We start from the raw sequence: 111,561 nt of genomic DNA, 5'->3' as shown, positions 1-111,561 counted from the left end.
CCGACGACCAGGACAAGAACCCAGCGCTTCATGTGTTACACATCCTCCCCCGTGTGTAACACATGAGAGCACAGGCCGGTCATCCTGACAAGACCGAAATCAGCTTTCGCGGTACCGGCGCTCCTCGGTGACACCCACCCCGGTCGCCTCGTCGAAGTGGTAGACCTCGCGTCCGCGGACGAACACCCGCATGGCCCGGTTCATCACGTCCAGCGGATCACCCGACCAGATGACCACGTCGGCGTCGAGACCCGGCTTCAGCGAGCCGACCTGATCGTCGAGGTTCAGCATCGCGGCCGGGTTGACGGTCAGCGCCTTCAGCGCGGTCTCCGGGTCGAGGCCGTCCTTCACCGACAGCGCCGCCTGGTACACCAGGAAGTTGATCGGCACGACCGGGTGGTCCGTGGTGATCGCGATCCGCACCCCCGCCCTGGCGAGGATGCCGGGCGCGCGCAGGGTGCGGTTGCGCAGCTCCACTTTGGACTTGGTGGTGAACAGCGGGCCGAGGATCACCGGCACGTCCCGCTCGGCGAGCAGATCCGCGATCAGGTGGCCTTCGGTGCCGTGGTTGATCACGAGCTTGTAGCCGAACTCGTCGGCCAGCCGGATCGCGGTGACCATGTCGTCGGCGCGGTGGACGTGCTGATCCCAGAACAGCTCGCCGTCGAGCACCTTGGCCAGGGTCTCCTTGGACAGGTCGACGTCGAACGGCTTGCCCTCACCGGCGGCGTGGTCGCGCTGCGCGGCGTAGTTGCGCGCGGCGGTGAACGCGTCGCGGATGATCGACGCGACGCCGAGCCTGGTCGACGGCGTCTGCTTCTTCTCGCCGTAGACGCGCTTCGGGTTCTCGCCCAGCGCGCTCTTCACGCTGACGTTCTCGGCGAAGATCATGTCGAGCACGGTCCGGCCCCAGGTCTTGACGCCGATCGTCTGCCCGCCGATGGGGTTGCCCGAGCCGGGCTTGATGACGACGCTGGTGACCCCGCCCGCGAGCGCGTCGTCGAAGCCGGGCTCGTACGGGTCGATTCCGTCGAGGGCCCGGAACCGCGCGCCGTTGGGGTCGGTCATCTCGTTGGTGTCGTTGCCCGCCCAGCCTTCGCCGTCCTCGTGGACGCCGAGGTGGGCGTGCGCGTCGATGAACCCGGGCAGCACCCAGCTGCCCGCGGCGTCGATCAGTTCGGCGTCGTCGGGGACGTCGACGCCGGCGTCGGTGCCGACCGCGACGATCTTCCCGTTCTCGATGAGGACCGTGCCGCCGTCGATCGGCTCACCGTCGACCGGGACGACGTAACCACCGACAATGGCCTTGACCTGTGCTTTGTTCGACATACTTTGACACGCTAACGAACTGGGCCGTCCGGACGCACGCGGGGCTTTTCAAAGTGCACCAGTTCGTAGTGTTCCTCGGGCGTCCGATGCGTCTCGACGTAGCCGAGCTTCGGGTACATCCGCAGAGGACCGGCGCTGAACTGCCCGGTGAACAGGCGGAACACGGTCACCACCGGCGGCATGGCCGCTTCGGCGGCGAGCAGCAGGGAGCTGCCGAGACCGTGCCCCTGCCTGTCCGGGGCCACGATGAGCCTGCCGACGAGCCCGGCCACGCCGTGCACGACGATCCGGACGCTCGCCACCAGCCGTCCGGATTCCCTGATGCCCCAGGCGAAACACGCCGGATCGCCCAGCGCCTCCTTGGTCTGCTCGAACGTCTCCATCAGCGGCGGGAGGTCCAGGGTCTCGTGCGCCCTCGCCTCGGGCACGTAGGCCGCGCGCTGCAGCGTGAGCACTTCACCCGCGTCCACGGGCCCGAGACGGAGCGGCGGCGACGTCATCAGCGGACCCGGATTCCCCAGCTGCCGGTCCACGAGGTGGCGGGCTCCAGGTCGATCAGGTCGGTGCCGGTGTTGAGCGCGTCGGCGGGACAGGTCATCGGCTCGATCGCCACCGCGCGGCCGCGGCCGACCAGGTCGTCCGGCGTGAACACCTGCGCCCAGCGGAAGTCGGGTCCGGCCCAGACCAGCAGTTCCTGGTCTCCGTGCGCGAGGATGTGGTGGTGGTTGCCGTCCTCGGCGACGCTCAGCCCGCCGAACGCGGTGTCCAGATCGACGCCTTCGAGCAGCTTGCCGGACCGGAAGTCGTACTCGGTCCCTTCGACGTCCTGCTCGTCGGCGTACGGCATCTGCTCGTCACCGAGGTACGGCCGGACGCGGCTCGCGGGCAGCGTCAGGGTCAGCTCGTCGGTGGGCACGTCGCCGATGCGGAAGTAGGGGTGCGTGCCGAGCCCGACGCCGATCGGGCTTTCGCCCTCGTTGCGGATCTCGTGCGTCACAACCAGCTCGCGCGGCGAGATCTCGTAGGTGATCGTCGCGCGCAGCGGTACCGGCCAGCCCTCCTGCGCCGGGACGTCGACGGCCAGCGTGATCGACGATTCGGCGTGTTCGAGAAGCTCCCACTCCTCGTGCCGGGTGAGGCCGTGGATCGCGTTGCCGCGGGCCTCCTCGGTGACCGCGAGCTGCTGCTTCTCCCCCTGGTAGACCCACTGGCCGCCCTTGGTGCGGTTCGGCCAGGGCAACAGCACCTGCCCGGCGCCCTTCGGCGGCTTCTCGTCCTCGGCGAACGCCTCGACGTACGGCACCCCGCCGACCTCGAACGCGCGCAACCCGGCACCGATCTCGGTGACGACGGCGCGCGCGTTGCCGCGGGTGATCTCGAACTGCTCTCCGGTGGGATTGGCCATGCGGACGAGGTTACCGGCGGCCGCCGGGAACGTGTCACCGGGAAAAGTGCCGGTAAGCGCGGCCGGGAAAGTACCGTGGGAATGCCACGCCCGGACGAAGGAGACCGCCGCGATGACCGTTCCCGGCTACCCCAGCACCGTCGGCCGCGTCCTGGAGCGCAGCGCGCGGCGCGTCCCCGCCCACGTCGCGCTCACGTTCGCCGATCGCGTGTGGACCTACGCCGAACTCGACCGCGCCGCCGGCCGGGTCGCGGCGAAGCTGCTCGAACGCGGGCTCGTCCACGGTGACCGGGTCGCGGCCTTCGGCAAGAACTCGGACGCGTACCTGTTGCTGTACCTCGGTTGCGCGCGGGCCGGGCTCGTGCACGTGCCGGTGAACTTCAACGCACGCGGCGAAGAACTCAAGTACCTGCTCACCCAGTCCGAGCCCGCCGTCGCGTTCGTCGACCCCGCGCTGAGCGAGTACGTCGAAACCGATCACGTGTCCACACTGGACATCCTTGCCTGGGCACTCGACGAAACCGTTGTCCCCCACGAAGAATCCGGTGTCGCCGACGAAGACCTCGTACAGCTGCTCTACACCTCCGGGACGACCTCCCGGCCGAAGGGCGCGATGCTCACCCACCGCGCGCTGGTGCACGAGTACTCCTCCTGTATCGCCGCGCTCGATCTGAACGACCGTGACGTGCCGCTGCACGCGCTGCCGCTGTACCACTCGGCGCAGATGCACGTGTTCCTCATGCCGGGACTGGCCGTCGGTGCGACGAACCACCTCGTCGAAACCCCCGATCTCGGCGACATCTTCGCGCGGATCCCGCGCCAGGGCATCACTTCCCTGTTCTTCCCGCCGACCGTCTGGGTGGGACTCGCGAACCATCCCGGTCTCGCGGACGCGGATCTGGGCAGCCTCACCAAGGCCTACTACGGCGCGTCGATCATGCCGGTCCCCGTGCTGGAAAAGCTGCGCGCCCGGCTGCCGGGGGTCGGGTTCTACAACTGCTTCGGCCAGTCGGAGATCGGTCCACTCGCGACGGTCCTGCGGCCCGAGGAACACGACGCGCGGCCGGATTCCGTCGGCCGCCCAGTGCTGTTCGTCGAGACGCGCGTGGTCGACGCCGAGATGAACGACCTCCCGCCGGGCGAACTCGGCGAGGTCGTCTACCGCTCCCCGCAGCTGTGCACCGGCTACTGGGGCAAACCCGAGGAATCGGTGGAGGCGTTCGCGGGCGGCTGGTTCCATTCCGGCGATCTGGTGCGCCAGGACGAAGAGGGCTACCTGTTCGTCGTCGACCGGATCAAGGACGTCGTCAACACCGGCGGCGTGCTCGTCGCCTCGCGTGAAGTGGAGGACGCGCTGTACGCGCACCCCGCCGTCGCCGAGGTCGCCGTCGTCGGCCTGCCGCACGAACGCTGGATCGAGGCGATCGCCGCCGTCGTGGTGGCGAAGGAGCCGGTCGAGGAAGCGGCGCTGATCGAGTTCGCCAAGGAATCCCTTGCCGCGCACAAGGTGCCGAAGTCGGTGCATTTCGTCGACGAGTTGCCGAAGAACGCGTCGGGGAAACTGCTCAAACGCGAGTTGCGGCAGCAGCTCGGCGGCTCGGCGTCCGCGATCGGTACTTAACGCCTCGTTGCGGCGCTGGTCTCGCGCAAGATCTCCCAGGCGTTGAACCCGTCTTCGGCGTGAGGAGTCCCGAGAGCGAGCCATGCCGGATGCCGTGGATCGTCGAGGCAATCCACGAGGCATCCGAAACGAGGAGTCGCCGGTGACGCCCCTGGGAAGAGTCTCTCCGGGTCGTCGACGAGCGATGTCAGAAACGCGATGTCGGCGATATGACGACTGGGCGTGCCAGGTCTGGCCGGTTCGTCGATCAGGGCCTTCACCTTGACGACCAATGCGGCGGCAAGCCCCGGCAAATACAGGGTCGCCGATCTTCCCCCGTAAGTGGCCGCGAGCGACCTCGCGTCGTCCAGCGCTGTCTTGCCGCCAGGGATCGACACAATCCTTCCCGCAGGCGTGCGGAGCTTCGGAGCGGCGCGGGCGCCGAGCTTGTCCGGTGCGAGGAGGTCGATCACCATGCCGGTTTCCGGATGGTGGTAGCGATGAGCCTTGCCGTCCGCGCTGACGCCATCGACCTCGTAGCCCAGACTTCCGAGGACCCCGTGTGCGCGGCGGAACGCGTCGAGCGTGAAACGAACATCGAAGAGGAGGTCGATGTCCTTTGTCACGCGGGGGATCGAACGATCCGCCAGCAGACCGTGCAGGATGACCATTTGCCCGCCGATCATGACCCAGGGCCGGGGCAATCGGTCGGCGAGGTCGAACATCGCGGGCCAGACGACACGGTCGCCCTCGCCCCGCAGAGACGGCAAGGCCAGCGTTCCCAGGCTGGGCCGCGGCGCGGAATCGATCATCAGCCGAGCTTGGGCACCTCGCCCAAACGAGTGAGAAGTTGTTGTGCCGCAAGGACAGAGCGCTCATCCCCGGCGTCGAGCAGATCAGCGGCGACCGCAGCCGGAATGGCATAACCGTCCGACCCCGGCGGACGCAGGACACCGGGCAGAGCCGGCACACGGATCACCACGTTCGCTTCCGCGCCGTCCAGCCGGATCCGGCGTGACCGCGCGAGTTCGTCGAAACGACCGGCGTCCACATAGAACTCCTCGTCCGCACCGCCCGCCATCAGATCCGCGCCGTGGTGCCCGGCGGCGACGGGACCGCTGATGACGGCGTGCACGTCTTCCCGCAGCCGCGCGAGCGGTCCCGCCAGCATCCGGGCACGGTACCCGCGCGCACGGCCGGAGAGCAGGCGCGGCCAATCAGCCGGTTCGCGCTCCCGCGCGTAGCGCGCGAGCCGAACCCGTTCCGACGGCGAGATCCATAACGGGCGATGACCGCTCAGGGACCACAGGAGCCCCCAGGCCATCCGCGCGGACAACGGCCGACCGGCGGCGGGTTTCACGACATTCTTCCGGCGCTCGACCGACCGGACGTCGATCAGCAGCTCGCGGCCGACGCGGATGGCGTCCAACCTGCCGTCGTGCGCCAGCTCACGGACGCGCTCTCGCGAAATGCCCAGAATCCGCGCGACCTGCGCCACCGGGAGCAGATCGGCCGAGCTCACCATGCCAGTCCCTTCGAGCGATCTCACCGTCGAGTTTACACAAACCCCCCTTGGATAGGGGTATTTGTGTAAATTCTGCTTACTAGACCGGTCGTCATAGTTTGGGCTACAGTCGGTCGCATGGTCCGCCGCACCGACACCCGGCAGCGCATGCTCGACTCCGCCGCCGAGCTCTTCCACCAGCAGGGTTACCACGCCACCGGCCTCAACCAGCTCGTCGCCGCCGGCGGCGCGCCCAAGGGCTCGCTCTACTTCCACTTCCCCGGCGGCAAGGAACAGCTGGCCGCCGAGGCCATCCGCCAGTCCGCCGAACGCCTCTGCGACAGCTTGCGCACGATCGTCGCGAACTCCCCCGATGTCGTCACCGCGATGGAGAACGTCGTCGACGCGCTGGCGACTTCCTTGGAGGAGTCGGATTTCCAGCGCGGGTGTCCACTCGCGACGGTCGCGCTCGACGCCTCGGGCGAGAGCGAGCTGATCCGCCAGGCCTGCGCCGACGGCTACACCTCCTGGCACACGCTCATCGCCGGGGCGCTGAAGACCGGCAAGGCGGATCACCTGGCGACCGTCGTCCTCGCCACCATCGAGGGCGGATTGCTGCTGGCCAAGACCCTGCACGACACCGCGCCGCTGCGCGCGATCGCACCCCATCTCCGTACCACCCTCGAACGGGAGCTGCCCTGATGCGTGTCCACCATCTCAACTGCGGAACCCTGCGCCCCCTCGGCGGCAAGCTCGTCGACGGCAGGCCCGGCCTTTTCCGCCGCGCGGAACTGATCTGCCACTGCCTCCTGCTGGAGACCGAAACCGGGCTCGTGCTCGTCGAGACCGGCGTCGGCACGCCGACCGTGTCCCGTCCCGCCGAATGGCTCGGTGCCGATTTCGTCCGCCTGATCAATCCGGTCAGCGACGACGACCTCAGCGCCACCACCCAGATCCGCAAGCTCGGCTTCGACCCGGCCGACGTGCGCGACATCGTGCTCACCCACCTCGACCTCGATCACGCGGGCGGGCTCGTCGACTTCCCGCAGGCCAGGGTCCACGTCCACGCCCGCGAACTCCAGGCGCTGGAGAAGCCCGCCGATCGCAAGGAGGCGAGCCGCTACCGGAAGGTCCAGTTCAGCCACGGTCCGAACTGGAAGTCCTACCGCGCCGACGGCGAGCCGTGGTTCGGCTTCGACGCCGTTCGCGAACTCGAGGGCGTCCCGGACGTCCTGATCATCCCGCTCGCCGGACACACCCGCGGGCACGCCGGGGTCGCGGTCGACACCGGCGACGGCTGGCTGCTCAACGCCGGGGACGCCGTCTTCCACGGCGGCGAACTGGAGCAAAAGCCGCACATCCCCTTCGTACTCGGGTTCTTCGAGTCGTACATGCAGACGGAGAAGGAGGCCCGACTGGACAACCAGCGCCGCCTGCGCGAACTTGTCAGTAACAACGGTGACGAGGTGACGGTCTTCGCCGCGCACGACGCCACCGCATTCGAGCGGCTCAGCCAGAGGAGCAGGATATGAAGGTCCACCATCTGAACTGCGGCACAATGCGCGCACCGGGCGGCAAACTGCTCGACGGCCAGCCCGGTCTGCTGCGCCGCTCGGAACTGGTGGCGCACTGCCTGCTCATCGAGACCGGCGACGGACTCGTGCTGGTGGACACCGGTTTCGGCCGCAAGGGGGTGGCGAATCCCGGCGCGTGGCTCGGCACGCCGTTCACGCTGATGGTCGGCGCGAAGCCGGTCGAGACGGAAACGGCGGCCCACCATGTCGAGGCGCTCGGCCACAAGCTGGAGGACGTGCGGCACATCATCTGCACCCACCTCGACGTCGACCACGCCGGCGGGCTCGCGGACTTCCCGAACGCCGTCGTGCACGTCCGCGCCGAGGAGCACGACGCGGCGACGGCACCGTCCAACCAGAGCGAGAAGCTCCGGTTCCGCGCCAACCAGTTCGCCCACCGTCCACTGTGGAGCAAATACGACGAGGCCGGTGACGAGTGGTTCGGCTTCCAGGCCGTCCGCGAACTCAAGGGCCTGCCGCCGGAGATCCTGCTGGTACCGCTGGCGGGACACACCAAGGGCCACACCGGCGTGGCCGTCGACACCGGCGACGGCTGGCTGCTGCACGCGGGTGACGCGTACTTCTTCCACGGTCAGCTGGATCCGGTGAAACCGCACTGCCCGCCGGGGATGACCGCGTTCCAGAACATGGTGCAGACCCTGCGAAAGCCGCGGCTGGAGAACGTCGAGCGACTGCGGGAGCTGAGCCGGGAACACGCCGACGAGGTCACCGTGTTCTCGGCCCACAGCCCGGTGGAATACCAGGCGCTCAGCCGTTGAGAGAAGGCCGCGGCTGAGCACCCGCGGGATCAGCCGACCGGCGGTTCGATGGGCTGCCGGTCCTCTTCCTTGTGCGTGGCCCGCATGATGAGCCAGTTGATCCCCCACAGCACGACGCCGACGCCGAGCAGGATCGCGGCGACCTTGTAGTCGCGGGCGGGCCGCCCGGACAACGGGGTCACCAGGTAGACACAGAAGATCGCGGCCAGCACCGGGACGATGGTCGGCGCACGGAAATGCTTGTGCGCCGCCTTTTCCTTGCGCAGCACCAGGACGGCGACGTTGACGATGGCGAAGACCGCCAGCAGCAGCAACGCCGTGGTACCGCCGAGCACGCCGATGTCCACAAAGGACACCAGGGCGATCGCGATCAGGCTGGTGAACACGATCGCCACCCACGGGCTGCGGCGGAACGGGTGCACCGTGCCCAGCTGCTTCGGGATGATCCGCTGGTTCGCCATGCCGTAGAGCAGGCGGCTGGCCATCAGCATGTTGATCAGCGCCGAGTTGATCACCGCGAAGAGACCGATCGCGGAGAAGACCTCACGCGGGAAGCCGGGCGCCCCGACGTCGAGCACCTTCAGCAACGCGCTGCTCTTGGCCGCCGCCAGATCGTCCGCGGGCACCAGCAGCGACGAGGTCACGGAGACCATGATGTAGATGGTCGCGGCGATGACCATGCCCCACAGCATCGCCTTCGGGAAGATCCGGATCGGGTCCTTGCACTCCTCGGCCATGTTCACCGAGTCCTCGAAGCCCACCATCGCGAAGAACGCCAGCGAAGTGGCCGAGGTGATCGCCACCAGCATCGTCTGGTTCTCGGTGTCGAACTCCACCAGCCGCGAGGCGTCCCCGTTGCCGTTGAGCACCGCCCAGACGCCGACCCCGATGACGATCAGCAGACCACTGATCTCGATGCAGGTCAGCACCACGTTGGTCTTCACCGATTCGGAGACCCCGCGGAAGTTGATCAGCCCCAGCCCGATCACGAACAGGATCGCCACCAGCGGCATCGGCGCGGTGATGAACTCCTTGAGGTACGTGTCCCCGAAGGCCTTGGCCGCGGACGAGGCCGACGTGATCCCCGAACACATCACCGCGAACGCCACCATGAAGGTGAGGAAGCGGATCTTGAACGCCTTGTGCGTGTAGAGCGCCGCACCCGCCGCCTGCGGGTACTTCCCGACCAGTTCCAGATAGCTGAACGCGGTCATGAACGCGACCACGAAAGCGATCAGGAACGGCAGCCACAGCGCGCCGCCCACCCGGCCGGCCACTTGCCCGGTGAGCGCGTAGACGCCCGTCCCGATGATGTCCCCCACCACGAAGAACAGCAGGAGCTTGGAACCCATGACCCGTTTGAGGCTCGGCTGACCGGCCGGACCGGTCTGTTCTGTTGTCGTGTCCGCCATGCGGCAAGAGTGTGCCGTATCACGTCTGTGGCCGACAGTCCGATTTGGTCAGTTCTTCGTCACGGGTTGACGAAGTACCGTTTTGGGTAATCCGGTCAGTTGGCGTCGACGGCGGCCTTCACCAACGGGGCCATCATCTCCTGCGTCATCTTCGTCGGCCCGGTGTAGTTGACCAGCGCGGGCACGTTGTCCACGAGTTCCGCGGCCGCCAGCGTCGCGGTCTTGTTCTGGTCGGTGTAGTAGATGGCGCCGTCGCCGACACCGGCGACGTCCTTCGCGTTCGCCTTCGCCTTCTTCAGCGCGGCGATCATCTCGGCGGGCTTGATCTTGTTGCCCTCGAACCGGGTCACCGCGAGCGCGCCGACCTCCTTGCCGCCGACGGAGTAGACGCAGCTCTTGACCTTGCCGCCGTTGGCGGCGTTGTCCTGTACCGGGCCCGGCGCCGACGTCACACCCTGGATGGAGATCGCCTTCGCAACGGCCTCCGCGGACAGCAACGCGCACGGCTCCTTCGAGCCGGCGCCTCCAGCGGGGGCGGCCGAGGAACTCGGCGCGGCGGAGGGAGCGGGGGCCTGGCTGGTCGGCTTCGCCGCGTTGTCCGACTTCTCATCCCCGGACGAACAGGCGGAAAGGGTCGCGATGACAGCGGCGAACAGGACGATCGCTCGTGAAATACGCATGCGCCCGACGATAGTCCGAACGGCTCAGTCCGCCGGTGCCCGGTACCGCCAGAACGACGGGATCAGCAGCGCCGCCCCGATGACCAGCACGATGACCAGCACCCCGCCGCCCGAGGCCGCCGCGGCGGTGCCGACACCGGCGGCGGCCCAGCCGTGGGTGAGGTCGGCGATCCGGGGACCGCCCGCGACGACGACGGTGAACACGCCCTGCAGCCGTCCGCGCATCTCGTCGGTGGTGGCGACCTGGAGGATCGACATCCGGTAGATCGCGCTGACCATGTCGGCGGCCCCGGCGAGCGCCATGAAGAAGACCGCGAGCCACAGCGAATTCGCGAGGCCGAAACCGGCGACGGCGAGCCCCCAGACGCAGACCGAGACGATCACGCCGACGCCCTGCTTGCGGATTCTGGTGAGCCGTCCGGAGAAGAGGCCGATCAGCATCGCGCCCGCCGGGAGCGCGGCGTAGAGCCAGCCCAGCGCCGGACCGCCGCCGGGCGGATCGCCGAAAGTGCGTTCGGCCATCTCGGGGATCAGCGCGCGCGGCATACCGGCGACCATCGCGATGATGTCGACGAGGAAGGAGGCCAGCAGGATCTTCCGCGTCGCCAGGTATTTGAAGCCGTCGATGATGTCACGGATCCCGGCGCGGCGGGCGACCTCGCCGAGCGGCGGGATCGGGGGGAGCTTCCAGACGGCGATGAGGGTCACGGTCAGTGCGACGACGTCGATCAAATAGAGCGTCGAGAGGCCGAGGACCGGGATCATCGAGCCGGCGAGCAACGGGCCGAAGACCGCGCCGAAGGTGGACATCGTGCCGCTCAGCGCGACTGCGGACGCGATCAGGTTGTCGGGCACCAGCCGGGCGACGACGGCACTGCGGGTCGGCATGTTGATCGCGAAGAACGCCTGGTTGACCGCCAGCAGGACGAGCACGAGCCAGACCGAGCCGATGTTCAGGAACGCCTGGAGCCACAAGACCGCCGAGGCGACGGTGACCCCGATGTTGGTGACGATGAGGAGCTTGCGCCTGTCGACGGCGTCCGCGATGGCACCGCCCCAGAGACCGAACACGAGGAGCGGGACCAAGGCGACCAGGCCGGTCAGGCCGACGTACGCCGACGAACCGGTGAGGTCGAAGACCTGTTTGGGGACCGCGACCGCGGTGAGCTGGGAGCCGACGGCGGTGACCGCGGTGGACAGCCAGAGGCGGCGGAACGCGGGGATCTTGAGTGGGCGGGTGTCCACGACGATCGAACCGAACAGCTTGCGGACACCTTTGCGCTGGTCAACCCCCATGTCACTACCCACAACCCGACAGCTTAGCCGCGCTAACTAACCGACCGCGCGCGATTTATGTCACCTGGTCACGCTGCGGTATGTCATGAGGGGTCCCCATAGGACGAAATTTGTCCTATGGGGACCCCTCATGACACTTCGGGACCAGCGGCGCGACAAAGATCAGGGCGCGACGCGCTCGATCTGCCAGCCGTCGTCGTTCCGGACGTAGCGGAGCCTGTCGTGCATGCGGTCCTCGCGGCCCTGCCAGAACTCGACGACGTCGGGCCGGACGCGCCACCCGCCCCAGTGCGGCGGGGCCGGGATGTTCTCGACGTCGGCGAAGCGGCGCTCGATGCCGTGAAGCGCGGTCTCGAGGGCGCGGCGGCCGTCGACGACGCGCGACTGCGGCGAGGCCCAGGCCCCGAGCTGCGAACCCCGCGGCCGGGACGCCCAGTACGCCGCGGTCTCGGCGACGTTGACCTTCTCGACCTCGCCCCGCACGTGGACCTGACGCTGCAGCGCGTACCACGGGAAAGTGACCGACGCGTAGCGCGTCGCGGTCAGGTCATGGCTCTTCGTCGACGTGTAGTTCGTGTAGAACACGACGCCGCGTTCGTCGAGGCCCTTGCACAGGACGGTCCGGGAGGACGGCCTGCCCTCCGGGTCCGCCGTGGCGAGCACCATCGCGTTCGGTTCGGCGACCCCGGCGGAGACGGCCTGGTTCAGCCAGTCCTGCAGCTGGGCGGTCCAGGTCTCCGCAAGCGCGGACTCGTCGAAGGCGCCCCCTTCGTAGGCCACCCGCATCCCGGGCAGGCGCACGACGGCGTCGTCGTCCACGCCATCCTTGATCTCCGGCATCATCCGCCAAACCTCCGTACCCGGTCAGGGCATCTGTGACTTCGGCTTTGTCGCCGACGGTATTGCCTAGAACGCGGCGGCGAAACCCACTGAACGGTGACTCCCGCCACCCGGGCGCGGTCATCAGCGTGTAACCGCTGGACCGCAAGCCGTAACCCCCTGGTTACCTGCCGGACCCTGATCGATAAAGGCCCGACCTACTTTCGGCGTGCTCTCCTTCCCCCACCACCACGGAGGCAGGTTCATGACCGGCACACTGCCCACCACCGGAACTCCGGAGGCCGCTCCGCCGAAGCGCACCTACGCCCCGCTCGCCGCCAACGAGAACCGCGAGGACTACTCACTCCGCTTCGCCCCGCACTCGTTCCGCCGCTGGTCGCCGTTCGTCGTCGCGACGACGGCGCTGGGCGGGATCGCCTACCTCGCCGACTTCGCGATCGGCGCCAGCATCGTCCTCTCCTACGGGTTCACCTCCGGCGTGCTCGCGATCCTCGCGGCGGCGCTGGTCATCTTCGTGACCGGCGTCCCGATCGCGCACGCGTGCGCGAAATACGGCGTCGACATGGACCTGCTGACCCGCGGAGCGGGCTTCGGCTACTTCGGCTCGACACTGACGTCGCTCGTGTACGCGAGCTTCACCGTCATCTTCTTCTCGCTCGAAGGCTCGATCATGGCCCAGGCCTTCGAGTTGGCCTTGAGCATCCCGCTGCCGATCGGTTACCTGCTCTCGACGCTGATCGTCCTGCCGTTCGCGCTGTACGGGATGGGCGCGGTCGCCAAGATGCAGGCGTGGACGCAGCCGCTGTGGATCGCCGGGCTCGTCCTCCCGTTCGTGGTGGTCGCGATCCGCGAGCCGGGCAAGTTCGCGGAGTTCGCCTCGTTCGGCGGCACCGAGGGCGCCGGGTCCGGCTTCTCGGCGATCGGGTTCGGCTTCGGCATGGGGGTCGCGCTGTCGCTGATCGGGCAGATCGGCGAGCAGGCCGACTACCTCCGGTTCATGCCGGAGAAGACGTCCTCGAACAAACGGGCCTGGTGGGGAGCGGTGCTGGCGGCGGGCCCCGGCTGGGTGATCCTCGGCGCCGCCAAGCAGATCGGCGGCGCGCTGCTGGCCTTCCTCGCCCTCGGCGTGGTCGGGAAGGCGCACGCGCTGGAGCCGATCGCGCCCTACCTGGAGGCGGTCAAGCCGGCGCTCGGCCCGGCGGCCCTGACCTTCGCCGCGCTGTTCGTCGTGGTCAGCCAGATCAAGATCAACACGACGAACGCCTATTCGGGATCGCTGTCGTTCGCCAACTTCTTCTCCCGGGTATTGCACCGCCATCCGGGCCGGGTCTGGTACGTGCTGGTGAACTGCGGGATCGCGCTCGCGTTGATGGAATTCGGCGCCTTCGCCTTCCTGAACAAGATCCTCGGTTTCTACTCGAACGTGGCAATCGCCTGGATAGGGGCGGTTTGCGCGGATCTGGTCATCGTGAAACCGCTCGGACTCTCGCCGAGGTACATCGAATTCAAAAGGGCTTATCTTCCGAAGATCAATCCGGTCGGTTTCGGATCCATGATCGTCGCTTCCGCGCTTTCCATCACCGCCTATTTCGGCGCTTTCGGGCAATTCATGGCGGCCTTCAGCCCGTTGCTCGCCTTGGTCGTCGCGATGGTGCTTGTCCCGGCCCTCGCCGCGGCCACGAAGGGCCGGACCTATCTGGCCCGGCCTAATTCTGTCATTCGACAGAAATTATCCCCGGAAGAACTTCGCGCGACACATATCTGCACGGTGTGCCAGGACGAGTTCGAGCTGCCCGACATCGCCGACTGCGCGAAGCAGTCCGGAGCCATCTGCTCGCTGTGCTGCACGCTCGACTCCACCTGTCACGACCTGTGCCAGACGGCGGGTCCGGTCGACCTGCCGATGCCCACGATGCCGACGGCCCGTCCGTGACAAGCGGCGAAGGCCGCCGCCGGGGTCCCGGCGACGGCCTTCGCTTCTCATCTGTCGCGTTGTCAGCTCGTGACAGTGAATTCCGCGCGAACAATCCAGCCCCAGCAGTCGTAGGAGGCCGTGTACCGCCCCGGCACCGTCCCGACCGGACCGTCGCCCCGCAACGCGACGCCGATCCCGCCGGTGCCGCCGTCTCCCACTACCCGCAAGGGAATCGGCGCGGCGAGGCCGTTCGCGACGAGCGTCGTCGCGAGCTCCCCGGCACCCGACGGGCGCAGGCAGTAGATATCCGCGGTGACCGTCCCACCTGCGACGACGGTGCTCGGACTCAAGACCAGACTGGACGGTCTGGTCGCGTTCGCCTGCCCCGCTCCGGCCATCGTGGACACGAGCGCCGCCCCCGCGACGCACAACGCCGCCGAACGAAATTTCATCTTCCACTCCCTCTCGATCGACCGGCTGGGATTCACCGGCCACCTGGTGGACGCGCGCCGCCGCGCCCCGGGTTGCCGCCTCGGACCGTCGGAGATTTAGCAGAATGTGACAGCAAATCGAGCAAGAGCTGATGATCACACTAGGTAGACCTTGCGCCGCTCGATAGGATCGCCGCCGAGGGCAACGGGGTGATCACCTCTATACAGAGTGTTTAGAGGTTCAGGGTGGGACGGCCGGGTGTGCGGCTGCTCCATCCGCTATTGCCGGCCGCGCTTCCGAGAGGGAGTTCGACGCCGGTCGATCACTCCTGCGCTCGCGCCGCCGGAACTTTCTACGCCCGTGTTACTCCCCTTCCCCAGGAGTGCGTTGTGATTTCCCGTTCCCGCCGTCTCATGACGGCGTTGTTGTGCGTCCTTTCGCTGGCTGGTGTAACAGCCCTTTCGGCTTGTTCGGACACCAGCACGGCCGCTTCCGGCACCAAGCTCACCATCGGTTACAGCGCTTGGCCGGGCTGGTTCCCGTGGGCGGTGGCCCAGGAGAAAGGCCTTTTCGAGAAGAACGGCGTGAACGTCGACCTGAAGTGGTTCGACAGTTACACCGAAAGCATCAACGCACTTTCCTCGGGCGCGATCGACGCGAACAGCCAGACCCTCAACGACACCCTCGCCTCGGTCAGCGGCGGCGCGAAGCTGTCGGTCGTCCTGGTCAACGACAACTCGACCGGCAACGACAAGATCATCGCCCGTGAGGGGATCACCGGCGTCGCCGACCTCAAGGGCAAGAAGGTCGCCGTCGAGCAGGGCACCGTCGACCACTACCTGCTGCTGCTCGCGCTGCAGGAGGCGAAGCTGACGGAGAAGGACATCGAGCTGGTCCCGCTGCTGACCGACGCCGCCGCGGCCGCGTTCGTCGGCGGGCAGGTCGACGCCGTCGCCGCGTTCGCCCCGTTCACCTCGAAGGCGCTGGAGCGGCCCGGCAGCCGCGCGATCGCGACGTCCGCCGAGTTCCCCGGTGCCATCCCGGACCACCTCGTCGTCTCCGAGCAGCTGTCGAAGGAGCGCAAGAAGGAGGTCCAGGCGCTGGTGACCACCTGGTTCCAGACGATCGACTGGATCAAGCAGAACAAGGACGAAGCCGTCAAGATCATGTCGAAGCGCGGCGCCGTGACGACCGACGAGTACAAGACCTACGACGCCGGCACCACGATCTTCACCAAGCAGCAGAACCTCGACGCGTTCACCCCGGGCGTCACCCCCGCGCACCTGAACTTCCAGGCGGGCAAGATCGCCGACTTCATGGTGTCCACCGGGCTCGCCCAGACCCGGCCCAACTTCGACGGGCTGTTCGACGACCAGTACGTCAAGTCGGTGCCGTGAGCACCACGGGCTCGGCGCGCGAGGCCGCCCAGCGGACGAACACCGCCGAAGAGGCCGAAGCGCGTCTCCTCGACGACGAGCAGCGGCTCGCCGAGGCACAGGAGGGCCGCCGTCAGGGCGGCGCGCGACCGGCCTGGGCACCGCTGCCCCGGCGGGCCGGTCTCAAACCGACCGCCTCCCCGCTGTTCTCGCTCCGGACGCCGATTCCCGCCCGATGGCGGTGGGCGCTGGCGGTGGCGTCGTTCGCGATCCCGCTGCTGATCTGGGTGTCGCTGAACGCGCTGGGCACGATCAAGCCGATGTTCCTGCCGACGCCGGTCGCGGTGTTCGACGCGCTGCTGAAGATGATCGAGTCGGGTGAACTGTTCAGCGACCTCTGGGCCACCACCCAGCGGGTGCTGCTCGGCTTCGGGCTCGCGGTGCTCGTCTCGGTGCCGCTCGGCATCGTGATGGGCACCTTCAACGCCGGGCTGGCGCTGTTCGAACCGGTCATCGCGATGCTGCGCTACCTGCCGGCGAGCGCGTTCATCCCGCTGCTGATGATCTGGCTCGGCCTCGGTGAGCCGTCGAAGGTCGCGGTCCTGTTCCTCGGCACGGTCTTCTTCAACACGCTGATGACGGCCGACGCCGTCCGCGGGGTGCCGCGTTCGCTGATCGACGTGTCCTACACGCTCGGGGCGCGGCGCGGTGAGGTGCTGCGCAAGGTGATCGTCCCGCACGCGCTGCCCGGCATGATCGACGCGACCCGCGTCAACGCCGCGGCCGCGTGGAACTTCGTGGTGGTCGCCGAACTGATCAACGCCACCGCCGGGCTGGGGCTGCGGATCATGCGGGCGCAGCGGTTCACCCAGACCGACCGGATCTTCGCGCTGCTGATCGTGATCGGCTTGCTGGGCCTGATCATCGACATCGCGCTCCGGCAACTGCGGACCCGGGTCGGGAAGTGGGCGGCGTGACACTGGAACTCAAGGGCGTCGCCAAGGACTACACCGTCCGCGGCAAGACCACCCGGGCACTCGACGGGATCGATCTCGACATCGCGCGCGGCGACTTCGTCTGCGTCGTCGGCGCGAGCGGATCCGGCAAGTCGACCCTGCTCTCGCTGATCGCCGGGCTGACCGAACCGTCCGAGGGCCTGATCACCCTCGACGGCGAGGCGGTGACCGGGCCGGGCCCGGATCGCGGCCTGGTGTTCCAGCACGGGGCGCTGTACCCGTGGCGCACGGTGGAGAGCAATGTCGCGTTCGGACTCGAACTGCTGAGCCTCGACAAGGCGGAGCGCACCCGCCGGGTGGACTGGTATCTCGACGAGACCGGGCTCGCCGGACTGCGGAAATCGTTGCCCAAGCAGCTTTCCGGCGGGCAGAAGCAGCGGGTCGCCATCGCGCGGGCGCTGGCGTGCGAGCCCGAGGTGCTGCTGCTCGACGAGCCGTTCGGCGCACTCGACGTACAGACCAAAGAGGACATGCAGGTCCTGATCCGCCGGATCTGGACCGACACCGGAACGACGGTGCTGATGGTGACCCACGACGTCGAAGAGGCCGTGTTCCTCGGACGACGGGTCGTGGTGCTGGCGTCGGATCCGGGGCGGATCGCCGCCGACATCGTGGTCGAGCTGCCCGGTGAGCGGGACCTCGCGGTCAAACGCGCGCCGGAGTTCCTCGCGCTGCGCGCGTCCATCGAAGATCTGGTCCGGGAGCAGCACCGCGGCCACCTCGGGCGGAGTTGACGGGAAAGGTGACCATGAGGCACGGGAAAACGCGGCCGGAGCGCAAGGCGCGCTCCGGGTTTCTCGGCAGACTCGGCATCCGGGGCAAGCTCAACCTGCTCCTGATGTTGCCGCTGACCGCGGTGGTCCTGGTGTCGGTGCCCTACGTCGCCGGGGAGATCGACGACGCGCGGTCCGCCCGCACCACGGCCGACGTGGCGTCGCAGGCCCGCGCACTGGGCACGCTGGCCTGGGAACTGCAGCGGGAACGGCTGCTGACCGCGCACTACATCGCGTCGTCGTCGGCGGGCAGTTCGGCGATGGTGCGGCAGCAGGGTGTCGTCTCCGACACGGTGAACCAGGTCCGCGCGCAGCTGAGTTCCGACGCGCCGGAAGAGCTTTCGGCCGCGCTGGTCCGGATCGGTTCGCTGGACGAGATCCGCGCGAACGCGCTCCGGCGCGGCGCGTCACTGGACAGTGTGGCGCGTACGTATCACGCGGTGATCGACGCGGTCATCAACTCGCTTCGCCTGGTACCGCAGCAGACCAGTGACGCGGAGGGCACCCGGCAGCTCACCGCGCTCGAAGCGTTGCTGCGCGCGAACGAGGAGAACTCGTTGCGCGGGATGGCGCTGATCATCGTGCTGGTCACCCCGGAGTCCGGGCAACCCGTGCTGGCGGACGCGAAACAGCAGGCTTCGCTGTTCCTCGAACGGTTCGTGCAGCAGGCCGACGTCGACCAGGCCACCGAGGTCGTCGCGGTCGACCAGGGCGACACAGGCCGCCGGGTCGACGCGCTGGAAGCCAAGCTCCCGCTCGCGCGCACCCCGGTGGCCGTGCAGGCGCTGCTGCCGGACATCCTCGGCGCCGTCGAGGCACAGTCGAACCAGCGGCGAGTCGCCCAGGACGAGGTCACCGCCGGTATCGCCGACGCCGCGACCGCGCGAGCCGACGCCGCGCAGAACCTGGCGTGGACGATCGGCATCGGCGCCGGTGTGCTGTTCCTGCTGGTCGGTGGTCTCGCGATCGCGGTCAGCCGGTCGATCGCGGATCCGCTGCGGAAGCTGACCACGGCGGCGACGTCCGTCGCCGACCTCGCGAGCACCGAACTGGTCCGCGTGACCGACACCGAGCAGGCCGAAGAACTCGCGCCCCGGCTCGCCACCATCGACGTGACCTCTCAGGACGAACTCGGGAAGCTCGCCGAGGCGTTCAACCGGGTCCAGGCCACCGCGGCCGAACTGGTGGAACGGCAGGCCGTCACGCGGCGCAACGTCGGTCTCATGTTCGCGAACGTCGCCAAGCGGACGCAGAACCTGGTGGGCAGGCAGCTGGCGCTGGTCGACGAACTGGAGCGCAACGAGCAGGACGTCGCCCTGCTGGCGAGCCTCTACCGGCTCGACCACCTCTCCACCCGCCTGCGCCGGAACGCGGACAACCTCCTCGTCGTTTCGGGAAACCGCGACGAGGCACGGATCTCCGGTCCGATCGAGCTGTCGACAGCGCTGCGTTCGGCGCTCGCGGAGATCGAGGACTACCAGCGCGTCCGGCTCGGCTCGATGGGCGATGTCCTGCTGTCGTCGCCCTTCGGCTCGGATCTCGTGCTGATCTTCGCGGAGCTGCTGGAGAACGCGACGTCGTTCTCCCCGCCGGAGTCCTTTGTGGACGTCGGCACGAAGGTGCTCCCCGACGGCTCCTGCCTGATCGTGATCGTGGACCAGGGCATCGGCATGACCGCCGAACGGCTCGCCGAGGAGAACCGGCGGCTGGTCGAACGCGAGCGGCTCGAGCTGGCGCCGACCAGTGTGCTCGGCCTGTTCGTGGTCGGCCGCCTCGCGCGGCGGCACGGGCTCAAGGTCGAGCTGACCGAGACCGAACCCGGGGCGGGCATCACGGCGCGGATCACCGTCCCGCCGAACCTGCTGACCTACCGGGCACCCGTGCAGAAGAGCGTTCCGCCGCCGGCGTGGCCGACGTCGGAGCCGGTCGACGAACCCGCTCAGGCTCAGCCACCGGCGCGGACGCAGTCGCGGGAGAAGGCGTCCTCGCGTGAGCTGCCGACGCTCGCGATCGCCGGGATGATCCCGCGTGACGGCCAGCGTCCCAAGGACTTCCGGTGGTTCCGCAAGACCGACGGGGAGATCGTGGAACCGATGCCGGAGCCCGAGCCGATACCGATACCGGTGCCGACGCCACCGGCACCCACGCCCGCACCCGTGTACCAGGCACCCGCGCCGACGCTGACCGCCGCCGATTCCGGGGAGACCCGCGGCGGGCTGCGGCGGCGAGTCAAGGGCGCGCAGCTTCCCGGTGCCCCCGAAGCACCGTCGCGGCAGAAGTCCAGGCATGATCCGGAGGCGGCCAAAGCGGCGTTCGACGGCTTCGAGGCAGGTCTCGCGAAGGCCACCGGGTCGCCGACGAATACCGTTCCGCCGCAAGCCCCGCCGCCGTCCATGCCGACCCCGGCACCGGCGCCGATGCCGACCCCGACACCGGTGCCCGCCGCCTCGCGCGGCGGGCTCACCCGGCGCGTCCCCGGCGCCCAGCTGGCGCCGGGCCTGGCGAAGGGGCCGGCCGCGCGCCACCAGACCGCGCGGGCGGCGCTGAACACCACCAAGCCCAAGGGCATGCGTGACCCCGAGGCCGAGCGTGCCGCGTTCGACGCCTTCAGTGACGGGTTGGAGAAAGCCGTCAACCCGGCGATGGAACAGAGAGAGAAGAGCAAGAGATGACGACCGGAGTCAGCGTCGAAGCCCGGAACTTCAACTGGTTGGTGACGCGCTTCGCGCAGAACACGGCGAGCGCGATGGGCGCGATCGCCGTCTCGGCCGACGGCCTGCTGATCGCGATGTCGTCCGAGCTGGAGCGGGCCAACGCCGACCGGCTGGCCGCGATCTGCTCGGCGATGCTCGGCCTGGCGCACGGTGTGTCCGAGAGCCACCCGCTCGGTTCGCCCGACAAGATCATCATCGAGCTGGAGCAGGGCTACCTGCTGGTCTGCACGATCAGCATCGGCTGTTCTCTCGGCGTGCTCGCCACCAAGCAGGCCAGCCTCGGCACGATCGCCTACGAGATGGCGATGTTCGCCAACCGCGCCACCGAGGTCCTCACCCCCGCGCTGATCGAGGAACTCAAGAAGAGCGTCGGCAGCTGAAAGGACGAGGGGACAAGGGAATGAGCGACGATCAGGTACCTCGCCCCCGCGGGGGCGAGCAGGACATTTCGCTGCTGCGCCCGTATCTGCTCACCGCCGGCCGCGCGCAACCGGTGGACGGCACGCTCGAAATCGAGGCACAGGTCCTCACGAGCAGGCTCGGCGCGGCGTCCCAGGCGAGGCTGACCTTCGAGCGGCGCGAGATCGTTTCCCTTTGCCGGGAAACGAAATCCGTCGCCGAAGTGGCGGCGATGCTCGGCCTGCACATCGGCGTCGCCAGGGTGCTCGTCGCCGACCTGGCCGCACTCGGCTACGTCGTCCTGCGTCGGCCGACCGGAGCCCTCACCCAGGACCTCGGCATGATCGAAAGGGTCATTCGTGGACTCGAAGCAATTCGCTGAACCGGTGTCGGCCAAGCCGCCGACGCCGGTCAAGATCGTCATCGCCGGCGGGTTCGGGGTCGGCAAGACGACCACCGTCGGGGCGATCTCGGAGATCAAACCGCTGACCACCGAGGCCGCGATGACCTCGACCGGGGCGGCCGTCGACGACGCGGGCGGAGACGTGCCGTCGAAGACCACGACGACGGTGGCACTGGACTTCGGCTGCATCACCATCGATGACGAGGTGAAGCTGTACCTCTTCGGCACCCCGGGTCAGGACCGGTTCGGGTTCATGTGGCACGACCTCGTGCTCGGGGCGCTGGGCGCGCTCGTCATCGTCGACACGCGCCGGCTCGACGACTGCTATCCGGCCGTGGACTACTTCGAGAAGGCCGGATTGCCGTTCGTGGTCGGGGTGAACGTGTTCGACGGTTCGCTCAAGCACGACCTCGAAGACGTGCGCTGGGCACTCGCGGTGGGCGACGACGTCCCGCTGATCACCTTCGACGCGCGGCAGCGGCTGTCGGTCCGTGACGCGCTGCTGGCCGTTCTGCACAACACCTTCCGCCGGGCCTCCGCCGCCTCCTGACCCGCATTTCGTCCTCTGGATGCGGTAGTTGCACACGCATGTAGCGCGTTCAGAGGACGAAACGCGGGGTCAGACCGGCCGGGTGATGGCGGCGAGCATCAGGGCCCGGAGTTCGGCGGCGACGTCGGCGACGGGTAACGGCGGCGTATGCGCCTGCCACTCGCGCAGCAGCCCGGTCGCCGCGCCCACGAGCGCGATGGCCGTCAGGTGATAGTCGCGGTCCGGGGCGACGCCGTGCTCGGCGGCGTGCCGGGCCTCGGCTTCGATGAACGCGGCCCACCGGTCGACCCATTCCTGGTGCTGCGCCTCCAAAGCCGCGCTGACCCCGACCGCCTCGACGTAGTTCAGCCGCGGCATCCGGGGATCCGAGGTCACCGTGCTGACGAAGACATCGAGCAGGGTCCCGATCCGGGTGACCGCGTCGGCGTCCTCCAACCGGTCAAGGACGCCGGTGACATGCTCCAGCGCGAGGGCGTTGATGCGCTCGTGCAGGGTCAGCAGCACCTGCTCCTTGCTCTCGAACTCCTCGTAGAAGTTCCGCGTCGAGACGCCGGCGCGGGTGCACAACTCGGTGATCTTCGCCTGCTGGTAGCCCGTCGAGGTGAACAGGTCCAGCGCAGACGAGAGCAGGCGTTCACGCCGTTCGGCGCGCCGTTGCTCGGGTGCGACGCCGCCGTAGGTGCGGGCCACTCGACCTCCCCCGATTCGGTAATAGGGATTGCCAGATGCTACCAACAGCGCCTACATTGCGAAAATCTTAATTACCAAACTGGAGGCAACGGTGCTTCGGACAGTTCTGGTCGCAGCTCTCACCGCCGCCCTGATCGGCGCCCCGGCCGCGCAAGCCGCGCCGAGCGCGCCGGGGGATCTGGTCGAATACAAGCCGGTCATCGCCACCGCCCCGGCGAAGGCCTGGAAACTCCTCTACCGCTCCACCTCGGCGACAGGGCAGCCGAGCACGGTGTCGGGCATCCTGCTCGTCCCCCACACCCCCTGGACGAACGGGCCGCGCCCGCTGGTCACCTACGCCGTCGGCACCCACGGTCTCGGCGACCGCTGCGCGCCGTCGACCCGGCTGACGAACGGGTCCGAGAACGAAGTCCTCCTGATGGGCCAAGCACTTTCGCGTGGCTGGGCGGTCGTCGTGACCGACTACGAAGGCCTCGGCACCCCGGGCACGCACACCTACGCCGTCGGCCAGTCCGAAGGCCGGGCCGTCCTCGACGCGGCCCGCGCCGCCGCGAGGGTGCCCGAGGCGGGTCTCTCCAAGACCGGCCCGGTCGGCGTTTTCGGTTACTCACAGGGCGGTCAGGCCGCGGCGTTCGCGGGTGAACTGCAGCCGTCCTACGCTCCCGACGTCAACCTGGTCGGGGTCGCGGAAGGCGGGGTGCCGGCGGATCTGAACGCGGTCCTGAAGTTCAACGACGGCGGCCCGGCGTTCGGCCTGGTGCTCGGTGCCGCTGTCGGCTACTCGACGGCGTACCCGGAACTGCCGTTCAACGACGTGCTCAACACGAAGGGCGAGCAGGCCGTCGCGAAGGTCAAGGAAGCGTGCACCGTCGAACTCGGCGCGGCGGCGCCTTTCGCTCGGCTCAACGACTTCACGACCGTGCCGAACGTGTCGTCGGACCCGCGCTGGCAGGCCCGGCTCGGCGAGAACCTGGCGGGCAAGACCAAGCCCGGCGCGCCGGTCTACCTGTACCACGCGTCGCTGGACGAACTGATCCCGCTGTCGGTCGGCAAGGGCTTGCGCGACCGCTACCGCGCCCTCGGCGCCGACGTCACCTGGCAGGAATTCCCGCTGCTGGAACACATCGGCGGGGTCTCGGCGGGCGGCCCGGTCGCGATGTCCTGGCTGGGCACCAAGTTCTGACCCGGCAGACCCTGCGGCACCCGTGACGCGAAAGCCACTTTCGGGACATCACATGTCCCGAAAGTGGCTTTCGCGTCACTGAAGGCCGCGCGATCGTCGCCACATGAGCCCCACCAGTCACTCCAGAGCGAAGCAAGGGACCTTTAGTATCGTTAGCTTTACTATCGGCGCTAGCACGAACTGAACACCTTGAGCGCGGTCACGGCGTCCGGGGCCAGTGAAGTCGTGAGGGTGCCACCGGCGGCGAGCGGGGTGCGGGACCACCAGTCACCGGAAGCCGCGGGCAGCTCCGGACCACCGACGACCAGGTCGGTGGCCAGCACCCGTCGCCCGGCCAGATGCGCGAGGCTGGAGTCCAAAGTGGAGTCCCCGATCACCAGCGTCTGACGCAGCACCGGGACTTCGCCCCGCGTCACGTGCTGCGTCGTCACCAGCGACCCCGGCCGCTCACCCGACCGCCCGAGCACGAGCACCTCCCGCGTATGCAAGAAGGCCCCGGCGGCCAGGGACGCCCGCAACACCGCCTCATGCCGGGCGCGGGCGGTCACGACGGTCGGCTCCGGCAGGTACTCCAGCGAACCGCCTTCGTCCACCTCGACGTCCACAAGGGACGAACTCCCCTCCCCGTGCAGGCCGGGGAGCGCGATCGTCGCGGCCACCCCGGAGATCCGCAGCGAGGCGCCCCGTCCGATCCGGACGGTCAGCTTCAGCTCGTCGCCGCCCAAGGGCGTGGTCGCCGAGTTGACCAGATGCACGATCGCCGTCGCACCGGTGCCCCGCTTGGGAAGAAGCGTGAGCGGCGCCATCGAACGCAGCTCACGCAGAACGGTCCGGCCGCCCTCACAGCGGGCAACCAGCCGGGCGTGCGCCTTCACCCCGCGCGGACCGGGAGCAGCGAGCGGACCCAGTCCGCGACCGCCGGCGCGTTCGGCGTGTCCACAAGGGACTGGGTGATCACCGGAAGCTCGCCCCGCATCCGGTGCGCGTCCGAAGTCATCACGTCCATGTCCGCGCCGACCAGATGCGCGATGTCGATCTTGTTGATCACCAGCAGATCCGCCGTCGTCACGCCGGGGCCGCCCTTGCGCGGCACCTTGTCGCCGCCCGCGACGTCGACCACGAAGACCTGGCTGTCGGCGAGCCCCCGGCTGAACACCGCGGTGAGGTTGTCCCCGCCGCTCTCGATGATCACCAGGTCCAGTCCGGGGAATCGCTCCTCCAGCCGTTCGACGGCGTCGAGATTCGCGGTGATGTCGTCGCGGATCGCGGTGTGCGGGCACGCGCCGGTCTGCACGGCTTCGATCCGCTCCGGGTCGAGCACACCCGCCTTGCGCAGGAAGTCCGCGTCCTCCGTGGTGTAGATGTCGTTGGTGACGACGGCGAGGTTCACCTCGTCGCCGAGCGCCCGGCACAGGGCCGCGGTGAGCGCGGTCTTCCCGCTGCCCACCGGGCCGCCGATGCCGATCCGGTAGGCGCGGCCCGCGGTCGGCGCCTGCTCGTAGTGGTCGGGTTCCGCCGCGGTCGGGTCGAAGTTGACCGGGTGGACGTGCCCGTGGCCATGACCGTGCTCAACTGGCAAAGAGACGCACCTCTTCCTGGTGATGCCGGGCGTGTGCCTCGGCGAACAGATCGAGCGCCGGGGATCCGGGCGCCGGGAGATCGGCCGGGTCGTCCCCCGCGACCTCGGCGGCGAGCAAGGAGACTTCGCGGACTTCGGCGGAAAGCCCCGCCACCACGGCGTTGACGGCGAACGGGTCGAGCCCGAGCAGCCGCACGGCCGCACTCGCTGGACCGCTGATCGCGAGGTACGCCACCGCCATCGCGGCGTCGAAGGGCACCCCGATCAGCGCGCCGACGATCACCGGATGATGCGGTCGCGGCGTTTCCTTCAGCAGCCGGGAAAGCACCGGCGACGGCCAAGCGGCCTTGCCCGCCCGCGCCGTCCCCCGTCCTTGTGCCCGGGACGCCTCCCGCTGCGCGAGCGAAGGCGTCCGGGCGTCGAGTTCGAGATCGAGCCGCCGCCAGTGTCCACTCTGGACATCGCGTGCCGCCGCGTGCGCCGACGCAGCGGCGAACACAGCGGCCAGCGAACCCGCGGTCCGCAGGCGCCCGGACAGGAACCCCGGCAGGTCCCGCTCATGGGTGATCAGCTTCCGGGTGACGGCTTCTTCGAGTCCGCCGGAGTGGACGTGTCCACCGCCGGGGAACCGGGAGTCGGCGAGGATGAGTGCGGCGAGGTCCATCAGAAGAGGTCCATCAGAACAAGAAGTACCTTTGCGCCATCGGCAGTTCCGTCACCGGCCGCGGTTCGATCAGCTCGCCGTCGACGTGCACGGCGAAACTGTCCGGCTCCACCCGGATGTCGGGTGTCGCGTCGTTGAGCACCATGTCGGCCTTGCCGCGGGAGCGGGTGTTCGAGATCGGCACCAGCTTCCGCGCGATACCGAACCGTTCCGCGACACCGCTTTCCAGAGCCTCCGGTGCCACGAAATGGAAACTGCTCGCGACGGCGACCGAAGGGGCCGCGCCGAACATCGGCCGCGCGAGGACAGGCTGCGGTGTCGGGATGGAGGCGTTCGCGTCGCCCATCGCCGCCCAGGCCGCGAACCCGCCCTTGAGCACGACATGGGGCCGGACCCCGAAGAACTTCGGTTCCCACAGCACGAGATCCGCGAGCTTCCCGATCTCCACCGAGCCGATCTCGTGGTCCATCCCGTGCGCGATCGCGGGATTGATCGTGTATTTGGCGACATAGCGACGAGCACGCAGGTTGTCGGCGGCGCCGTCACCGGGCAGCGCCCCGCGCCGTCGTTTCATCACGTGCGCGGTCTGCCAGGTGCGGATGATCACCTCGCCGATCCGGCCCATCGCCTGCGAATCCGAACTCATCATGGAGATCGCGCCCATGTCGTGCAGGACGTCCTCGGCCGCGATGGTCGTCGGCCGGATCCGGCTTTCGGCGAACGCCAGATCCTCGGGCACCGACGGATTCAGGTGGTGGCAGACCACGAGCATGTCGAGGTGCTCGTCGAGAGTGTTCGCGGTGTGCGGACGCGTCGGGTTCGTCGACGACGGCAGGATGTTGGCCAGCCCGGCGACCTGGATGATGTCCGGCGCGTGCCCGCCTCCGGCGCCTTCGGTGTGGTAGGCGTTGATCGAGCGACCGCGAATGGCGTCCACAGTGGACTCCAGGAACCCGGCCTCGTTCAGCGTGTCGGTGTGGATCGCCACCTGGACACCGGATTCGTCGGCGACGGTGAGGCAGGCGTCGATCGCGGCCGGGGTGGTCCCCCAGTCCTCGTGCAGTTTGAACCCGCCCGCGCCCGCCGCGAGCTGTTCGCGCAGCGCGTCGTGGCGGACGGTGTTCCCCTTGCCCAGCAACAGGACGTTGACCGGCTGGCCGTCCATCGCCTGCAGCATCCGGCCGAGGTTCCACGCGCCGGGTGTCACGGTGGTGGCCTTGCTGCCCTCGACCGGCCCGGTCCCGCCGCCGACGAGGGTGGTCAGCCCGGAGGCGAGCGCGGTGTCGGTCAGCTGAGGGCAGATGAAGTGGACGTGGCAGTCGATCCCGCCCGCGGTGAGGATCTTCCCGTTGCCGGACAGCACCTCCGTCGACGGGCCGATGACCAGCGCCGGGTCGACGCCGTCCATCGTGTCCGGGTTGCCCGCCTTGCCGATGCCGACGATCCGGCCGTCGCGGACGCCGACGTCGGCCTTCACGATGCCCCAGTGATCGAGGATCACCGCGCCGGTGATGATCAGGTCCGGCGCCCCTTCGGCCCGGGTCGCCATGCCCTGGCCCATCGATTCGCGGATGACCTTGCCGCCGCCGAACAGCACCTCGTCACCGCTGCCGGACGGCCCCATGCTGCGATCCTCGGTGACCTCGATGAGCAGATCGGTGTCCGCCAGGCGGATCCTGTCGCCGGTCGTGGGGCCGAAAAGCTCGGCATAGCGCTCACGGTCGATCGACGGCATCAGGACTCCTTGCGCAATCCGGGCACGAGGCGGTTCCCGGCCAGCGGGACGAGGTCGACTTCGCGTTCGACGCCCGGCTCGAATCGCACGGACGTCCCAGCCGGGACGTCGAGACGGTGCCCGCGCGCGGCTTCACGGTCGAATTCGAGGCCCGGATTGACCGCCGCGAAATGGTAGTGCGAGCCGACCTGCACGGGCCGGTCGCCGAGGTTCCGGACGAACAGCCGGAGCCGCGGCCTGCCGGGGTTCAGCTCGACCGGTCCGTCACCGGTGATGATCTCTCCTGGACGCACTCGTCCCCCTTCTAGACGATCGGGTCGTGCACGGTGACGAGCTTCGTGCCGTCCGGGAAAGTGGCCTCGACCTGGACCGAATCGACCATCTCCGGTACGCCGCCGAGCACCTGGGCCCGGCTGAGCACGGATCGCCCGCTGGCGACGAGTTCGCTGACCGTCCGGCCGTCGCGGGCGCCTTCGAGAACGTGGTCGGTGATCAGCGCCACCGCCTCGGGGTAGTTCAGGAGCACCCCGCGCTCCAGGCGTTTGCGAGCTACGTCCGCCGCGACGTGGATGAGCAGTTTGTCCCGCTCCTGGGGGCTCAAGTGCATGACAAAGGTCTATCACCGGAAACCGCGTGGCGCCGGTTCTCGAAACACAGGATTTACCTGCGCCCCGGTACACGCAAAGTGAACGCCGCCGTAACTCTTCGCGTACGAAGGTGGTTTTCACTGAATCGTTCTCGTAATCGTGACCGAAACCACCACATCTTTCGATTGCCCCCGGCCCCGACGTGGAGCAAGGTTTGTCCATCCGTGCGATGAGGCGCGCCTTCGCTGCGTGTATCCCGTCCACGCGTGAAACACAAAGCCGGGGAATGCGCATCGAAAGGTTTCACCACAGTGAGTACCTCCACGATCAGCACCAATCAGCCGTCCGACCAGGTCGACGACGGTTTCCGACCGGGTCTCGAAGGCGTGGTCGCCTTCCGGACCGAAATCGCCGAGCCCGACCGTGACGGTGGCGCCCTGCGCTATCGCGGTGTCGACATCGAGGACCTCGCCGGCAAGGTGACCTTCGGTGACGTCTGGGGCCTTCTCGTCGACGGTCAGTTCGGCCACGGGCTACCGCCCGCCGAACCCTTCCCGCTGCCGGTGCACACCGGTGACGTCCGGGTCGACGTCCAGGCCGCCCTCGCCATGCTCGCCCCCATCTGGGGTTACCGGCCGCTGCTCGACATCAGCGACGAAGAGGCCCGCGACCAGCTGGCCCGCGCGTCCGTGATGGCGCTTTCCTACGTCGCCCAGTCCGCCCGCGGCATCGGGCAGCCCGCCGTCCCGCAGACCAGGGTCGACGAGGCGAAGTCGATCACCGAGCGGTTCATGGTCCGCTGGCGCGGCGAGCCCGACCCGGCCCACGTCAAGGCCATCGACGCCTACTGGGTCTCGGCCGCCGAGCACGGTCTCAACGCTTCGACCTTCACCGCCCGCGTCATCGCCTCGACCGGCGCCGACGTCGCCGCGGCGCTGTCCGGCGCGATCGGCGCCATGTCGGGCCCGCTGCACGGCGGCGCGCCGGCGCGGGTGCTGCCGATGATCGAAGAGGTCGAGAAGACCGGCGACGCCGTCGGCCTGGTCAAGGGCATCCTGGACCGCAAGGAACGCATGATGGGCTTCGGGCACCGCGTGTACCGCGCGGAGGACCCGCGGGCGCGCGTGCTGCGCCGCACCTGCCAGGAGCTCGGCGCGTCTCGCTACGAGGCGGCCGCGGAGCTGGAGCAGGTCGCGCTGAAGGAACTGCGCGAACGGCGCCCGGATCACCCGATCGAGACCAACGTCGAGTTCTGGGCGGCCGTCATCCTGGACTTCGCCCAGGTGCCGCCGCATATGATGCCCGCGATGTTCAGCTCGGCCCGCACCGCCGGCTGGGCCGCGCACATCCTGGAGCAGAAGAAGACCGGTCGCCTCGTGCGCCCCTCGGCCAAGTACGTCGGGCCGGAGCCGCGTCAGCCGGAAGAGGTCGAAGGCTGGGACCTGGTCACGAAGCACTCCCAGTAGCGCGCGCTATGAAAGGTCCTTTCCTTGCGAAATTTGCAAGGAAAGGACCTTTCATAGCGTCTGCGGGACCGAGGACTCGTGGTTCGCGGTCGTCGCGAGCATGGCCGTGAGCTGATCGACCAGCCAGCGGTCGAGCACCTCCCGGGGCACGGCGCGTTCCTGCAGCCAGCTCAGCAGGGCGCCCTCGACCACGGCGGTCCAGCACCGCAAGGTCAGCAGCAGCATAGGTGAGGGATCCGACACTTCCAGCGCGTCGAGGATCAGCTCGACGGCGCGGTTGCGGACCTCGTCGATCGCCGCGTCGGTCTCCGACGTCGCGATCACCGAACCGCTTCGCAGCAAGGCGACGTAGCCGGCGCGGTAGTGGTCGGCGACGTCGATCAGGCCGCGGACCGCGGCGCGCAGCCTCGTCTCGGGCGGCCCTTCCTCGAGGCCGGCGAGGCCGTCGATGAGGCCTTCGGTGACCGTCTTCAGCGCCTCGACCTGCAGTTCCCGCAGGCTTGAGAAGTACCGGTAGAACAGCGGCCGCGAGACCTCGGCGCGGGCGATGATGTCGTCGACCGTGACGAGTTCGGGCGCGCGCGAGCCGAACAGGTCCAGGGCGGCGCGGATCAGGTCCTCGCGGCGCGCCTGGGGCGACATCCGGCGAGGGCGTTTGGCGGAGGTCACGGGGTGAGGTCCAGTTTCGCCGAGGCCCGCAGCAGTCCGGGGGTGAGCCGGGAGAGGACGAGCGCGGCCTTGGCCTCCGGGGTCGACGGCTGGATCGCTTTGTCCTTTTCGACCGCGCGCAGGATGTCGCGCGCAACCTTCTCCGGTCCGAAACCGCGTTTCGCGTAAAGCCTGCTGCTCGACTTCTGGCGCCGCTTCTGCTCGATGTCGTCGACACCCACGAACCGCGTGGTGCTGGTGATGTTGGTGTTCACGATCCCGGGGCAGATCGCGGTGACGCCGATGTTCTCGGCGTCGAGTTCGGCGCGCAGGCACACACTCAGTGTCAGCACGGCGGATTTCGTGGTGGCGTAGGCGGAAAGGATCTTCGAGGGCAGGTACGCCGCGGCCGACGCGACGTTGACGATCTGGCCGCCTTCGGCGCGATCCCGCATCTGTTCGGCGAAGACGCGGCAGCCGTGGATGACGCCCCAGAGGTTCACGTCGATGAGGCGTTCCCAGTCCTCGATCGTCGTGTCGAGGAACGGACCGGAAAGGCCGATCCCGGCGTTGTTCACGACGATGTCCGGGACGCCGAACTCCTCCTTGACCCGCTGCGCGAACTTCTCGACCGCTTCGGCGTCGGAGGAGTCCACTGTGTACTCGCCGACGGTGACGCCCTTGTCCCGCAGGAGCTTCGCGGTGTCCGCGGCGGCCGAGCCGTTGATGTCGGTGATGACGACATCGGCACCCTTGTCCGCGAACGCGAGTGCCGTCGCGCGGCCGATGCCGCTGCCCGCGCCGGTGACCACGACGAGCTTGTGCGCGAACCCGGCCGAGCGGGCCCGTTTGAGTGCTCGGCTCTCCTCGCCGCCTTCGACGTGGTCGATCAGCTCGCCCACCGCCGAAGCGATCACTTCCGGCTTCTCCCTGGGCACCCAATGCGTGCCGACGATCCGGCGGACCCGGAGGTCCGGGGCCCACCGCTCGACCTCGGTCTGCAGCGGCGTGGTGACGAATTTGTCGCCGGTGGGCGCGAGCACCTGGACCGGGATCTCGGCCTTACGTGGCCGCGGCCGGGAGAGCCTGGTGAACATGTTGGCGCGGTAGAGGTTGAGCCCGTACAAACCGTCCGAAGTGGACGGAGCGGCGGCCGCCGGATCCATCCGGCCGATCAGCGTGCCCATCACCCCGGTGCGCCACAGCAGCTGCGGGATCAGGGGAATTTGGAAGCCGAGGATGTACGTCGAGTGCAGCCCCTGCGCCAGCGCGTTCCTGAGCCGCTTCGGGCTCGGGCGCAGCTGCGCGCGGAACCACGCGCCCGCGTGATCGAGGCTCGGCCCGGAGATCGAGGTGAACGACGCGAGCCGTCCGCGCAACCGGTCGCCGGTGACGGCGTGCCAGGTCTGGATGGAGCCCCAGTCGTGCGCGAGCAGGTGGACCTTGCCTTCGGGACGGACCTCGTCGATGACCGAAGCCAGGTCTTCGGACAACTGGTCCAACCTGTAGGACGCGCGTCCCGAAGGCTTGTCCGAACGGCCTGCCCCGCGGACGTCGTAGACGACGACCCGGTAGTGGCGTTCGAGCAGGGCGGCGACGCCGTCCCACATGGACCCGTTGTCCGGATAGCCGTGGACGAGCACCACCGTGGGCGCGTCGTCGACACCGGTCACCCGGACCGAGAGGCGGACACCGTCGCTGGCCGTCACCCACGTATGAGACATAGTGTCATGTTAGACAACATGTCAATAAGGCCGCTTTTCCAGCAGCGCGCGGCCTGCCGTCCAGCAGGTGTCGATCACCAGGACGAAGGTCCAGATCCGGCCGAGGTTCAACAACCAGTGACCACTCGAGTTCCAGAACCAGCCGGCGTCGTGGGGGCCGCCGAACAGCGCTTCGACCGGCCAGCTGCGACCGGCGATCGCCAGTGCCGCCTGCACGACGACATACAGCCCGGCGTGGGCCGCCCAGTTCCGGAACCGATTCGCGCGCCTGTTCGCATCCGCCTTCACCGGTTCAGGCTCTTGCGACACCTCCTCGATCGTGCTGGAGGCCGGTTTTTCCTTTTGTGACGGCGTTTTCGCTGGTTCCACGGGAAACTCCGCGACGCCGACCCGCCGCACGGCACCGCGGACCACGAACGATCCGAAGAGCAAAAGCGCCGCCGCGCCGAAGCAGGCGCCACGCCACCCGGCGTCCGAGCCGTAGAGCTGCCCCGCCAGGAACGTCCCGATTGTCGCTCCGAGTAGTGCCGCGCTCTCGTAGATGCCCATCGCCCGGCCGAGGCTCAGCCCCGCCGCCTCGGCGACCACCGCCTGCTCCACCGGGACGGCCGCGGCGAACGCCGCCGCGGACAGGACCCACATGACCGCGAGCACCGCCGGGCCCGGCGCGAAGGACAAACCGGCGGCGAAGAGCGCGCTCGCCGTCATCGCCAGGGCCAGGACCCGCGTGCGACCGACCTTGCGGACGAAGCCGTGCAGGTAGTCCGGCAGCAGGCTGTACACGATGAACCCGGGGATGAACACGGCGGCGATCTCGCCGAGCCCCAGCCGATGCCCGCGTTGCAGGTGCATCAGGAGCAGCAGGGCGACCCCGGCCTCGGCCATCGCGGTCAACGCGACGAGCACGAGCATCGGCCGCATTCGCCTGCCCAGTTGAAGAAGCCGTGGCGCATCCGCTTCGCGTACCGGCGCGGATCGCGCGCTCAGCAGGACTGCCGCGGCCACCGCGCAGGCAGCCGCGCCGAGCCAGAACACGCCCCGGTAGTCGATCCAGGCGATCGCGGTCAGCGCGGCCACGAAGGCGATCCAGGTGCCACCACCCTCGGCCGCGAACAGCTTGCTGAACGCGGCGTCGTCTCCCGCGAGCCCCTCCCCGACGCGGGCCCGCAACGCCACCCAGAACAGTGCGCCGCCCGCGCCGCCGAGAACCGCCGCGACGTAGGCGAGGCCTATACCCGGAGTCACGGCATAGACCACAAAGGACAGTCCATAGAGGACCGCGCCGACCGCCGCGACCCGCCCGCGGTCGAACCGGTCCGCCAGTGCGCCCGCGATCGGCCGGACGACGAACGACACCAGCGTCTCCAGCGCCGTCAGCGCCCCGACCTCGGCGGCCGACGCGCCGAGCTGACTCCCCGCCCACAACGGCAAGAGGAAGTCGAGGACCTCCGCCGGCCCCTTGGTCAGCGCGGCGGCGAGCCGATTCTCTTCCGCGCGTCGCTTTCGCAGTACTTCGCCCACCCCAAACCCCCTTTTCCGGATACGAATGTATTCTAAAGACCTAAGGCGCGCAACGAGTCGCCCGGACATAAGATGCGCCCGTGCCGAAGATCGTGGACCGGACCGAACGCCGCCGGGAGATCGCGGGCGCCCTCCTGCGCATCGTCGCGCGCGAGGGCGTCGAGGCCGTCAGCGTGCGCTCGGTCGCGGTCGAAGCCGGGCTGTCCGCGGGCGCGGTGCAGAAGTACTTCTCCACCAAGGAGGATCTGTTCCGGTTCGCCCTCGACCTGACCAGCGAGTTCCTGGAGCAGCGCTGGGAAACCCTCGATCGGTCCGGCGACCTGCTGGACCTGCTGCTACGCCTGGTGACCGAGGCCATGCCGCTCGACGAGCAGCGCCGCGCGGAGGTGATCGTCATCAACGCTTTCACCGCCCGCGCCGCCGTCCGGCCTTCGTGGGCCGAGTTCATCCGCACCGGCTACGACGAACTCGCGGAGATCACGACCCAGTACATCTCGGAAGCGCAGTCGGCCGGCCATGTCCGCGATGATCTCGCGGCGAGTGACCTGGCCGACGCTGTCCTCGCCCTTTCCGACGGGTTCGCGAACCGGATGCTCACCTCTGCCACCCCAGCCGCTCTGCTTCCGGCGCTCGAAACCGCCATCCGCACCCTGCTCATCCAGCGCTAATTACGTCTGAATGTAACTAACGCTGCTTAGTGACGTAAACTTCGCTGTATGAAGACGAGTGACGCACTACGACTGCTCAGTGCGTTCACCAGCGCCCAATGGGGCATGGTCACGTCCCGGCAAGCCAAGGGGACAGGCGTCGACGGCGTCACGTTGCATCGCTTGGAGAAAGCCGGGCACCTCGACCGTGTCCGTCACGGCGTCTACGCGGCGACGATCGCCGTCGTGACCGAAGCACGGGAGGAACAGGCGGCTTGGCTGATGCTCAACGCGGCCGAACCCGCGTGGAAGCGGGCTCCTCTCGATCCGGACGGCGGAGTGCTTTCCCACGAATCGGCCGCCCGGCTGCACGGACTCGGTGAACTCGTCAACGACCGGATAGTTCTGACCACTCCACGCCGTCGCACCAGCCGAGATCCGGACGTGCGCTTCAGGATCGCCGGACTACTCGAAGACGACGTGACAACGATCGACGGACTTCCCGTCACCACGGTCCTACGCACCATCCGCGACCTGATGGAGCAGCGTATCGACGGCAGTCATATCGCCACGATGATCCAAGAAGCAGTAGAGGCTCACCTCCTTCGCCTGGATGTCTTGGCAGAGCACATCGGTCCCTATGCCTTGGTTTATGGCGTCCGCCGCCCCGGAGACGGCGAAGCCTTGCTCGAACACCTGCTCGCCGGGATCGGCACCTCGGTCGCACGTCTCGCCCACCGTCCGATTCCGACGCGGCGATAGAGCTTGCGGAAAGGCAAATCAAGGCCGGTCCACCTTCTCCATTGAGTTCGTCCCGCGCACGACGATGGCGGGATGCCCTCTCAGCCCCCGAGAACGCCGCGCGGCTATCTCGACTCTCAGAAGAACAGAGCGAAGAACCGTGCCGAAAGGATGGGCGCCTCCACCGGCGAGCTACTGCAGTTGCACTTTCATCGACGTTTGATCGCCCGGGTCTTCCACGGCGATGACGCATCGAACTGGGTATTGAAAGGCGGGCAAGCCCTGCTCGTCCGGTGGCCTTCCGCGCGCTACTCCACCGACATCGACCTGCTCTCCGCGGAGGACACGACCGACGCCGCGGTCGACGCGCTCAAGGCGGCTGCCACGTTGCGCCTCGCCGATCAAATCTGGTTCTCCCATCTCAGAACCGCCGATCAAGCCCATGTCGAACGTCCAACCCGCAAGGTGTCGTTCATGGTGATGTTCGAAAACACACCTCTCAATCACCGCGTGCAGGTGGACGTCGTCACGTCCGGGCATCCGCCGCGCGGATCCATCGCCACCGAGCCACTGAGGCCTCCGTTCGTGAGCGAGTGCGCCCCTTGGCCGGAAGCGCGGATGTTCCCGATCGAAGACCATGTCGCGGAAAAGATCTGCGCGATGTACGAGCGCCACCAGGCCGCCGGTCATCCGTCCACTCGCTACAAGGATCTGGTCGATCTCGCCCTGTTCGCGTTGAAGTCGCCCATACCGGGCAAGGAGACGCACGAGATCCTGCACGACGAAATCGCTCGACGCCGGAGACGCGGGATGGTGGTGAATCCACCTGCCAGGTTCGAGACCCCCGATCCTCGTTCCTGGAAGGGCGGCTATCGCAAGGTCGCCCAGGGTGTCCGCGGCCTGCCTTCCGAATTCCGGACGTTGGAAGGTGTGCACCCCCTCGCGGACGCCTTCGTCACTCCGCTTCTGCAGGCGACGCCGCCGAGAGGGCGATGGAACCCCGAGGAACGAGCCTGGGGGTGACACCGGTGTCCATCGATCGGTTGACAACCGGGTTCAGTCCAGCGGACGTCCCGGACGCAGGGCCCGCCGAAGCACGATCTACGTATGAAAACCGCAGTGAAAGTGCGCGGGCTGCGCAAGGAGTACCCGGGCCACCTGGCCGTCGCGGGCATCGACCTCGACATCGAGCAGGGCGAGGTGTTCGCGTTGCTCGGCCCCAACGGCGCGGGCAAGACGACGACGGTGGAGATCCTCGAAGGACACCGTAAGCGGACGTCCGGCGAGGTCGACGTCCTCGGCGAGGACCCCGGAACCGCGAGCCGCGCCTGGAGGTCGCGGCTCGGGATCGTGCTGCAGACCGCCAACGACGCCGCCGAACTCACCGTCGCCGAGACCGTCCGGCATTTCGCCCGCTACTACCCGAATCCCCGCGACGCCGACGAAGTGATCGAGAAGGTCGGCCTGACCGAGAAAGCGGGTGCCCGCGTCAAAAACCTCTCCGGCGGACAACGTCGTCGTGTGGACGTCGCGCTCGGCATCATCGGACGGCCCGAGCTGGTGTTCCTCGACGAGCCGACGACCGGGTTCGATCCCGAAGCCCGGCGCCAATTCTGGGGGCTGATCCAAAGCCTCGCCCACGAGGGCACCACGATCCTGCTCACCACGCACTACCTCGACGAGGCCGAGGCGCTCGCCGACCGGGTCGCGGTGATCGCGCGCGGCCGGATCGTCGCCGAGGGGACACCGCAGACGCTGGGCGGCCGCGCGACCGCGGAGGCCACCGTCCGCTGGGCCGACGAGCACGGCAACCACCTGGAGCGCACCCATTACCCGGCCAAGCTCATCCGCGAGCTGTCCGCCGACGGCCGCGAGCCGTCGGAGCTGACCGTCCACCGCCCCACCCTCGAAGAGACCTACCTCGACCTGATCGGAGAAGCCCGATGAGCACGCTGACCCTGCCGGGCACCTTCTCGCTCGGCCTCATCCGGGGCGCGGCCGAACTCAAGCAGTTCTTCCGCATCCGGGAACAGGTGATCTTCACCTTCGCCTTCCCGTCCTTGCTGATGATCCTGCTCGGCTCGATGCTGAACTCGTCGATGCCGGGGATGGCGATCACCACCGGTCAGGTGCTGGCCGCGGGCATGATCGGCTCCGGCATCGTCTCGACGTCGTTCACCAGCATCGGCATCGGGCTCGCGTCCGACCGCGAAGCCGGCGCGCTCAAGCGGCTGCGCGGCACGCCGATGCCCGCCGCGTCCTATTTCATCGGCAAGATCATCCTCGTCGGTGTTTCGAGTGTCGCGCAGGTCGTGCTGATGGCGATCGTGGGCAGTCTGCTGTTCGGCCTGAGCCTGCCCACCGACCCGGCCAAGATCCTCACGGCGCTGTGGGTCTTCCTGCTCGGCATCACCAGCTGCACCCTGCTGGGCATCGCGCTCAGCTCGGTGACCAAGTCGGTCAGCGGCGCGGTCGCGGTGACCAACCTGATCTACATCGCGCTGCAGTTCATCTCCGGGGTGTTCGTCACGCCCATCATCAACCTGCCGAAGGTTATGGTCACCATCGCCTCCTTCTTCCCGGTGAAGTGGATCTGCCAGGGCTTCCGCTCGGTGTTCCTGCCGGCCGAGGCGGCGACACAGGAGATGGCGGGGACATGGGAACTTCCGATGGTGGCTCTGGTGCTGGGGGCGTGGTGCGTGGCGGGTCTGCTGCTGGCGAAACTGACGTTCCGCTGGTCGAACGAAGGCAAATGAACGCCTGGGAGCGGTTCTTCTGGCTCTGGGAGGTCCTCTTCGCGATCACCTTCGCCGCGACGATCGCCCTGGTGCTCTTCGAAGAGGGGACGGCCACCGCCAAGACGATCGCGGTGCTGTGCATCGCGGGCGTCGGCGTGGCCTACCTCGTCCGCGGGCGTCACCTCATCAAAGGCCCGGACTACGAGTACACGCCCTGGTTGTTCGTCGGGATCCTGATGGCCCTCCTCACGGGCGCCACCTTCGCATCCACCACGTCGAGTTTCATCCTGTTCTTCGCCTGTCCGGTGCTCTACATGACGCTGACGACGAGGACGGCGTCGATCCTCACCACGTTCGCGGTGCTGCTGGGCCCCGTGTCGTCGATCGCCCGCGGCGGTCTCGATCAGCCCGCTTTGCGCATCCTGCTGCCGATGACCGCGATCCTGATCGTCTTCAGCCTCCTCGCCGGGCGCTACACCACGGGCATCATCGAACAGAGCAAAGGCCGCGCCGCGCTGATCGAACAACTGGAAGCCAGCCAGGCGGAGGTCGCCCGGCTCTCGCGGGAGGCGGGCACGGCCGCCGAACGCGAGCGCATGGCCCGCGAGATCCACGACACGCTCGCGCAGGGCTTCACCAGTATCGTCACGCTCACCCAGGCCATCGAGTCCGAAATGGACACCGACCCGAAGGCGGCCCGGCGCCATCTGGAGCTGGCCGCGCGGACGGCGCGGGAGAACCTGGCCGAGGCGCGGGCGATGGTCGCGGCGGAGGTACCGTCGGCCCTCGCCGCCGCCTCCCTCGAAGAAGCGTTGCGCCGTCAGGTCGAACGGCTCACCGAGGAGGCCGGGATCGAAGCGACGATAGCGATCGAAGGCCCGCTGCCGTCGCTGCCGATGGCCACCGAGGTCGTCCTCCTGCGAGGTGCGCAGGAGGCGTTGAGCAACATCCGCAAGCATTCCCGCGCCACCAGGGTCTCCCTCCGGCTGTCCGTTGTGGACGGACGAGTCCGGCTCGGGGTGACCGACGACGGCACGGGATTCGACCCCGCAGAGCCCAGCGGCGGCTTCGGCCTGCGGGGGATGCGCACGCGGGCGGATCAGGTCGGTGGCAGGGTGAAGCTCGAAAGCGGACCCGGTGCGGGGACGACGCTGGAACTGGAGGTGCCCGCGTGATCACGATCATGCTGGTCGACGATCACCCCGTGGTGCGGGAAGGCCTGCGCGGCATGCTGGAGGCCGAACCGGATCTGAGCGTCATCGGCGAAGCGGGTTCCGGCGACGAGGCCGTCGCGCTGAGCCGGGTCAAGCAGCCGGACGTGATCCTGATGGACCTGCGGATGCCCGGTCTCGACGGGGTCGGCGCGACCAGGAAGATCCTCGCCGACAGGCCGGGTCAGCGGGTCGTCGTGCTCACCACGTACGAGACGGACGCGGACATCCTGCGCGCGGTCGAAGCGGGAGCCTCCGGCTACCTGTTGAAGGACGCTTCGCGCACGGAGCTGGCCGGAGCGATCCGGGCCGCGTCGCGCGGTGAGACGGTCTTGGCGCCTTCGGTCGCCGGGAAGCTGGTGAACCGCGTGCGCAATCCGACGTCGTCGCCGTTGTCGGCGCGCGAGATCGAGGTGCTGCGACTGGTCGCGCAAGGCGACACCAACTCCGACATCGGCCGGGCGCTCCACATCAGTGAGGCGACGGTCAAGACGCACCTGTTGCGGGTGTTCGGAAAACTGGACGTTTCGGACCGGACGGCCGCGGTGACCACCGCCATGCGGCTGGGCCTGCTCGGGTAGGCAGAATGCAGCCCATGCTTGCCACGACCGAACTGGCGCTGCTTCGCCGCCTGGCGCACGAGCAATCCTCGTGCCGTGCCCCGTCCCTCGTCGCCGCCGTCGTCCGCGACGGGGAAATCGCCTGGTCAGGAGCGCGTGGCCGCGTCGACGGCGAGACACCGGACAACGACACGCAGTACCGGCTCGGGTCGATCACCAAAACGCTCGTCGCGACGGCCGTCATGCGCCTGCGCGACGAAGGCGCGCTCGACCTCAACGACCCGCTCGAACGGCACCTCCCCGGTACCGCGTTCGGCTCGGCGACCATCGCGCAGCTGCTCTCCCACACCTCGGGCCTGACCGCGGAATCGCCCGGTTCCTGGTGGGAGCGCACGGTGGGCGCCGACTGGGACGCGCTCGTCGCGAGCCTCGAAGACGGCGCGACGCGGCACCGTCCCGGCAGCCGGTTCCACTACAGCAACGTCGGCTACGGCGTCCTCGGCGAGCTGGTCGCCCGGCTCCGCGGGCGGTCGTGGCTCGACGTCGTCCGCGCCGAGATCCTCGGCCCGCTCGGCATGAACCGGACCTCGCCGCATCCGGAAGGCGCGCACGCGAGCGGGTTCGCCGTGCACCCCTTCGCCGACCTCCTCCTGCCGGAACCGTCGCCGGACGCGGGCGCGATGGCCCCCGCGGGCCAGCTGTGGTCGACGGTCACCGACCTCGGCCGCTGGACGGCGTTCCTCGGCGGCCACACCGGCGGCGTGCTGAGCGAGAAGACCGTCGCGGAGATGCGCGAAATGGTCACCGTGGACGACGGCGACACCTGGACGACCGGTTTCGGCCTCGGCGTCATGCTGGTCCGCACGCAGGGCAGGCGGCTCGCCGGGCACACCGGATCGATGCCGGGCTTCCTCGCCTGCTCACTGATCGACGCCGACGCCGGTATCGGCGCGCTGGTGCTGACGAACTCGACGGCCGGGGTCGGCATCACGCAGCTGTGCCTCGACCTCATGACGCTGACCGAACAGCACGAACCGGCGATGCCCGCGGAATGGCAACCGTCCACTGTGGACCCGAAGCTGCTGGAGCTGACCGGGCTGTGGCACTGGGGCCCGACGCCGTATCACCTGCGGCTGCTCCCGGACGGCTCGTTCTCGCTCGCGCCGACCGACGGTCCCGGCCGCGCGTCGCGGTTCACGCCGCTCGGCGACGACACCTGGATCGGGCTCGACGGGTACTACGCCGGCGAAACGCTGCGGGTCGGGCGGGATTCGGACGGCAAGCCGAACCACCTCGACCTCGTGACGTTCATCTTCTCGCGCACGCCGTTCGATCCGGCCGCGCCGATCCCGGGCGGCGTCGACCCCGACGGCTGGCGCTAGCGGAACCGGAACGCGGCGGTCGTGAACTCACGGCCGCCCGCCGCGCACACCAGCACATCGCCGTAGTGGGCGTCGCCGACGACCCACATCCGGCGGCTTCCGCGCAGCGACTCGGCGAGTTCGTCAGGGCAGTCCTCGATGACGAACTTCGCCGGGTGCCCGTCGAGGACGGCCCAGCCGCGCACGGGATCCGCCTCCGGCGCGGACGTCGCGGTGACGCGTGCCCAAGGACCGAGCACGACGTCCATGACGCCTTTGCGACGCCGGATCGTGAGCCGCAGCGCCGTCCACCACTGGCCGAACCTGGGCGCGGAGACCTCCCCCGGCAGGTCGCCGTGGATCCAGCGCGGCAGACCGGGGACGAACACGAGTACCAGCATCGCCACGAAACCGACGATCGCGCCGATGGTGGCCGTGTCGTCCCAGTCGCGGAAGGCCCAGTGGATGACGAACAGGAGGAGGTACAAGAGCAGGAAGCCCCACCGCGGGCCCCAGGGATCAGGCATCAGACAGCCGGAGTGTGCCCGACGGAGGCGCCGACGGCCGCGATGAACTTGCGGGCGATGCGCTTGCCCTCACCGAAGTCGATGAAACCGAACTTCAAGCTCGTCTGGATCGCCAGCCCGGAGCCCTCGGACGTCCGCTCGACCTTCACCGTCACGGTCTGCCCATAGCTGAAGAGGCCCATGCTGGTGGAGAAGGTGACGTAGCCCGCGGCCGCGTCGTAGTAGGGGTTCTTCCCCTTGACCGCGGTGACCCCGTTCGGGAGGGCCTGCCACAACGCCTCGGGGGGCAGGGGGAATCGTTCGTGCACTGTCGCCATGAGGCGAGAAGCTACCCGTCGGTCGGCAAGGGCGACAGCGAGATCCTCGATCCCATATGCCGGACAGACGGCACCAACTGTCAGCAGGCCCGTCCCGACCTGAGAGACTGGGCCCATGACCGACGCACCTGAGTTGACCCTCCCCGCGGACCTCAAGCCGGCCGATGGCCGCTTCGGCTGCGGACCGTCCAAGGTCCGTGACGAGCAGCTCGCCAACCTGGCGAAATCCGGTGCCACCTACCTCGGCACCTCGCACCGTCAGAAGCCGGTGAAGTCCCTCGTCGGCCGCGTGCGTGCGGGTCTGTCCGAATTGTTCTCCCTGCCCGAAGGCTACGAAGTGGTCCTCGGCAACGGCGGGACGACCGCATTCTGGGACGCCGCCGCGTTCGGGCTCGTGCGTGAGCGTGCGCAGCACTTCACCTACGGCGAGTTCTCGTCGAAGTTCGCCACGGTGACCAAGGGCGCCCCGTTCCTCGCCGACCCGATCGTCGTCAAGGCCGACCCGGGCAGCGCGCCCGAGATCGCCTACGAAGCCGGTGCCGACCTGGTCGGCTGGGCCCACAACGAGACCTCCACGGGGGTCGCGGTGCCGGTCCGCCGCCCCGAAGGCAGCGAAGGCGCGCTCGTGGCGATCGACGCCACCTCCGGCGCGGGCGGCCTGCCGGTCAAGGCCGAGGACTTCGACGTCTACTACTTCGCGCCCCAGAAGTCCTTCGCCTCCGACGGTGGCCTCTGGATCGCGCTGGCCTCGCCCGCCGCGGTCGAGCGCATCGGCGAGATCGGCGCGAGCGACCGCTGGATCCCCGAGTTCCTGTCGCTGACCACCGCGCTCGACAACTCGCGCAAGGACCAGACGTACAACACCCCGGCGGTGTCGACGCTGTTCCTGCTGGCCGACCAGATCGAGTGGATGAACTCGAACGGCGGTCTCGAGTGGACCACCTCGCGCACCCGCGACTCCTCGACCCGGCTGTACGAATGGGCCGAGAAGACCAGCTACACGACGCCGTTCGTCAGCGACCCGTCGCTGCGCTCGCAGGTCGTCGGCACCATCGACTTCGCCGACGAGGTGGACGCCGCCGCGGTGGCGAAGGTGCTGCGCGCCAACGGGATCGTCGACACCGAGCCGTACCGGAAGCTGGGCCGCAACCAGCTGCGCGTCGGCCTGTTCCCCGCCATCGACCCCGAGGACATCACGAAGCTGACCCAGAGCATCGAGTACGTCGTCGAGCGCCTGGGCTGAGCTAACCGCTCGGCAGCTGAAGTCCGGCGCCCCGTGCGCATGTCATGAGGGGTCCCCATAGGACAAATTTCGTCCTATGGGGACCCCTCATGACACTTCGCGCGCCGGAGGAAGACCGCCGCCAGCCCCAGCAGCAGAAGTCCGTACAGCACAAAGGATTCCGTCGCCAGCCACCAGCCGAAGCTCCCGGCGGGCCGCGGCGCGAGCCACATCGGCGCGATCATGAACAGCGCCACCGTCACGACCGCGAGCACGTAGGACCCCACCGACCGCATCCACACCAGCAGCGCCAGCAGAGGCACACACCAGACCCAGTGGTGCGTCCAGGAAACCGGCGAGACCAGCAGCCCGCCGACAGCGCAGGCTGTCAGCGCGTACACCGGTTCCGCGACCCGCACGATCACGAACGCGGTCAGCGCGACCACCACCACCGCGGCCAGCACCCAGACGACGTCCTCCGCCGAGCCGAGCCCGAACCGCGCCAGCATGCCCCGCAGCGACTGGTTCCCGACGTAACCGCGATCGCCGATGCGGCTGGTGTCGAAGAGGATGTTCGTCCAGAACCGCGCCGACGCGCTCGGCGCGGTCAGCCACATCAGCAGCCCGGCCCCGAGGAATCCGGCGACGACCCGGGCGGCCGAGCGGAAGTCCTTGCGGAACAAGAAGAACAGGATGAAGAAGGCCGGCGTCAGCTTGATCGCGGCGGCGACGCCGATCAGCAGTCCCTTGGTGCGCGCGCGGCCCGGCAGCAGGGCGTCGAGGACGACCATCAGCATCAGCAGGGTGTTGACCTGGCCGAAGCCGAGCGTCGAGCGGACCGGTTCCATGATCCCGCCCGCCGCCTGCGCCCCGATCGCCGCCAGTACGGCGATGGCGCGGCCGCGGACGTCGGCACGGTCGGTGAGCGAGCCGTTGAGCGTCGCGACGAAGAGGTACACGACGATCCCGCCCGCGATGATCGACGCGAGCCCGACCAGCCTCGTCGCCAGCGCGGCGGACAGCAGGGTGCCGGGCAGGAACACCGCCGCCGCGAACGGCGTGTAGGTGAAGGGCAGCCAGCCCCCGTGCGTCTGCACCCAGGTGCCGTACGGGTCGCCCGAGTCGAGGAGCAGCCGGGCGCCGCCGACGTAGACCTCGAGGTCCTGGCCGTCGAACACCTTCAGCGTGAACAGCACGGCGACCACGACGACTTCGAGCGCGAGCAACGCCCCCGCGAGTCTCCGCCCCGACAATCCCACCAGCACCCGGCGAGATTACCCACCGCCACCTCGCAGTTCGTCCTCTGGATGCGGTAGTCGGCGGTGCGAACCACCGCATCCAGAGGACGAAACGCGTTCTAGGCGAGGGCCTGGGTGGGCGGGAGGCGGGCCGCGCGCATCGCCGGATACGCCCCGGCGACGGCACCGACCAGCGCCGAGACCCCGACCCCGCCGAGCAGGGCGCCGACCGGGAGCACCGCCGGCCAGCCTTGGCTCAGCGCGTACGCGGACGTCACCAGCACCCCGACCAGGACCCCGGAGATCCCGCCGAAGCCGGACAACAGCACTGACTCGGCCAGGAACTGGCCTCTGACCTGCCGTTTCGTCGCCCCGAGCGCGCGACGCAGCCCGATCTCCCGGCGCCGCTCCAGTACCGAGATCACCATCGTGTTGGCCACCCCGACGCCGCCGACCAGCAGCGCCACCCCGCCGAGCCCGAGGAACAGGGCGCTGTAGGTGTTCTCCGTCAGCTTCTGCGCCTCCAGCGCCTCCGACGGACGACGCACCTCGACCTCGTTGGGCGCCTCCGGGTTCATCGTCTGCGCGAGCACCGATCGGACGTTCTCGACCTGCGAGTCCTTCGCCCGGACGTACACGGTGCTCGGATGCCCCTCGAAGCCGAGGAGCCGCTTCGCGACGTCCCAGCCGACCAGCGCCGACCGCTCGATCTCCGGCGCGAGCGGCATCGGCCCGAGGATCCCGCCGACGGTGAACCAGTGCCCGCCGATGAACACCTGCGGCGGCTTGGCCGGGTCGAGGTGGTCGATCCCGAGCCGCGCGGCCGCGACCGAACCGAGGACGACGACCGGATAGTCCCGGGTGGCGTCTCGGAGGAACTGCCCCGCCCGGACCGATCCGCCGACGACGTCGAGCAGATCGGGCGTCGCGGCGTAGACGCCGAGACCGGATGTCTCGTCCTTGGCGATCTTGTCCGTCCGCCGCACGGTCCCGCCGGTGGTCCCGACGGCGGACGCCGCCGTCACCGGGGCGATCCGTTTCGCCATCGGCACCGCGCTGTCCGGCAGGGTCGCGTCGCCACCGAACATCGTCTTGCCCGGCCCGGCCGAAAGCAGGTTGGTACCGAGCGCGGCCAGCTGGTCTTGCAACGCCTTCGCGCCCGACGCCGGGATCGCGAGCACCGCCACCATCGCGGCGATCCCGATGCCGATGCCCAGCGCGGACAGCACCGCGCGCATCGGCCGCGTCCGCATCCCGTGCGCGCCGAGGGTCAGCACGTCACGCGGGCCGAGCCGGGCCGGATCCGGCGTCTTGTCGAGGACGGGCGCGCTCACACCAGCACTCCCGTCCCGGTGTCGAGCCGGATCCGGCCGTCCCGCAACTCGATCCGCCGTGGGACACCCGCCGCGATCTCCCGGTCGTGCGTGATGATCACGACGGTCGTCCCCTGCGAGCTCAACGTGGCGAGCAGGTTCAGGATCGCCGCGCCGTTGCCCGTGTCGAGGTTCCCGGTCGGCTCGTCGGCCAGCAGGATCGACGGCGAGTTGACGACCGCCCGCGCGATCGCCACCCGCTGCCGCTCCCCGCCGGAAAGCTCGTTCGGGAAATGCCCCGCCCGGTGCGCGAGACCGACCCGGTCGAGCGCGGCGAGCGCCCGCTCCCGCCGTTTCCGCCGCGGCACCCCCGCGTACAGCAGCCCCGTGGCGACGTTGTCGACCGCGCTCACCCCCTCGCTGAGGAAGAACTGCTGGAACACGAACCCGATCCACCGCGACCGCAACGCCGAAAGCTTGCGGTCCGGCAGTTTCGCGACGTCGTGCCCGCGCAGTTCGATGACGCCGGTGGTCGGCCGGTCGAGCGTGCCCATCAGCTGCAGCAACGTCGACTTGCCCGAACCGGACGGCCCGACGATGGCGACCATCTCCCTGTCCTCGATGGACAGTGTCACTTCGTGCAGCGCGCGCACCTCGCCGGGATAGGTGCGCGAGGCGTTGCGCACGGCCAGCACCGGGGTCATGAAGTCGTCACCACCCGCATCCCGGCGGAGAGGCCGGTTCCGGTGACCTCGACGCGGCCGCCGGAGAAGAGACCGGTCTTCACCGCGACGAGCCGTCGTTTTCCGCCTTCGTCCACCTCGACGGCGTATCCGCCCTCGGCGAGCGCGAGCAGCGCCCCGACCGGCACCGCCAACACTCCACTGTGGACTTCCTTGGTGAACCGAACCGAGACCGGCGTCGAGTCGAGCGATCCGGCCGCGCCCGGATCGTCCAGGGTGATCTTCACCTTGATCGTCGGCTTGCCGTTGTCCTGTCCGGCGGAGTCCTTGCCGTTCTCCGCGACCTTGCCGACCTCGGTGATCGTGCCGGTCGCGGCCTTCCCGCCGGTGATGTCGATCCCGACCTTGTCGCCCTCCTTGGCGATGGCTTGTTTGGCGGCGTCGAGCTTGACCTCGACGACGCGCCCGGTTCCCGTGTATTTCAGGAGTTCACCGCCGCTCGGGCCGCCAAGCTGGGCGGCGAGCTGCGAAACCCGGATCTCGCCCGGAGCGAGGACGACGTCGCCCTGGCCGAAGGTGCCGGTCTGCTCGGCGCCCAGCGACTTCTGCCATTTCTTGAGCGCGGCGGCGGTGGCCGAGGTGAACTTCTTGTCGGGCGTGCCGAACCCGCTGAAGCCGAGCGCCTTCAGGTTCTCTTCCAGCTGCTTGACGTCCGGGCCGTCCGTCGCGCCGTCCGCGAGATCGCGGAAGAACGGCAAGGTGCCGTAGAACAGCGGCACCGGTTTCGCGTCGACTCCGTACACCGCCTTGCCCCTGGAGAGCACCGTGCCCGCGGCCGGAAGAGACGTGATGGTGCCCTGTTTCCGGGCCGCGAGGGAGTTTTCCGCGCCGTAGCCCAGGGTTCCGCTCGCCTCTTCCTCCTCCTGCAAATCCGTCTTCTCGACCTTCGCGGTCTCCACCGGGGGCGGCGCCTGCCCGACCTGCCCGGCTTCCGACGTCACCCTGGTCATCACGACCACCGAGGTCGTCCCGACCACGACGACGAGGACCGCCGCGACGACGTACCAGCGAGCCCGGCGCGAACGCCGTAGGCCGCCGGGTCCTTCGTGTTCGCTCATTTCGCCGGAGCCGCCCTCATGCTCATGCCGAGACCACAGGCTTTCGCCGCTTCTTCGAACTTCTTCATGTCCTGATCCGCGGTACCGAGCGCCATCGCTCCCTTGCCCGTGGGGTCGGGATCCGGGAAGTCGATGCCGTGCTCGCGCATGCACTTGGCTTCCTTGCGCATCTTGTCGAGCTCTTCCGGCGACGGCGGCTTGATCTCGCCGCCGTTCGGCAGCAGCTTGCGGCACGCGTCGCCCGCGGCCTTCAGCTTGTCGTCGCCGAGCCTGCCCTCGCCGCCGGCCTCGATGGTGATCGAGCCCTTCCCTTCACCATCGGTCTTGGGATCCGGCATGTCGACCCCGTGCTCGCGCATGCATTTCGCGTAGTTGCGCATCTTGTCCTCGTCGGACACGTTGTCGGCCTGCTGCTTCCCGTCTCCGCTCGCGGCACTCGGCGGGGAGGAGATCGAGGCGACCTTGTCGCCGCCGTCCCCGTCGCCGCCACAGCCGGCCACCAGCGTCAGGACCGCTAAGGCGACCAGTGCCGCCATCGGTCGTTTCCGCATCGCTGCTCCTCCTCGATCGTCTTCGTGAGGTGGAGTTCTACGGAGCGGGCGATTCCGGGGCGGTAAGCGAAGTCGCTTATGCCGTGCTTACAGTCCCACTCAGCGGTACAGAGATCGGATCTATTTGCCGTCTTTCCGGGTGAACTAGGGGCTTCCGCAGCCTTTCGGGGGTTCACATCGGATCTCTGTCTTCCTTAGAGTCCCGACGGTCCACACCTCAGCGAAGAGGAGTGCAAGATGCGCCGCCAGCCACTCCGGGCCCTCGTGGCCCTCGTCATCGCGACCACCGCGCTGGGCGTCACGCCCGCCGCCGCGGAAGCGGCTCCACCGCCCACCGGACCCGGGACCGACTACGCCTACGACGACCCGTTCACCGCCGACCGGACGCGCTGGTGGCGCGAAGACCGGTTCGGCCAGTTCATCCACTTCGGCGCGTACTCCCAGTTGCAAGGGAAGTACCAGCGCCCGGACGGAACCGTGTGCCAGGACGCGGAATGGATCCAGCGGAACTGTCAGATCCCGCGCGCCGAATACGAGCAGATCGCCGCGAAGTTCAACCCCGCCGGATTCGACGCGAACGCCATCGCGCAAACCGCGAAGGACGCGGGCCAGAAGTACGTGGTGATCACCTCGAAACATCACGAGGGCTACGCGATGTGGCCGACCAAGGTCAACAAGTTCAACCTGCGCGACCATTCGTCCTTCGACAAGAACCGTGACATCCTCGCCGAACTGAAACGCGCCACGGCCGCGCGGGACGTCAAACTCGGTTTCTACTACTCGATCTGGGACTGGCACGATCCCGACTTCCCGGATCCGGCGACGTTCCCGAAGTACAAGGAGCGGATGTACGCCCAGCTCAAGGAACTCGTCGACAACTACCATCCGGCGGTGCTGTGGTTCGACGGCGAATGGAGCGCCGACCGCCCCAACAACCCGTGGACCGAAAAGGACGGCGAGGAGTTGGAGGCCTATGTTCGCGGCCTCGATCCGTCCATTGTGGTCAACAACCGGGTCGGCAAACGCCGCGTGGTCGACGGTGACACCGGGACCCCCGAACAGGAGATCCCGGACAAGCCCGTCGACGGACAGCTGTGGGAATCGTGCATGACCCTCAACGGCAGCTGGGGTTACACGGATTGGGACCACAACTGGAAATCCCCGGCGGATCTGACCAGGAAACTGCTTTCGATCGCCGGTCGAAGCGGCAATTTCCTGCTCAATGTCGGACCTGATCGCAACGGGCGCGTCCCGCAGGAATCCGTCGACCGGCTGAAGCAGATGGGTCAGTGGCTGCGGACGGCCAAGCAGTCTTCCGCGGTTTACGGCGCGAGCGCACCGGGCCTGGTCGCGGAACCGGGCTGGGGCGTGGTGAGCCGTCGCGGCGACAAGCTTTACGCGTCGGTCTTCGACTGGCCCGCTTCCGGCGGTTCGCTGACGCTCGACGCGTTGGCCCCGTTCCGGGTTCGCGACGCACGGGTCCTCGGCAGCGGGCAGCGCGTGAAGGTGGAGCAGTCGTCCGGAAGCGTGAAGCTCACGCCGTCGGGCGGCCGGACTAACGACATCGCGACCGTCATCGAACTGAGTGTCGATCCGCTGCCCCAGGCTCCTGTCGGCCGCGGGACCGGGCTGACCGCGGAGTACTGGCCGAACATGGACTTCACCGGGACGCCGGCCGTGCGCCGGGTCGAACCGGGCGTGAACCACAACTGGAAGTTCACCGGATCGCCCGACGCGAAGATCCCGGCGGAAGCGTTCTCGTCGCGCTGGAGCGGTCAGGTCACCGCGCGCGACACCGGGAAGTACACGTTCACCACGGTCTCCGACGACACCGTGCGGCTGTGGGTCGACGGGAAACTCCTGATCGACAACATGACCCCGCACGGCCCGAGTGTCGACAAAGCGACCATCGACCTGGTCGCCGGGAAGTCGTACGCGATCCGGCTCGAACAGACCGAACGAGGGGGCGAGGCGTCGATGAAGCTGCTGTGGTCCAGCCCGAACACCCCTCAGCAGGTGATCCCGGCCCGGCAGTTGCACCCGGCAGGCTGATCCACGCTTATCCCGTGCTTACCCCCTCCCGGGGCAGACTGACCTGGTGAGAGTGCTGGTGGTGGAGGACGAGCGGCTCCTGGCGGACACGATCGCCGAGGGCCTGCGACGGTTCTCGATGGCCGTCGACGTCTGCTACGACGGCGAACAGGCCCTGGACCGGGTGGGGGTGCACGGTTACGACGTCGTCGTGCTCGACCGGGACCTCCCGGTCGTGCACGGCGACGACGTCTGCGCCGCGGTGCTCGAAACCGGCGGCGAGGCGCGGGTCCTCATGCTGACGGCCGCCGCCGACGTCACCGACCGGGTCGCCGGGCTGGGCCTCGGCGCCGACGACTACCTGACGAAACCGTTCGCGTTCGCCGAACTCGTCGCGCGGGTGCAGGCGCTGTCCCGGCGCGCGCGGCCGGCGCTGCCGCCGGTTCTGGAACGCGACGGCGTCGTCCTCGATCTCCCCCGGCATCAGGCGTCGCGCGATGGCCGGTTCCTTCCCTTGTCCCCCAAGGAATTCGCGGTACTGGAGGTGCTCATGCGCGCCGAAGGGGCCGTGGTCAGCGCGGAAGAACTGCTGGAGAAGGCGTGGGACGAGCACGCGGATCCGTTCACGAACGCCGTCCGGGTGGCGATGATGACGTTGCGGCGCAAGCTCGGTGAGCCGCCGCTGATCGAGACCGTGCCCGGCGCCGGTTACCGGCTCGGCTCGTGAAACCGCTCCGGCTGTCGGTCCGCACCAAGCTGACGGCGCTCTACGGCGGGGCGTTCCTGCTCGTCGGGCTCGCGCTGCTGATCGTCAACTACCTGCTGGTGAGTTCGACGCTGCCGGATTCGGCCGCGTTCGCGACCGACAGCATGGCGGGCGTCGCGGTCCAGCGCGCCTACCCGATGGAAACGACGAGCATCCTGCCCGCCGAACGCGCACAGGCCACGCAACTGGTCGCGACCTCACTCAGCGAGTACCGCTCGGACGTCCTTTCCACCCTGCTGTGGCAGTCGCTGGTGGCGCTGGCGATCGCCGGTGCGCTCGCGGTGCTGCTCGGCTGGCTGATGGCGAGCCGCGTGCTGCGGCCACTGCACGCGATCACCTCGACCGCGCGGAAACTCGAGATCGAGAACCTCGACCGGCGGATCGACCTCGACGGCCCGGACGACGAACTCAAGGAGCTCGCGGACACCTTCGACGGCATGCTCGACCGGCTCGCCGTGTCGTTCGAGAGCCAGAAGCGTTTCGTCGCCAACGCCTCCCACGAGCTGCGGACCCCGCTGGCGGTGCAGCGCACGCTGGTCGAGGTGGCGATGGCCGATCCCGACGTCAGCCCGGAGGTCCGGAAACTCGGCGAACACCTGATCTACACCAACGAACGCAGCGAGCGGATGATCGAAGGCCTCCTGGTGCTCGCGCGCAGTGACCGCGGCCTGGCCGCGCGCACCCCCGTCCGGCTGGACGAGGTCGTGGCGACGGTGCTCCGCTCGGCGGCGGCCATGGCCGAGGAGGCGGGCGTCACCGTCGAGTCGCGGCTGCGGCCACGGACGGTGTCCGGCGATCCGGTGCTGCTGGAGCGGCTGGGCACGAACCTCGTGCACAACGCCATCACCTACAACCGCGAGGGCGGCTGGATCCACGTCGACCTCGGGGGCGATCCGGCCCTGGTGGTGCGCAACACCGGCCCGCGGGTGCCGTTCGACGCCGTACCCGCGCTGTTCGAGCCGTTCCGGCGGCTTTCGGGCGACCGGACCGGCGACTCCCGCAACGCCGGGCTCGGGCTGTCGATCGTCCGGTCCATCGCCAAGGCGCACGGCGGGAGCGCGGGCGCGGAACCCGGCGGCCGGGGCGGCGGACTGATCGTCCGGGTGCGGCTGCCGTAGATTCCCCCGATCGTGACTGTGCGTGTCCAGCGCGTCACACGGCGGCCCGCGTCTTGCTCCAGCAGAATGCACTTGCTGCCATGAACAAAATAGTGAGCAGGACACATGACATCGGCGCGCCTCACACGTCAAGCCGACGCGCCGGATTACCGTGAACACCCACAAAGGTGAAGAGCAGGGGAGGCGAGAATGCGAGCGCTACGGGTGGTCGGGCTGCACGAGGACGGTAAGTCCATCGTGTGCGAGGACCCGGCGAGCCGCACGCGTTTCCTGCTCCCCGCGGATGAGAGGCTGCGAGCGGCGGCGAGGGGTGACATCACCCGCCTCGGCCAGATCGAGATCGAGTTGGAGAGCCAGATGCGGCCACGCGAGATCCAGGCGCGAATCCGGGCCGGTGAGTCCGTGGAGCAGGTCGCGAGCAGCGCCGGCGTCAGCGTCCAGCGCGTCGAGCGGTTCGCGTACCCGGTCCTGCTCGAACGCTCGCGCACCGCGGAGCTGGCCCAGCGGGCGCACCCGGTCCGCGAAGACGGCCCCGACGTGCAGACGCTCGGCGAGGTCATGGCGCACTCGTTCGGTCTCCGCGGTCACGACTACAGCCAGGCGACCTGGGACTCCTGGCGCGGCGACGACGGCAAGTGGGTCGTCGTGCTGTGCTGGAAGGCCGGCCGCTCGGACAACCGCGCGCACTGGTCGTTCTCCCCGGGCGCGCACGGCGGCACCGTGCAGGCGCTCGACGAGAACGCCGAAGTCCTGCTCAACCCCAACGCCTACCGTGCCCCGCGCACGGTGCGGGCACTGGATCCCGGCAGGGACGCGGTTATCCAGCCCACTTTGGATTCGGTCCCCGACGAGCCGGTCGCGAAGGTGATCGACGCGCCGATAGCGGAGCCTGACGAAGACGTGGATCCCCCGGCTGACGAGCCGGAGGAAGTGCCGGAGCCCGCTCCGCGCGCGAAGGGGAAGAAGAACCACCCCATCGTCCCATCCTGGGAAGACGTCTTACTGGGCGTCCGCTCACAAAGAGGTTGAATTCGCACGTAGTGGCCCCTTCCGGTGGAGGGGCCATTACGTGCGTCCGGGGACCTGCGCGATCAGCGATTTCGGCGCCACCAGGCAGTACGCGTCGGTGACGATCTGTCCGATCTCGGCCCAGTCGACGTCGAGGTCCAGCCGCACGCCGAGCCAGCCCCGATGTCCGACGTACGGCGGCCGGAAGAACCGCTCCGGCTCGGCGCCCGCCAGTTCCTCCCGTGCCCCGGGCGGGGCCGGGCACCAGAAGGCCACCATGTCGTCGTGATGACGGCCGGCGAACATGACGAACGTCTTCTTGCCGCGCACGAACCACGTCGGCTCGCCGTGGCTGAGCCGCTCGGAGGTCTCCGGCAGCGCGAGACACAGCCGTCTCAGTGAAATCAACGGGTCTCCTGCCATGGGATCAGTATCCTCGGATCGGGGGGATCTCATGCAGGATTGGCTGACCAGGACTACCCGGCTGCGTGCCGAGGTGTTCGTCGGGACCCCGTACGTCCACGTGTCGCCGGGGGAATGGCAGCTCGACCCCGACAGCCTCCGCGGGATCGCCCGCGGCAACGGCTACCTGGAAATCCCGCCGATGTTCCAGGGCTGCCTGAGCTTCCAGTTCGCGCCGCAGCACTTCCCGCCGATCACCCCTTTCGACGGGCCCGATCAGCCGAACGCGGACCGGGAACGCTGGCTGCTGAACCGTCTCAGCGGCGACAACGTCTGGATCAGCCTCAAACACGCCAACCTGTCCGCCCGCCGCGTCGCCGAGATCGCCGCAACGGAAGGTCTGCGCGTCGCGGCCGATTTCGCCGACCCGACCGACCGGGTCCTCCTGCTCAGCCGCGACCCCGCCCCGCCGCGACTGCCTTTGCCGATTCCCTCGGGCTCCTGGCGATTCCGCTATTCCTGGCTGAACCGCCTCGGGCCCGCCACGGTCTTCGTCCTCTTGGGTACCGCGGCCGTGGTCGTCGGCGCACCGGTGGAATTCGAAAGCCCGATTGCCAACCTGCTGTTCCTGGCCGCGTTCGTCGGCGCCATCCCGGCCGCCTTCGTCACCAATCTGTTCCCGCGCACCACCCGGGTCGGCTGGCTCGCTTGGGAATTCAACGGCCTTCCCCACGTGCAATTCCCGGTGCGCACGTTCGGGGTTTCCGTGGACCTGGCCGCGAAGATCGCCTGGTATCACGGTTACGTCCTCTGTGGGCACACGGCGACACAGGCGAGCGGGCCCATCCTGAAGTTCTACAAACGCGCCTGATTCGGTAATCCCTGGCGCGGGGGTCGTGAGTGTTAAGTAGCGTTCTAACGACACTTGCCACTCACGACCCGCGTGTGGCGATGACCGGGTTCACCCTCTCCCCTACGCTCGGGAGCGGGGAGGGAGTCAGCGATGTATTTGTCACCGGACGGCATCCAGCCCGTCGAATTCGGGGTCGACTGGGCCTGTCGCCTCGGCACGTTGCGATACCTGCGGTTCACCGGCCTGCCTGTCGTCCACGTCTCCCCGGTCGAATGGCAGCTTGATCCGCAGACCATCCGGCAGGCCGCCCACGACCGCCGCTACATCGAAATCCCGCCCCCTGACCCGAGTGTGCTCAGCTTCCAGTACGCCCCCACCGCCTTTCCCGGAGCGCCGTTCCAGGGCTATCCCTCGGCCGGCCCTGCCCCCTCGCAGGCCCGGCGGCTGGCGAAGAAGATCAGCGGCAAGGACCGGGTATGGATCAGCCTCCGGGACTTCAAGCTGAGCCGCGAACACGTCGCCGAGATCGCGAGTCAAGCGCGGATGACCGTGGTGGCGGAGGTCGCCGACACCAGCGACCGGATCATGCTGCTCGCCCGGCCCGGGAGTCCGCCACCGGGTAGCGAGATCGCGAAGCCCCGGTTCCGGCCTGGATCGGCGGGCTTCTTCACCGCGGGCATCGTGACGACGATGGCCTTGGCGATCGCCGGGTGCGCCGTCGGCGCCTTGACCGAGCACATCTGGCTGACCATCGTGAGCGCCGTCCTCGGTTTGCCGTTGCTCTTGACCAGTGTCTATTGGATGCGCATGGCACCGAAGAGCGTTCGAGCGGGGTGGCTGGCAAGCAGGTTCAACGGGTCGAGGTCGGTGCAGTTTCATCCGGACGTGTTCGGTTTCACCTCGGATCTGGCCGCGCAGATAGCCGCTTCACACGGTTACTTCTATACCGCCTGGGCCAGGAAACCGAATGGTCACCCCATGGAGATGGTGTTCGTCCGCGGTGACGGCGAATCGACCGAGGGAACGAGCACGACCGATCGAACGTCGGAGAACGGTGACGTGAGGCGGTCTTGAACTGCCGAAAAGACGTACCAGAGGGGGGTACATGAGCGGGTACACGGTGAAAATCGCCGAGCTGGGCAAGCTCATCGGCGATCTGGAAACGGGCGCCGACCGCATGGCGGACGCGAACAGGAAACTCGCGGGTGGCGGCGCATGGGGAGCCCTGGGCAACGACGAACTGGCGAAATCCGGAATGGATTTCGAAGAAGCCTGGGAATTCGGCATCGGCAGGCTGGGCGACGCGGCGGAAAGCGTCACGGAAAGACTGAAAACCGCTCAGCAGAGGTACCAGAAGCTGGAGGCGGAATTCGGCGGTGGCCTGAACAAGTTCGCCGACCTGATCCCGGGCCCCGAAGGCGGTCAGGCACCCGTGCCTGGCGGCGGCTACACCGGTGGCATCACCGACATCCTCGGAGGCGGACGATGACCGGGAACCAGTACCCCGCGCTCGGCTTCGACCCGGCTCCCGGTGACGTCGGAGGCGTCGGCGACCTGGCCGGGAAATACCGCGCGGTCAGCCGCGACCTGGGCGAAGCGAACACCTGCCTGCACCAGATCGTCGCGAAGCAGGGCATTTGGACCGGTGAGGCCAGTGAGGCGTTCGCCCGCCGCCTCGGCCCGCTGCCCGAGTACCTGGACGGTGCCGCGCGTTCGATGGCGCAAGCCGCGGACGCCCTCGAAGGGTGGGCTCACGACCTCGGCGAGATGCAGCGGCAGGCGGTGGACCTCGAACGTCAGGCCAAGGCGGCCGCCCAGGCCGCCGAGCAGGCCCGCACCAATCCGGACTTCGCGCTGGCGAACCAGACCTTCACCGACCAGCGGTCCTTGCAGCTCGCGCAGACCCTCCTCGACAACGCCGGACGGCAGCTCCAGGCGGCCATCGACGGCTGTACGGCCGTCCAAGACGCCGCGAAGTCCCTGCTGGACCAGCACACGTCGGCCGCCGCACGCGTCGCGGACCTGTTGCGTAAGGCGAAGGAACTCGCCCCGGACGAGCCGGACCTGCTGGACGACGTGGTCAACGCGGTCACCGGCGTCGTCACGGACCTCGTGAACGCCAGCGCCGACGCCGTCGACGCGGCCTGGGACTTCGTCCAGGATCACGCCGAACTGCTGTCGAAGATGTCCGACGTCATGGGGGACATCGGAAACCTGCTCGGCGTCGCCAGCGATCTCCTCCCGTCTCCCGTCGGCGAGGTCACCAGCGTCGTCGCCGCGGGCTTCGGGGTGGCCGCGCTGGGCGGGCACTCCGTGGCGAAGGCGGCCGGTGCCGACGTCGCGCCCGAAACCCTGACCTTCGACGGAGTCGGTGCGCTGACCTCCCTGGTGGGGGTGATCCCCGGCGTTTCCGATACCGCGGTCAAGGTCGCCACTTTCGCCGGACTGGCCGGTTACGGCGCTCTCGGCGTCCAGATCGGCATGGACACCGCGGGTGAGATCCAGGGGCGCAAGTTCGAAGGCCCGATCGACGACTTCAAGAACTACTGGCGGCCCAAGGACGGCGCGCAATGGGCCATGGCCGGTTCGTCGATCATCTTCGGCGGAACGCCGCTGGCCGCGGTGGCCATGGGGAACGCCGTCGTGCAAGGCGCGGAGGAAGACCGCAAGAACGCGCAGGAGCGCGCGGAAGACAAGGCTTGGAGCTGATGACGGCGACCGGCGGAGCACCCGCCCTCCAGATCGATCTGCCACCGGGCTTCACCGGGATGCCGGTGACCGACGACGACACGATGAACGCGCGGCTCGCCTGGGGGATCAGCGAAAAGGTGGCGCCCCAGGCAGGCCGGTCCGTCGAGGACTTCGCCGCCGCGCTGATGGCGCTGACCCCGGGATTGCGGGAGAAGGGGGTCCGGGTCTTCGGCAAATTCGCCGCCGGCGACGGGCCGGAGTACCTGGCCACCCTGTCCCTCGGGGTGCTGCGCTGGCCCGCCGCGGACACGGAGATGCTCGCCCTGCGTCGCTTCGCGGTCGCCGATGCCCTGCTCGACGTGTACAAGCGAGAGCAGCCGCGAGCGGATGCCCGGCTGGTCCGGCTGCCGATCGGTCCGGCGATGGCCGCCGTCCACGCCGGTGAATTCCACGTACCACGCGAGTTCACCGGTCGCCCGACGGAAATCGTCCGTGTCCAAGCCAAGGTGGAGTACCGGATTCCCCTGCCCTCCGGCGAACACGTCGCGATCCTCGCGGTCACCGCCGAGTCCGAGGCGGCCTGGCCCGCGGTCGCCGAAGCCGCGTCCCGCGTCGCACACAGCCTTCGCACCGCCGATCCGGAGAACCGACCATGACCGAACTGAGCAATCCCCGGCTGATCGAGGAAATGCGCTGGCAACTGCGCGAGATCGAAGCGCGCAAGGCCGAGAACGCCAAGGCGCTGGCCGGACTCGCCGCGTCCGGCGGGGTGACCGAGGTGTCCTCTCCGGACGGGGCGGTGACGGTGACCGTCGGCCCCGGCGGTGTCATCGGCGAAGTCCGGCTCACCGGCAAGGCGATGGAGTCGAGCGCGAGCGCGCTCGGCGCGGCCATCACCGCGACCATCCACCGGGCGCTGACCGGTGAGCCCGCGCCTCGACCGCCACGACCGGCACCCGCGGAGGAGGAGCACGACGAGCCGGCCGACACCGTTTTCGATCTTTAGGCAGGTGAAGGTGATCGTGAGTGGCGATTCGTCTTCTCTTGAGAGGTAAGGCGAACTTGTCGTGGTGTGAATGCCTCCTTCCCTACTCAAGGGGTTCCGGCAAAGTCGGCATCGTGCAGGTCGGGCACCTCTTCGTCATGGTGCAGGTCGTCGATGAAGGAATTGGGACGTTGAGTGTCCCAATTCCTTCATGGACGCGGGGCACACTCGGTTGCGAAGCTTGATCAACAGAGGATCAGGGGCCTGACCACCAGCCCCACCACTCAGCGCAGCCGGGAGCCTATGAAGGCACTCCCTCTGGCTGTCGGCGCGCAGATGTGACCGCTAGTGAGGGGTGTGTGGATTCAGGGACATTGAACGTCCCTAAATCCACACACCCCTCACTGAAGGTCACATCTGCGCGTCAACAGCCACAGTGAGTGACCCCATGGGGCCGCCCACGCTACGGCGCCCGCCATGTTTGCCTTACCCAGCCACGTTCGACGTCTAGAAGACGACGATCAGCACGCCGATCCACGCGATCACGATGCCCGCGGCGGCACCGAAGGACGCCCACCGCACGATCGGCACCCGCCGCGCGAGCCACAGCGACGGCGTGATCCCGGCGGTCACGACGGCGGAGGCGATGAGCGCGAGCCAGCCGTTGGTCTCCCGCGCGAGGGTGTTCGCCAGCGCCAGCATGGCCACGACGACCACGGCCGCGACGAACGCGGAGACGGTCAGGCCGGTCAGCCACGGTGTCGGTTCCCCGGCGGGGTCCGGCGTGCCGAAGAGCCGCCGCGCGAGTTCGCTGCGGGGTGCGGGGGCGGGCGGGTCGACGATGACGCCTTCGCCCGAGACGGGGTCGACGAACCGGACCGAGGTGCCCATCGCGGCGGCGAGGCGCTGGGCGAGCTGGCGGCCTCGCTGGGAAACGACGGAACCGGCTTCGGCGCCGGAATCGCCGGGACGGGCGGCGGAGCCGACGGCGGACGCGACGCGTGCCCATTCGTGCAGCGCCTGAGCGAGGTCTGAACCAATCGCGAGGGAGTGCGGGTCCACCTCGCGCGCGCTTTCGCCGCCGGGCCCGGCCAGCACCGCGCGCCCCTCACGGATCCGCAATTCCATGGGTTCTCCTCTTATTCGCTCATCGCTCACGATAGCGGTGGACGCGTCTCGTAGAACGCGATCGCGGCCGCCGTGGCGACGTTCAGCGAATCGACGCCCTCCGGCATCGGGATCCGCACCGCGACATCGGCGGCGGCGATCGCCGCTTCGGTCAGGCCGGGGCCTTCCGCGCCCAGCATCAGCGCGACCTTCCCCGGGGTCCGGTCCCGTAACTCGCGCAGCGAAACGGAATCCGCACGAGGGGTGAGGGCCGCGACGCGGAAACCGTTTTCCCGCAGCAGGTCCAGGTCATCGGGCCAAGACCCGAAGGTGGCGAACGGGACGCGCAGGACATGGCCCATCGAAACGCGGACGCTGCGCCGGTACAGCGGGTCGGAACATCCCGCGCCGAGCAGGATGCCGTCGACGCCCAGCGCGGCCGCGTTGCGGAACAGCGCGCCGAGATTCTCGTGGTCGCCGACACCTTCGAGCACCGCGAGCACGCGGGCGCCGTCGATGACGTCCTCGACCGGCGGCGGCGGGACGGGCCGGTCCGCGACGGCCAGTATCCCGCGGTTCAGGTGGAAGCCGACGACGTCGGCCATCGTCTCGGCCGAGGTCACGTAGCCGGGGACGTCGACGCCGTCGAGTTCGGCGCCCAATTCCCGGAACCGCCGCTCCACGCCGAGCAGCGCGCGTACCGGATACCGGGAGCGGAGGAGCCGCTCGACCACGACGGTGCCTTCGGCGATTACAAGGCCACGCCCACCTGGTCTATCCGGACGCCGATCGGCTGTGGACAAGTCGCGGAAATCGTCCAGGCGGGGGTCGCCGGAATCGTCGATGGTGATCAGTTCAGCCACCGGGAGAGTGTGTCATCCGCCCCCTGCGCGGCTGCTGCGTCCGAACGTCCAGCGGCAGGTGGTACGAACGGGTTCTTTTTGCTGTAAGTTAACCCCTAGTGACAGAGAGCACCAGTTTGGCCGCTAGCCGGGTGGCGGCGGAGCGTGAAACCGTTGGGCCGCCTGGCAGTCCCGCCTGGAACCCCGCGGATCGTGGCCAAGAGGAGCTCGACGAACATGGGTAAGGATCTTTCGGCGGACCCGTTCAAACCGCAAGATCGCGGACGGTACCGCCGGAAAGTCCAACGCTGCCTCGACACCCTCGCCCGTATGCTCACCGACGGGAGTTTTTCCTTCCCGCGCAAGAACATCGGCCTCGAGGTCGAACTCAATCTCGTCGACGAGGAAATGCGCCCGTCGATGACGAACACGCTGGTGCTCGAAGCACTGAACGATCCGTCCTTCACCACCGAACTCGGCCAGCACAACCTGGAGCTCAACGTGCCGCCGCGGCCGCTGGCCGGCGAGTCCGCGCTCCAGCTGGAGGACGATCTCCGCGCGTACCTGGGCGCCGCCTCACGCAAGGCCGAGGAATCCGGGGCCTCGCTGGCGATGATCGGCATCCTCCCCACACTGCGGCACGAGCACTTCGACCAGAAGTGGCTCACCAACAACGCCCGGTATTCGCTGCTCAACGACCGGATCTTCGCCGCGCGCGGCGAGCGCACCGTGCTCTCGATGGAGGGCGCGCCGCTGCCCGGCAGGCAGCCCGAGCGGCTGCGCAGTTACTCCGAATCGATCCTTCCCGAGGCCGCCTGCACCTCGGTCCAGCTGCACCTGCAGGTCGCGCCGGAGGAGTTCGCGGCGCATTGGAACGCGGCGCAGGCGCTGGCGGGCGTGCAGATCGCGATCGGCGCGAACTCGCCGTTCCTGCTCGGCAAGGCGCTCTGGCACGAAACCCGGATCCCGCTGTTCCTGCAGGCCACGGACACCCGGCCGGAGGAGCTGAAGAACCAGGGCGTCCGGCCGAGGGTGTGGTTCGGCGAGCGGTGGATCACCTCGATCTTCGACCTGTTCGAGGAGAACGTCCGGTATTTCCCCGGGCTGCTGCCCGAGACCGACACCGAGGACCCGATCGAAGCGCTCGACTCCGGCCAGGCCCCGAAGCTCAGCGAACTGCGGATGCACAACGGCACCGTCTGGCGCTGGAACCGGCCGGTCTACGACGTCGTCGACGGCCTGCCGCATCTGCGGGTGGAGAACCGCGTGCTGCCCTCCGGCCCGACCGTCGTCGACATGGTCGCGAACGCCGCCTTCTTCTACGGCGCGCAGCGGGCCTTGGCCGAGGCCGACCGTCCAGTGTGGACTCAGATGTCGTTCCAGGCGGCCGAGGAGAACATGTACGCGGGGGCGCGCCGGGGTTTCGACGCGCAGCTGTACTGGCCGGGTATCGGCTGGATCCCGCCGGACGAGCTGGTGCTGCGGGTCCTGCTGCCCCTGGCACACGAGGGATTACGCCGATCGGATGTCTCGGACGAGGCGAGAGAGCGTTATCTGGGCATCATCGAGCAGCGGTGCCTGACCAGGCGGACCGGGGCGGCGTGGCAGCGGGAGTACGTCCTGCGCGCGGAGGAGCGCGGCGCCGAACGGGAGACCGCGCTGAACCGGATGCTGAACCGGTACCTGGAGCTGTCGGCCACCGAGACGCCGGTGCACACCTGGTCGCTGGAGGCTTAGAGTTTCCCTCCAGGGAGGTGGCTCTTGCCCAAGATCATCGGCCGGTCGCTGGAGGAACACCGGCGCGAGGTCCGCAGCAGGGTGTTCGACGTCCTGCGCGGGCAGCTGTACGAGCGCGGATTCGACGCGATCACGCTCGCGGGTGTCGCCGCCGAAGCGGGCCTCGGCCGGACGGCGATGTACAACCACTTCCCCGACAAGGAAAGCCTGCTGGTCGCCTTCGTCGAGGACGAGGCGACGCGCTACGTCGAACGGCTGAAGGCGGCCGTCGCCACCGCCGACACCCCGGTCGCGAAGCTGGCGACGTTCGTCCGGCTGCAACTGCGGGTGCTGGCCGAGTACCACCTGCCACCCGGAACGGCGCTCGCGTCGGCTCTGGCACCCGCCGCGTACCGGCGGATCAGCGCGCACGCCGACCCGATCACCGACCAGCTTCGCGAGATCCTCGCCGTGGGCGTGCCGGACGAGGATCCGGAGCTGATGATCCCGATGATCACGGCCGCGCTGGGCAGCCGCCAGGTCGTCGACGTACCACCCGAACGGCTGGATGACGCGATCGAGGGAGCCGTCCGGTTCGTGCTCAGGGCGGTGGGGATGGCGGACGACCGGGAAAACCTCGGAAATTAGGGTGGCCTAACCCGCAGTTGTGCCTTACGCTCTTTCTGACAGCATGTCAGATCGATGCTTGGAGGCTCTTTCCATGCCGGTGACCACCGACGTCGAATCCGGGCCCTTTTCCGCGACCCTGCGCGCCTCCACCCTGCCCGCCCACGAACGGGCCAACCACTCCGTGTACATGAACGCGCTGCTCGGCGGCGAACTCTCGCTCGAGGGGTACACCAGGCTGGCCATCCAGTACTACTTCATCTACCAGGCCATCGAGCGTGCCGCCGACAAGCTGGCGAAGGACCCCGTGGCAGGCAAGTTCGTCTTCGAGGAGCTGCGGCGGCTGCCCAGCCTCGAACGCGATCTCGAACACCTCGTCGGCCCGGACTGGCGCGAGACCGTTCGCCCACTGCCCTCGACCGAGCGGTACGCGCGGCGCGTGGCCGAGGCGTCGAACTGGTCCGGGGGCTTCGTGGCCCACCACTACACGCGCTACCTCGGCGACATCGCCGGGGGGCAGGTCATCCGGCGGCTGCTGGAGCGCAAGTACGGGGTGAGCGAGGCGGGTTCGCTGTTCTACCACTTCGACCAGCTGGGCAGCGCGCCCAAGTTCCGGGACAACTACCGCGAGCAGCTGAACTCGGCGCCGTGGACCGAGGACGAGCGCGCGCGGCTGATCGACGAGGCGATCGAGGCCTTCGAGTGCAACATCGCGGTGTTCGACGAGCTGGCGAGCGAGCTGGACTCCTATCGGGCGGCCTGATCCAGGGTGTCGACGGCCGAGATCGCCGTCACACCTCGTTGACCTCCACCTAACTGGAGCTAGCAAGGTGGGTTTCAAGCGGTCGCCCTAACGGGTACAGCCGCTACGGACGGGTCGTTCCACCTGGGGAGAAACGCGGCGCCCCCGGTCGCCGCAAACGGGTGAAGACGACTAAGTTCGTCACTGGAAGCTTGTGTCGAAGAAAGAAGGAGGGCCGATGGCCCGCTACGTGCTCCCCGATCTCGACTATGACTACAGCGCCCTGGCGCCGCACATCTCGGGCGAGATCAACGAGCTGCACCACAGCAAGCACCACGCGACCTACGTCAAGGGCGCGAACGACACGCTCGACAAGATCGCCGAAGCCCGTGAGGCCGGCAATTTCGGCGACATCGTCGGCCTGCAGACGACGCTGGCGTTCCACCTCGCGGGACACGCCAACCACGTCGTGTGGTGGAAGATCCTCTCCCCGGAAGGCGGCGACAAGCCGACCGGCGAGCTGGCCTCCGCGATCGACGAGGCGTTCGGCTCCTTCGACAAGTTCAAGGCGCAGTTCACCGCTGTCGCCACCACGATCCAGGGCAACGGCTGGGCCGCGCTCTCCTGGGACCCGATCGGCAAGACGCTGATCACCCAGCAGCTGCGTGACCACCACAACAACCTGGTCCTGCCGACCACGCCGATCCTGCTGGTCGACGTCTGGGAGCACGCGTTCTACCTGGACTACAAGAACGTGAAGCCGAAGTACGTCGAGGCCCTGTGGAACATCTTCAACTGGGCTGAGATCTCCAAGCGGTTCGACAACGCCGTCGCCGGTGGCAACGGCCTGCTGCTTGGCTGACTTCTCACCACGAAACGGGGCTCTCCCTTCCGGGGAGGGCCCCGTTCTTCATTTTCCGCGAAGCTTGACCTCCAGCGAAGTCGAGGTGTCAAGGTGAACACATGGACGTCGACGCATACCTCGATCGCCTCGGTCTGGACCGCCCCGCCACCGCGGACGTCGCCGCACTGCGGGTACTGCAGGAGCGCCACCTCGCGGTGGTGCCGTTCGAAAACCTGAGCATCCACCTCGGCGAGCCGATCGTCCTGGACACCGACGCGCTGTTCGACAAGATCGTCCGGCGGCGCCGCGGCGGCTTCTGTTACGAGCTGAACGGCCTGTTCGCCGCGTTGCTGCGGGAGCTGGGGTTCGACGTCACCCTGAAGTCGGCGAAGGTGTTCCGGCCGGACGGCACCCTGGGCCCGCCGTTCGACCACGCGACGATCCGCGTCGACCTGGACGAGCCGTGGCTGGCCGACGTCGGCTTCGGCCGGTTTAGCCGGTTCCCGCTGCGGCTGACCGCCACCGAGGCGCAGGCCGACCCGGACGGCGAGTTCCTGATCCTCGACGCGCCTTACGGCGACATCGACGTCCTGCTGGACGGCAAGCCCCAGTTCCGCATCGAACAGCGACCGCGGGACCTGGACGAATTCATCCCGACGGCGTTCTGGCAGTCGACGTCACCGGATTCGCATTTCACGCGGAAACCGGCCTGTTCACTGCCGGGCGCACACGGCCGCGTCACGCTGGCGGGCGACAAGCTCATCGTCACGACCCATGGCGTCCGCGAGGAGACCGAACTTTCGGGCGACCAGGACATCCTCGACGCTTACCGGAAGGAGTTCGGGATCGAACTCGACCGGGTGCCGGGACGGCCTTGACCGGATCGGCGGGGTCATCGACCATGAACCCCCGGCATGAACGAAGCCCCGCCTCCGGGGGTAACCCGGCTGCGGGGCTTCGTCCGTTCCCGAACTGACTGCCGCTCCCACCACGAAGCGGACATGTATGAGGTTAGCCTAACCTCATCTTCTCCGGCAAGGGGTATGGCCGGGAGACTCCGATCTCACCCTTATGAGTGACGGCAGACTGTTTCCATGAGTCTTCTGACTGGCAAGGCCGTGGTGATCACCGGCTCCGGACAGGGCCTGGGCAGCGCTTTCGCGCGCCACGCCGCCGCGCACGGGGCCGCGGTCGTGGTGAACGACGTGGACGCCGACCTCGCGCACGAGGTCGCGGGCGAGATCCGCGCGCGGGGCGGGCGCGCCGTGTCCCACGTCGGCTCGGTCGCCGATCCCGGACAGGCCGCCGGGCTGATCGACCGGTGTGTCACCGAGTTCGGCACGCTCGACGGCCTGGTCAACAACGCGGGCGTCAACTACCGCGCGGATCCCTGGGACGACGACCCCGTCCGGATGCGCGAGGTGGTCGAGGTCAACGTGCTGGGCCCGCTGTTCTGCGGGACGGCGGCGGCGAAGGTGCTGCGCGAGCGGGGCGGCGGCGTGATCGTGAACGTGGGCTCCGGCTCGATGATCGGCCAGCGGCGCGCGGCCGCGTACTCGGCCTCGAAGGGCGCCGTCGCCTCCATGACCGCCTCGTGGGCGGCCGACCTGACCGCGCACGGCATCCGCGTCAACGCCGTCGCGCCGGTGGCCTGGACGCGGATGGCCCGGAACGACCCGAGCGTCGTCCAGACTCCGCAGCACACGCCGGACAGGGTGGCTCCGCTGGTGACGTACTTGCTCAGCGACCTTTCGGCGGGCATCACCGGGCAGATCCTGCGGTTCCGCGGCGACATCCTGTGCGTACTGCGCCAGACTGCGATCAAGGACCCCGTCCTCGAACGGGAAGCGTGGAGCGTCGAAGACATCGCGAACGCCCTCGACGGGGACCTGAAGGAAGCGCTGGAGCCGCCTCCCACGTCCAGATGGAAGTAGCCGCTCCGCTGGGTCTCGTGAGTGGTAATGACGGTTAGAACCGTCCTTACCACTCACGAGAAGCAAGGAAGGCGGCTATCTGGTGACGGCCGCCGCTCTGTTCTCCGGCGATCTCGCGTCCGCCCGACGCGCCATGCGAAGTCTGGTGCTTCCGGGGCAACGCCGTCTGCACTTCACCCATGAGAGCGACGGACGCCGGAAACGTATTCTGGATGCCATCACCGAACTCGGGCCGACAGTGACGATCTACGACGCTTCCGCTCATCATCGGCGCCGTCAGCGTGAAGCATGCCTTGACGCGCTGGTCGAGAACCTCGCGAGTAGCGGGACACGAATGCTGGTTCTGGAAAGCGACGAGTCGATCGTGGAGCTGGACAGGAAGACGCTCTACCGATCCGTCCGGCGGCACGGATGTCACGAGATCCTGGAATACCGGCACCTGCGCGCGTTCGAGGAACCGCTGCTCGCCGTCCCGGACGCGCTCGCCTGGTGCTGGCAACGTGGCGGTCATTGGAAGACCCGGGTGCGGGAGATGGTGGAAGAGATCCGAACCGTATGAGGTCCGGATACGCGAAACCCGGCCCACCCACCGTCCGGAAGGCTGCCGGGTCCACTTCGCCGGTTTACTAACCAGCGCTGACGGAAAGTCTACCGCACCCCCTTCCCGAAGGCCCACCCTCGGATCCACCCATCGGGTTGGCGTTTCGCCGGACACCGGGCCGCCGACGGGCTAGCTTCACCCCGTGGCCACCCCGAACGACTACCGCCGGATCACGCGCAAAACCGACCGTCCGATGTGGATCTGGGCGGGCTGCGCGCTGACGAGCGTCCTCCTGATGTTCGGCGTGGGCATCTTCGCCGCGATCACCGTGCTGAACAAGGACGACGAGGCCGAGGCCGAGCTGCCCGCGGTCTGGCCGTCCAAGTCCGGGCTGGCACTCCGCCCGGTCCCGATGCCGACGGGTGAGATGGTCGCCGCGCTGACGGACGAAACCGGCGCGCAGGTGCTGTGCCAGGCGCTCCCGGAGCAGCGTTGGGAGGAGATCCTCGGCGGAACGACTCTTCGGGAGGCGGGAACGGCCTGCCGCGCGATCACCACGAAACTCGACGTCAGCGTGCAGATGGTCCCGTCGTTGCCCAAGGACTCGAGCCGGGGCCTGCCCACGAAGACCACGGTCGCCGGCAAGCTCGCGGTCGTCGCCACGGACAAGGGCGGCACCAATCTGAGCGTCGAACTCGTCGAGGTCGCGCCGCACAACGGCGCCTCGCCGGTGCTGCACGTGTCGCTCCGCGGCAGGACCGTCAAGGTCTCCGAACCCGAAAAGACGGCGAGGGCGCTCGCCGAAGCGCTCATCGCCGTCGTGACACCGCCGGGACCGAAGTTGCCGGAAATCGGCAAAGACGGCGAGATCCCGCTGGAGAAAACCGCGCCGGGCCCGATCAAGGACCGGCCGCTCCCGGAGATCTCGTGGCTGCTGTGCGGAGAGCTCGGCCGCGCGCTCGGGGTTCCGGCGGACGAAGCGAAGCCGGTCTTCTTCGCCGGATGCGAGCTGAACGGCGTGACCGCGGATTACAGCGAACGGTCCTCCGTCGTCACCCCGACCACGACGATCGCCGGGTTGCCCGCCCAGGTCACCGACAAGACGGTCGTCGTGCAGCTCACCGCCGATCCGGCCGGGGAGACGCTGAAGTTCAAGGGCACCGGCGATCTGAGCGCCCTCGCCGAGAAGATGGTTCCGCCGCTGCTCGGCCGTTAGGCCCGGTAGTTCGACAGCAGGTCGCCGAGGAGGGTCTCGTACGCCTTCCGGTCGAAACGGGCTCCGGTGAACTTGTACTCCCCCGACGGATCGAACGGTTCGTAGTCGTACTGCCAGCCGAAAGCCCGCCATTCGACCCAGTCCTCGCCGAGGACGACCTCGACGCTGTAAGCGCCACAACCGAGGTCACCACACAGCGGGCACATCAGCAGCGCGACGCGCCCGTCGTCGAAATGGCCGGGTAAGTGGCCCAGCAACCGCGAAAGCGTCTCGACCGCCGACTCGCGCCAGCGCTCGTCATCCAGGAACAACGGCGTCTGGTGCTGTGTGGGCTCCATCGAGCGCAGGGCGACGCCGTCGATCGTCCAGTCCAGGAACCGGGCCTCACCGTCGTTCCACGACGTCACCGCCGGCTCGACCCCGAGTGTGTTCACACGCGCTCCCTCTTCAGTACGCGCAGCCCGTTGCCGAAGCGTCGCACCGGAAGACGCACTCCACCGCGCCGGATCAGCACGATAGCGCACACCACCGCGGCGAGCGCCGAGATCGCGCCGCCGATGTAGAACGGCGAGCGTCCACCGAAGGCGTCGGCCATCCAGCCGGTCATCGGGCCGCCGATGGGGTTGCCGCCGATCAGCACCAGGACGTACAGGCCCATCACGCGGCCGCGCATCTCCGGGCTGACCGCGGTCTGCACGAGCGCGTTCGCCGTGTTGAGGAAGGTGATGGTGGCGAAGCCCAGCGGGATCAGCGCGAGACCGAAGCTCAGGTACGTCGGCATGAACGCGGTGACCATCTCGAACGCGCCGAGCAGGAACGCCGAGATCAGCAGCAGCCGCACCCGGGGACCGCCGCGGGTGTTGCGGCGGGCCGACATCAGCGCGCCGGTGAAGGTGCCGACGGCGACCAGTGTCGACAGGAGGCCGTAGCCGTCGGCGTTGGTGTGGAAGACGTTCGCGGCGACGATGGGCAGCGAGGTGAAGTACGTGATGCCGAACGTGCTCACGAAGAACACCAGCACCATCACCGTCATCAGGTCACTGCGCCGCCGGACGTAGCGCAGCCCTTCGACCAGTTGCCCCTTCTCCCTCGGGATGGCCGGGCCGCGGAAGAGCTTGTCCGGGTTCATCATCGCCAGCGCGGCGATGACGGCTCCGGTGCTCAGCGCGTTCGCGATGAACAGCCAGCCGGTGCCGACCCAGGTGATCGCGAAACCCGCGATGGCCGGGCCGACGATCCGGGCCATGTTGAAGATCGAGGAGTTGAGCGCGACGGCGTTCGTGACCTTGTCCCTGCCGACCATCTCGGCGACGAAGGACTGCCGCGCGGGCACTTCCAGCGACGCCGTACAGCCGAGGGTGAAGCAGAGGACGTAGACCTGCCAAAGGGCCGCGATGCCGCTCAGGTCGAGCACACCGAGGACGACGGCCTGTGCCAGCACCGCGATCTGGATGCCGATCAGCAGGCGCCGCTTGTCGACGCGGTCGGCCAGTACCCCGGCCCACAGGGAGAGGAACAGCGTCGGCGCGAACTGCAGCGCGACCGCGATACCGAGCGCGATCGGGTCGTTGCCGCTGAGGGTGAACACCAGCCAGTCCTGGGCGATGCGCTGCATCCAGGTGCCGATGTTCGAGATGACCTGGCCGGTGAAGAAGAGCCGGTAGTTCCGCACCCGCAGCGAAGAGAACATGCCGCCGCGCGGTTTCCCACGGCTCGGCGAGGGTGGCGGTGGAGCGGGTTCGCGGGTAGCGGTGGTCTTGGAAGGACACTGTGTTTCGCTACCCGTGGTCGTCACCGCTGTTAGTTCCCCGCCATCCTGTCGATGATCTCGGCGGCGCGAGAGAGCACTTCGCGTTCCTCGGCGCTCAACTCCGCCAACTGTTTGTCCAGCCAGATCTCCCGCGCCGTGATCTGCTCGATCACGTAGGCCCGGCCGCGGTCCGACAACTCGACGATGGCCTGGCGGCCGTCCGTCGGATGCGGCCTGCGCTCGACGTAACCCATCTCCTCGAGCGCGGCGATCACCCTCGTCATCGACGGGGGCTGGACGCCTTCCTTCGCGGCGAGCTGGCCAGGGGTCAGCGCACCGCATTTGTGCAGTGTGGACAACGCGGACACCTGGGTCAGCGAGATGCCGTCACCGGCGCGCTGTGCCCGTAGCCGGCGATTGAGCCGCACCACCGCGAGACGCAGGCGGCTCGCCAGTGAGCGCTCGTGCGTGTCTCCGGACATATAGTTAGCTTACCTCACGATCGGCGTCCCGGCCCGTGAGATCGACCACGGGTGACAAAAGCGCAGGTCAGTTGAACGCGGCTTGGATCGGGCCGACGGCGAAGTAGGCCACGAACATCACCGCGATGGCCCACATCAGCGGGTGCACGCCCTTCGCCTTCCCGGTGACCGCGCGGATGACGACGTAGCTGACGAAGCCCGCGCCGATACCGTTCGCGATCGAGTAGGTGAACGGCATGACCACGATGGTCAGGAACGCGGGCAGCGCGACGGTGAAGTCGGAGAAGTCGATCTCCTTGACCTGGCTCATCAGCAGCGCGCCCACGACCACCAGCGCCGGAGCCGCGGCCTCGACCGGGACGACCTGGTAGAGCGGGGTCAGGAACATCGCCGCGATGAAGAGCACGCCGGTGACGACGTTCGCGAGCCCCGTCCTGGCGCCTTCGGCGATACCGGACGCGGACTCGACGTAGACGGTGTTCGAACTCGACGACGCGAAGCCGCCGGCCGCGCCCGCGAGGCCGTCGACGAACAGGGCCTTGCCGACGTTCGGCAGCTTGCCGTCCGCCGGGAGGAGATCCGCCTCCTTGGCCAGCCCGGTCATCGACCCCATGGTGTCGAAGAAGTCCGCGAGCACCAGGGTGAACACGAGCAGCACCACGGTGATGATCGGCAACCGCGTCCACGCGCCGAAGGAGATGTCGCCGACCAGCGAGAGATCCGGCAGGCCGAGGACCTGATCGGGCAGCGCCGGGTAGCCGAGGTTCCAGCCCTGCGGGTTGACCCCCTTGGACGGGCCGACCTTCGTGATCGACTCGACGACGATCGCCAGCACGGTCGAGGCGAGCACGCCGATCAGGATCGCGCCCTTGACCCGCTTCGCGACCAGGATGCCGGTGACCAGCAGGCCGACGACGAACACCACGGTCGGCCAGGACGCGATCGAGCCGTTGATACCGAGCCCGACCGGCACGGTGGTCTTCGCGTCGTCCGGGACACGCCGGACGAATCCGGCGTCGACCAGGCCGATCAGGGTGATGAACAGGCCGATGCCGACGGCGATCGCGGATTTGAGCTGCGGGGGCACGGCGTTGAACACCGCCGTGCGGATCCCGGCGAACACCAGCAGCACGATGACCAGGCCCTCGATCACCACCAGGCCCATCGCCTCCGGCCAGGTCATCTGCGAGGCGAGGGTGACCGCGACCAGGCTGTTGATGCCCAGGCCGGTGGCGATGGCGAACGGGTAGTTCGCGACGAGGCCCATGATGATGGTCAGCACGCCCGCGACCAGCGCGGTCACCGCGGCGACCTGCGGGACCGGGAGGATGTTGCCGACGACGTCCTTGTGCGCGCCGGCGTCGGAAGCGGAGAAGCTGCCGATGATCAGCGGATTGAGGACCACGATGTAGGCCATCGTGAAGAAGGTGACGATCCCGCCGCGGATCTCGCGCCCTGGCGTCGAGCCGCGCTCGCTGATCTTGAAGTACCGGTCCAGTGTGGACCGGGTGCGCTGCTCCGCCATCGCGTACCAACCCTTCGCCCGTTGCCGGGTACCCTTCCCCACGTGGGCGAATCGATCAATTCCGGGGAAGTAAACGGTTCATTGCGGCATACGCCGGAGCTGCCGAAGCGGCTGACCGATCTGACGCCGGTCGTGATCGTAGGTACCTCGCTCTGGGCCGTCGCGACGGTGGTCCTGTTCTTTGTGACCGACGGCATCTGGGTGCAGACGTCGTTCTCCGGCGTCGTGCTCGGCTTCATCGGCCTCGCGATCATCGCCTGGCAGCGTGCCGCCGCCCGCCGCGGCTCCCGCGGCGCCCAACGCTTCTGATTCCCCATGCGTTTCGTCCTCTGGATGCGGTCCTTGCGTGTGCAAGTACCGCATCCAGAGGACGAAACGCGTTTCAGTTCAGGAGGGCGGCGGGTGAGGGGTCCTCGAGCAGGGCCGTGAGGACGTGCCGGTCGGCCCACCGGTCGGTGGCCCAGGCGAAGGCGCGGCCGAGGCCTTCAGGGGTGTCGGCGGCGTGCAGCCTGCCGTCGGACCACCAGGCGACGTCGTGTTCGGCGTCCTCGAAGGCCACCGTCAGCGTCTCGTGCAGCAGCACCCCGCCGTCGGGGAGTTCGACGCCCAGCTGATCGGCGGCCAGCCGGAGCGCGGAAAGCTCCGTCCACGGCACGTACTCGCCGTCTTCGGTGACCTTGGCGTCGAGGCCGCTCGCCACCGGCAGGTCCAGCAGCTCTGCCAGCGCCCCGGCGCCGCTCGCCGTGACGACCATCCGGTCCGGCGCCAGCACGGCGGCGAACCACGGGACGTCTAGGACGACGGCGTTCCCGGCGTCGGCGGCCGAACCGTCCGAGACCCGGACGCGATCCGGCGCACCGACGTCCAAAGTGGACTCGGCGAGTACGGCGTGCGCGCGGGACGCGAGGCCCGGACTCACCTTGCGCTGGGGATCGCCCAGCCGCTCCAGCAGATCCTCGACGTCTTCGGCGTCCGTCCCCAGTTCCGTCCTGACTCCGGCGGCGAGCAGGATTTCCTTGCTCAGCCCCGAATCCGGCACGACGTCGTAGAGTCCGGTCAGCGCGGCGGCTTCCGGCATCCGCCAGTCGAGCGGCGCGTGCCCGTCGAGCAGCGCGTAACGCGCGAGCCACCAGCCGGTGTGGCCGCCGGGTTCGGTGAGGGCACGCCAGGTTTCCGGGCGGGCCGCGAGCAACCGCAGCGCCTCGGGCCAGGCATCGTCGGCGACGAGGTCGAGATCGCGGACGGCGAGCACCCGTGACGGCGGTCGCTCCCGCGAGTCCCACCAGTCGTGTTCGTCGGGCAGGCCGTGGTCGGGTTCCAGCGGGTCGTCGTCGGCGACGATCGCGAACGTGTCGAGGACGCCGACCGCGACGAGCGTGGCCACCGGCCAGTCCTCGGCGAATTCCTCGTCCAGCACGGACAAGGCGCCGTCTTCTTCGAACACCTCGGGGTCGAAGATGTCGCCCAGCGGCGACGTGGGCAGCACGAGTTCGTCCGCACGCCGCCAGCCGTCCTCGCTCGGAAGTGCCAGCGCACCGGCCCATTCGGGGGCGTCGTCACCGACCTCGGCGATCAGGCGGAGCACCGCGCCAGCGAGCGCCATACCGTCCAAACCGGACCGGACGTCTTCGACGCTGCGTTCGACGGCGGCGCTCAGCGCGTCGGCTTCGAGCAGGTCGCTCGCCTCGGCGTGGCGGGCACCCAGGCGTTCCAGCAACGGATGCGCGGCGGCGGGGTGCACGAGCCGGAGGCCGAGAATGTCCACATCGGACAAAAGTTCGAGCAGTTCCGCCGAACCGCCGACGAGCAGCGCGTCACGCACACCGGGCAACGTGCGGCCGTCCGACATCGGCACCGGCAAGGCGCCGAGGTCGTCCCTGGTGAGGTCGTGCGCTTCGAGCGCCGGGAGCAGCACGTCGTAGAGCGAATGCCACCACGAGGGCTCCCGCTGGATCCCGGTCAGCAGCTCGATCGCCTCGGCGGGTGAAAGCGACCGCGCGCCGACGGCACGAAGGTCCACACCGGACAGTGAAACCAGGCCGGGCACGAGGTCGGCCAGCAGCGGCGCGAGGCCCGGCACGTCGACCGTGAGCACCCGGGCCCGTCGGCCGGGCAGGTCGTCGCCTTCCTGGGCCGGGAGCCACGGAAGCGCGGCGAGATTCTCCAAAATGGACTCGCGCAGCGTTCCGTCCACAGTGGAACGTGGGAAGGAAGCGGCGGGGACGAGGGTCAGCCGCTCTTTGGCGGGCAAGGAACAGACGAGGTCGACGTACTCCCGCGCGGCGTTCTTCAGCGCCGCCGTCAGCTCCGGTCCCGGCAGCGCGCGGCGGCGCGACGGTTCGATCGGCAGCGTCGCGATCAGCCTCGCGGGCAAGGAGAGTTCGTCGTCGGTGGGGGTCGGCGCGTGCAGGACGTCTTCGCCGAGCGGCCGCGGCGAACCGGTTTCGTCCAGCGGGACAGCCCAGACGACCTCGCCGCGATGGACCTGCCAGTGGTCGGCGGAACCGTCCGGCGAGGTGAGCTGGACGACGCCGTCGCCGAGATCGACACGGCGCCGGACGCCGTCTTCGATCTCGATGCTTTCCAGCCAGGACAAGGTGAGCAGGAGATCACCGGCGTCGTTCGCCAGATCGGCCAGCAGGGCCGGCAGATCGACGCCGTCGCGCACCGGCAACCGGACCTCGGTGGTGAAGCCTTCGGGGACGGGCGGTTCGTCGTCCCGGACCGGCCACGGAAGCCGGAGGACGGGGACGTCGCCGGTGCGGGCGGCCTCGGTACGCGTGCGCTCCGCCGAAAAGGTGACCCCGCCGGTCGTCGAAACGATCCGCGGTGCGTCGGAAACCGTGAGCACGGCGGCGAACCCGACACCGAACCGGCCGACCGTCTCGTCGCCTTTACCGGAAGCGCGAAGGGAGGCAAGGGATTCGACACCGCGGGCGTCCAGCGGCGCACCAGTGTTGGCGAACCTCAGCTCACCGTCCACAACGGACACCCGGAGCCTGCCGGGTTCCCCGGCCGCCAAGGCGGCGTCGGCGGCGTTCTGCGCGAGTTCGACGAACAGCCGGTCCCGGTAGCCACCGACCCGCAGGTCGTTCTCGGTGTTCGTGTCCTCGGTGAACCGCGTCGGCGAATCAGCCCACGCGCGCAGGACGGCGGCGCGTAACCGCTCGGTGCCGAACGGGTCAGTGTTCACTGGCGCTTTCGGCTTCGACCTGCGCTTCGTCGGCGGTGGCCTCGGTGCTCTGAGCGCTCTCGGTGCTCTCAGTGCTTTCGACGGTCTCCGGCTCGACTTCGGGCTGGACCTCGGCGGTCTCGGGCACCTCGGCGACCGGCGCCTCGGCCTCGTCGACCACCGGCGCCTCGGCGGTCTCCACCTCAGAGGTCTCCTGCTCGGGGGCCTCGGCGGTCTCCGGCTCGGGCGTTTCCGCGACCTCGGCTTCGGGCTCGTTCGTGACCTCGGCCTCGGCCGGTGCTTCCGGTGCGGCCTCGTAGTCGATCAGCGAATCGTCGTAGACCAGTTCCGCCACCGGCACCGACGAAGTCACCTCGACCTCGATCTCGGAATGCGCGCCGCAGCCGTACTCGACGTCGACGACGTGGCCGTCCGCCGGGGAGATGTCGTTGGTGCACGCGCCGAAGGCCGCGCTGAGCGATCCCGCGAGCGGCACGAAGAACCCGCAGCTCCCGCAGACGTCCGGCGCGCTGCGCGCCATATCCGACCGGGGGCCGAATTCGCCGCCGTGCCAGCGGGCGGCGGCGTCGAGCCTGCCGTACCGGGAGAGCACGTGGACCCGGCCGAGACCGGTCTCCATGGCGACCTCTTCGACCGCGGGGTCGTCGGACGCCAGGTACGCCGGAGCGAGCCGCGGGTCGTCCTTCTCCACCGGGAAGATGTCGCCGACACCCAGGTCGCCCGCCTGCACGCGGCGGTCCCACGGCACCCACGCCGGGGCGACCCGCGCCTCCGGACCAGGGATCAGCACGACCTCGCTGACCGTGACCGGGTGGTCCTCACCGGCCAGCGCGACCGTCACCGACCAGCGCCAGCCCCGATAACCCGACACGGTCGCCTCGAACAGGTGACTCGCGGAAACCGCGTCCTCACGTTCGACGCCGACGTGCGCGCCGACCTGATCGGGACCGGCGTCCGCCAGCACCGCCTCGCGGGCGAGATCGACCGCCTCGGCGAGTTTGCGCTGGATAGAGCCGTCGTCCAGGGTCAACAGCAGGGTCATACCCCCATTCTGCCGCACGCGATATCGCGGTCCGTGTCAGGCTGTCCGCGTGCGCACGCCGATGACCATCTCGCTCCTGCTGGCCGCCGTCCTCGGTGGCTGCGCCGCCGCGCCGGTGAGTGGCACCGCCCCGGCCGCACCCGAAAAGCTCAAGGTTCAGGTGCTCTCCACCCTTCCGCACGACCCGGCCGCGTTCACCCAGGGCCTCGAGTTCTCCGGCGAGACCCTGTACGAGGGGACAGGCCTGGTCGGGAAGTCGTCGATGCGGGCCGGGCCCGCGGGCGCTGCGCCGTCGGTCCGGCAGGACCTGCCCGGCCTGTTCGGCGAGGGCATCACCGTGCTCGGTCCGACGGCCTGGCAGATCACCTGGCAGGACGGCGTCGCCATCGAACGCGACGCCAAGACCCTCGCCGAGCTTCGTCGCGTGACCTACACCGGCGAAGGCTGGGGTCTCTGCCACCACGACGGACGGCTGGTGATGAGCGACGGCTCGTCGAGGCTCACCTTCCGCGACCCCGTTTCCTTCGCCCCGACAGGCAGCGTCGATGTCGGGCGTGACCAGCTGAACGAACTGGAATGCGTCGGGGACGCGGTCTACGCGAACGTCTGGCAGACGGAGAAGATCCTGCGGATCGACGCCGCTTCCGGACGGGTCACCGGCGAAATCGACGCCTCGGGCTTGCTCGGCCCCGGCGAGCGGGGTTCCGCCGACGTCCTCAACGGCATCGCGGCGGTGCCCGGGACGGACGAATTCGTGATCACCGGCAAGCTCTGGCCCAAGATGTTCCGCGTGAAATTCGTCCCCGCCCCCTAGAAAGCAGTGGTGAACGCGCGCGGCGGGTCCCGGGTAAGGCAGGATTGAAGGGTGGGAATCTTCGGCTCGAACTCTGGACCCGACGGCACGCGTTCCGGCCGGCCGGGCAAGGAGCGTGGCCGTAAGAGCAAGCGCAAGTGGACACCGGAACCGGGCGCCGCCCAGGCACGCGACTGGTCCGCGCCGCCGCCCACCCGGGTCGATCACCAGCCGGTACCGCCCCGCGCGGCCCGTCCCCAGGCCCAGAACCAGCCCCAGTACCAGCCGCATCCGGCCGGGCCGACCGCCGACGAGGCGCGCACCGCCGCGATCCCGATGGGCCACCACCAGCCTCCGCCGCCACCGCCCCGGATGCCGCCGCAGACGCCTCCGCGCGGCGCCCGGCCGTACCCGGATCCCTCGCAGCGGCAGACCGAACCCGTCCGGCGTCGTCCGGGCGGGTTCTACGACGAGCACCCGCCCGGCAGCGGCGAGTACGAGCACTACGACACCGGCGGCTACGCGGGTGAACCCCGGGTCGCCGAGGAATTCCCGCAGGAGCACCCCACGACCGCGGTTCCGCCGCAGGCGGGGCCCCTGCCGCGGATGCCGAAGAAGATCACGGTCACCCGGGTCGCGGCGATGCGCAGCCGTCAGCTCACCGGGCAGGCCGTCGGCGCGTTCCAGCGGGCGACGAAGGCGGACGGCGCCGACAAGTCGGGGCTGACCTCGCTGACGTACGCGGTGATGCTGAACTACGCCAGCGACGCGGCGATGGCGATCGCGCTGGCCAATACGCTGTTCTTCGCCGCCACGAGCGGCGAGAGCAAGGGCAAGGTCGCGCTCTACCTGCTCATCACGATCGCGCCGTTCGCGCTGGTCGCGCCGGTGATCGGCCCGGCGCTGGACAAGATCCAGCGTGGCCGCAGGCTGGCGATGTGCGTGTCCTCGGCCGGACAGGCGCTGATGGCCATCGTGATGGCGCTGCATTTCGACGACTGGCTGCTGTACCCGGCGGCGCTGGGCATGATGGTGCTCTCGAAGTCGTTCACCGTGCTCAAGGCGGCGGTGACCCCGCGGGTGCTGCCACCCGAGATCACGCTGTCCAAGACCAACGCGCGGCTGACGGTGTTCGGCCTGGTCGCCGCCGGCGCGTTCGGCGCGCTGGCGAGCGGGGTCAACGCGATCTGGGGTTCGCAGGGCGCGCTGTGGTTCACCATGCTGATCTGCGTCGCGGCCGCCGTGCAGTCGATGCGGATCCCGGCGTGGGTCGAAAAGACCGAGGGCGAAGTGCCTGCTTCGCTGTCCGCGCACCCCGAGCGGCGGGTGAAGAAGCAGCGGCAGCCGATGGGACGGCAGATCGTCGTCTCGTTGTGGGGCAACGGCACCGTCCGCGTGCTGACCGGGTTCCTGATGATGTTCTCCGCGTTCGCGGTGAAGGCGCAGGCAGAGGGCAGCGGGCAGAGCCCGTTCGAGCAGCTGCTGCTGCTCGGCATCATCGGCGCCGCGGCCGGTGCCGGTGGTTTCCTGGGGAACGCGCTCGGCTCCCGGCTGCACTTCGGCAAACCGGATCAGGTGATCCTGGCCTGTGTCGGGGCCTGCCTGGGTATCGCGGTCATCGCCACCGTGGCGGCGGGGCTGGCGACGGCGGCGATCGTCGCGCTCGTCGGCGCGACCGCGAGTGCGCTGGCGAAGATCAGCCTCGACGCCGTGATCCAGGAGGACCTGCCGGAGGAGTCGCGCGCGTCGGCGTTCGGGCGGTCGGAGACCGTGCTGCAGATGTCGTGGTGCTTCGGCGGTGCCGTCGGCCTGCTGCTGCCGCCGACGTACTGGATCGGGTTCCTCGTGCTGTCGATCCTGCTGGCCGTCGGGTTCACACAGACGTTCATGGTCCGGCGCGGGACCTCGCTGATCCCGGGTCTCGGCGGCGACCGCCCGCTGCGCCCCGAGCCGACCAGCGAATCGCCGGTCCCGTCGGAGGCCGGTGACTCCCGGTGGCGGCCGGGCTCGTAATCTTCACCGTATGCGGCGACTTCGTATCTTGGCCCTGCTCGCGGCGGGTGGTTTCGTGGTGGCCGGTTGCTCGGCCCCCGGCCCCGAAGAGGTGACCTTCTTCGCCGACGGGAAGACGGTGAACGTCACCCCGCTGGCGTCCTGCGACATCAAGAGCGCCCAGTGCACGACCCGCCCCGACGCCGCGGGCAAGCTGCGCGTCCGGCCGGGGAAGCCGGTGCAGATCTCGGTGCCGAGCGGGATCGCGGAAACGCCGTGGAAGGTCACGGTGCAGTACGTGAACGGCAAGGGCGAGCCGCAGGAACTGAAGCAGGACATCATCACGTCGCTGGACCGGTTCGCCTACACCGTGACGACGCCCAAGCCCGACGACCAGATCCTCGTCGTCGAGGTCGCGCAGGCTTCGGTGATCAGCCAGACCGGACGCCCGGAGGACGCCGAGGCGGTCACGACCGCGATCTGGTCGCTACAGGTGGAGCCACCGGCCGTCTGAGCAGCAAGGGACCTTTGCTATCGCGCGGGCTCCTGATCTCTGCTGAAGGTAGTGAAGGCCGACCCGGCCGACGGCCGATGCGCGTGAAGGCCCCCTTCCCTCGGCTGAGCCGAGGGAAGGGGGCCTTCACGCGCTAAGACGGGGCGTCGATCAGGGATCGAGGTCCCTGGCGACCGCGCGCATGATCTCGGCGATCTGCTTGGTGTTCTTGCGGTCCGGGTAGCGGTTGCGCCGCAGGTCCGGCTGCACCTTGAGTTCCAGCAGCTTGATCATGTCTTCGATGAGCCCGTGCAGTTCCTCCGCGGGACGGCGGCGGGCCTCGGCGACCGAAGGCGGCGGGTCCAGCAGCCGGACGGAAAGCGCTTGCGGACCGCGACGGCCGTCGGCGACACCGAACTCGAGGCGCTGACCCGCCTTGAGTCCTTCGACGCCCTGCGGCAGCGCGGCTTTGCGGATGTAGACGTCGGCGCCCCCATCCTGGGTGACGAAACCGAAACCCTTCTCCGCGTCGTACCACTTGACCTTGCCGGTCGGCACTTCCCTCACCAGTCCTTTGCTGTCCTGCTCACAACGAACGCGCCCGGGGGCGTACCCAGGGCGCGCGTCCCATAAGCGTATCCCGCCACAGGCCCTGTGGAGAAGCGGATACCGGCGGATACCCTCTGTTTCATGGAGACCGCAGTAAAGGAGGCCGCTGTGGCCGTCCCCGAAAAGCCGGGCAAACCGATCCTCATGCGCGTGGGCATCGGCCTGTTCGCGATCGGCATGATCGCCGTCACAGCGGTGTTCATCCTGTTCGCGGCCGGGCTGGAGAACCTGCCGGTGTGGCTGTCCGCCGCGGCGGGCGTGATCACCCCGCTGGGTCTGGCGCTGGGCCTGATCGCCCTGGTTCGCGAGGCTCGCCGAAAGAGCTGAACCAGCCGGGGAACTCGGTCAGCGAGTCGAACACCACATCGGCCCCTTCCGCGAGCAGTTCGGCCTTGGTGCACGGGCCCGTCGTGACCCCCACGGGCACGGCGCCCGCGGCCAGCGCGCCGCGGATGTCGCCGAGGTGGTCCCCGACGTAGACACGGGCGCCGTGCTCGGTGAGCGCGGCGGCCTTCTCTGTCGACCACAGCTCCCCGACCAGGACGTCGACCTCGAAGCCGAGGGCGTCCAGGTGGAGTTTCGCGTTGGGCCCGTACTTACCGGTGACGACGACGGTGCGCCCACCCGCCTCGCGGACGGCGTGGAGCGCTTCGGCCGCGCCGGGCAGCGCCACCGTCACCGGCACGACGACCTCCGGGTACATCGCGCGGAACCGCGTCACCAGTTCCGGGATGCGCTCCTCCGGCGCGCCGAATCCCCGCAGGCTGTCGTCGAGGGGCGGGCCGAGGTTGGCCGCGAAGAACTCGCCGTCCAGCGGCAGGCCGGACTCCACGCCGAGCGCGTTCATCACCGCGACCATGCCCGGCCGCGGATCGATCAGTGTCATGTCGAGGTCGAACCCCACGGTGATGCCCACGCCCGCCACGGTAGCGGCCACCACCGACTGATTTACACCTACCGCGCGATCGTCAACGCGTTTGACACGGGCGCGATCTGTGTCAAGCTGGAGATGTGGGCGAGATCACGAGCTTCTCCGATCGGACCAAGGCCTCGCTGCGGGAGGCCTTGCTCGACGCCGCCACCGAGCTGCTCCCGGAGCGCGGCTACACGGCGCTGCGCATGGCGGACGTCGCCGCGCACGCGGGGGTGAGCAGGCAGACGGTCTACAACGAGTTCGGCAGCAAGGCCGCGCTCACCCAGGCCGTCGTGCTCCGGACGACGTCGGAGTTCCTGGAAGGCATCCGGCAGCGCGTCGAGCACGCGCAGGACCTCCTCGACGGGATCCGCGAGGCGGTCGTCTACACGATCGAGCACGCCCGTGAGAACCGGCTCGTCGCGACCACGCTCGGCACCGAAGCCGGCGAGGACCTCCTTCCGCTGCTCACCACCAAGGGCGAGCCGATCCTGACCGCGGCCACCGAGGTCGCGGCCGGGCAGTACCGCGAATTCGAACCGGCGCTCTCGGCTCATTCGGCCGCACTGCTGGCGGAGACCGTCGTGCGGCTTTCCCTGTCCCATCTCGTCATGCCGACCCATTCGGCCGACGAGGCGGCGGCCGCCGTGGTCGCCGTACTGGCGCCCGCCATCCGGATGCTGACCACCGATTCGTCCACAATGGAGTGACACGAAGGGGACGTCATGACCGATACGCTCTCTGAGCTGCGGACCGGTTTTTCCTCACTGCGCAAGGGCGGGCTGAACTGGGACTCGTTCCCACTGCGGCTGTTCGCCAAGGGAAACAAGAAGTTCTGGAATCCCGCCGACATCGACTTCTCCCGTGAACGCGAGGGCTGGGACACCCTCAACCCGGAACAGCAGCGGTCGACGACGTATCTCGTGGCGCAGTTCATCGCGGGCGAAGAGGCGGTCACCGAGGACATCCAGCCGTTCATGCGGGCGATGTCCGCGACCGGCCGCTTCGGCGACGAGATGTATCTGACCCAGTTCTGTTTCGAAGAGGCCAAGCACACGGAAGTGTTCCGCCGCTGGATGGACGCCGTCGGGCTCACCGAAGACCTGCATCCGTACGTCGCGGAGAATCCCCACTACCGCAAGCTTTTCTACGAGGAATTGCCGCAGTCGCTGCGGGCACTCGAGGACGATCCCAGTCCGCTCAACCAGATCCGCGCGAGCGTCACCTACAACCACGTCATCGAAGGCAGTCTCGCGTTGACGGGGTACTACTCGTGGCAGCTGATCTGCACGCAGCACGACATCCTGCCCGGGATGCAGGAACTGGTCCGCCGCATCGGCGACGACGAACGCCGCCACATGGCCTGGGGCACCTTCACCTGCCGTCGCCATGTCGCCGCGGACGACTCGCTGTGGGACGCGGTGCAGCAGCGGATGGGTGAGCTGCTCCCCCACGCCCTCGACATGATCCAGTGGGTACAGGACCAGTTCGAAGAAATCCCCTTCGACAACGATCCGCAGGAGATCATCCAGTACGCGGCCGATCGGGCGCAGCGACGGCTCGGCGCGATCGAATCCGCGCGCGGGATGCCGGTGGAGCAGATCGACCTCGACTATTCGCCGGAGAACCTCGAAGAGACCTTCGGCGAAGAAGACGCGAAGGCGATCGCCGAGGCGGCAGCCGCTGTGTCGGCTTAGTCCGTGAAGGCCTCCTTGAGGGACTCAGCGTCCCTCAAGGAGGCCTTCACGGACCATCAACCTTCACCTGGCCGGCCAGTAGACGGCGTGCCAGTTGCCGTCCGCGGCGACCGCGCCGCCCGCGATCGTCCCGTCCAGACCGATCAGTTCCGCCCGGCTGTATCCGCCGCCCGGCAGCGTGCCGAGGTCGGTCCGCACACCGTTCGCGTCCCAGAGCGCGGCGTTGCCCGCGATGCCGACGACGCGCCCCCGTCCGTCGATGTCCATGGCGTTGCCGCCGGTGCCGGCCGTGGCGAGCAGGGTCATCGTGCCGTCGGCGGCCCACCGCACCGGAACGGAGAGTGATCCGTTCGGGGAGTCGACGTAGCCCATCCCGACCGAGACCCCGGAACCGTTGATCTTGTAGACGTCCGTGGCGTAGGAGTTCGTCCAGCCGAGTTCGATCATGCGGCCGTCGGTGGTCCACTTCACGGCCGCGTACCGGTCGTTGATCGTGGTGCGGCCGACGATCTCGCCGGAGGCGTTCAGGCCGCCGAACCAGCTGGCCTCGGTCGCCGTACCGAGCATGGTCACCGCCCCGGACGCGTCCCAGCGCAGGACCCGGATGCTGCCGTCGTCCCCGTAGAGCCGCCCGCCGATGAACCGGCCGTCGCGGCTGATCGCGGACGCGGAGTAGCTTCCGGCGACCGGCGGCGCGGCGAGCATCGTGACTCCTCCGGACGGGTCCCAGCGCAGTCCGCGCTCCTTGCCCGTGGCGTCCGTCCCCGATCCCACGATGACGCCGAGGTCGCTGATCCCGCGGGCTTCCCAGGTCCGGCCGCCCGGCAACGCCGGGAGTTCCGTGACGGCGCCGTCCGGGGCCCAGCGCACGGCCCGGTCGCTCAGCCCGTAGTCGAGTGAACTGCCGACGGCCACCCCGCTCCCGTTGATGGCCTTCGGCGACCCGAGACCGCTGCCGCCCAGGGACGACAGCACGGAGATCTTCCCGTTCCGGTCCCATCTCACCGCCGTGCACCAATGCGTGTGCGGCTCGGTGCTGCAGGACTCCCCGACGAGCTGACCCCGGTCACCGACCGCGGTCACGTCGGTCCTCTCGTCACCGGGCAGCAGGCCGAGATCGATCGGCCCGGTCGCCGCGGCCGCCACCGCCGGGACGGACAGCGGCAGCGCCACCGCGGCCACAACCAGGGTGAGCAGACGTTTGCCTCGTTGGATGTTCATGGTTCCCCTAGGCGGCTCCCCATGGCCCCGCGCTTTGCGAGACCTACTGCCGCACAGGGGACACGCCGGGAAAAAGTGACAGGTTGCCCCGAAGTGTCAACTTCGTCAGGCGTGTTTCGTGGCGGCCGCCGATTCCAGGCCGAGGATGCTGATCGACTGCTCGCGCATCTCGATCTTGCGGACCTTGCCGGTCACCGTCATCGGGAACTCCTCGACGACATGGACGTAGCGCGGGATCTTGTAGCGCGCCAGCTTCCCCTCGCAGAACTCCCGCACCGCCTCGGCCGTCAGTGGCGTCGCGCCTTCGCGCATGCGCACCCACGCCATCAGTTCCTCGCCGTACTTCTCGTCCGGGACGCCGATGACCTGCGCGTCGAGGATGTCCGGATGGGTGTAGAGGAACTCCTCGATCTCGCGCGGGTACAGGTTCTCGCCGCCGCGGATGACCATGTCCTTGATCCGGCCGGTGATGTTCACGTACCCGTCGGCGTCCATGACCGCGAGGTCGCCGGTGTGCATCCACCGCGCCGCGTCGATCGCCTCGGCCGTCTTGTCCGCCTGCTCCCAATAGCCGAGCATCACCGAGTAGCCCCGCGTGCAGAATTCACCGGGTTCACCGCGCGGCACCGTCAGCCCCGTCTCCGGGTCGACGACCTTGACCTCCAGATGCGGCCCGACCCGGCCGACCGTCGACACCCGCCGCTCCACCGAATCGTCCGCGCGGGTCTGGGTGGACACCGGCGACGTCTCGGTCATGCCGTAGCAGATCGACACCTCCGTCATGCCCATCCGGTCGATCACCTGCTTCATCACCTCGACCGGGCAAGGCGAGCCCGCCATGATCCCGGTCCGCAGCGAGGAAAGGTCGTGGGAATCGAAGTCCGGGTCGGCCAGTTCGGCGATGAACATCGTCGGGACCCCGTACAGCGACGTGCATTTCTCCGCCGCGACGGCTTCCAGCGTGGCCTTCGGCTCGAACGCGGGCGCCGGGATCACCATGCAGGCGCCGTGGCTGGTCGCCGCGAGATTGCCCATCACCATGCCGAAGCAGTGATAGAAGGGAACGGGGATGCAGATCCGGTCGGCTTCGGTGTAGTTGCAGAGTTCGCCGACGAAGTAGCCGTTGTTGAGGATGTTGTGATGGCTCAGCGTGGCGCCCTTGGGGAAACCCGTGGTGCCCGAGGTGTACTGGATGTTGATCGGATCGTCCGCGGAAAGCTCGGCCTGCCGCTTGAGCAGCGGCGCGGGGTCGGCTTTGCCGCCGATCTCCAGCATTGACGGCCACGCGGGGCTGTCGAGCAGCACGACGTGTTCCAGCGCCGGGCATTTCGGCCCCGCTTCGGCGATCATGCCCGCGTAATCCGAGGTCTTGAACGAGTTCGCGGCCACGATGAGCTTGATCCCGGCCTGGTTGAGCACGTACTCGAGTTCGTGCGACCGGTACGCCGGGTTGATGTTGACCAGGATCGCGCCGATCTTCGCGGTGGCGTACTGGACGCAGGTCCACTCCCAGCGGTTCGGCGACCAGATGCCGACGCGGTCACCCTTGTCGATGCCGAGGTCCAGCAGACCGAGCGCGAGCGCGTTCACCTCGGCCGCGAATTCGGTGTAGGTCCAGCGCTTCCCGGCCGCGCGGTCGACCAGCGCGTCACGATTGCCGAAAGCGGCGACGGTCCGATCGAAGTTGTCGCCGATGGTGTCCCCCAGCAGCGGGGTGTCCGAGATTCCCGATGCGTAACTTGGCAAGGCGGGGGTGTCGGCCATGGAAACTCCTGCGTTCGGCGGTAGCGACGCGTCGAGTTTAAGAAGGCCGGGTGAGCCCGGCCACCTGCAAGTGGAGACCCGCGAGCTGGAAGGTGACAGCCTCGTGACAGCACCCGGCGCTAGCGTGCGCTTCCGGGCGCGGAGGCCCCACGAGGAACCGGAGACTGGATGGCCATGAAGAGGATTCTGATCAGCGGGATGATCGCAGGAGCCGCGATGCTCGGCGGCGGGCCTGTCGCCACGGCGACGGAAGCCACTCCCGCCGCGGATGTGAAAGTGATGTCCGGCTGGGAGTACATCGACTGGTACTCACGGCTGTCCTGGTGTCAGGACAGGGGTAAAGCCGAGGTCAATCAAAACGGCGCGCTGGGGTACAGCTGCTCGCCCTGGAACGGCGACATGTGGCAACTCTGGGTTCAGCGGCCCTGAGCCCGGCCACCTGCAAGTGGAGACCCGCGACACCTCGGGGAAAACCCCGAGGCCGGGTTCGCGCGCGACGGATATCGTCGAGGGCATGCGCCTCTACATCGTCGACGCCTTCACTTCCGAAGCCTTCGCCGGCAACTCCGCCGGGGTCGTGCTCCTGGACTCGCCGGGCGACGCGGGCTGGATGCAGTCCGTCGCCGCCGAGTTGAAGCACGCCGAGACGGCCTTCGTCGAGGTCGGTGGCGAAGGTCCGAAGTCGCTTCGCTGGTTCACGCCGGAGACCGAGGTCGACCTGTGCGGGCACGCCACGCTGGCCACCACGCACGTCCTGGGCGGCGAGCAGACCTTCACGACGAGAAGCGGCGAGTTGCGCTGCCGGGCCGAAGACGGCTGGGTGTCGATGGACTTCCCGTCGGATCCGCCCCGCGAGTCGGACGACGATCTGTCGTCGATCCTGCCGGGGCTGGAGTTCGAGTACGTCGGGCGGAGTCACCAGAACCTGTTCGCGGTGGTGGACAAGGCTTCCGTGGTGCGTTCGCTCGAACCGGACCTCGCCGCGCTGCGGGCGCACTGGACCGGACGGCTGATGGTCACCGCCCCCGGCGACGTCGACGGGATCGACTTCGTCACGCGGTTCTTCGCGCCGGGTGTCGGGGTCGACGAGGACCCCGTCACCGGGTCCGCGCACTGTGTTCTGGCGCCGTACTGGGCGGCGCGCCTCGGCCGGGGGAAGCTCGTCGGCGAGCAGGCGTCGGCACGGGGCGGCATCGTCCGGATGAACCTCACGGGCGACCGCGTGCTGCTTGCGGGACAGGCGGTCACCGTGGCCAGCGGGGAGCTGCACGTCTGATGCGCCTGATCCTCAACGTCATCTGGCTCGTGCTGTGCGGCCTGTGGATGGCACTCGGCTACGTCGTCGCCGGCATTATCTGCTGCATCCTCATCGTCACCATCCCGTTCGGGCTGGCGTCGTTCCGGATCGCGGCCTACGCGCTGTGGCCGTTCGGCCGCACCGTGGTCGACCGGCGCGACGCCGGCGCCGCGTCGACCATCGGCAACGTCATCTGGTTCATCTTCGCCGGGATCTGGCTCGCGATCGGGCATGTGCTGACCGGGGTCGCGCTGTGCGTCACGATCATCGGGATCCCGCTGGGGGTGGCGAACTTCAAGATGATCCCGGTCTCGCTGATGCCGCTGGGCAAGGAGATCGTCGAACTTCCCTGAGGGTGCGATCCTCAGTCCTCGGGCTCCCACGGGAGCGAAACGATGAGACAAGGGCCGCCGACGAACAACCCGCCGTCGATCCCCAGCGCCTTGCCGCCCGCGTAGAGGTACGGCCCCTCGATCTGCGCCGGGTGGATGCCGAGCTGGTCGGCGATGACGCTGTGCCCGTGCACGATCCGCTCGCCGCCGAGCCGGTCCATCAGCTGCTGCGCGACGTCGGCGCCGTCCGGACCGCGGAAGGCGTAGCGGGTGGTCATCCGCCGCCACACGTCCCACCAGGCCTGGATGTCGCTGCCTTCGAGGATCTCGCGACCGCGCGCGTTGATCTCTTCGATGTCGGTACCCCAGTCGAGGTACTCGAGCGTGTCCGAGTGCATCAGCAGGTGGTCCGCGGCCAGCGTCAGCATCGGGCGCGACGTCAGCCATTCGATATGTTGCGGCGTGAGCCTGTCCTGATCGGCCAGCAGCCCGCCGTTGATCTCCCAGCTCCGAGCGAAGCTGCGCGGCCCGAAATCGGACGGCACCTCCGTGTCGCCGAAGTGGTACATCCCGAGCAGCAGGATCTCGTGGTTGCCCAGCAGCGTCCCGCAGTGCCCGCCCGCCTTGGCGGCCTGCCGTTCCAGCCGCATCACCAGGTCGATGACACCGACGCCGTCCGGCCCCCGGTCGACGAAGTCGCCGAGGAACCAGAGGGTGGCTTCACCACCGGCCCAGTCGTCGTCGGCGTCGAGCAGCCCCTTCTCCCGGAGCGCCCCGGCCAGCTCGTCCCGGTGTCCGTGCACGTCACCGACCACGTAGGTCGGGGACGCGGGCTGATCGTCGTGCATCTTGTGACGATAAGCCCTCCACCCGCCGCCGCGTCGCTCAGCCTTCGCCGAACGGGTCACCGGTGCGGCCCACCAGATCGGCGATCGAGTCGATGATCATGGTCGGCCGGTACGGGTAGTGCTCGGCGCTCTCCCGGCTGGAGATGCCGGTCAGCACCAGGATCGTCTGCAGTCCGGCCTCGATTCCCGAGTGGACGTCGGTGTCCATCCGGTCGCCGATCATCAGCGTCGACTCCGAATGCGCGCCGAGCCGCCGCAGGGCCGAACGCATCATCAGCGGGTTCGGCTTGCCGACGTAGTACGGCGAGCGGCCGGTCGCCTTCTCGATCAGCGCGGCGACCGAGCCGGTGGCGGGCATGGAGCCCTCCACGCTGGGGCCGGTGGCGTCGGGGTTGGTGGCGATGAACTTCGCGCCACCCTCGATCAGCCGGATCGCGCGGGTTATCGCGCTGAAGCTGTACGTGCGTGTCTCACCGAGGACGACGTAGTCCGGGTCGCGTTCGGTCAGCACGTAGCCGACCTCGTGCAGCGCCGTGGTGAGCCCGGCCTCGCCGATCACGAACGCCGAGCCGTTCGGCCGCTGCGACGCGAGGAATTTCGCGGTCGCCAGCGCGGAGGTCCAGATGGCCTCCTCGGGGATGTCGAGACCGGTCCGCTCGAGCCTCGCCCGCAGGTCACGCGGGGTGTAGATCGAGTTGTTGGTCAGCACCAGGAAGCCGATGTCGTTGGCGCGCAGCTCCTTGAGGAACTCGTCCGCCCCGGGGACGAGGTGCTCCTCCTTCACCAGCACGCCATCCATGTCGCTGAGGTACGTCCAACGGCGCTCGTTCATGACCCCCACCCTAATGATCGGGAGCCGCGTGGACAGCCACGGACGCCGCCTTGACCGAAAGATTGACCGGTGTGCCGGGTTCGAGCGCTAGTTCGGCCACCGCGGCGGGGGTCAGATCGGCGGCCAGCCCTGTCGCCCAGTCGTCCCCGCGCGTCCGGACGCGAATGACCGGGCCGTGTGGTTCGAGCGCATCGACGACACCCTCGACGGTGTTGCGAGGACTGCCCCGGTGCTCGCCGTCCTTCAGGTACACGGCGACGGCGCTGGGCGGGAAGACCGCGACCGCCGCTTGCCCGCCCTCGACGTCCTCCGCCGGGATCCCGGCCAGCGACAACCCGCCTGACGTGCGCAAACCGCCTTCGACGGCGACGCCGGGCACCAGGTTCAGCCCGGCGATCCGCGCGGTGAACGCCGTCCGCGGCGCGGCCAGCACCTTCCGGGTCTCGCCGCGTTCGACGATCCGGCCGCCATCGAGGACGGCGACGTGCTCGGCCAGCGCCAGTGCGTCCAGGGGGTCATGGGTGACCAGGACGGTCGGCGGCCCGGAGCGCAGCACCCGCCGGAGCAGGCCGCGAATGGCGGGCGCCGCGTCGACGTCGAGGGCGGCGAAGGGCTCGTCGAGCAGCAGAAGTCCCGGGTCGGCCGCCAGCGCCCGCGCGATCGCGACCCGCTGTGCCTGGCCGCCGGAGAGCTGCGCGGGTTTGCGGGCGGCGAGGTCGAGGGCGTCCACCTCGGCCAGCCACTCCCGCGCGCGCCTCCTCGACTCGGCGCGCCCCGCGCCCGCCGATCGGGGCGCGAAGGCGACGTTGTCCAAAGCGGACAGATGGGGGAAGAGCAGGGCGTCCTGGGAGAGGAGACCGATGCCGCGGGCGTGCGGCGGCAGACCAGCCAGGTCGCGGCCGTCCAAAGTGAGCAGCGCGCGATCCGGCCGGAGGAGCCCGGCGAGGCAACCGAGCACACTGGACTTGCCCGAACCGTTCGGCCCGAGCAGGGCGAGCACCCCGCCGTCGGGAACTTCGAACTCGACGGAAAGTGTGAACTCGCCGCGCCGGAGGGCGATCTCGGCCGAAAGGGTCACGACCGGACTCCTTCGAGCGCGCGTGGCCGGGCGAGCGCGATCACCGCGACGGCGACCAGGATGAGCAGCAGCGCGAGGGCGACGGCGCTGTCGACGTCGACCTCGGCCTGGGTGTAGACCTCCAGCGGGAGGGTCCGGGTGACGCCTTCCAGGCTGCCCGCGAAGGTGATCGTGGCGCCGAACTCGCCCAGTGCCCGCGCGAAGCTCAGCACGATCCCCGAACCGAGCGCGGGCAGCAGCAGCGGCAGCGTGACCCGGCGGAACACCGTCCAGGGCTTCGCGCCGAGGGTCGAGGCGACCCGCTCGTAGCGGTCACCGGCGCCGCGCAACGCGCCTTCGAGGCTGACCACGAGGAACGGCATCGCGACGAACGTCTGCGCGATGATCACAGCGGTCGTCGTGAACGGCACCTGTTCGCCGGTCAAGGCGGTCACCAGGATGCCCAGGAAACCCTTGCGGCCCAACAGGTACAGCAGCGCGAGGCCGCCGACCACCGGCGGCAGGACCAGCGGCAGCAGCACCACCGCGCGCAGCACGCGGATTCCGCGCGCCCGCGAGCGCGCGAGCACCACGGCGAGCGGGACACCGAACAGCACACAGGCCACAGTGGACAGTCCGGCGGTGACCAGCGAAAGCTTGAGCGCGTTCAGCGACGACGGCGAGGCGATGAGCCCCGGGAAGCGGGTCAGATCCGTGCGCACCAGGAGGCCGACGACCGGCAGCACCACGAGCGCCAGCGCGCAAACCGCCGGCGGCCAGAGCACCCACGGCACCCCGATGCCCGCGTTTCGTCCTCTGGATGCGGTAGTTGCGCGTGCATCTACCGCATCCAGAGGACGAAACGCGGGGTCAGGGCGCGCCAAAACCGGCCTTCGCCAATTCCTGCTTGCCCTCGGCGCTCAGGACGAAGTCCGTGAACTGCTTCGCGAGCGCTGCCTGCGGAGCGTCCTTCACCACGGCGATCGGGTAGTCGTTGATGGCGCCCGAAGACTCGGGGAAGTCCACTTTGTCCACCTTCCCCGCCGCCGACGTCGCGTCGGTGACGTAGACGAGTCCCGCGTCCGCGTCGCCCGACCGCACCTTCGCAAGCACTGACTTGACGTCCTGCTCCTCGCTCGCGGGCTTGAGCGTGACCCCGGACGACTGCTGGACCTTCTTCGCCGCCGACCCGCACGGCACCTGCGGCGCGCAGACGACCACGGTCAGCCCGTCCCTGGCGAGGTCCGCCAGGCCCTTGATGCCCTTCGGATTGCCCTTGGCGACGGCGATGGCGAGCCGGTTGGTGGCGAACACCGACGGCTGCCCGTCGATCACCTCACCCTTGGCCGCCTTGTCCATATTGGCCTGGTCGGCGGACGCGAACACGTCCGCCTTCGCGCCCTGGGTCAGCTTCTGGACCAGCGCCGAGGAGCCCTCGAAGCTGAACTTCACGGTCACGCCGGAGTTCTGCGCCTCGAACCGCTTGCCCAGCGCGCCGAACGACTCGGTCAGCGACGCCGCCGCGAACACCGTCAGCGTCCGTCCTCCATCTTGGGGGGCCGCCTCCGAACCGCAGGCCGTCGCGGCCAGCGCCAGCGCGAGCAGCGCCGGGGCCAGTCTCCTCATCGGCTTCCCTCCGGGGTTTCGACCACGACGGTGGTCGCCTTGACGACGGCCACCGCGAGCACGCCGGGCCGCAGCCCGAGTTCGCGGACGGCCTCCGCGCTCATCAGGGAGACCACCCGGTGCGGCCCGCATTGGAGTTCGACCTGTGCCATCACCTTGTCCGTGACGACCTCGGTGACCAGGCCGACGAACCGGTTGCGCGCGGAACGGCCGACACTCGACGGATCCTCCGGCTGTTCGGCCTGCGCCTTGGCGAACGCGGCCAGCTCGGCGCCGTCGACGACCTTGCGGCCCGCCGAGTCGTCGAACGCGGTCAGCTGACCGGCGCGCACCCAGCGGCGGACCGTGTCGTCACTGACGCCGAGCAGGCGAGCGGCCTCGGACAACCGGAATTGCGGCATGTCTGGCAGGTTACTTCCGCAGATGCGGAAAAGCTACGGACGAGAGGAATCGCCGAGCAGCTCCTCGCGGAGGCCGTCGAGCAACGCGCTCTGGAATCGCTCCAGCACTTTCCGTTCCTCGGGAGAGAACTGTTCGAGGACCGTCTTCATGTTCGTGTACGCCGATTCGAAGAGCGGCGCGTGCCGCTCCATGGCGCCGGGAACGACCTCGATCAGGACCTTCCGGCGATCGATGGGGTCACGGACGCGGCGGGCGAGACCCGCCTTCTCGAGCCTGTCCATGACGCCGGTCACAGCGCCCGTCGACAGTCCGGTCAGCTCCGCGATCCTGCCCGCTGTCAACGGTCCCGGCGCCTGGCCGACGAGTTCGAGTGCCTTGTGGTCGGTGGCCGACAGGCCCATCCGCTCGGCGATCCTGGCGTGCCGGAGGACGGTCAGCGTGCTGCCTTCCCGGCCGAGATGGGCGAACCGGGCCATTTCCTCCGCCGACAGCGGGTATTTCGCCATCCGGAAAACCCTTCGGGAAGAAACCAGGCCGCGCGGCGTTTAGGTACGCATAGCATTCTAGACAGTCGGTTTCTCCCGCTTCGGGGTTAGTCTGGTGGCAATGACAGCAGTCGATCTCGGGTTTCCCCGTGTCCCCGGTACACGCGGCCCGTCAACCGTGCCCAGGCCGGACAATCCAGCCCTGATCGACACCTTCGGCCGCGTCGCCACGGATCTGCGGGTGTCGCTCACCGACAAGTGCAATCTGCGCTGCACCTACTGCATGCCCGCCGAAGGGCTCGAGTGGATGCCGCGCGCGGACGTGCTGACCGACGACGAACTCGTGCTCCTGCTGCGGATCGCCGTCGAACGGCTCGGCGTCACCGACATCCGGCTCACCGGCGGGGAACCGCTGCTGCGCCCGGGCCTGGAACAGATCGTCGAGCGGGTCGCGGCACTCGAACCGCGGCCGCGGCTTTCCATGACCACCAACGGGATCGGCCTCGCGAAGCGCGCGAAATCGCTCGCCGGCGCCGGGCTGGACCGGATCAACGTCTCGCTGGACACCGTCGATCGCGCGCTGTTCGAGACGATCACCCGTCGCGACAGGCTGTCGCACGTGCTCGACGGCATGGCCGCCGCGCGCGAGGCCGGGCTGGACCCGGTGAAGGTCAACGCGGTACTGATGCGCGGGCTGAACGAGGATCAGGCCGTGCCACTGCTGCGGTTCTGCCTGGCCGAGGGGTATCACCTGCGGTTCATCGAGCAGATGCCGCTGGACGCGCAGCACGGCTGGAACCGGCGCGACATGATCACCGCCGAGGAGATCCTCGGCATGCTCGGCGAGGAGTTCACGCTGACGCCGTTCCCCGCCGCCCGCGGTGGCGCGCCCGCCGAACGCTGGCTGGTCGACGGCGGTCCGGGCGACGTCGGCGTGATCGCGTCGGTGACGAGGCCGTTCTGCGGCGCCTGCGAGCGGACGAGGCTGACCGCCGACGGCGCGGTGCGCTCGTGCCTGTTCAGCAACGACGAAACCGACCTCCGCGCCCTCGTGCGCGCGGGCGCGCGCGAAGAAGAGGTGGCTGACGCCTGGCGGGCGACCATGTGGGGCAAGCTCGCCGGGCACGAGATCAACGAGGCCGGTTTCGCGCAGCCGATCCGGCCGATGAGCGCGATCGGCGGCTGACATGGTGACCATCGTGGTGCGGTACTTCGCGTCGGCTCGCGCGGCCGCGGGCGTCGACGAGGAGAAGGTGACCCTGCCGGACGGCGCGCGCGTCGCCGACGCCGTCGCCCGCCTTCGCGAGCTTCACCCGGAGAAGCTGCCGAAGCTGCTCGAAGCCGTCTCGTATCTGCTGGACGGCGTCGCCGTGCGGGACCTCACGCGGCCGCTGACCGAGGCCGCCGAACTGGACGTCCTGCCTCCCTTCGCGGGCGGCTGACCTGCGGAAACGGGGGAAAGTGACAGCGTCTCACGGAGCGCGCCAGCGCGACGGGAGACTTTGCCTCCGCGCGCCTCTTTCGGCCGAAGGCCACGGAAACACGATGAAGGGGCGCCTTTGGGCTCGAAGGGACGCTGAAGCGAATCTGCGCCCCTTCGGCGGGTTTACGTCAGCGCGCGTGAATACGACAGTCCCTTGCTCCCCCGCCAGGCGTTCCGGGGCCTTTGACCTGCAGTCCGTTCCGAATTCACCATCCGGACGCTGAAGCCGCTGAGGATGCGCCAGTGATCACTCCCCGCCGTATCCTCGCCGCGCTGCTCGCGGCCGTCGCCGCCACGAGCCTGGCGACCGCCCCGGCCTCCGCCCACGAACGCGGCGTCCGGCCGCTGCCGCAGGCGCACAGCCACAACGACTACGAGCACACGCGTCCGCTGCAGGACGCGCTCGATCAGGGGTTCACCAGCGTCGAGGCCGACATCTTCCTCGTGGACGGGCAGCTGCTGGTCGCGCACGACCTCGCGGACACGCGGCCGGACCGCACCCTGGAGTCGCTCTACCTGGAGCCGCTGCGCCGTCGCGTGCTGGCCAACCACGGCGCCGGGGTCTACCGGCAGCGCACCGGGTTCCAGCTGCTGATCGACGTCAAGGGGGACGCGAACAGCACGTACGCGGCTCTGGAGAAGCGGCTGTACGACCCGCGCTACTCCTTCCTCTTCTCTCTGTACGCGTTCGGACACGTTCAGAAGCGGGCCGTCACCGCGGTGATCTCGGGCGGGCGGCCCAAGGACGTCATGCTCGGGCAGCAGGTCCGGCTCGCCTTCTACGACGGCCGGATCAAGGACGTGAACGATCTGAACATCGGTTCGGACCCCCGGGTGGCCCCGCTGGTCTCCGATTCCTGGACCGGGCTGTTCACCTGGACCGGCGCCGGTCCTTTCCCCGCCGCGGAGCGCGCGAAGCTCCACGACATCGTCGAGCGGGCCCACGCGGCGGGTCAGCGGGTGCGTTTCTGGGCGACGCCCGATGCCGCTGGACCTGCACGGGAAGCGTTGTGGAATGAGCTGGTCGCCGCCGGGGTCGACCACCTGAATACGGATGACCTGCCTGGGCTGGCGAACTTCTTGAGGTCTCGCTAAAGTGCGCGGCCCATTAGCGCGCGAAGGCGCACGAATGGGCCAGTCATCCCTTAATCCACGTGATGCAAGCCTCACGATCTGTGAATTATCTCGGCCAGGAAACGGTCCGATAACGGCCCTCTGACCTGCACAAACAGCCGAATCGTTATGGGTTGCGTGCTGTTACTGTGATGTAGGTCACAGCTCGAATAATTTCCGATCAGGCCGTTCGTTACGTACCGTCGCTTTTCGGTTGGCCCCGACCGACCACGCAACACCGGGAACCCGTAGCGCCGAGCCCTGTCCAACGGATTCCCGGACCCAACCCCGAGCGAAAGCATTTCCGGACAGGGACGAGGGGACCGAGCCGACGCGGCGTGCGTCAGGCGAAGTCAGCCGGCCTGAGACGGCCGGCCAGACCCACGGGTCTTTCCCTCAGCACAGGCTCGTAGGCGCAGGGAGCGAGATTTATTCACATGTCGTACCGAGGCAAGCACCGCAAGATGTCCGCCGCCACCCGTCACATCGCCCGCGTCGCCATTGCGGGTGTCGCGGTCGGCGCCCCCCTCGCGATCGCCGCGACCCCCGCGTCGGCGACCAACTGGGACGCCATCGCGCAGTGCGAGAGCAGCGGCAACTGGAGCACCAACACCGGTAACGGCTACTACGGTGGGCTGCAGTTCTCGCAGAGCACCTGGCGCGCCTACGGTGGCACCGGCAGCGCCGCCAACGCTTCGCGCGAGCAGCAGATCGCCGTCGCCGAGCGGGTCCTGCAGGGCCAGGGCATCGGCGCGTGGCCGCACTGTGGCAAGAAGGGCGGCTCCGCCAGCCCCGCCAAGGCCAAGTCGAGTGCCCCGAAGGCCACCAAGAAGGTGACCCCGAAGAAGTCGACCGCCCCGGTCGTCAAGCAGCAGGCTCCGGCCCCGGCCGCCGCCACTGTCGCGAACTCCAACCCGGCGGGTGACTACACCGTCGTGGCCGGCGACACGCTGTCCAAGATCGCTTCCAAGTTCAACGTCCAGGGCGGCTACCAGAAGCTGCAGGAGCTGAACAAGGAATACGTGCCGAACGCCGACTTCATCGTCGTCGGTCAGAAGCTCGCCACCAAGTGAGCTCATGAGCACCAGTAAGTCGTGATGCCCGCGGGATTCCCCGCGTGGCCAGGTCGCGACTGACAGAGCCCCACCGCGCTATTCCCCCGGCGGTGGGGCTCTGTCGCGTCCAGGTCTCTCGTGAGTGGTAATGACGGTTAGAACCCTCATTACCACTCACGAGACACGGCGCCCGCTACGGCGAGTTGACCCACTCGTCGCTGCCATCGGTGAAGTGCTGGTGCTTCCACACCGGCAGCCGGGCCTTGACCTCGTCCACCAGCTCCGAACAGGCGGCGAAGGCCTGGCCGCGGTGCTCGGCGGCCACGGCGCACGCCAGCGCGACGTCCCCGATGGCCAGCGCGCCCAGCCGATGGCTGACGGCGACGGCCCGCACCCCGGTCCACTTCGCCGAGAGGTCCGCGACGACCTCCGCGAGCACGTCCGCGGCGCTGGGGTGTCCCTCGTAGGCGAGCCGCTCCACCGACCGGCCGCCGTCGTGGTCCCGCACGACCCCGCCGAAGGTGACGACGGCGCCCGCGGCCGCGTCGTCCACCAGCCGGGCGTGCTCCTCGACCGAAAGCGGCTCGTCGACCACCGCGACCCGTGCGACCCGAACGTTCACTGTTGTCCCTCCCGTGGGTGGTCGCCGCCCGCCAGCTGGTCGACGGCGTGGTCCAGGATCCCGTCCAGTACGCCCAGGCCGTCCTTCACACCGCCGCGCGAGCCGGGCAGGTTGACCACCAGGGTGCGCCCGGCCACGCCGGCGACCCCGCGCGAGAGCACGGCGGTGGGCACGGCGGGCAGTCCGGCGGCCCGGATCGCGTCCGCGACGCCGGGGAGTTCGTAGTCGAGGACCGCGCGCGTGACGTCGGGGGTGCGGTCGGTCGGCGAGATGCCGGTGCCGCCGGTCGTCACGATCACCTGGACCCCGGCCGCGACGGCCTCCCGAAGCGCGGCGCCCACCGGGTCGCCGTCCTCGACGACGACCGGCTCGGGCACGTCCCAGCCCCTGGCGGCGAACCAGGCCGTGATGACCGGCCCGGTCTTGTCCTCGTAGACGCCCTTCGCGGCCCGGTTGGACGCGACGATCACCCTCGCGACCCTGGTCATGGCCGCTCCCAGGTCCCGGCCTTGCCGCCGTCCTTACGGATCAGGCGGACGTCGTCGAGGGTCGCCGCGGGATCGACGGCCTTGATCATGTCGTGCAGGGTCAGCCCGGCGACGGCGACGGCGGTCAGCGCCTCCATCTCGACGCCGGTCCGGTCGTTCGTCTTCGCGGTCGCGGTGATGTGCACGGCCGTCTCGGCGAGGGCGAATTCGACCTTCACCCCGGACAGCGCGATCTGGTGGCACAGCGGAATCAGCTCGGGCACCTTCTTCGCGCCCATGATGCCCGCGATCCGCGCGGTCGCCAGTGCGTCGCCCTTGGGCAGCCCGTCGCTCGCCAGCAGGCCGAGCACCTCGGCCGTGGTGTGCACGGTGCCGCCCGCCAGCGCGGTGCGGGCGGTGGGCGTCTTGCCGGAAACGTCGACCATACGGGCGGCGCCCGTATGGTCGACGTGGCTGAGTTCACTCACGCCAGCAGGCTAGTCCTCACAAGATGCCCTGCTTCGAGCGAACCTCGTCGAGTGCCTTCTCGCGGTCGCGCCGCTGCTCCGGCGTCATCGAGTCGAACAGCCCGCCCTTGTCCGCGGCGCAGGCGGTGTCGTACGCGGGGCGCTTGCCTTCCACGAAGAACCGGTTGACGGCGTTGTTGCCGCAAGCGTTCTCATCGGTCAGCCAGACCCCGTGCCCGCCTTCGTCCACGGTCACGATCCGCGCCCGGTCACCGAGCGCGCGACGCATCTCCCTGGCCCCGCTCAGCGGAGTCGCCGGGTCACGCAGGTTCTGCACCATCAGGATGTTCGACGGTCCCCGGTCGCCGATCCGCACCGGCGGCTCGATCGACTCGGACGGCCAGAACGCGCAAGCCCAGATGTTCGCCCCGGCCGCGCCGAACATCGGGTACTTCACCCGATCCTTCGCGACATTGCGCTGATAGGTCGCGACGTCCTCCGGCCAGTTCGTGTCGTTGCAGACCACGTGCAGCTGACCGGCCAGCAATTGCCCCAAGTCGATCTGCGCCGTCTGCTCGGACTGCTTCAGGACGCCTTCGCCGTCGAGTCCCTGCCACTGCTGCGCGAGCACGGGGAACGACCTCGTCGAGTACAGCGCGCCGAAGGTGCCGGCGCGGAACATCGCGCCATCGACTCCCGGCACCGCGCCGGTGTCGAGTTTGGCGGCCAGTTCGTGGAACTTCGCCGTCACCTGCTGCGGAGTGCGGCCCAGCCCGTAACTGGCGTGCCGCGCCGCCGCCCATTTCGCGAAGTCCGGGAAGCGGTCCTCGAACCCCTCCGCCAGGCGACGCGAGGTGGCCGGATCGAGGCCGCCCGGACTGGTCACACTGTCGATCACGACGCGATCGGTCCGCTGCGGGAACAGCGTCGAGTACACGGCGCCGAGATAGCTCCCGTACGAGACGCCGTAGTAGGAGATCTTCTTCTCGCCCAAGGCTTCCCGGATGCGGTCCATGTCGCGGGCGGTGTTGGCCGTGGTGATGTACGGCAGATTCGCCGCGGTCTTCGACTCTCCGCACTGCTTCGCGACGCCTGCCACGGACTTCGCCCGCTCCGCCACTGCCGCCGCGTCCCGCGCGTACGGCGGGACGTTGCTGATCAGCTGCTCAGGCTTCAGATCGCAGGTGACCGGCGTACTGCTGCCGATGCCCCGAGGGTCGAAACCGATCAGGTCGTACGCGTCGAGCACGCTCGACGGCATACCGGCGGCCCGCAGGCCGTCCGGCATGGTCAGCCCCGGACCGCCGGGCCCGCCCGGGTTCATCAGCATGACCCCGCGCCGCTTGGCCGGTTTCGTGCTGGCGAGCTTCGACACGGCGATGTCGATGGCGGGCCCGCCCGGGTCCCGGTAGTCGAGCGGGACCTTCAAGGTGGCGCACTGCAAGGTGGCCACGTCCGGGCAAGGTGCCCACTTCAGTGCAGAAGACGGCGCGGCGGACGCCGTGGCGGGTACGAGTACCGCCAAGGTGACCGCCGCGGCCGTGAGTGTCCCGATTCCGCTCAGGACAGAGTGCTTCATCCCCAACCCCCGTCAAGATCGACTTCCTGGTCGGAATCGAGCCTATGAGCGGGCCGGGTACGGAGTCGTCACCCTGAAGTCGGTGCCCGCGTCGGCCTGAGTGATGACGCGGCCACCGAATGGAGCAAGGGACCTTTGCTATCGCTTCGTCAGCGCTCGGCCGATCGCTCGGCCTTGGCCGCCTTCTTGACGGCCTCGGCGACCGCGGGGGCGACGGCGTTGTCGAAGACGCTCGGCACGATGAACGACGCGTTGAGCTTGCCGTTGTCCACGACGTCCGCGATGGCGTCGGCCGCCGCCAGCAGCATCGAGTCGTCGATGTGGTGGGCGTGCGCGTCGAGCAGGCCGCGGAACACGCCGGGGAAGGCGAGCACGTTGTTGATCTGGTTCGGGAAGTCGCTGCGGCCGGTGGCGACGACGGCGGCGTGCTTCTGCGCCTCCAGCGGGTCGATCTCCGGGTCCGGGTTGGCCAGCGCGAACACGACGGCGTCGGACTTCATGGTCGCGACCTGCTCGGCCCCGAACAGGTTCGGCGCGGAGACCCCGATGAACACGTCGGCGCCGACGAGTGCCTCGTGCAGCGTGCCGGACTGCTGCTCCTTGTTGGTGTGCTCGGCGATCCAGGTCAGGTTCTCGTCGAGGTTGCCCCGCGCGGAGTGCACGATGCCGTCGATGTCGGCGGCCACCACGTCGCCCGGCTTCTTGCCCAGCAGCAGGCGGATGATCGCCGAGCCGGCCGCGCCGACGCCGCTGACCACGATCTTGCAGTCCTCGATGTTCTTCCCGACCACGCGCAGCGCGTTGCGCAGGGCGGCGACCACGACGATCGCGGTGCCGTGCTGGTCGTCGTGGAACACCGGGATGTCGAGCTGCTCACGCAGGCGCTTCTCGATCTCGAAGCAGCGCGGCGCGGCGATGTCCTCGAGGTTGATGCCCGCGTAGACCGGGGCGATCGCCTTGACGATCTTGATGATCTCTTCGGTGTCCTGGGTGTCCAGGCACACCGGCCAGGCGTCGACGTCGGCGAACTTCTTGAACAGCGCCGCCTTGCCCTCCATCACCGGGAGCGCGGCGGCGGGGCCGATGTTGCCCAGCCCCAGCACGGCCGAACCGTCGGTGACGACGGCGACGGTGTTCCGCTTGATGGTCAGGCGGCGCGCGTCCTCGGGGTTCGCGGCGATCGCCTGGCAGACCCGCGCCACACCCGGCGTATACGCGCGGGAGAGGTCGTCACGGTTGCGGAGCGCGACCTTGGGGGTGACCTCGATCTTGCCGCCGAGGTGGATCAGGAACGTCCGGTCGGAGACCTTGCGGACCCGCACGCCCGGGAGGGAGTCCAGGGTCTGCGTGATGTCCTGCGCGTGGTTCTCCGACAGGGCGTTGGCGCTGATGTCGACGACGATCGAGTCGGGGTGCGACTCGACGACGTCGAACGCGGTCAGCACACCGCCGACGCGGCCGACGGCGGTCGTCAGATCACCCGCCGCGGTGGACGACGCTGGGGCCTCCACCCGGACGGTGATCGAATATCCGGGACCGGGAACCGGCATGGCACTACCCCCGCTGAGGAACGCTCGAATAGGTCGATCGAAAACCTACTCCCGTGACGACCGCCACGAAGCCTCGCAGGGGGTGACTGACCAGTAACTTCTTACTTGTTGATCTCGGTCTCGGGGTGCACGTAAGGCACGCTCTCGAGCGGGAAGGTCACATCACCGAACGGGGAAAGCGCCCCCTGCCGGTCGGAAGCGAGCTCGGTGACGGGGTGCTCGCCGTCTTCACCGGGCCACGTCGGGTCGATTCCCGCGCGCTTCTTGTTCTCACCCTTCGCCACAACGTCCTCCAGAGCATGGTCAAGCCGTTCTCGAGGGACAGTCTGCCCGAACGCGGCTGCCGGTCCACCACCCGCCCGGTATCCTGGTCGTCTATGCCCGCGCCATCCCTGGCGGACTGGCTGCGCCAGGAGTCCGACGACGCGCTCGCCGCACTGCTGCGCACGCGTCGCGACCTGTCCACGCCGCCCCCGTCCGACACCATCGTGCTCGCCACCCGGGCCGGCACGCCGGGCTCGGTCGCGCGCGCTTGCGAAGACCTCGACACCTTCACCCTCGCCGTGCTCGACGCCCTGCTGCTGGCCGGGGCGGACACCGATCCGGTCGCGGTGACCGAGGTCTCGCGGCTGGTGGGCACCGAGATCGGGGAGGCGCTGACCCTGCTGCGCGGGCGGGCGCTCGTCTGGGGTGAGGACGACGGGCTGCGTGTCCCGCCGTCGGCCCGCGACGCGCTCGGCCCCTTTCCCGCCGGGCTGGGGGCGTCGTCGCCCGCGCTCGCCGGAACGGACATCGAGACCGCGCTCGCGGAGATCGGCGAGGACGAACGCGGCCTGCTGACGACGCTGGCCGCCGGGCCCCCGATCGGCCGGACCCGCGACGCCGCGGCCGACGTCCCGCTGGAGCGGGCGCGGACGCCGGTCCAGCGGCTGCTCGCCAGGGGCCTCCTGTTGCGCCGGGACGACCAGACCGTGGAACTGCCGCGCGAACTCGGGATCGCCCTGCGCGGCGGTTCGGTCTTCGACCCGGCCTCACTGCGCGAACCGGAACTCCCCGTGCATCCGCATCAGCGGTCCACAGTGGACGAGACGGCGGCTGGCGAGGCGATGGAGTTCCTGCGCCAGACCGAAAACATGCTCCGCACTTGGTCGGCGACGCCGCCACCGGTGCTGAAGTCGGGCGGCCTCGGCGTCCGTGAACTGAAGAAGCTCGCCAAGGATCTCGACGTCGACGAGACCCGAGTGACCCTGCTGGCGGAGATCGCCGTCGGCGCCGGCCTGGTCGCCGACAGCGAAGCGACCACGCCGGAATGGATCCCGACGACGCTCACCGACACGTGGCTCGCGTCACCGACCGCGCAGCGCTGGATGACGCTCGCGCAGGCCTGGCTCGAACTGCCCCGGCTGCCCGGTCTCGCCGGCGGCCGGGACGCGAAGGACAAGCCGATCGCGCCGTTGTCGGAGGACCTGCGACGGCCGCTGGCGCCGGTCTCGCGACGGCGGATCCTCCTCGCCCTGGCCGCGCTGCCCGAAGGCTCCGGGGTGAAGAGCACCGACGAGCTGGTCGCCGCGCTCGCCTGGCGCGCGCCGCGGCGGGGCGGGCGGCTGCGGGACGAGACCGTGCGCTGGACGATGGCCGAAGGGGCCGCGCTCGGCCTGATCGGGCTCGGCGGGCTCACCACGGCGACGCGGGCGTTGCTGGCCGAGGACCGGCCGGGCGCGGTGGAAGCGATGCTCGACGCGCTCCCGCGTCCGGTGGACCACGTCCTGGTCCAGGCCGACCTCACCGTGGTCGCGCCGGGGCCGCTGGAGGCCGAACTCGCGGCCGAGATGACCGCCGTGGCCGATATCGAATCGGCCGGGCACGCGACCGTCTACCGGATCACCGAGACGTCCGTGCGGCGCGCGCTGGACACCGGACGGACCGCGGGCGAACTGCACGCGTTGTTCGCGGCCCGGTCGGCGACGCCGGTGCCGCAGGGACTCACCTACCTGATCGACGACGTCGCCCGGCGGCACGGACGGCTCCGCGGTGGCGCCGCCGAGTCGTTCCTGCGCTGCGATGACGCCTCGCTGCTCGCGGAGGTCATGGGCAGCCCGGTCGCGACGGAGTACGGCCTTCGCATGATCGCGCCGACGGTGCTCATCAGTGTGTACCCGCTCGCCGAGGTCCTCGACGCGCTTCGCGCCGCGGGGTTCGCTCCGGCGGCCGAAGGGCCCGACGGGCGCGTCATGGACATCAGGCCGTCTGGACGGCGTCTGCCCGCGAAGGCGCGTGGCCCGCGTCGCGCGCCCGGAGAGCAGGCGGGGCTGACGGACGATCAGGTCGGCAAGATCGTCGCGCACGTCCGGGCGGGTGACGCCGCTTCGGCGCGTCGTCGCGGCGAGACGGTGCGCGCGCCCCAGGGCGGCGGCGCCGGGGACACGTCCGCGACGCTGGCGTTGCTGTCCAAGGCGACCATGGAACGCCGCGAGGTGTGGATCGGCTTCGTCGACTCACGCGGGACGTCGAGCCAGCGCGTGGTGCGGCCGATGCGGGTCGGGGGCGGGGTCCTCGAAGGGACCGACAACGAGCGCTACCCGCTGCACCGGATCACTTCGGCCGCCCTCGTCGAGGAGTGACCACCTCGCTCGTACTCCCGCGTTTAGTCGCACGTATTTCGTCCTCTGGATGCTTTAGGACCGCTGCGCGCCGCGAACATCCTGGTTCTCGGTACGCACCCGTCACGGGTATCGGGATCGTTGATGAAGGAATTGGGACACTCAACGTCCCAATTCCTTCACCGACGCGCGGTCTTCCGTCCACAACTCCACACGCCGACAGGACGTGAGGTTCCACCACCGCATTTAGAGGACGAAACGCGGTGGGGAGGGGGTCAGAGGGCGCGAAGGCCTTGAAGGACGCGTTCCATGAACGCGCGCGAAGAGGAGTCCCCGAGGATCAGCTCCGTCTGATGGATCAGCACCAGCCCCGCGTCCGCCATGTCGCCGACGAGCACCTTCACCACGCCCAGCGGCAGCCGCAGATGCGCGGCGATCTCCGCGATCGACCTGGTGTCCAGGCAGAGGTCGCAGATCTGCCGGTGCTCGATGGTCCGCACGCCGCGATACCGGCGGCCGTCGTCGCTGGTCGACACCAGCGCCTCCAGCGCCAGGTCGTGCGCGGTGCGGGTGCGCCCGCCCGTGCGCGTGTAGGGCCGGACACGGGAGCCCGAGGACGGCAGGTAGACCGACGCGGGCGCGCTGCCGGACGGACCCGAACCCGCGGCGCCGTTACCCGTGGACGCGGGCCGCGGAGACGGCTGGCGGATCGGCGAAGGGGCCGTCGGGACGGGCTCCGGCGGAGCGGGTGGGCGCCGCGGCATGACCGTGCTGATCGAGCTCAGCTCGAACCGGCTCGGGGAGTCGAAGGCCTCGCGTTCGGTGCCCTGGTACAGGGAGTCCCAGCCGGACGGTTCCGGCTCGGTGAACCCGGTGATCTTCATCGGCGGTCACCCACGTACGCCGCCCTGCAGCTGCGCCCGCAGCTCGGGGGTGATCTGCTGCCCGACCCGCTCGACGAGCAGCGTCATCTCGTAGGCCACGGTGCCGATGTCGCAGGTCGGCGCGGCCAGTACGGCGAGCGACGAGCCGTCGGAGACCGACATGAGGAAGAGGTACCCGCGTTCCATCTCGACGACGGTCTGGTTGACCCCGCCCGCGTCGAAGCAGCGCGCCGCGCCCGCGGTGAGGCTGATCAGCCCGGAGGCGACCGCGGAAAGCTGTTCGGCCCGTTCCTGCGGCAGCCCTTCCGACGGCGCGAGGAGAAGCCCGTCCGCCGAGACCAGCACGGCGTGCGCCGCACCGGGAACCCGGCGCGCGAAATCCGTGATGAGCCAGCCGAACGAGCTTTGCTGCTGCCCGGATGCCGTCACAAGTCCCTCCTCGCTGCGTCAAGACCACCTGGGCGGCGTGGTCCGGACCTCTCTCGCTGACCAGCACCGACCAAGCACCGATGAGCCGAAAGACGCCTCCACCCAGCGTATTCGTCCCGCCGATCGTGTCGAGCCCGCCACCCGGCCGACAGCGCTAACCGAACGTGAACGTCCAGCCGCTCACCGCGTCGACTCATCGCGAACCACGCATTCGTGGGTCACCCTGTGGTGGCGTCGCGCGACCGGGCGCGAAGCGACGTCCGCGCAGGTCACCGGCATTTCGGTCGCCCGATCGGGCGATGGCGGCACCGGATCGGGCCGAGGGGATCGCCCCGCGTGCACTCCGGCCGGTGGCGCCGATGCCCGAAGCGGGTGAAGCCTGCCGAGTTCACTCCAACGGCCGCATCCGCCCCGGGCATTTGTCCTTTTTATCCCGCCCGCAACGCCGAATCGTGTGCGATGGCGTGCTGCACGACCGAGATCAACACCTGCTTGGCGGACTCACGTTCCCGAGCGTCACAGGCCATGATCGGCACGGACGGCGAGATCGTCAGCGCGTGCCGGACATCTTCGATCTGGTGGTGCAACAGCCGGTCGAAGCAGTTGATCGCCACGACGTACGGCAGCTTCCGGTTCTCGAAGAAGTCGATCGACGGGAACGCGTCGGCGAGCCGCCGCGTGTCGACCAGCACGACGGCACCGATGGCGCCGACCGCCAGGTCGTCCCACATGAACCAGAACCGGTGCTGGCCCGGCGTACCGAACACGTACAGCACCAGGTCCGAGTCCAGCGAAATCCGGCCGAAGTCCATGGCCACGGTCGTCGTCGACTTGTTCGGGGTGGCCGAATTGTCGTCGACGCCGGTACTGGCCTCGGTCATCATGGCCTCGGTGGTCAGCGGATCGATCTCCGAAACCGCTCCGACCAGCGTGGTCTTCCCCGAGCCGAATCCGCCAGCGACCACGATCTTGGCCGACGACGTCGGTCCGGTCACCTGCGGCGCATTCGCGTCGGAGTCAAATTCTCCGAAGCCCACTGAGCACCCTCTCCATGAACTCGATACTGGGCCGGTCACCCACGTTCTGGCTGGCGGTGTGCACCAGGACCAGGCCGAGGCCGGCCACGTCTCCGATGAGCACCCGGACCACGCCGAGCGGCAGGCGCAACAGCGCCGCGACTTCGGCGACGGACCGGGTGTCCAGGCAAAGGTCGCAGATCGACCGGTGTTCGGGAACGCGTACCCGGTCGAGCACGCGTCCCTGTTCACTGGTCGAGATCAGCGCCTCGATGGCAAGGTCGTACGTCGGCTTGGTCCGTCCCCGCGTGCGGAAGTACGGCCGGACCAAGCCGGATGATTCGACGTCGGTGGTGTACGGCTCGTCGACGTACTCGTTCTGCGCCTGCTGCGGCAGAGCCGCGGCGAGCGGGTCGGCGGCGGCCGCCGCCCGGCGCTCCTCCTCCTTGTCGAAGGAGAACTTGGCGAATTCGCCCGAGTCGTACAGCGGACCGCTCCCACCGCCGAACAGTTCGGCACCGGGTCCGCCGAGCAGGCGTTCCCGGTAGTCGGAAACGCTGAAATCGGCGGGTCCCTGTCCCGCGTTCGAATCGGTCAGCCAGCGGGAGGCCTCGTCCGGCGACACGGGGTCGTCGTCCGACCCCTGTGCCCGGCGCGATCGCCATTCGCGGTCGACCCGGTCCCGGAAGGACGTCCAGTCCTCCCGGCCGTCGTCACGTTCCGACCACCCGCCGGAGAAGTCGTCACCGAGCCGGCCATCGCCCCTCAAGCGCCCGTCGTCCACGGCATTCTCCTCGGTTCCCGGTCGCTCAGCGGCGGACCGACGCGCCCTGCAGCTGCGCGCGCATCTCCGGTGTCAGCTGTTGTCCCACGCGTTCCACCAACAGGGTCATCTCGTAGACGACCAGGCCGATGTCGCTCTCCGGCGACCCGAGGACCGCCAGACAGGACCCGTCGGACACCGACATCAGGAAGAGGAAGCCGTTGGCCATCTCGACCACCGTCTGCGCGACCGTGCCGCCTTCGAACACCTTGGCCGCACCGCGCGCGAGGCTGGTGAGCCCCGACGCGACCGCGGCGAGCTGGTCGGCCCTGTCCTTGGGAAGTCCCTTCGAGGAGGCCAGCAGCAAACCGTCCGCCGACACCACCACGGCATGCGCCGCGCCCGGGACCCGGTGCACGAAATCCGTGATCAGCCAGGCAAAGCTGCTCGTGTGTCCTTTACCCTGCGCCTGGCCGCCAGGCTGCGCCGGACCCCCCGGCTGCATCGCACCCGCCCGTGTCACTTTCACTCCTTACTGCTGTCATCGGCAGGGGAACCCGCACCCCTGCCAGTCACCGGAACGCCGTTGTCATCCAGCGCATCGAGCGGGCGTTCCTTCAACGCGTGCCGTCCCGACGTGTAGCCCTTCTGGAAGCTTGCCATCCGGCTCCGGGCCGCCGTCGCCGAGCGGGCGATCGCACCCGTTCCCGGCATCCCGGAGGTCTTGTCGGCGAAGGAGTCTTCCTTCTTCGGCTCGTTCCCGCCGATCGAGCCCGGGACGAGGTACTGGTTCGGTACCCGTTTGGGCAGGCCCGCCGGGGTGATCTCTTCGTTCCGGTCTTCGTACAGGACCTGCGCCGCCTGCCAGCCGTCGTCCGACGCGCTCCGCCAGCCATTGTCCTGGAGCACCGTCTCCGGCGGAACACTCTGCGGGGTCCGAGTGGGCAACGCCTCGTCGGCGCTCTCGGCGGCGGGGTCGTCGGCGTCGGTGGCGCCGTTGCGGGCCTGCTCGGGCACGTCCGACTCGGTGTCCTCCGCGTAGGAGGTGCCCGAAGGCTCACCGGCCTCGTCGCCTTCACTGAACCAGCGTGAGAGCACCGACTGGTAGATCGGGAGCCGCCTGGTCGGGACGTCGTCGTCCAGCGCCGACTTGCCCGAATCCGCGGGCTCCTCGGGCTGCGACGGCGGTTCGACCGGGTTCACCGGCACGTACCTCGGCTCGCGCTTCGGCAGCACGAGCGACGCGAACTGGGTCTCCGTGCCGCTGGAGGCGCCGTCGCCGTTCGCCGGCGAGATGTCCTCGGCCGTCGGCCACGCCGGGGTCTCCTCGGCGGGGGCCGCCGGGCTGAGGAACGGCCCGGCCGCGTTCTTGCCCGCGACCAGGTCGTCGAGGCTGATCGGCTGGTCGAGCGGGACGAGCCCGCCCTGCTGCGCGACCGGCTGGTGGGACGGTGGCTTCGACGGCGGCGGCGGGGTCATCTCCAGGCCGCGGTCGGACGCCGGGATGCTGGGCAGCGAGGTCGACATCTCGGACATCGACGGCATCGACGTCTCCGAGCGGTTCGACGGCGGCGGGGTGTTCCGCGAGCCGGGCCGCATCTGCGTGAGCAGCTCGGCAGGCACGACGACCCGCGCGATCACGCCGCCTTCGATGTCCTCGTTCTCGCGGAGCCGGACCTCGATGCCGTGGCGGCGCGCCAGGCGCGCGACCACGTACAGGCCCATCCGCCGGGTCACCGAGACGTCCAGGTCCGGCGGGTCGGCGAGCCGCTGGTTGACCTCGGCGAGCCGGTCCTCGGTCATGCCGACACCGTGGTCGGTGACCTGGATGGCGAGCGCCTTCTTGCGGGTGATCACCGCGCGGACGGTCACCTTCGTCTCCGGCTCGGAGAAGTAGGTGGCGTTGTCCAGCAGTTCCGCGAGCACGTGCACGAGGTCGTGGATCGTCAGGCCCTGGACGGCGACGTCGGGGACGATCCCGACCTCGATCCGGGCGTACTGCTCGATCTCCGAGACCGCCGCGCCGATGACGTCGGCGGCGGGCACCGGCTTGGGCACCGACTTCGCGAGACCGGCGCCCGAGAGCACCAGCAGGCTCTCACCGTTGCGGCGCAGCCGCGTGGCGAGGTGGTCGAGTTCGAACAGGCTGGCCAAGTGGTCCGGGTCCTGCTCGTCGGCTTCGAGCCGGTCGATCACGCCGAGCTGGCGTTCCACCAGCCGCTGCGACCGGCGGGACAGGTTCACGAAGATGCCGTTGACGTTCTCTCGCAGGAGGGCCTGCTCGGCGGCCATCTTGACGGCCTGTGCGTGGACGACGTCGAACGACCGCGCGACTTCACCGATCTCGTCACGCGAGGTGACCGGAACCGGTTCGACCGAACGCTTCGAGGCGTTGACCGGATCCGGGTCGTCGAGGATCGCTTGCACGGTTTCCGGCAGTCGTGTGTAGGCGACGTCGAGCGCGGTCTTCCGCAGGATCCGCAGCGGGCGCAGCATCAACCGGGCGATGACGAGCATCAGGAAGAGCGCCGCGAGCAGGGCCAGCAGCACGACCGCGCCGCCGATCCACGCGGAGTTGATCGCCTCGGTGGCCAGTTCGTCGGACTGGGCCCGCAGCTGCCCGAGCAGGTTGGTCTCGACCGCGCGCAGCTTGTCCAGCGCGACGCGGCTGTCGTTGCCGAGCGCGACGTTGTCGATCGACGGCGTCTGGTTCTGCTGCTGCAGGGAGAACGCCATGGTGGTGATCCGGCGGCGGTCGTCGACCTCGGGACCGGAGAAGGTGTCCGAATAGAGCTGCCGCTGTTCGGGGCTGGCGTTCGCGAGGAAGGCCGCCGTCGAGGCGTCACCGCTGGCCACCGCCGAGCGCGCCTGGTCGAACAGGTCGCCGGGGAAGGACGAGCGGAAGGAGGCGATGAGCAGCGCCGCGTCACCGCGGGCGATGAACTCCTTGCTCTCACTGATGGCCTGCACGGTGACGCCGAGCCGGAGCACGTCGCGGTCGGTGACCGCGGTGGTCACCTCGCGGCCGAGCTGGACCAGCGAGTCGAGGATGCCGGAGTAGGCGATGAGGACCGGGGTGTCGCCCAGCAGCGAGGTGTTCATCGCGCCGCGCAGCGGGCGCAGGGCGTCGAGCCGCTGCAGACCACGCGAGTAGCGGTCCCTCGTGTCCTGATCGTCCGGGTTGATCTGGTTCGCCGACGCCCGCAGGTCGTCGACGGCGCGGTCGACCTTGGCGATCTGCGCGTCGAGACCGTTCTGGCGCGCCGGTTCGCCGGAGGCGATCTTGGCGACGGCGAGCGCGCGCTCGCTCTGCAGCTCGTGCACCACGAGGGTGATCTTGTCGGCGAACGCGACCTGATCGGCCGTGTCCTGGAACCGGGCGGCCTCGCTGCTGTCGTCGATCACGCGCAGCGTGCCGAGCGCGAGCGCGGTCAGCGTCGGAATGATCAGGACGGCCGCGAGCTTGGATCGCAGTCTCCAGTTACGCAGGCCCAGGAACGACCCGGACTTCCCGCCAGGACCGTCTCCGGTTTCCCGCGCAGGGGCCCCTCCCACCCCCGCGGTGTCTTCGTTCGGCACCGCCGCACCACCATCATCTTCATCCGGGCCGGGAAAGCCCATTTTGGACATGCCGTTCTCGAACTGGCCGTTCTGCTGTCTGCGTCGGTTGTCGGAGACCACTACCCGCACACTCCTGCCGCCCGGCAGGGATGTTCGTGACGCGCGGGGTCACTCCTCCGGATGAGGGGGTCGTCTTCGACGCAGTCTCTCAGGTGCACTTTGCCGAAATCCCGCCTGGCTTCATTGGTCTGTTCGGCCTAACCCGCCAGTGCGCGGACACGCACCAGTGAAGCACGGACGTGTTCAGCTTGTTCGACACAGAGTGCCTTGCACCTCAGGAAAGGTCCAGAGCGTTCGGCCATCCAAGGCACTCTCTTTCACTACATCAGTGGTCCACACCTCACTACCGGTGCATGAGGGTAGCGAACGGGAGGGCCAGATGTAACCCTTCGGTCAAGACGTACAAGAAGACCCCGGACGGGTCTTGACCCGTTGGCGCTCAGTAGTCAACAAGTCCCAAGCATGAACACGCCGAGTTGTGTTCACTTCTGACAAACAACCTGTTCGGGTGATCGTTACCACTTGGGATCATGGGATGACCACCCATTGTGAGCGCAGTGTCCGTTCTCTACAGTGGGCCCGTGACTCGACAAAGAGTCACTTCCGAATTCCACATCAGGCCACGTCATCACGTGTCCCTCCCTTGATCAGGAGCACCCCTTTGCTTGGCTCTGCAAGCTCGAAGAAGGCCTTGAGCGTCAGCCTCGGTCGGCGTGGAGCCCTCGCATTCGCGATGGCGGCCGTCGTTTCGGTATCGGTCAGCGGCTGCGGCCTTCTCGGCGGCGACGATTCGTCCTCCTCCGGCGGCTCCGGGAACCTCGAGAAGTCGAAGATCAAGGTCGCCGTGATGTCGACCATCGACCTCGCCCCGCTCCGGCTCGCCCAGGACGGCGGCTACTTCAAGAACGAGGGACTCGACGTCGAGGCCATCGAAGCCGCGACCGGCCAGGTCTCGCTGACCAAGCTGATCGGCGGCGAGGTCGACGTGGCCTACGCGAGCTACACGCCGTTCTTCATCGCGGCGAGCAAGGGCACCGCCGACATCAAGCTGGTCGCGGACGCCTCCTCCGCCGGCCCGAAGAGCACCATGCTGGTCACGCTGCCGACGTCCTCGGTGAAGAGCGTCAGCGACCTGGCGGGCAAGAAGATCGGCATCACCGCGCCGAACACCGTGTCCGACACGCTGTCCAAGTCGGTCATGAAGGACCACGGCGTCGACGCCAGCAAGGTCCAGTGGGTGCCGGTCCCGCTGCCGAACATCGGGAACGCGCTCAAGAACGGCGACATCGACGCCGGCTTCCTGACCGAGCCGTTCATCACGCAGACCGCGAAGCAGGCGGGCACCGTCCCGGTCGTGGACACCGCCACCGGCGCCACCCAGGACTTCCCCACCGCCGGCTACGGCGCGCTCGGCAAGTTCGTCTCCGAGAACCCGAAGACCGTGGCGGCCTTCCAGCGCGCCATGCAGAAGGCGACCCGCGACGCCGCCGACCGCTCCAAGATCGAGCCACTGCTGGTCAAGTACGCCAAGATCGACCAGGACACCGCCGCGCTGACCACGCTGCTGACCTTCCAGTCCACCCTGGACCCCCGCCGCATCCAGCGGGTCCCGGACCTGCTCCTGCAGATGGGCGCCATCCAGAGCAAGATCGACGTCGGCCCGATGATCGCGCCGCAGACCACCAGCTGATGACTCGCGGTTACTCCGAATTACCGTTCCACCCGGAATTTGATTACTAAAAGTAGTGATGTCCAAGCGGGTGATCAGGTGATCGGGCGAATGGCCTAAAATGATCACCCGCTCACGACACCCATTGTGAGCGGGTGGGCAAATCTCTAAGGTGACCGCGTGCCTGGCGGAATGAAGCCACGACACGGATGAAATTCCCCAAACGGTGATTCATTGTTTCCGAGGAGTTGGCTTTGTTTCGAAACGCCATGAGCAGAAGCGGCTCGCGTAGCGGACGGGGTGCCATCAGCATCGCCTTGAGCGCGCTCATGCTGGCCACATTGGGCGCCTGTGGCGCACTCGGGGGCGATGAAGCGCCCAAGGCGTCCGGTGGCGACGGCGCGCTGGAGAAGCCGAAGATCAAGGTGGCCCTGCTGCCCGTCGTC

117 protein-coding genes and 1 pseudogene (2 of these 118 running past the window's edge) are annotated in these 111,561 nt (G+C 68.8%); 58 read left to right on the top strand and 60 right to left on the bottom strand.

All coding sequences use genetic code 11. The features are described from left to right. The 4 genes from SD37_RS04445 to SD37_RS04430 form a co-directional block, all read right to left on the bottom strand. On the bottom strand, positions 1–32 hold the 5' portion of the coding sequence (locus tag SD37_RS04445) for a hypothetical protein (RefSeq protein ID WP_044853943.1). 544 nt of this gene lie to the left of the window's left edge; the window shows 32 of its 576 coding nt (coding positions 1–32); it begins with the start codon at positions 30–32; its stop codon lies off the left edge, out of view. 67 nt (positions 33–99) lie between these two features. Further along, positions 100–1,329, bottom strand: a complete 1,230-nt coding sequence (locus SD37_RS04440; protein WP_044853942.1) for an amidohydrolase — start codon at positions 1,327–1,329, stop codon at positions 100–102. Positions 1,330–1,340: 11 nt separating this feature from the next. Beyond that, positions 1,341–1,829 carry a GNAT family N-acetyltransferase gene (locus SD37_RS04435; RefSeq protein ID WP_044854075.1) on the bottom strand — a complete coding sequence of 163 codons (489 nt, stop codon included), beginning with the start codon at positions 1,827–1,829 and terminating at the stop codon, positions 1,341–1,343. After that, on the bottom strand, positions 1,829–2,734 hold the full coding sequence (locus SD37_RS04430) for an aldose 1-epimerase family protein (RefSeq protein ID WP_044853941.1): 906 nt from the start codon (positions 2,732–2,734) through the stop codon (positions 1,829–1,831). Before SD37_RS04430 ends, SD37_RS04435 begins: the two co-directional genes overlap by 1 nt. Before the next feature lie 112 nt (positions 2,735–2,846). Between SD37_RS04430 and SD37_RS04425 the strand changes: the two genes are divergently transcribed. Beyond that, positions 2,847–4,355 carry a fatty acyl-CoA synthetase gene (locus SD37_RS04425; RefSeq protein WP_044853940.1) on the top strand — a complete coding sequence of 503 codons (1,509 nt, stop codon included), beginning with the start codon at positions 2,847–2,849 and terminating at the stop codon, positions 4,353–4,355. On the opposite strand, the gene SD37_RS04420 is transcribed toward SD37_RS04425, so the two are convergent. Together SD37_RS04420 and SD37_RS04415 are read right to left on the bottom strand one after the other, a co-directional pair. Further along, a complete protein-coding gene (locus tag SD37_RS04420) occupies positions 4,352–5,146 on the bottom strand; it encodes a hypothetical protein (RefSeq protein WP_044853939.1) in 795 nt (264 codons plus the stop codon). The genes SD37_RS04425 and SD37_RS04420 overlap by 4 nt on opposite strands. After that, positions 5,146–5,859: a helix-turn-helix domain-containing protein gene (locus tag SD37_RS04415; RefSeq protein ID WP_065912747.1), complete on the bottom strand. Its 714-nt coding sequence runs from the start codon at positions 5,857–5,859 to the stop codon at positions 5,146–5,148. The genes SD37_RS04420 and SD37_RS04415 overlap by 1 nt, the downstream gene beginning before the upstream one ends. A 117-nt stretch (positions 5,860–5,976) precedes the next feature. On the opposite strand from SD37_RS04415, the gene SD37_RS04410 reads away from it, so the two are divergent. Genes SD37_RS04410 through SD37_RS04400 form a run of 3 tightly spaced genes read left to right on the top strand, consistent with a single transcriptional unit; the run spans position 5,977 to position 8,191 of the window. Further along, entirely contained in the window at positions 5,977–6,540 is a 564-nt protein-coding gene (locus SD37_RS04410; protein WP_044853937.1) for a TetR/AcrR family transcriptional regulator, read from the top strand. Further along, complete coding sequence (locus SD37_RS04405; RefSeq protein ID WP_044853936.1) at positions 6,540–7,370, top strand: MBL fold metallo-hydrolase; 831 nt, start codon at positions 6,540–6,542, stop codon at positions 7,368–7,370. The genes SD37_RS04410 and SD37_RS04405 overlap by 1 nt, the downstream gene beginning before the upstream one ends. Then, a complete protein-coding gene (locus tag SD37_RS04400; protein WP_037317833.1) occupies positions 7,367–8,191 on the top strand; it encodes an MBL fold metallo-hydrolase in 825 nt (274 codons plus the stop codon). The genes SD37_RS04405 and SD37_RS04400 overlap by 4 nt, the downstream gene beginning before the upstream one ends. Before the next feature lie 29 nt (positions 8,192–8,220). On the opposite strand, the gene SD37_RS04395 is transcribed toward SD37_RS04400, so the two are convergent. The 4 genes from SD37_RS04395 to pdxH form a co-directional block, all read right to left on the bottom strand. After that, positions 8,221–9,603 (bottom strand): APC family permease, encoded by a 1,383-nt coding sequence (locus SD37_RS04395; RefSeq protein WP_044853935.1) that lies wholly within the window; start codon positions 9,601–9,603, stop codon positions 8,221–8,223. A 95-nt stretch (positions 9,604–9,698) separates the two neighbouring features. Next, positions 9,699–10,283, bottom strand: a complete 585-nt coding sequence (locus tag SD37_RS04390; RefSeq protein ID WP_044853934.1) for a hypothetical protein — start codon at positions 10,281–10,283, stop codon at positions 9,699–9,701. 24 nt (positions 10,284–10,307) lie between these two features. Then, positions 10,308–11,579, bottom strand: coding sequence for an MFS transporter (locus SD37_RS04385; protein WP_044853933.1), 1,272 nt, complete (start codon positions 11,577–11,579; stop codon positions 10,308–10,310). A 162-nt stretch (positions 11,580–11,741) separates the two neighbouring features. Next, a complete protein-coding gene (gene pdxH, locus SD37_RS04380) occupies positions 11,742–12,422 on the bottom strand; it encodes a pyridoxamine 5'-phosphate oxidase (protein ID WP_044853932.1) in 681 nt (226 codons plus the stop codon). A 241-nt stretch (positions 12,423–12,663) separates the two neighbouring features. On the opposite strand from pdxH, the gene SD37_RS04375 reads away from it, so the two are divergent. After that, complete coding sequence (locus SD37_RS04375; RefSeq protein WP_044853931.1) at positions 12,664–14,352, top strand: purine-cytosine permease family protein; 1,689 nt, start codon at positions 12,664–12,666, stop codon at positions 14,350–14,352. 62 nt (positions 14,353–14,414) lie between these two features. Here the strand turns inward: SD37_RS04375 and SD37_RS04370 are convergent, their stop codons facing one another. Beyond that, on the bottom strand, positions 14,415–14,786 hold the full coding sequence (locus tag SD37_RS04370; protein ID WP_044854074.1) for a hypothetical protein: 372 nt from the start codon (positions 14,784–14,786) through the stop codon (positions 14,415–14,417). Positions 14,787–15,155: 369 nt separating this feature from the next. Between SD37_RS04370 and SD37_RS04365 the strand changes: the two genes are divergently transcribed. From SD37_RS04365 to SD37_RS04335, 7 genes are read left to right on the top strand one after another with little or no spacing between them, the layout of a single operon-like run. Beyond that, entirely contained in the window at positions 15,156–16,163 is a 1,008-nt protein-coding gene (locus tag SD37_RS04365; RefSeq protein WP_083254872.1) for an ABC transporter substrate-binding protein, read from the top strand. Continuing rightward, positions 16,160–17,119 (top strand): ABC transporter permease, encoded by a 960-nt coding sequence (locus SD37_RS04360; protein ID WP_044853929.1) that lies wholly within the window; start codon positions 16,160–16,162, stop codon positions 17,117–17,119. Before SD37_RS04365 ends, SD37_RS04360 begins: the two co-directional genes overlap by 4 nt. After that, the gene (locus SD37_RS04355) at positions 17,116–17,892 is read left to right on the top strand and encodes an ABC transporter ATP-binding protein (protein ID WP_044854073.1); all 777 of its coding nucleotides are present in this window, start codon (positions 17,116–17,118) and stop codon (positions 17,890–17,892) included. Before SD37_RS04360 ends, SD37_RS04355 begins: the two co-directional genes overlap by 4 nt. 14 nt (positions 17,893–17,906) lie before the next feature. Further along, positions 17,907–20,603 (top strand): sensor histidine kinase, encoded by a 2,697-nt coding sequence (locus tag SD37_RS04350; protein WP_044853928.1) that lies wholly within the window; start codon positions 17,907–17,909, stop codon positions 20,601–20,603. Continuing rightward, positions 20,600–21,025: a roadblock/LC7 domain-containing protein gene (locus tag SD37_RS04345; protein ID WP_005156032.1), complete on the top strand. Its 426-nt coding sequence runs from the start codon at positions 20,600–20,602 to the stop codon at positions 21,023–21,025. Before SD37_RS04350 ends, SD37_RS04345 begins: the two co-directional genes overlap by 4 nt. 20 nt (positions 21,026–21,045) lie before the next feature. Then, entirely contained in the window at positions 21,046–21,426 is a 381-nt protein-coding gene (locus SD37_RS04340; protein WP_037317861.1) for a DUF742 domain-containing protein, read from the top strand. Next, entirely contained in the window at positions 21,404–21,997 is a 594-nt protein-coding gene (locus SD37_RS04335) for a GTP-binding protein (RefSeq protein ID WP_037317863.1), read from the top strand. Before SD37_RS04340 ends, SD37_RS04335 begins: the two co-directional genes overlap by 23 nt. Positions 21,998–22,066: 69 nt before the next feature. Here the strand turns inward: SD37_RS04335 and SD37_RS04330 are convergent, their stop codons facing one another. Next, positions 22,067–22,687: a TetR/AcrR family transcriptional regulator gene (locus SD37_RS04330; RefSeq protein ID WP_037317866.1), complete on the bottom strand. Its 621-nt coding sequence runs from the start codon at positions 22,685–22,687 to the stop codon at positions 22,067–22,069. A 91-nt stretch (positions 22,688–22,778) separates the two neighbouring features. Between SD37_RS04330 and SD37_RS04325 the strand changes: the two genes are divergently transcribed. Beyond that, positions 22,779–23,870, top strand: a complete 1,092-nt coding sequence (locus SD37_RS04325; protein WP_044853927.1) for a lipase family protein — start codon at positions 22,779–22,781, stop codon at positions 23,868–23,870. Between the two features lie 170 nt (positions 23,871–24,040). On the opposite strand, the gene SD37_RS04320 is transcribed toward SD37_RS04325, so the two are convergent. The 6 genes from SD37_RS04320 to SD37_RS04295 are packed head-to-tail and all read right to left on the bottom strand — an operon-like array spanning position 24,041 to position 28,455. Next, a complete protein-coding gene (locus SD37_RS04320; protein WP_044853926.1) occupies positions 24,041–24,745 on the bottom strand; it encodes an urease accessory protein UreD in 705 nt (234 codons plus the stop codon). Then, positions 24,742–25,449 (bottom strand): urease accessory protein UreG, encoded by a 708-nt coding sequence (gene ureG / locus SD37_RS04315; RefSeq protein WP_037317874.1) that lies wholly within the window; start codon positions 25,447–25,449, stop codon positions 24,742–24,744. Before ureG ends, SD37_RS04320 begins: the two co-directional genes overlap by 4 nt. Next, positions 25,439–26,113 carry an urease accessory protein UreF gene (locus SD37_RS04310; protein WP_044853925.1) on the bottom strand — a complete coding sequence of 225 codons (675 nt, stop codon included), beginning with the start codon at positions 26,111–26,113 and terminating at the stop codon, positions 25,439–25,441. The genes ureG and SD37_RS04310 overlap by 11 nt, the downstream gene beginning before the upstream one ends. A gap of 13 nt (positions 26,114–26,126) precedes the next feature. Continuing rightward, a complete protein-coding gene (locus tag SD37_RS04305; protein WP_044853924.1) occupies positions 26,127–27,848 on the bottom strand; it encodes an urease subunit alpha in 1,722 nt (573 codons plus the stop codon). Continuing rightward, positions 27,848–28,141 carry an urease subunit beta gene (locus SD37_RS04300; RefSeq protein ID WP_044853923.1) on the bottom strand — a complete coding sequence of 98 codons (294 nt, stop codon included), beginning with the start codon at positions 28,139–28,141 and terminating at the stop codon, positions 27,848–27,850. Before SD37_RS04300 ends, SD37_RS04305 begins: the two co-directional genes overlap by 1 nt. 11 nt (positions 28,142–28,152) lie before the next feature. Further along, complete coding sequence (locus SD37_RS04295) at positions 28,153–28,455, bottom strand: urease subunit gamma (protein ID WP_037317886.1); 303 nt, start codon at positions 28,453–28,455, stop codon at positions 28,153–28,155. Positions 28,456–28,746: 291 nt separating this feature from the next. Between SD37_RS04295 and SD37_RS04290 the strand changes: the two genes are divergently transcribed. After that, entirely contained in the window at positions 28,747–29,901 is a 1,155-nt protein-coding gene (locus SD37_RS04290) for a citrate synthase 2 (RefSeq protein WP_044853922.1), read from the top strand. Positions 29,902–29,952: 51 nt separating this feature from the next. On the opposite strand, the gene SD37_RS04285 is transcribed toward SD37_RS04290, so the two are convergent. Genes SD37_RS04285 through SD37_RS04275 form a run of 3 tightly spaced genes read right to left on the bottom strand, consistent with a single transcriptional unit; the run spans position 29,953 to position 33,794 of the window. Further along, entirely contained in the window at positions 29,953–30,543 is a 591-nt protein-coding gene (locus SD37_RS04285; RefSeq protein ID WP_044853921.1) for a TetR/AcrR family transcriptional regulator, read from the bottom strand. A 23-nt stretch (positions 30,544–30,566) separates the two neighbouring features. Continuing rightward, positions 30,567–32,258, bottom strand: coding sequence for an SDR family oxidoreductase (locus SD37_RS04280; protein WP_044854072.1), 1,692 nt, complete (start codon positions 32,256–32,258; stop codon positions 30,567–30,569). A gap of 36 nt (positions 32,259–32,294) precedes the next feature. Further along, positions 32,295–33,794 (bottom strand): MFS transporter, encoded by a 1,500-nt coding sequence (locus tag SD37_RS04275; protein WP_044853920.1) that lies wholly within the window; start codon positions 33,792–33,794, stop codon positions 32,295–32,297. An 80-nt stretch (positions 33,795–33,874) separates the two neighbouring features. Between SD37_RS04275 and SD37_RS04270 the strand changes: the two genes are divergently transcribed. From SD37_RS04270 to SD37_RS04235, 8 genes are all read left to right on the top strand, one after another. Then, complete coding sequence (locus SD37_RS04270; RefSeq protein WP_044853919.1) at positions 33,875–34,462, top strand: TetR/AcrR family transcriptional regulator; 588 nt, start codon at positions 33,875–33,877, stop codon at positions 34,460–34,462. 48 nt (positions 34,463–34,510) lie between these two features. Next, entirely contained in the window at positions 34,511–35,203 is a 693-nt protein-coding gene (locus tag SD37_RS04265) for a type IV toxin-antitoxin system AbiEi family antitoxin domain-containing protein (RefSeq protein ID WP_044853918.1), read from the top strand. A gap of 72 nt (positions 35,204–35,275) precedes the next feature. Further along, positions 35,276–36,205 (top strand): nucleotidyl transferase AbiEii/AbiGii toxin family protein, encoded by a 930-nt coding sequence (locus SD37_RS04260; protein WP_044853917.1) that lies wholly within the window; start codon positions 35,276–35,278, stop codon positions 36,203–36,205. An 84-nt stretch (positions 36,206–36,289) separates the two neighbouring features. Further along, positions 36,290–37,129: an ABC transporter ATP-binding protein gene (locus tag SD37_RS04255; protein ID WP_145926526.1), complete on the top strand. Its 840-nt coding sequence runs from the start codon at positions 36,290–36,292 to the stop codon at positions 37,127–37,129. Beyond that, positions 37,126–37,938, top strand: coding sequence for an ABC transporter permease (locus SD37_RS04250; protein ID WP_044853915.1), 813 nt, complete (start codon positions 37,126–37,128; stop codon positions 37,936–37,938). Before SD37_RS04255 ends, SD37_RS04250 begins: the two co-directional genes overlap by 4 nt. Beyond that, a complete protein-coding gene (locus SD37_RS04245) occupies positions 37,935–39,095 on the top strand; it encodes a sensor histidine kinase (RefSeq protein ID WP_044853914.1) in 1,161 nt (386 codons plus the stop codon). The genes SD37_RS04250 and SD37_RS04245 overlap by 4 nt, the downstream gene beginning before the upstream one ends. Further along, the gene (locus SD37_RS04240) at positions 39,092–39,712 is read left to right on the top strand and encodes a response regulator (RefSeq protein ID WP_044853913.1); all 621 of its coding nucleotides are present in this window, start codon (positions 39,092–39,094) and stop codon (positions 39,710–39,712) included. The genes SD37_RS04245 and SD37_RS04240 overlap by 4 nt, the downstream gene beginning before the upstream one ends. 14 nt (positions 39,713–39,726) lie before the next feature. Beyond that, the gene (locus tag SD37_RS04235) at positions 39,727–41,073 is read left to right on the top strand and encodes a serine hydrolase domain-containing protein (protein ID WP_044854071.1); all 1,347 of its coding nucleotides are present in this window, start codon (positions 39,727–39,729) and stop codon (positions 41,071–41,073) included. Here the strand turns inward: SD37_RS04235 and SD37_RS04230 are convergent. Together SD37_RS04230 and SD37_RS04225 are read right to left on the bottom strand one after the other, a co-directional pair. After that, complete coding sequence (locus SD37_RS04230; RefSeq protein ID WP_044853912.1) at positions 41,070–41,579, bottom strand: hypothetical protein; 510 nt, start codon at positions 41,577–41,579, stop codon at positions 41,070–41,072. The two genes, SD37_RS04235 and SD37_RS04230, sit on opposite strands and share 4 nt — an antisense overlap. Next, positions 41,579–41,896, bottom strand: a complete 318-nt coding sequence (locus SD37_RS04225) for a hypothetical protein (protein WP_044853911.1) — start codon at positions 41,894–41,896, stop codon at positions 41,579–41,581. The genes SD37_RS04230 and SD37_RS04225 overlap by 1 nt, the downstream gene beginning before the upstream one ends. A 115-nt stretch (positions 41,897–42,011) precedes the next feature. Here SD37_RS04225 and serC point away from each other — a divergent pair, with 115 nt between their 5' ends. Next, positions 42,012–43,139, top strand: a complete 1,128-nt coding sequence (gene serC, locus SD37_RS04220; protein WP_044853910.1) for a phosphoserine transaminase — start codon at positions 42,012–42,014, stop codon at positions 43,137–43,139. A 74-nt stretch (positions 43,140–43,213) separates the two neighbouring features. On the opposite strand, the gene SD37_RS04215 is transcribed toward serC, so the two are convergent. The 5 genes from SD37_RS04215 to SD37_RS04195 form a co-directional block, all read right to left on the bottom strand. Beyond that, on the bottom strand, positions 43,214–44,383 hold the full coding sequence (locus SD37_RS04215; RefSeq protein WP_044853909.1) for a glycosyltransferase 87 family protein: 1,170 nt from the start codon (positions 44,381–44,383) through the stop codon (positions 43,214–43,216). A gap of 92 nt (positions 44,384–44,475) precedes the next feature. After that, positions 44,476–45,690, bottom strand: a complete 1,215-nt coding sequence (locus SD37_RS04210) for an ABC transporter permease (protein WP_044853908.1) — start codon at positions 45,688–45,690, stop codon at positions 44,476–44,478. Continuing rightward, positions 45,687–46,373 (bottom strand): ABC transporter ATP-binding protein, encoded by a 687-nt coding sequence (locus tag SD37_RS04205; protein ID WP_044853907.1) that lies wholly within the window; start codon positions 46,371–46,373, stop codon positions 45,687–45,689. The genes SD37_RS04210 and SD37_RS04205 overlap by 4 nt, the downstream gene beginning before the upstream one ends. After that, positions 46,370–47,470: a peptidoglycan-binding protein gene (locus SD37_RS04200; RefSeq protein WP_044853906.1), complete on the bottom strand. Its 1,101-nt coding sequence runs from the start codon at positions 47,468–47,470 to the stop codon at positions 46,370–46,372. Before SD37_RS04200 ends, SD37_RS04205 begins: the two co-directional genes overlap by 4 nt. Continuing rightward, complete coding sequence (locus SD37_RS04195) at positions 47,467–48,021, bottom strand: hypothetical protein (RefSeq protein WP_044853905.1); 555 nt, start codon at positions 48,019–48,021, stop codon at positions 47,467–47,469. Before SD37_RS04195 ends, SD37_RS04200 begins: the two co-directional genes overlap by 4 nt. A 237-nt stretch (positions 48,022–48,258) precedes the next feature. Between SD37_RS04195 and SD37_RS04190 the strand changes: the two genes are divergently transcribed. The 4 genes from SD37_RS04190 (at position 48,259) to sepH (ending at position 52,965) form a co-directional block, all read left to right on the top strand. Continuing rightward, the gene (locus SD37_RS04190) at positions 48,259–50,073 is read left to right on the top strand and encodes an alpha-L-fucosidase (RefSeq protein WP_044853904.1); all 1,815 of its coding nucleotides are present in this window, start codon (positions 48,259–48,261) and stop codon (positions 50,071–50,073) included. Between the two features lie 46 nt (positions 50,074–50,119). After that, positions 50,120–50,779 carry a response regulator transcription factor gene (locus SD37_RS04185; RefSeq protein ID WP_044853903.1) on the top strand — a complete coding sequence of 220 codons (660 nt, stop codon included), beginning with the start codon at positions 50,120–50,122 and terminating at the stop codon, positions 50,777–50,779. Then, complete coding sequence (locus SD37_RS04180; RefSeq protein ID WP_065912746.1) at positions 50,776–51,936, top strand: ATP-binding protein; 1,161 nt, start codon at positions 50,776–50,778, stop codon at positions 51,934–51,936. The genes SD37_RS04185 and SD37_RS04180 overlap by 4 nt, the downstream gene beginning before the upstream one ends. Before the next feature lie 189 nt (positions 51,937–52,125). Beyond that, complete coding sequence (gene sepH / locus SD37_RS04175) at positions 52,126–52,965, top strand: septation protein SepH (protein ID WP_037317943.1); 840 nt, start codon at positions 52,126–52,128, stop codon at positions 52,963–52,965. A 36-nt stretch (positions 52,966–53,001) separates the two neighbouring features. Here sepH and SD37_RS04170 read toward each other — a convergent pair whose 3' ends face one another. Then, positions 53,002–53,367: an MmcQ/YjbR family DNA-binding protein gene (locus SD37_RS04170; RefSeq protein WP_044853901.1), complete on the bottom strand. Its 366-nt coding sequence runs from the start codon at positions 53,365–53,367 to the stop codon at positions 53,002–53,004. 31 nt (positions 53,368–53,398) lie between these two features. On the opposite strand from SD37_RS04170, the gene SD37_RS04165 reads away from it, so the two are divergent. The 6 genes from SD37_RS04165 (at position 53,399) to SD37_RS04140 (ending at position 57,896) form a co-directional block, all read left to right on the top strand. Then, positions 53,399–54,217, top strand: coding sequence for a hypothetical protein (locus tag SD37_RS04165; protein ID WP_044853900.1), 819 nt, complete (start codon positions 53,399–53,401; stop codon positions 54,215–54,217). Positions 54,218–54,349: 132 nt separating this feature from the next. After that, entirely contained in the window at positions 54,350–55,273 is a 924-nt protein-coding gene (locus tag SD37_RS04160) for a hypothetical protein (protein WP_044853899.1), read from the top strand. Between the two features lie 31 nt (positions 55,274–55,304). Continuing rightward, on the top strand, positions 55,305–55,688 hold the full coding sequence (locus SD37_RS04155) for a hypothetical protein (RefSeq protein ID WP_052675065.1): 384 nt from the start codon (positions 55,305–55,307) through the stop codon (positions 55,686–55,688). After that, entirely contained in the window at positions 55,685–56,908 is a 1,224-nt protein-coding gene (locus SD37_RS04150) for a putative T7SS-secreted protein (RefSeq protein ID WP_044853898.1), read from the top strand. The genes SD37_RS04155 and SD37_RS04150 overlap by 4 nt, the downstream gene beginning before the upstream one ends. After that, positions 56,908–57,546 carry a hypothetical protein gene (locus SD37_RS04145; RefSeq protein ID WP_044854069.1) on the top strand — a complete coding sequence of 213 codons (639 nt, stop codon included), beginning with the start codon at positions 56,908–56,910 and terminating at the stop codon, positions 57,544–57,546. The genes SD37_RS04150 and SD37_RS04145 overlap by 1 nt, the downstream gene beginning before the upstream one ends. After that, on the top strand, positions 57,543–57,896 hold the full coding sequence (locus SD37_RS04140) for a hypothetical protein (protein ID WP_044853897.1): 354 nt from the start codon (positions 57,543–57,545) through the stop codon (positions 57,894–57,896). The genes SD37_RS04145 and SD37_RS04140 overlap by 4 nt, the downstream gene beginning before the upstream one ends. Positions 57,897–58,382: 486 nt before the next feature. Here SD37_RS04140 and SD37_RS04135 read toward each other — a convergent pair whose 3' ends face one another. Further along, positions 58,383–59,003: a DUF2537 domain-containing protein gene (locus SD37_RS04135; protein WP_044853896.1), complete on the bottom strand. Its 621-nt coding sequence runs from the start codon at positions 59,001–59,003 to the stop codon at positions 58,383–58,385. A gap of 26 nt (positions 59,004–59,029) precedes the next feature. Next, positions 59,030–59,845 carry a TrmH family RNA methyltransferase gene (locus SD37_RS04130; RefSeq protein WP_044853895.1) on the bottom strand — a complete coding sequence of 272 codons (816 nt, stop codon included), beginning with the start codon at positions 59,843–59,845 and terminating at the stop codon, positions 59,030–59,032. A 216-nt stretch (positions 59,846–60,061) separates the two neighbouring features. Here SD37_RS04130 and SD37_RS04125 point away from each other — a divergent pair, with 216 nt between their 5' ends. From SD37_RS04125 to SD37_RS04090, 8 genes are all read left to right on the top strand, one after another. Further along, positions 60,062–61,561: a glutamate-cysteine ligase family protein gene (locus SD37_RS04125; protein ID WP_044853894.1), complete on the top strand. Its 1,500-nt coding sequence runs from the start codon at positions 60,062–60,064 to the stop codon at positions 61,559–61,561. A gap of 24 nt (positions 61,562–61,585) precedes the next feature. Continuing rightward, positions 61,586–62,188 (top strand): TetR/AcrR family transcriptional regulator, encoded by a 603-nt coding sequence (locus SD37_RS04120; RefSeq protein WP_044853893.1) that lies wholly within the window; start codon positions 61,586–61,588, stop codon positions 62,186–62,188. Between the two features lie 73 nt (positions 62,189–62,261). Further along, complete coding sequence (locus SD37_RS04115) at positions 62,262–62,930, top strand: biliverdin-producing heme oxygenase (RefSeq protein ID WP_044853892.1); 669 nt, start codon at positions 62,262–62,264, stop codon at positions 62,928–62,930. A 217-nt stretch (positions 62,931–63,147) separates the two neighbouring features. Then, on the top strand, positions 63,148–63,771 hold the full coding sequence (locus SD37_RS04110) for a superoxide dismutase (protein WP_037317970.1): 624 nt from the start codon (positions 63,148–63,150) through the stop codon (positions 63,769–63,771). Positions 63,772–63,872: 101 nt separating this feature from the next. Continuing rightward, positions 63,873–64,631, top strand: a complete 759-nt coding sequence (locus SD37_RS04105) for an arylamine N-acetyltransferase family protein (protein WP_044853891.1) — start codon at positions 63,873–63,875, stop codon at positions 64,629–64,631. A gap of 216 nt (positions 64,632–64,847) precedes the next feature. Beyond that, positions 64,848–65,687, top strand: coding sequence for an SDR family NAD(P)-dependent oxidoreductase (locus SD37_RS04100; RefSeq protein ID WP_044853890.1), 840 nt, complete (start codon positions 64,848–64,850; stop codon positions 65,685–65,687). 82 nt (positions 65,688–65,769) lie between these two features. Further along, positions 65,770–66,246, top strand: coding sequence for a hypothetical protein (locus SD37_RS04095; protein ID WP_236725267.1), 477 nt, complete (start codon positions 65,770–65,772; stop codon positions 66,244–66,246). 184 nt (positions 66,247–66,430) lie between these two features. Further along, the gene (locus SD37_RS04090; RefSeq protein WP_044853888.1) at positions 66,431–67,444 is read left to right on the top strand and encodes a hypothetical protein; all 1,014 of its coding nucleotides are present in this window, start codon (positions 66,431–66,433) and stop codon (positions 67,442–67,444) included. On the opposite strand, the gene SD37_RS04085 is transcribed toward SD37_RS04090, so the two are convergent. The 4 genes from SD37_RS04085 to SD37_RS04070 form a co-directional block, all read right to left on the bottom strand. Next, positions 67,441–67,878, bottom strand: coding sequence for a hypothetical protein (locus SD37_RS04085; protein WP_044853887.1), 438 nt, complete (start codon positions 67,876–67,878; stop codon positions 67,441–67,443). The two genes, SD37_RS04090 and SD37_RS04085, sit on opposite strands and share 4 nt — an antisense overlap. Then, a complete protein-coding gene (locus tag SD37_RS04080; RefSeq protein WP_044853886.1) occupies positions 67,875–69,134 on the bottom strand; it encodes an MFS transporter in 1,260 nt (419 codons plus the stop codon). Before SD37_RS04080 ends, SD37_RS04085 begins: the two co-directional genes overlap by 4 nt. A 110-nt stretch (positions 69,135–69,244) precedes the next feature. After that, complete coding sequence (locus SD37_RS04075) at positions 69,245–69,676, bottom strand: MarR family winged helix-turn-helix transcriptional regulator (RefSeq protein ID WP_037317984.1); 432 nt, start codon at positions 69,674–69,676, stop codon at positions 69,245–69,247. A 67-nt stretch (positions 69,677–69,743) separates the two neighbouring features. Further along, positions 69,744–71,201: an NCS2 family permease gene (locus tag SD37_RS04070; protein ID WP_044853885.1), complete on the bottom strand. Its 1,458-nt coding sequence runs from the start codon at positions 71,199–71,201 to the stop codon at positions 69,744–69,746. Positions 71,202–71,282: 81 nt separating this feature from the next. On the opposite strand from SD37_RS04070, the gene SD37_RS04065 reads away from it, so the two are divergent. Further along, positions 71,283–71,510 (top strand): DUF2530 domain-containing protein, encoded by a 228-nt coding sequence (locus SD37_RS04065; protein ID WP_037317988.1) that lies wholly within the window; start codon positions 71,283–71,285, stop codon positions 71,508–71,510. Between the two features lie 73 nt (positions 71,511–71,583). Here SD37_RS04065 and SD37_RS04060 read toward each other — a convergent pair whose 3' ends face one another. Both SD37_RS04060 and SD37_RS04055 read right to left on the bottom strand, forming a co-directional pair. Further along, positions 71,584–74,394 (bottom strand): sacsin N-terminal ATP-binding-like domain-containing protein, encoded by a 2,811-nt coding sequence (locus SD37_RS04060; protein ID WP_044853884.1) that lies wholly within the window; start codon positions 74,392–74,394, stop codon positions 71,584–71,586. Beyond that, complete coding sequence (locus tag SD37_RS04055; protein ID WP_044853883.1) at positions 74,384–75,436, bottom strand: DUF3027 domain-containing protein; 1,053 nt, start codon at positions 75,434–75,436, stop codon at positions 74,384–74,386. Before SD37_RS04055 ends, SD37_RS04060 begins: the two co-directional genes overlap by 11 nt. A gap of 49 nt (positions 75,437–75,485) precedes the next feature. Between SD37_RS04055 and SD37_RS04050 the strand changes: the two genes are divergently transcribed. The 3 genes from SD37_RS04050 to SD37_RS04040 are packed head-to-tail and all read left to right on the top strand — an operon-like array spanning position 75,486 to position 78,735. After that, a complete protein-coding gene (locus SD37_RS04050; RefSeq protein ID WP_044853882.1) occupies positions 75,486–76,250 on the top strand; it encodes a glutaminyl-peptide cyclotransferase in 765 nt (254 codons plus the stop codon). A gap of 51 nt (positions 76,251–76,301) precedes the next feature. Then, entirely contained in the window at positions 76,302–78,242 is a 1,941-nt protein-coding gene (locus tag SD37_RS04045; RefSeq protein WP_044853881.1) for an MFS transporter, read from the top strand. A gap of 28 nt (positions 78,243–78,270) precedes the next feature. Continuing rightward, entirely contained in the window at positions 78,271–78,735 is a 465-nt protein-coding gene (locus SD37_RS04040) for a DUF2771 family protein (protein WP_052675064.1), read from the top strand. Positions 78,736–78,885: 150 nt separating this feature from the next. Here SD37_RS04040 and SD37_RS04035 read toward each other — a convergent pair whose 3' ends face one another. Continuing rightward, positions 78,886–79,272, bottom strand: coding sequence for a cold-shock protein (locus SD37_RS04035; protein ID WP_016337551.1), 387 nt, complete (start codon positions 79,270–79,272; stop codon positions 78,886–78,888). 132 nt (positions 79,273–79,404) lie between these two features. Between SD37_RS04035 and SD37_RS04030 the strand changes: the two genes are divergently transcribed. Beyond that, on the top strand, positions 79,405–79,650 hold the full coding sequence (locus SD37_RS04030) for a hypothetical protein (RefSeq protein ID WP_044853879.1): 246 nt from the start codon (positions 79,405–79,407) through the stop codon (positions 79,648–79,650). Here the strand turns inward: SD37_RS04030 and SD37_RS04025 are convergent. Beyond that, on the bottom strand, positions 79,586–80,239 hold the full coding sequence (locus tag SD37_RS04025) for an HAD family hydrolase (RefSeq protein ID WP_044853878.1): 654 nt from the start codon (positions 80,237–80,239) through the stop codon (positions 79,586–79,588). The two genes, SD37_RS04030 and SD37_RS04025, sit on opposite strands and share 65 nt — an antisense overlap. Before the next feature lie 95 nt (positions 80,240–80,334). Here SD37_RS04025 and SD37_RS04020 point away from each other — a divergent pair, with 95 nt between their 5' ends. Both SD37_RS04020 and SD37_RS04015 read left to right on the top strand, forming a co-directional pair. Next, positions 80,335–80,946 (top strand): TetR/AcrR family transcriptional regulator, encoded by a 612-nt coding sequence (locus SD37_RS04020; RefSeq protein ID WP_173426428.1) that lies wholly within the window; start codon positions 80,335–80,337, stop codon positions 80,944–80,946. Positions 80,947–80,961: 15 nt separating this feature from the next. Then, positions 80,962–81,933, top strand: coding sequence for a R2-like ligand-binding oxidase (locus SD37_RS04015; protein WP_044853877.1), 972 nt, complete (start codon positions 80,962–80,964; stop codon positions 81,931–81,933). Between the two features lie 63 nt (positions 81,934–81,996). Here the strand turns inward: SD37_RS04015 and SD37_RS04010 are convergent, their stop codons facing one another. Both SD37_RS04010 and SD37_RS04005 read right to left on the bottom strand, forming a co-directional pair. Next, entirely contained in the window at positions 81,997–83,154 is a 1,158-nt protein-coding gene (locus SD37_RS04010; protein ID WP_065912745.1) for a hypothetical protein, read from the bottom strand. Between the two features lie 105 nt (positions 83,155–83,259). Then, positions 83,260–84,918: an AMP-binding protein gene (locus SD37_RS04005; protein ID WP_044853876.1), complete on the bottom strand. Its 1,659-nt coding sequence runs from the start codon at positions 84,916–84,918 to the stop codon at positions 83,260–83,262. 174 nt (positions 84,919–85,092) lie between these two features. Between SD37_RS04005 and SD37_RS04000 the strand changes: the two genes are divergently transcribed. The 3 genes from SD37_RS04000 to SD37_RS03990 all read left to right on the top strand — a co-directional run bounded on the left by SD37_RS04000 (position 85,093) and on the right by SD37_RS03990 (position 86,568). Continuing rightward, the gene (locus tag SD37_RS04000; RefSeq protein WP_145926525.1) at positions 85,093–85,347 is read left to right on the top strand and encodes a hypothetical protein; all 255 of its coding nucleotides are present in this window, start codon (positions 85,093–85,095) and stop codon (positions 85,345–85,347) included. An 85-nt stretch (positions 85,348–85,432) separates the two neighbouring features. Beyond that, complete coding sequence (locus tag SD37_RS03995; protein WP_044853874.1) at positions 85,433–86,194, top strand: PhzF family phenazine biosynthesis protein; 762 nt, start codon at positions 85,433–85,435, stop codon at positions 86,192–86,194. Next, the gene (locus SD37_RS03990) at positions 86,194–86,568 is read left to right on the top strand and encodes a YccF domain-containing protein (RefSeq protein WP_037318012.1); all 375 of its coding nucleotides are present in this window, start codon (positions 86,194–86,196) and stop codon (positions 86,566–86,568) included. Before SD37_RS03995 ends, SD37_RS03990 begins: the two co-directional genes overlap by 1 nt. Before the next feature lie 11 nt (positions 86,569–86,579). Here SD37_RS03990 and SD37_RS03985 read toward each other — a convergent pair whose 3' ends face one another. From SD37_RS03985 to SD37_RS03955, 7 genes are all read right to left on the bottom strand, one after another. Further along, positions 86,580–87,395, bottom strand: a complete 816-nt coding sequence (locus SD37_RS03985) for a metallophosphoesterase family protein (protein WP_037318014.1) — start codon at positions 87,393–87,395, stop codon at positions 86,580–86,582. A 37-nt stretch (positions 87,396–87,432) separates the two neighbouring features. Further along, a complete protein-coding gene (locus tag SD37_RS03980) occupies positions 87,433–88,227 on the bottom strand; it encodes an HAD-IIA family hydrolase (RefSeq protein ID WP_037318851.1) in 795 nt (264 codons plus the stop codon). Positions 88,228–88,237: 10 nt separating this feature from the next. Then, positions 88,238–89,305: a sulfate/molybdate ABC transporter ATP-binding protein gene (locus SD37_RS03975; RefSeq protein WP_044853873.1), complete on the bottom strand. Its 1,068-nt coding sequence runs from the start codon at positions 89,303–89,305 to the stop codon at positions 88,238–88,240. Then, on the bottom strand, positions 89,302–90,069 hold the full coding sequence (locus SD37_RS03970) for an ABC transporter permease (RefSeq protein ID WP_044854067.1): 768 nt from the start codon (positions 90,067–90,069) through the stop codon (positions 89,302–89,304). Before SD37_RS03970 ends, SD37_RS03975 begins: the two co-directional genes overlap by 4 nt. An 85-nt stretch (positions 90,070–90,154) precedes the next feature. Continuing rightward, positions 90,155–90,910, bottom strand: a complete 756-nt coding sequence (gene modA, locus SD37_RS03965; protein ID WP_044853872.1) for a molybdate ABC transporter substrate-binding protein — start codon at positions 90,908–90,910, stop codon at positions 90,155–90,157. Further along, positions 90,907–91,311 carry a TOBE domain-containing protein gene (locus SD37_RS03960; protein ID WP_037318020.1) on the bottom strand — a complete coding sequence of 135 codons (405 nt, stop codon included), beginning with the start codon at positions 91,309–91,311 and terminating at the stop codon, positions 90,907–90,909. The genes modA and SD37_RS03960 overlap by 4 nt, the downstream gene beginning before the upstream one ends. A gap of 33 nt (positions 91,312–91,344) precedes the next feature. Then, a complete protein-coding gene (locus SD37_RS03955) occupies positions 91,345–91,818 on the bottom strand; it encodes a MarR family winged helix-turn-helix transcriptional regulator (RefSeq protein WP_037318022.1) in 474 nt (157 codons plus the stop codon). A gap of 100 nt (positions 91,819–91,918) precedes the next feature. On the opposite strand from SD37_RS03955, the gene moaA reads away from it, so the two are divergent. From moaA to SD37_RS44180, 4 genes are all read left to right on the top strand, one after another. After that, the gene (gene moaA, locus SD37_RS03950; protein ID WP_044853871.1) at positions 91,919–92,983 is read left to right on the top strand and encodes a GTP 3',8-cyclase MoaA; all 1,065 of its coding nucleotides are present in this window, start codon (positions 91,919–91,921) and stop codon (positions 92,981–92,983) included. Between the two features lies 1 nt (position 92,984). Beyond that, positions 92,985–93,239 carry a MoaD/ThiS family protein gene (locus tag SD37_RS03945; protein WP_044853870.1) on the top strand — a complete coding sequence of 85 codons (255 nt, stop codon included), beginning with the start codon at positions 92,985–92,987 and terminating at the stop codon, positions 93,237–93,239. Between the two features lie 284 nt (positions 93,240–93,523). Then, the gene (locus SD37_RS03940) at positions 93,524–94,375 is read left to right on the top strand and encodes a phosphatidylinositol-specific phospholipase C/glycerophosphodiester phosphodiesterase family protein (protein ID WP_044853869.1); all 852 of its coding nucleotides are present in this window, start codon (positions 93,524–93,526) and stop codon (positions 94,373–94,375) included. Positions 94,376–94,830: 455 nt separating this feature from the next. Further along, positions 94,831–95,466 carry a transglycosylase family protein gene (locus SD37_RS44180; protein ID WP_037318030.1) on the top strand — a complete coding sequence of 212 codons (636 nt, stop codon included), beginning with the start codon at positions 94,831–94,833 and terminating at the stop codon, positions 95,464–95,466. 175 nt (positions 95,467–95,641) lie between these two features. Here SD37_RS44180 and SD37_RS44175 read toward each other — a convergent pair. From SD37_RS44175 to SD37_RS03905, 5 genes and pseudogenes are all read right to left on the bottom strand, one after another. Then, positions 95,642–96,558, bottom strand: a pseudogene (locus SD37_RS44175) (molybdenum cofactor biosynthesis protein MoaE). Further along, complete coding sequence (moaC, locus tag SD37_RS03920) at positions 96,555–97,025, bottom strand: cyclic pyranopterin monophosphate synthase MoaC (RefSeq protein WP_083254871.1); 471 nt, start codon at positions 97,023–97,025, stop codon at positions 96,555–96,557. Before moaC ends, SD37_RS44175 begins: the two are co-directional and overlap by 4 nt. 16 nt (positions 97,026–97,041) lie before the next feature. Further along, the gene (locus SD37_RS03915) at positions 97,042–98,583 is read right to left on the bottom strand and encodes an alpha/beta hydrolase (RefSeq protein WP_044853865.1); all 1,542 of its coding nucleotides are present in this window, start codon (positions 98,581–98,583) and stop codon (positions 97,042–97,044) included. 149 nt (positions 98,584–98,732) lie between these two features. Further along, positions 98,733–100,133 carry an NAD-dependent malic enzyme gene (locus SD37_RS03910; RefSeq protein WP_044853864.1) on the bottom strand — a complete coding sequence of 467 codons (1,401 nt, stop codon included), beginning with the start codon at positions 100,131–100,133 and terminating at the stop codon, positions 98,733–98,735. Between the two features lie 101 nt (positions 100,134–100,234). Then, the gene (locus SD37_RS03905) at positions 100,235–100,417 is read right to left on the bottom strand and encodes a hypothetical protein (RefSeq protein ID WP_037318042.1); all 183 of its coding nucleotides are present in this window, start codon (positions 100,415–100,417) and stop codon (positions 100,235–100,237) included. A gap of 93 nt (positions 100,418–100,510) precedes the next feature. Between SD37_RS03905 and SD37_RS03900 the strand changes: the two genes are divergently transcribed. Further along, positions 100,511–102,754: a helicase-associated domain-containing protein gene (locus SD37_RS03900; RefSeq protein WP_044853863.1), complete on the top strand. Its 2,244-nt coding sequence runs from the start codon at positions 100,511–100,513 to the stop codon at positions 102,752–102,754. A gap of 254 nt (positions 102,755–103,008) precedes the next feature. Here SD37_RS03900 and SD37_RS03895 read toward each other — a convergent pair whose 3' ends face one another. From SD37_RS03895 to SD37_RS44255, 7 genes are all read right to left on the bottom strand, one after another. Further along, positions 103,009–103,617 carry a DUF742 domain-containing protein gene (locus SD37_RS03895; RefSeq protein WP_044853862.1) on the bottom strand — a complete coding sequence of 203 codons (609 nt, stop codon included), beginning with the start codon at positions 103,615–103,617 and terminating at the stop codon, positions 103,009–103,011. Between the two features lie 6 nt (positions 103,618–103,623). Further along, entirely contained in the window at positions 103,624–104,046 is a 423-nt protein-coding gene (locus SD37_RS03890; protein WP_037318050.1) for a roadblock/LC7 domain-containing protein, read from the bottom strand. Positions 104,047–104,474: 428 nt separating this feature from the next. Then, positions 104,475–105,083 carry a GTP-binding protein gene (locus SD37_RS03885; RefSeq protein ID WP_007033392.1) on the bottom strand — a complete coding sequence of 203 codons (609 nt, stop codon included), beginning with the start codon at positions 105,081–105,083 and terminating at the stop codon, positions 104,475–104,477. Then, entirely contained in the window at positions 105,064–105,846 is a 783-nt protein-coding gene (locus tag SD37_RS03880; protein WP_037318052.1) for a DUF742 domain-containing protein, read from the bottom strand. The genes SD37_RS03885 and SD37_RS03880 overlap by 20 nt, the downstream gene beginning before the upstream one ends. A gap of 25 nt (positions 105,847–105,871) precedes the next feature. Beyond that, on the bottom strand, positions 105,872–106,330 hold the full coding sequence (locus SD37_RS03875; protein ID WP_085939650.1) for a roadblock/LC7 domain-containing protein: 459 nt from the start codon (positions 106,328–106,330) through the stop codon (positions 105,872–105,874). 20 nt (positions 106,331–106,350) lie between these two features. After that, the gene (locus SD37_RS03870) at positions 106,351–109,455 is read right to left on the bottom strand and encodes a nitrate- and nitrite sensing domain-containing protein (protein ID WP_044854066.1); all 3,105 of its coding nucleotides are present in this window, start codon (positions 109,453–109,455) and stop codon (positions 106,351–106,353) included. A 606-nt stretch (positions 109,456–110,061) separates the two neighbouring features. Further along, positions 110,062–110,304, bottom strand: coding sequence for a hypothetical protein (locus SD37_RS44255; RefSeq protein WP_418189802.1), 243 nt, complete (start codon positions 110,302–110,304; stop codon positions 110,062–110,064). Between SD37_RS44255 and SD37_RS03865 the strand changes: the two genes are divergently transcribed. Both SD37_RS03865 and SD37_RS03860 read left to right on the top strand, forming a co-directional pair. Continuing rightward, entirely contained in the window at positions 110,294–111,136 is an 843-nt protein-coding gene (locus tag SD37_RS03865; protein WP_418189801.1) for an ABC transporter substrate-binding protein, read from the top strand. The two genes, SD37_RS44255 and SD37_RS03865, sit on opposite strands and share 11 nt — an antisense overlap. A gap of 248 nt (positions 111,137–111,384) precedes the next feature. Continuing rightward, positions 111,385–111,561 carry the beginning of an ABC transporter substrate-binding protein gene (locus tag SD37_RS03860; RefSeq protein WP_236725266.1) on the top strand. The gene runs 828 nt beyond the window's last position, so 177 of the gene's 1,005 nt are visible here — the first part of the coding sequence; it begins with the start codon at positions 111,385–111,387; its stop codon lies off the right edge, out of view.

This window comes from Amycolatopsis orientalis (genome assembly GCF_000943515.2).
Lineage (GTDB): Bacteria > Actinomycetota > Actinomycetes > Mycobacteriales > Pseudonocardiaceae > Amycolatopsis > Amycolatopsis orientalis.
This window is presented reverse-complemented; position numbering and strand designations above follow the sequence as displayed.

What these genes read in the sequence shown, in the direction of transcription:
- SD37_RS04440 (WP_044853942.1), bottom strand. Translation starts at nt 1,329, where the DNA reads ATGTCGAACAAAGCACAGGTCAAGGCCATTGTCGGTGGTTACGTCGTC.
- SD37_RS04435 (WP_044854075.1), bottom strand. Translation starts at nt 1,829, where the DNA reads ATGACGTCGCCGCCGCTCCGTCTCGGGCCCGTGGACGCGGGTGAAGTG.
- SD37_RS04430 (WP_044853941.1), bottom strand. Translation starts at nt 2,734, where the DNA reads ATGGCCAATCCCACCGGAGAGCAGTTCGAGATCACCCGCGGCAACGCG.
- SD37_RS04425 (WP_044853940.1), top strand. Translation starts at nt 2,847, where the DNA reads ATGACCGTTCCCGGCTACCCCAGCACCGTCGGCCGCGTCCTGGAGCGC.
- SD37_RS04420 (WP_044853939.1), bottom strand. Translation starts at nt 5,146, where the DNA reads ATGATCGATTCCGCGCCGCGGCCCAGCCTGGGAACGCTGGCCTTGCCG.
- SD37_RS04415 (WP_065912747.1), bottom strand. Translation starts at nt 5,859, where the DNA reads ATGGTGAGCTCGGCCGATCTGCTCCCGGTGGCGCAGGTCGCGCGGATT.
- SD37_RS04410 (WP_044853937.1), top strand. Translation starts at nt 5,977, where the DNA reads ATGGTCCGCCGCACCGACACCCGGCAGCGCATGCTCGACTCCGCCGCC.
- SD37_RS04405 (WP_044853936.1), top strand. Translation starts at nt 6,540, where the DNA reads ATGCGTGTCCACCATCTCAACTGCGGAACCCTGCGCCCCCTCGGCGGC.
- SD37_RS04400 (WP_037317833.1), top strand. Translation starts at nt 7,367, where the DNA reads ATGAAGGTCCACCATCTGAACTGCGGCACAATGCGCGCACCGGGCGGC.
- SD37_RS04395 (WP_044853935.1), bottom strand. Translation starts at nt 9,603, where the DNA reads ATGGCGGACACGACAACAGAACAGACCGGTCCGGCCGGTCAGCCGAGC.
- SD37_RS04390 (WP_044853934.1), bottom strand. Translation starts at nt 10,283, where the DNA reads ATGCGTATTTCACGAGCGATCGTCCTGTTCGCCGCTGTCATCGCGACC.
- SD37_RS04385 (WP_044853933.1), bottom strand. Translation starts at nt 11,579, where the DNA reads ATGGGGGTTGACCAGCGCAAAGGTGTCCGCAAGCTGTTCGGTTCGATC.
- pdxH (WP_044853932.1), bottom strand. Translation starts at nt 12,422, where the DNA reads ATGATGCCGGAGATCAAGGATGGCGTGGACGACGACGCCGTCGTGCGC.
- SD37_RS04375 (WP_044853931.1), top strand. Translation starts at nt 12,664, where the DNA reads ATGACCGGCACACTGCCCACCACCGGAACTCCGGAGGCCGCTCCGCCG.
- SD37_RS04370 (WP_044854074.1), bottom strand. Translation starts at nt 14,786, where the DNA reads ATGAAATTTCGTTCGGCGGCGTTGTGCGTCGCGGGGGCGGCGCTCGTG.
- SD37_RS04350 (WP_044853928.1), top strand. Translation starts at nt 17,907, where the DNA reads ATGAGGCACGGGAAAACGCGGCCGGAGCGCAAGGCGCGCTCCGGGTTT.
- SD37_RS04345 (WP_005156032.1), top strand. Translation starts at nt 20,600, where the DNA reads ATGACGACCGGAGTCAGCGTCGAAGCCCGGAACTTCAACTGGTTGGTG.
- SD37_RS04340 (WP_037317861.1), top strand. Translation starts at nt 21,046, where the DNA reads ATGAGCGACGATCAGGTACCTCGCCCCCGCGGGGGCGAGCAGGACATT.
- SD37_RS04310 (WP_044853925.1), bottom strand. Translation starts at nt 26,113, where the DNA reads ATGGACCTCGCCGCACTCATCCTCGCCGACTCCCGGTTCCCCGGCGGT.
- SD37_RS04305 (WP_044853924.1), bottom strand. Translation starts at nt 27,848, where the DNA reads ATGCCGTCGATCGACCGTGAGCGCTATGCCGAGCTTTTCGGCCCCACG.
- SD37_RS04295 (WP_037317886.1), bottom strand. Translation starts at nt 28,455, where the DNA reads ATGCACTTGAGCCCCCAGGAGCGGGACAAACTGCTCATCCACGTCGCG.
- SD37_RS04285 (WP_044853921.1), bottom strand. Translation starts at nt 30,543, where the DNA reads ATGTCGCCCCAGGCGCGCCGCGAGGACCTGATCCGCGCCGCCCTGGAC.
- SD37_RS04265 (WP_044853918.1), top strand. Translation starts at nt 34,511, where the DNA reads ATGAAGACGAGTGACGCACTACGACTGCTCAGTGCGTTCACCAGCGCC.
- SD37_RS04260 (WP_044853917.1), top strand. Translation starts at nt 35,276, where the DNA reads ATGCCCTCTCAGCCCCCGAGAACGCCGCGCGGCTATCTCGACTCTCAG.
- SD37_RS04255 (WP_145926526.1), top strand. Translation starts at nt 36,290, where the DNA reads ATGAAAACCGCAGTGAAAGTGCGCGGGCTGCGCAAGGAGTACCCGGGC.
- SD37_RS04250 (WP_044853915.1), top strand. Translation starts at nt 37,126, where the DNA reads ATGAGCACGCTGACCCTGCCGGGCACCTTCTCGCTCGGCCTCATCCGG.
- SD37_RS04245 (WP_044853914.1), top strand. Translation starts at nt 37,935, where the DNA reads ATGAACGCCTGGGAGCGGTTCTTCTGGCTCTGGGAGGTCCTCTTCGCG.
- SD37_RS04235 (WP_044854071.1), top strand. Translation starts at nt 39,727, where the DNA reads ATGCTTGCCACGACCGAACTGGCGCTGCTTCGCCGCCTGGCGCACGAG.
- SD37_RS04230 (WP_044853912.1), bottom strand. Translation starts at nt 41,579, where the DNA reads ATGCCTGATCCCTGGGGCCCGCGGTGGGGCTTCCTGCTCTTGTACCTC.
- SD37_RS04225 (WP_044853911.1), bottom strand. Translation starts at nt 41,896, where the DNA reads ATGGCGACAGTGCACGAACGATTCCCCCTGCCCCCCGAGGCGTTGTGG.
- serC (WP_044853910.1), top strand. Translation starts at nt 42,012, where the DNA reads ATGACCGACGCACCTGAGTTGACCCTCCCCGCGGACCTCAAGCCGGCC.
- SD37_RS04205 (WP_044853907.1), bottom strand. Translation starts at nt 46,373, where the DNA reads ATGACCCCGGTGCTGGCCGTGCGCAACGCCTCGCGCACCTATCCCGGC.
- SD37_RS04200 (WP_044853906.1), bottom strand. Translation starts at nt 47,470, where the DNA reads ATGAGCGAACACGAAGGACCCGGCGGCCTACGGCGTTCGCGCCGGGCT.
- SD37_RS04195 (WP_044853905.1), bottom strand. Translation starts at nt 48,021, where the DNA reads ATGCGGAAACGACCGATGGCGGCACTGGTCGCCTTAGCGGTCCTGACG.
- SD37_RS04190 (WP_044853904.1), top strand. Translation starts at nt 48,259, where the DNA reads ATGCGCCGCCAGCCACTCCGGGCCCTCGTGGCCCTCGTCATCGCGACC.
- sepH (WP_037317943.1), top strand. Translation starts at nt 52,126, where the DNA reads ATGCGAGCGCTACGGGTGGTCGGGCTGCACGAGGACGGTAAGTCCATC.
- SD37_RS04170 (WP_044853901.1), bottom strand. Translation starts at nt 53,367, where the DNA reads ATGGCAGGAGACCCGTTGATTTCACTGAGACGGCTGTGTCTCGCGCTG.
- SD37_RS04165 (WP_044853900.1), top strand. Translation starts at nt 53,399, where the DNA reads ATGCAGGATTGGCTGACCAGGACTACCCGGCTGCGTGCCGAGGTGTTC.
- SD37_RS04160 (WP_044853899.1), top strand. Translation starts at nt 54,350, where the DNA reads ATGTATTTGTCACCGGACGGCATCCAGCCCGTCGAATTCGGGGTCGAC.
- SD37_RS04155 (WP_052675065.1), top strand. Translation starts at nt 55,305, where the DNA reads ATGAGCGGGTACACGGTGAAAATCGCCGAGCTGGGCAAGCTCATCGGC.
- SD37_RS04150 (WP_044853898.1), top strand. Translation starts at nt 55,685, where the DNA reads ATGACCGGGAACCAGTACCCCGCGCTCGGCTTCGACCCGGCTCCCGGT.
- SD37_RS04145 (WP_044854069.1), top strand. Translation starts at nt 56,908, where the DNA reads ATGACGGCGACCGGCGGAGCACCCGCCCTCCAGATCGATCTGCCACCG.
- SD37_RS04140 (WP_044853897.1), top strand. Translation starts at nt 57,543, where the DNA reads ATGACCGAACTGAGCAATCCCCGGCTGATCGAGGAAATGCGCTGGCAA.
- SD37_RS04135 (WP_044853896.1), bottom strand. Translation starts at nt 59,003, where the DNA reads ATGGAATTGCGGATCCGTGAGGGGCGCGCGGTGCTGGCCGGGCCCGGC.
- SD37_RS04125 (WP_044853894.1), top strand. Translation starts at nt 60,062, where the DNA reads ATGGGTAAGGATCTTTCGGCGGACCCGTTCAAACCGCAAGATCGCGGA.
- SD37_RS04115 (WP_044853892.1), top strand. Translation starts at nt 62,262, where the DNA reads ATGCCGGTGACCACCGACGTCGAATCCGGGCCCTTTTCCGCGACCCTG.
- SD37_RS04110 (WP_037317970.1), top strand. Translation starts at nt 63,148, where the DNA reads ATGGCCCGCTACGTGCTCCCCGATCTCGACTATGACTACAGCGCCCTG.
- SD37_RS04105 (WP_044853891.1), top strand. Translation starts at nt 63,873, where the DNA reads ATGGACGTCGACGCATACCTCGATCGCCTCGGTCTGGACCGCCCCGCC.
- SD37_RS04100 (WP_044853890.1), top strand. Translation starts at nt 64,848, where the DNA reads ATGAGTCTTCTGACTGGCAAGGCCGTGGTGATCACCGGCTCCGGACAG.
- SD37_RS04080 (WP_044853886.1), bottom strand. Translation starts at nt 69,134, where the DNA reads ATGTTCTCTTCGCTGCGGGTGCGGAACTACCGGCTCTTCTTCACCGGC.
- SD37_RS04075 (WP_037317984.1), bottom strand. Translation starts at nt 69,676, where the DNA reads ATGTCCGGAGACACGCACGAGCGCTCACTGGCGAGCCGCCTGCGTCTC.
- SD37_RS04070 (WP_044853885.1), bottom strand. Translation starts at nt 71,201, where the DNA reads ATGGCGGAGCAGCGCACCCGGTCCACACTGGACCGGTACTTCAAGATC.
- SD37_RS04055 (WP_044853883.1), bottom strand. Translation starts at nt 75,436, where the DNA reads ATGACCCTGCTGTTGACCCTGGACGACGGCTCTATCCAGCGCAAACTC.
- SD37_RS04030 (WP_044853879.1), top strand. Translation starts at nt 79,405, where the DNA reads ATGGAGACCGCAGTAAAGGAGGCCGCTGTGGCCGTCCCCGAAAAGCCG.
- SD37_RS04015 (WP_044853877.1), top strand. Translation starts at nt 80,962, where the DNA reads ATGACCGATACGCTCTCTGAGCTGCGGACCGGTTTTTCCTCACTGCGC.
- SD37_RS04010 (WP_065912745.1), bottom strand. Translation starts at nt 83,154, where the DNA reads ATGAACATCCAACGAGGCAAACGTCTGCTCACCCTGGTTGTGGCCGCG.
- SD37_RS04005 (WP_044853876.1), bottom strand. Translation starts at nt 84,918, where the DNA reads ATGGCCGACACCCCCGCCTTGCCAAGTTACGCATCGGGAATCTCGGAC.
- SD37_RS04000 (WP_145926525.1), top strand. Translation starts at nt 85,093, where the DNA reads ATGAAGAGGATTCTGATCAGCGGGATGATCGCAGGAGCCGCGATGCTC.
- SD37_RS03995 (WP_044853874.1), top strand. Translation starts at nt 85,433, where the DNA reads ATGCGCCTCTACATCGTCGACGCCTTCACTTCCGAAGCCTTCGCCGGC.
- SD37_RS03990 (WP_037318012.1), top strand. Translation starts at nt 86,194, where the DNA reads ATGCGCCTGATCCTCAACGTCATCTGGCTCGTGCTGTGCGGCCTGTGG.
- SD37_RS03985 (WP_037318014.1), bottom strand. Translation starts at nt 87,395, where the DNA reads ATGCACGACGATCAGCCCGCGTCCCCGACCTACGTGGTCGGTGACGTG.
- SD37_RS03980 (WP_037318851.1), bottom strand. Translation starts at nt 88,227, where the DNA reads ATGAACGAGCGCCGTTGGACGTACCTCAGCGACATGGATGGCGTGCTG.
- modA (WP_044853872.1), bottom strand. Translation starts at nt 90,910, where the DNA reads ATGAGGAGACTGGCCCCGGCGCTGCTCGCGCTGGCGCTGGCCGCGACG.
- SD37_RS03960 (WP_037318020.1), bottom strand. Translation starts at nt 91,311, where the DNA reads ATGCCGCAATTCCGGTTGTCCGAGGCCGCTCGCCTGCTCGGCGTCAGT.
- SD37_RS03955 (WP_037318022.1), bottom strand. Translation starts at nt 91,818, where the DNA reads ATGGCGAAATACCCGCTGTCGGCGGAGGAAATGGCCCGGTTCGCCCAT.
- moaA (WP_044853871.1), top strand. Translation starts at nt 91,919, where the DNA reads ATGACAGCAGTCGATCTCGGGTTTCCCCGTGTCCCCGGTACACGCGGC.
- SD37_RS03945 (WP_044853870.1), top strand. Translation starts at nt 92,985, where the DNA reads ATGGTGACCATCGTGGTGCGGTACTTCGCGTCGGCTCGCGCGGCCGCG.
- SD37_RS44180 (WP_037318030.1), top strand. Translation starts at nt 94,831, where the DNA reads ATGTCGTACCGAGGCAAGCACCGCAAGATGTCCGCCGCCACCCGTCAC.
- SD37_RS03915 (WP_044853865.1), bottom strand. Translation starts at nt 98,583, where the DNA reads ATGAAGCACTCTGTCCTGAGCGGAATCGGGACACTCACGGCCGCGGCG.
- SD37_RS03910 (WP_044853864.1), bottom strand. Translation starts at nt 100,133, where the DNA reads ATGCCGGTTCCCGGTCCCGGATATTCGATCACCGTCCGGGTGGAGGCC.
- SD37_RS03900 (WP_044853863.1), top strand. Translation starts at nt 100,511, where the DNA reads ATGCCCGCGCCATCCCTGGCGGACTGGCTGCGCCAGGAGTCCGACGAC.
- SD37_RS03895 (WP_044853862.1), bottom strand. Translation starts at nt 103,617, where the DNA reads ATGAAGATCACCGGGTTCACCGAGCCGGAACCGTCCGGCTGGGACTCC.
- SD37_RS03875 (WP_085939650.1), bottom strand. Translation starts at nt 106,330, where the DNA reads ATGCAGCCGGGGGGTCCGGCGCAGCCTGGCGGCCAGGCGCAGGGTAAA.
- SD37_RS03870 (WP_044854066.1), bottom strand. Translation starts at nt 109,455, where the DNA reads ATGTCCAAAATGGGCTTTCCCGGCCCGGATGAAGATGATGGTGGTGCG.
- SD37_RS03865 (WP_418189801.1), top strand. Translation starts at nt 110,294, where the DNA reads ATGTCGACCATCGACCTCGCCCCGCTCCGGCTCGCCCAGGACGGCGGC.
- SD37_RS44255 (WP_418189802.1), bottom strand. Translation starts at nt 110,304, where the DNA reads ATGGTCGACATCACGGCGACCTTGATCTTCGACTTCTCGAGGTTCCCG.